Origin of the sequence: Lysinibacillus sp. FW12 (assembly GCF_050817245.1) — a bacterium.
Lineage (GTDB): Bacteria > Bacillota > Bacilli > Bacillales_A > Planococcaceae > Lysinibacillus > Lysinibacillus irui.
Genome location: NZ_CP139094.1, coordinates 1,497,403 through 1,612,745, shown reverse-complemented (window position 1 = coordinate 1,612,745; position 115,343 = coordinate 1,497,403). Strand labels below are relative to the sequence as shown.

Genomic DNA, 115,343 nt, shown 5'->3' with positions numbered 1-115,343 from the left:
AAGTCATTTGATGGATAACGGAATGCTCGTAATCTGCAGGTTCTGTATGCCATACATAGCTAATATCTCCATCATCATACGTAAACGGTCCATCTAAAAAGATCTCATTCATTTTAAATAAGGAGTGGACGTCAAAAAATAGCTGTCCCCCGTCTCGCAGAGCATGATAGATACGTTCTAATGTCGTATAGACAGCTTGCTCCTCTATCACATAATTAAGGGAGTCTATAGTAATTGTAACAACGTCCAATGCCTCAAAGCCGTCTAATTCATCCATAGACATACAATATAAAGGTGCATGATATCCTGCAGCAGTAAAACGTTCTGTAGCAATGGATAACATCTCTTCTGATAAATCTATACCGCTGACCTTATAGCCAGCCTGTGCAAATAACAAGCTAAGCACACCCGTTCCACAACCAATATCTAACAATGCTGGATATTGACTACTTGGTGCATGTTGTACAACCCAATCTACATAAAGATTATAAGGAATATCCTTCTGTAGCTCATCATAGACATGGGCAAAGCGTTCGTAACTACTCACTTAGGCCTCAGGCATGTCTAATTGTGGTGCATCGCCCCATAGACGCTCTAAATTATAATAAGCACGCTCATCCTTATGGAAAACATGTGCCACTACATCACCTAAGTCTACAAGTACCCAACGAGCTGCATCGAAGCCCTCGATACGGCGGATTTCATAGCCCTCTTTTTCCGCTATATCCTGCAATTCACGCGCAATAGCTTGCACTTGGCGATCTGAGTTACCGTGAGCAATGATAAAATAATCCGCTAAAAGGGAAATTCCTTGCATATTTAAAACGACAATATCCTCACCATGTTTGTCGTCGATTGCTTTGTACGCTGCTTGTAATAAAGTTGAAGTCATCCTTCACTATCCTCTCTGTTCATCATATCGTTATAACATTCTATTGATAAAGGAAAAATTGGCTGCTTTGTGTCTATTAAAAATGCCAATGTATGGCGGACACAAGCACTCATGGCCTTATCCAAATTTTTTTGAGCTTTTTTGCGCAGACGATCGACACCTTCAAATCGGCGATTCGGTTCAATCATATCTGCTACAAAAATGATTTTTTCTAAACGACTCATACTAGCGCGTCCTGTTGTATGGAAACGAATCGCATTTAGTATCTCTTGATCAGTGATGCCAAACTCGCTTTCTGCTATATATGCACCAACCGGACCGTGTAGTAATTCACTGCCCCAGCCAATTAGTTTTGGATCTAAATTTTTTTCACGAACGATGTCCTCCATCCATTCAATGTCGGCATATTTAGCAATATCATGGAGGATTGCTGCTGTTTCAGCTTTTTTCGCATCCTCCCCATATTTTTGTGCTAAAGAAATTGCCGTTTCCATTACACCGATTGTATGGATATACCGTTTTTCAGGCATTCTTGGCTTAATCGCCGCTAAATACTGTTCGCGTTCCATATAGACCTTCCTTCCGTATGAACGTCTCTACCGCTTCTGGTAGCAAAAATGTCACCGTTCCTCCAGTAGCAAGGCGTTCACGAATCAGTGTGGACGATAAATCGATTTGAGGCACTTCCACCATACATACAGGGTAATCTGTCGTAGCCGTTGTTCCTGGACGCTTTACTCCAACAAATTGCACAAGTTTCACTAAATCATCGATACAATGCCATGTATGGAGCGAATCAATCATATCTCCTCCGATGATAAAGTGGAATTTCACATTTGGTTCTCTTCTACACAATGCTGAAAGTGTCTCATAGGAATAGGATACGCCACCCTTCTCAACCTCATACGACTCTACAGAAAAATATGAAAATGGACGAATAGCCAGCTTCACCATTTCAAGTCGTTCAGCATTACTTGCATCGAAACGAGCATGCTTATGTGGTGGTATTGCATTAGGCATAAAACGAATTTCATCTAATTCTAGCGCATGAAAAACTTCATTTGCCATCATTAAATGCCCTATATGCGGAGGATTAAATGTTCCTCCCAGTAAACCGACCCTTTTCATCGTTTCACCTTATTTCGTTGCTTTTGGTAATACAATCTTTTTATGATTGCGTGATTCTTTATATAAAACAACTGTAAGACCGATTAATTGGACAAGCTCTGCATGTGCGCCTGTTGCAAGTGCTTCAGCAACTTCATGTTTATCTTCTTCACAGTTATCTAAAATACGTACTTTAATTAGTTCACGTACTTCTAATGCCTCACGAATTTGCTTTGTCATTTCGTCATTAACGCCGCCTTTTCCTACTTGGAAAATAGGTGTTAAATGATGTGCTTCCGCACGTAAAAAACGTTTCTGTTTACCTGTTAACATAAAAATTAGTTTCCTCCTAATTGTGCCTTAAGCTGCACAATCATTGAATTTGTATTTGGATACTTTCCTATCCAGTGCTCAAAAGCGATGGCTCCTTGATGTACAAACATCCCTAGACCTGTAACAATCGTTGCTCCCCTTTTTTCTGCTGCTTGTAAAAAAGGCGTCATTAATGGATTATACACAATATCTGCAACAATTGCTCCTTTCGAAAGCAAATCTAAAGAAAATGGCATGGAAAAATTGCCCGTGGCAAGGCCAGCCGATGTCATTTGCACAATAATGCTGAAATCAGCTAAAGTCTCTTCTGCTTCTTTTAATGAAATCGCACGACCTATTCCCATTTCATCAATAATAGCTTGAGCATTAGCCACTGTACGATTGGCAATGGACAAATGGCTATAGCCTTGCTGCTGCATAGCAAAAGCAATACCACGAGCAGCGCCTCCAGCACCAACAAGTAACACAGGCTTGTCTTTATGCGACGTACCAACGGCTTCTTCAAGTGAGCGAACAAAACCAATACCATCTGTATTATAGCCTTTCAGCTTTCCTTCCATTGTTCGTACGACTGTATTCACTGCACCCATTTTTTGGGCCAGCTCATCTAGCTCATCTAAATAGGGTATGATGGCTGTTTTATGGGGAATTGTAACGTTCCAACCACTTGCTCCTAATGTTTTCAAACCAGCCACTGCTGACTCTAATTGATCAGAAGGGACATGTAAAGGAATATATGTCGCATCTATCGACATGTCCTCGAACCAAGCATTATGCATGGCTGGTGATTTTGAGTGTTCAATTGGATCACCCATCACTGCAAACCACTTCTTCATTTTCTAGCCCTCTCTCTACTTTATCCTTCGATTTATATAAGGGAAGGACGAATTGAAACTTGTACACCTTTTGGTGCATAAGCTGCCACTACTACATTGGCATGTTGAACTGTAATCCAGCCCAGCCCAGAGAAAACAACATCTGTTTTGGCTTCTTTAATAGAAAACTCATGACGAACTAATGGCGGTAGTTGATCGATGAAATCTGCAGTTGGTGGTGCCAGAAGTTCTCCTTTATGTTCTGCGTACAACGTATCTGCCTTCTCTAGCTTTGTTCGATGAATTGGTAAATCGTTGGCTACATGAATTGTAAAGGCAGAGCGATCTCCCTGAATGAAATCAAATCGAGCTAAAGCCCCAATAAATAAAGTTTGTCCAGCATTTTGCTGATAAACTTTTGGTTTAATTTCTTTTTTCGGCATAATATATTTTAATTCACTGGAATCAATATGATGAGCCATTTGATGATGATTAATAATACCAGGTGTATCATATAATGCACTACCATCATCTAATGGAATTTCAATCATGTCTAATGTTGTGCCAGGGAAATGAGAAGTTGTAATGACTTCACCTTCACCTGTTGCCTGTTTAATAATACGATTAATGAACGTAGATTTCCCAACATTTGTACAACCAACAACATAAACATTTTGCCCTTTTCTGTACGCGTCGATAGCTTCCATTGCTTCAGCCATCCCCTTGCCTTTATGAGCACTTACTAACAGGACATCGACAGGCTGAAGACCAAGAGCCTTTGCTTCTCGTTTAAGCCAGTTGATTACTTTTTTAGGTTTTACCGATTTTGGTAATAAATCTGCTTTATTGGCAATCAACAGGACTGGGTTATTTCCTACAAAGCGGTGAAGCCCCGGTAACCAGCTCCCATTGAAGTCAAAAATATCAACAATTTTTACGATTAAGCCTTGCTGTGTACCAAGACCATTTAAAATACGTAAAAAGTCATCATCTGTTAATGACACTGGTTGAATTTCATTGTAATTTTTCAAACGGAAGCAACGTTGGCAAATGACCACATCCTTCTCTAAAGATGATGGGGGTGCATACCCAACTGCTGTTTTATCTTCTGTTTGAATTGTTGTACCACAGCCAATACAATTTGGCATTTCAATCATTCTTGTTCCTCCCAAGTTATAATTCCTTTTCGTTTCAAATCATTAAACACGCGACGTTCAATGAAACGATTCAATTTTGTTACAAGCCCATCCGATTGGGCAACAGGTTTAACTAACACTGTATGCAGACCTAAGCGATTGGCACCCATCACATCTGTAAGCAGTTGATCTCCTACCATCACTACTTCATTTGGACGCAAACCTAGCTGAATTAGCGCATTATAAAAAGCATTTCGAAGTGGCTTTCTTGCCTTGTGAATATATGGGATACCTAATGGCTCAGCAAAATGTTTTACACGTGCCTCATTGTTATTCGACGCAATAATAACACGAATTCCTGATTCTTTCATAATGCGTAACCATATGATTAGCTCTTCAGTGGCATCTGGACGATCCCATTCAACCAGCGTATTATCCAAATCTGTAATGATTCCTCTAATACCTAATTCTTGTAACTTCTCTGGTGTAATTTCAAAAATATTCGTCACAAATTCGTTTGGTAATAAAAAATTATACAAAATAGCGACCCCTAATCTTAACGTATTATTCGACCATTATAGCATATTTGCAAAGGCTTCACCCATTCTAATTGGGCTTCCTTTAACAACATTATCCGTAAATTCAATCGCATCCTTTTCAAACAGCATCACAACGGTAGAACCAAATGAGAAATAACCAACTTCTTGCCCTTTACGCCATTTCGTTGTTGTATTAGTAAGCACAATTGAATTAACAAAGGTTGCGCCCACTTTTATAAATGCTACATGTTGCTTATTGTCTACTTTCAATTCCGTCACTAAACGATAATTATGAGAAATTGGTTTTTTACCGTATGTAAGACCAAGCTGATTCACAGGATAAGATTTCTGACCAAGTGTATATTGTCGTAATACTTCTCCATCAATCGGACTATGGATACGATGATAATCTGCAGGACTTAAATAAAATACGATATAATGTCCATCCGCATATTGTGCTGCTCGTTCTGTATTGCCGAGTAAATCCTGTAATGCATAGGGTTTACCCTTTACAAGAAATGTCATATCCCACTCAATGCGTCCAAAAGATTCCACTTTAGCATCTACTGGACTGGTAAAAATGGCTGGATCTTTTTCAATTGGCCGAGCATCTTCTAGCAGTTCTCTTGTAAAAAAATCATGTAAACATGAAAATTGTTGTTGTTTTTTTGAAACTTCTTCAAGGTTAATATCGTATAACTTCATGTAGCTTGGAATTATACGTTTACTCCACTTCGCTTTTGCAATTGTCTGCAAAAGATGGGAAGATTGCTTACCATTCGTTAGTTCTATCAAGCGTTGATATAGTTTTTCTTTCATTCAGTAAAACCCCTATCCATTAATTTAGACTGTCAATTTTTTCGCATTCGAAGTATAATGGTACAATATCTTAAGTGCAAAGGAGTGATCCCCCTTGTTTTTTTATCACAAGTTGGTGGATACCACGGTTAAGAAAATGAAATCGCACGCAGCTAACTTCATCACAATTAGTAATATGTCCTTTGGAGGCGCGGCTATTATGGCCACTTTACATGAATACTATAGCTATAGTGTCTTGTTTATCTTTATTGCAGCTCTTCTTGATCGCTACGATGGTAAGGTAGCGAGAGCGCTCGGACAAGTGTCAGAGCTAGGTAAACAATTAGATTCTATGAGTGATATTATATCATTTGGCGTGGCGCCTGCATTACTAATGTATGAAGTTGTTCTAGTTGATTTTGGTTTTGCCGGCATGATGATGGCCGTATTATTTATCGTCTGTGGTGCGATGCGTTTAGCTCGCTTCAATATTAGTGAAGCGAATGGTTATTTCACAGGTTTACCTATTACAGCTGCAGGTACGTTCTTAACTTTAACGTATTTCGCGGCCAATACGTTCCATCCGGCATTTTATCTTTTCCTTTTTCCCATTTTAGCTTTACTAATGATTAGTACATTTACGTTAAAAAAAGTGTAACAGCGCATTTGCTGTTGCACTTTTTTCATTTCCCACAGCTTTTAAACATATACTGTCGAAAAATGGGGAAAGGATGAAATCATTCAATGAGCGGAATTTTCACATCAATGTTGCAGTTATGGCTTGAGATCCCTGCGTTGCTTGGCTACTTAAAGGGGCAAACATTCCATAAACCCTTTTCAAAAGAAGAGGAAGCTGCTTGTATTGAACGATTTTTAGGTGGCGATGAGCAAGCGCGTCTTGATCTGATCGAACGTAATATGAGGCTTGTCGCGCACGTCGTTAAAAAATTCCATCCAAAACATGAGCAACTCGATGATTACATTTCCATAGGAACAATCGGTCTAATGAAAGCAGTAGAGAGCTATACCCCTGACAAAAAAACACGACTCGCCACATATGCAGCTCGTTGTATTGAAAATGAAATTTTAATGCATCTACGGACACAAAAAAAGGTTCAGAAAGACGTTTCTTTGTTTGAGCCTATCGGAACTGATAAAGACGGAAATGCACTGCAAATTCGTGATTTACTTCAATGTGATGAAGAAAGTGCAACAGAGAAGTTGGAGCATAAAGAGCATGTAGCACAGTTATATCATTATTTGCATATGCTTGATGAACGCGAACTTGAAATTGTAACACTGCGATATGGCTTAAATCAACAGGATGCACTTACACAAAAGGAAATTGCTGCTCGATTAAATATTTCACGAAGCTATGTATCTCGCATTGAAAAACGAGCACTTATTAAACTCTACCAACTGTACAAACGAGACCAAAAGTCGGTTGAATAATTTATTGTAAAATGGACAATAGAAAAATTCAATGCTTCTTTGGCGGAAGATGTGCCTATTTCATGGCATAGAAAAAAGCCCCTTGCGACATGACTATGTCGCAAAGGAGCTTTTCCGTCATACATACTATTAATGTGCTGATTCTGATAGTTCTGCTGAAATCAGTGTGCCGATTAAAGTTGTTAAAATGACTACACCCGCTGTTAGAAATAACATCGTGAATGCCTCCCATTCTATTATGAAGAGATTGATTAGTCTAAAGTGTAGCATTTGTCCTTTATTCTAACTGTGATTTTTCTCACAGAAAAATCAGCACATTTTGACCATTTTGTGTAGTTTATAGTGAGGCAATGGCTTTTAATACTACTTGTGTCGAATGCTTTGCAGCAACTGGTAAAAACTCATCAAAGCTAATATTCGATTCTTTCCCAGCAATGTCTGATAGCGCACGAATGACAACAAAAGGTGTCGCAAATTGATAACACACTTGTGCAACCGCTGCTGCTTCCATTTCTACAGCCTTCATTTGAGGGAAATGACGACGAACAGCTTCTACGCGTTCAGGATCATTCATAAAAGCATCCCCAGAGCAAATTAATCCAATACCATACTGATGCTCTCCAACCGCCTTAACAGCCTCTTCAGCTACTTTCATCAATTGTTCATCTGATTTATAGGCTGCCGGCATACCAGCCATTTGTCCGATTTCATAGCCGAAAATAGTGACATCTACATCATGATGACGAACTTCATCGGAAATGACTACAGCGCCAACCTCAAGAGCTTCATCATACCCACCTGCAGATCCTGTATTAATGACAACATCTGGCTTAAACTCATGTAAAAGTATTGTCGTAGACATGGCAGCATTCACCTTACCAATACCACTTTTTAATAACACGACTTCCTTACCCTCATAAGTTCCTGTTGTATATTCACTACCTGCGATGGTTGTACTTTGTGCATCGTTTAATGCTGCTCTTAGTAGCTCTACTTCCTCTTCCATTGCGCCAATTACTGCAATTTTCATGAACTGTTACTTCCCTTCTTTATCAACTCTATTAAAAATAATCAAAAGAGTAATTTTCGTCAATAGGCGCCTTCTAATGTGTTCAGTTGCTCTAGCTTCACAGGCAACCAGCCTTCATTGTCAACCCATTCCATGCTGACACGGTACATTTGAGATTTATCTTTACTTGAAACCGTTGCAATGGCTGAATTAGGACCACCATTATTTTGCATACGCCAGATGATCATATTGCTTTGGTCGATACCTGTCACAGTAGAAACTGTTGCTACTTTTTCAGCCCAGTCTACAGACGTATCGTCATATGAAGACACATGCTGGCCTGTTTGTGTTGTAGGTGTTGGCTGCCAGTTTTTATTCGTGATGACCTTGTCTACAATAGGATTATCTGAAGTCGATTCCTCAGGTGTACCTTGCTCCTCTTGTGATGTCTCAGATTCCGCTTCTTCCTCTTCCTGTGAAGGTTTTTCTTCGTCGACAGCAAGATCTTTATCCTCTTCATTCGCAGGCTCTTTGTCCACTTCTTTTTCTTTATCACCGCTCTTTTCCTCTTGAGCTGGCTCATCTTTTACTGCTTGATCTGCATCATCTTGCCATTTAAACACATAGGTTGCTGTGATAATAATAAGTACGACCACAACGCCAATTAAAACATTCAATAGTTTATCTAGCTTTTTATTACGAGATGGCTGCAAATGACGACTACTTCGAGTTTGTCGTTCACTCATAATGTCTCCCCCTCTCTAGCAAATATTCTATCAAGTTCGACAGCACTTGCAAAATAATTATACTCACTAAATTACTAGGAAGCCTGATAATCAAATAATGGTAAAAGCAGTTAGCCTCTCTTGGAAAGAATGGCCAACTGCTTGTACATGTTAACATTATTTAATAGAAATAATTTTTACTTTCATTTCGCCACCAGGTGTTTGAACAACTACTTCTTCGCCTTCAGCGCGGCCTAGTAGACCTTTAGCAATTGGTGATTCATTTGAGATACGGAATTCCATAGGATCTGCCTCTGCTGAACCAACAATTGTATAAGATTCTTCTTCTGTCGAAGGTTTACCATTAATAATTTCTACAAATGTAACCGTTTTCCCAAGTGATACTACACTGTTATCTGTCTCATCCTCAGAAATAATGACTGCGTTACGAATCATTGATTTTAATGTAGAAATACGACCTTCTAAAAAGGCTTGTTCTTCTTTTGCTGAATCATACTCAGCGTTTTCAGAAAGATCTCCAAAATCACGTGCTATTTTAATACGTTCAACGATTTCTTTACGTGTTTCAGTTTCTAATTTTACTAATTCTTCTTCTAATTTACGTTTCCCCTCAGCTGTCATAGGGTACTGTTTTTCATTTGCCAAAGTCCTTCACTCCTTGTTTCTTCAATATAAAAACATAAAACTCGACTAAATGCTTGGAAATTGCACTTAATCGAATTTTATTATTTTTAAACGTTTTCAAATTACGCTTTGACCTAATAGTATGCATACCTTTTTAAAATATGCATGAAAATATTGTCAATACCACTCTATCTTATTACAATACGTTGTCGGTTTCAAGAATAGTTTTAATTTTCGTGACCATTAAATCAATTGCTACCTCATTATCCCCACCTTCTGGAATAATGATATCAGCATAGCGTTTTGTTGGTTCAATAAATAAATTATGCATAGGTCGAACCGCCGATAGATACTGCTCAATTACTGAATCTGTTGTACGTCCACGCTCTTTAATATCACGCATGATACGACGAATAATTCGTAAATCCGAGTCTGTATCCACAAATAACTTAATATCCATTAAATCACGTAAATCAGCATCCTCTAGCACTAGAATACCTTCTAGTATAATAACATCCACTGGCTCAACATGAATGACTTCTTGTGCTCTCGTATGCTGCACGTAATCGTAAACAGGTTTTTCAATTGGTTGACGCACTAAAAGTTTTTTTATGTGCTCAATTAATAAATCGTTATCAAAAGCTAACGGATGGTCATAGTTAGTTCCTAGGCGCTCTTCAAATGTTAAATGACTCTGATCTTTATAATAAAAGTCTTGTTCAATGACAACAACTGAATGATCGCGAAAAACATCATAAATAGCACGTGTCACACTCGTTTTCCCTGAGCATGAACCACCAGCGATTCCGATGACAACTGGACGCTTTACTGCCATTAGTTATTCTCCTTTCGCATCATGTTATGCGGCTTTAATGGTGTCTCACATTTAAATTTAACAATTTGTAATGGATGACGGGCTGCATCTAGGCTATTGCCATCCTCATCCCATATTTCTCCCATTGTCATTCGGAAGTTCTCGATTTCAGGTCCAAAGAACTCCACTTCATCACCTGGTTTAAAATAATTACGTTGCTGCATTGTGACAATTTTTGTCTCTGGATCATGATCTAAGATCAAACCAGCAAATTCATACGTTGTTTTACGACCATGCAAACCAAACATTTGCTCTTCGAAGCCAGGTGCATCATGGAAGAATGCTTCAGCTGTATCACGATTTGCACATTTATCTAGCTCTTCAAGCCATTCTCGTTTAATTTTAAAGTTATCTGGATCAGCACAATAGGCATCAATTACTCTACGATAAACTGAAACTACTGTCGCTACATAGTGAATGGACTTCATACGACCTTCAACTTTTAAAGAGTCGATGCCAAGCTCAATCATATGAGGAATTGCTTCGATTAATTTTAAATCTTTTGGGCTCATAGCAAATGGTGCATGATTATCATCGAAAAGTGCTTTTTCTTCACCATCTTCTAATTCGTATAAATCATAGTCCCAACGACATGATTGGCAGCAACCACCACGGTTGGAATCACGCGCAGTCATATGATTGGACAGAACACAGCGACCAGAATAGGCAATACACATTGCACCATGAACAAAGGCCTCGATTTCAATATCAACCTTTTCCTTCATTAGCTTCATTTCTTCGCCGCCTACCTCACGTGCTAAAACGACACGATGTAAGCCTTCTTCTTTCCAGTACTGTACTGCCTTCCAGTTAGATAGCGATTGCTGTGTTGAAAGGTGAATTTCAAGCTTAGGTGCTGCTGTACGGCATGTTTCGATAATCAGCGGATCCGCTACGATAATACCTGTTACGCCTGCTGATTCAATATCCTTTAGGTAACGCTCTAAGCCATCCATATTTTCATTGTGGGCAAAAATGTTTGTTGTCACATAAATTTTTGCGCCGTATTTATTGGCAAACTCCACACCCTCACGCATTTCTTCAATCGAGAAGTTATCTGCATTGGAACGAAGACCAAACTCTCGTCCACCGATAAATACTGCATCTGCTCCATAATGAACAGCGACTTTTAATTTTTCTAAGCTACCTGCTGGGGCAAGTAGCTCTGGTTTTTTAGTAATGACACGTTTACCGTCGACAATCTCACGGATTTTGTCATTTTGTTCTAACGCTAATGCCATGTTATTGCCCCCTCCTAGTAAACTGTTTCCTTGAAGATAAAGCCTGTATCTAATGGTCTAATGGCTGGTTGAATATCTTCAATTTTTGCTAATAAAGTATCTTTTATCTCTTCATAGGCTTCTTCGGATTCATCAAAATACGCATCAATAGCTTGACGATAGGCTTCTGTTACCGTTACGACATAGTCAGCCGTTTGTAGAACACCTTCAATTTTCAGAGCATCAATGCCACCTTCAAATAATTCGCCCAGCTCATCAATAATACACATATCATTTGGACTGAAAATATGTGTTCCATTCACATCTTCGTAAATTGGATATTTATTATTTCGCTCATCATCATGTAGGAACATATTGCGATTTTCTTGACGATTTTCAATAGCCATTACTTTATCTTGGTATAAGAAATAATGACCAAGTAAAGGACGTTTAGATTGGAACATACAAGTCATACCATGTACTTGTACCTCAATTTCCACCTCGGCATTTTCTTTAATTTCTAATACTTCATCAAGAGAAAGCTCGCGTGCTAACACGGCACGAGTTGCACCACGTTTTCCCCAATAGTTCGCTGTAAACCAGTTTGTAGCAGTTGTCTCTGGGTTCCAATGTAATGGAATTGTAACGCCCTGCTCACGACGAATAATTAATACCGCTGGATCCCCGTAAATTAAACGATCCACTCCGATACGTTGCATTTCTTTTAAATAGTCAGCAAGTGCGTCTAGTTTCTCATTATGGAATAGTGCATTGACCGCAACATAAACCTTTTTACCTGCTGCGTGAATAAGCTTCGTTGCTTCTTCCACTTCAGCAACAGAGAACTCCCCTGCTAGACGTAGACCAAATTGTTGTTCACCAATGACAAAAGCATCTGCTCCAGCTTCTAATAATGCTTTTATATGTTCTACTGATTGTGGTGTCACAAGCAATTCCGGTTTTTTCATAGTAGTCACCTCTTCAAGCATAGTAATAAACCGTCACCGACTGGTAAAAAAGCACTTGTATAATCCGGGTGCTTCATGATCCAATCTGTGAAGTTTTTTAAATTGCGAATCATTGTCCGCTTACGACGTGGAACATCCTTCAAATCTAAATCAGACAACCCATGCATGTACATATTATCGATATACAAAACTCCACCTGATTTTACTAAAGGGGCATATTTTTCAAAAAAGCGTTGGTATTGTCCCTTTGCGGCATCGATAAAAACAGCATCGAATGTCGTGTGAATGGCCTCATCGTCCACCTCTAAAGCATCACCTTCAATGACCGTAATTCGTTGTGATACGGTTGAACGTTCAATATAGGCTTTCGCCCTTGTTACACGCTCTACATCACGTTCAATTGTAACAATATGGACGTCAGGCAAAGCCTCCGCCATTCGAATAGCAGAATAACCAATTGCCGTGCCAATCTCTAAAATTTTTGACGGATTTTGAATACGTAACAGTTGATTTAATGCATCAATCCCTGCTAGTTGCATTATCGGTACATGATTCTCCTCCGCATATGCTTCCATTTCTAAAAGCAATTCATTACGTGGCTGTATAAATGATTGTATATATGCATCTGATAATTCCATTGTTTCACCCTCATTTAAAAAGCAACAAGCATTTTGCTGTTGTCTGTACTTCATCATTTATCAACAAAAAGAAAAAGACCAAACGTGATGTCTTGGTACTTTGCCATACAAAAATGAGCAATTGTTTAGATATGCAAACAATTGCCACCACGCATATTTGTCCCGCATAAATGAACGGATTGATCAAAAATCACACTTTATAATAGCATGAAAATAGAAGGAAAGCTATTTTTCTTTCCTTCTATCCATCTGTTTGCTATATGCTTTTTAAGCTTTACATAAGCTTACTCTTCTTTTTGTAAATATTTTGCTATTTTCTGTAAATGTTCATCATATGTTTTCGAGAAGTGGTTGACACCCTCTTTATCTGCTAAGAAATAGAAATAATCTGTTTGACTTGGGTTCAAGGTAGCCTCAATCGAAGTCTTACCAGCACCAGCTATTGGTCCAGGTGGTAGGCCTTTATTTTTGTAAGTATTATAGGCATTATCGACTTCTAAGTCCTCAAATAGAACACGATCTTTATGATCTCCAAGTGCATATAAAACAGTTGGGTCTGTTTGTAAAGGCATTCCTTCGTTAATACGATTATAGAAGACGCTTGCTATTGTCTCTCGATCTGTTTGAGCAGTAGCTTCCTCCTCCAATAATGAAGCAAACGTTAATAGTTGATGAACTGACATTTGTTTTTCTGCTAAAACATCATGATAGTTCTTAACCACATTATTTGTGGCTGCTATCATCTCTTCTACGATTGATTGTAAAGATGGTTTTTCTTCAAAGTAAGAATAGGTCGCTGGGTATAAATAGCCCTCTAAGTCATAGCGAATGTTATCTGCTAACACAGCATCTGTTACAAGCTCAGGATAGTTTGCCATCATTTGTTGCACAAATTCTTCACTTGTCACAAGATCCATAAATTCTTTTTGTGTGTATGGTGTTTTCTTTTCAATTACCTTACCAATTTGCTCAAGTGTTAAGCCTTCCGGAACAGTCATCGTAAAGACTGGCTTACGATATACTTTCCCTGTTTTCAAGCTTTCAATGAGTTCATCAAATGTCATTGCCTGTGTTAAATCATAATTTCCTGCCTGGAATTGAGATTCATTTTTAAATTTAGCATAGTATTTAAAAACACGTGCATCTTTAATGACACCTTTTTTCTCTAGTAATGTAGAAATGGAGGTTAAACTCGAACCTATTGGTACTTCTACTGCTATTGTTTTTGTTGCATTAGGATCAAGTGGTTTTAATGCACCCTTTACATAGTTGTACCCAAATAATCCAACTACACCTATTATAAGCACGAAAACAACGGCAATAATTGCAACGATTTTTCTCACAACTTTTACCTCAGATTTTCTTTCTTGCATTTTTGAAAACATTTCTTGTTTTTTAGAACCGTTATCCACGGGTTTCCCCCCTATCACTAAACATTATCATACTAGAAATCAACTTTCACGACAAACAGAAATCGACAATTCAGGAGAAATTACATATGTAAAAAATCTGCCAACAATCATTGTTAGCAGATTTTTGAGCTTAAAGAAATCGTTCAAACTATAAAGTATTTAATACTTCCTCAACAAATTCCCACTCTTCATCCGTCTCAATCGGCAACAATTCTTCAATTTGTCCATCGTTTCCAGCAATATATTGTGCAGCAAATATATCTCGTTCGTCAATAGGTTCATCCGTCGCTTGAACATATAAAACATACGATTTGCCAAATTGCTCAGATGAAAACGTATGAATAACCTCACAAACATGATCTGTCCCGTCTTCCTCTGTCACCGTAATAAGTTGTGGTTCATCTTCCTCAAACTCATCAAGAAGTGTTAACACCACTTCATTAATCATTTCCCACTCCGCATCTGTTTCAACAGGTTGTAAATTTATCATCTCACCACTATTGTCATCATAATCAAATGTCATCGCTGAAAGATCACCTGGGATTTCTTGACCACTCTCATCTAAAATTGAAAATAACACATAGGACTTGTCTTCTGCATCAAATGTAAAGACCACATGGCAGCGTTGTTCCTTCCCATCTTTTCCGATTATCATAAATTCTTGCGTTTCTTCATTCATTCGATTTCCTCCTTTTATGACAGTTTATTGTCATGTTATTGAGTATTTTTTGTTTTCTTAATTAAGCTAGTTACTTTTTAAATGCTTTCATCCTATATCTAGGTAGGATTGGGGATTACCTTTTGAGCAGTTTCACTCTGCTTGCGAGCGGGGCCTGCCTATGTTTGAGCGCTTTCTACTCACTTCCGAGCGGCTACCACCTGTTTATGAGCGCTTACCCTTCACTTCCGAGCGGCTTCAGCCTGTTTATGAGCACTTACCCTTCACTTCCGAGAGGCTTCAGCCTGTTTATGAGCGCTTTCTACTCACTTGCGAGCGGCTACAACTAGTTTATGAGCGCTTACCCTTCACTTCCGAGCGGCTACAACTAGTTTATGAGCGCTTACCCTTCACTTCCGAGCGGCTTCAGCCTGTTTATGAGCACTTACCCTTCACTTCCGAGCGGCTACAACTAGTTTATGAGCGCTTTCTACTCACTTGCGAGCGGCTCCTACCTGTTTATGAGCACTTTCTCCTCACTTGCGAGCGGCTACAACTAGTTTATGAGCGCTTACCATTCACTTCCGAGCGGCTACCACCTGTTTATGACCGCTTTCTACTCATTTGCGAGCGAGTCCTGCCAATACATGAGCGCTTATCCTCTATTCTTAAGCGAACCCTGCCAGTTTATAAGCAATCTCATTTATCATTAACAACCTTTCTACTCTCTAAACACAATCGGATTCACATATTTAAGGTTTTCCGCACCCCTATAAAATAGACCCCAATAAAAAAGGAACAAGGACTGCAAGTTGCGATCCTTGTTCCAAGCTTTAAGTAAGAAGATTAGTCTTCGTATTCATCCTCTAAAGCGTTTAAAACGTCCTCTACCATATCCCACTCTGCTTCAGTTTCAATTGGTGTTAATTCACCATCTTCACCATTTTCAGAAGGTACGAATGAAGATACGAAAATTTCAACTGAACCATCTTCATCTTCTTCTGCGCCTACCATTGAGTAAAATACGTATGATTTCCCAAACTCTGGAGATTCATGAACGTGAATCACTTCACAAAGCTGCTCATTTCCGTTCTCGTCAATCACTGTAATGTGTTGAACGTGTAATTCTTCTTCATGGTTATGCTCTTGTGCCATGTATTGTCACCTCATCAATTAATTTTTGCTATCTAAGTAGCCTTGTAAAATCATCACTGCTGCCATTTTATCAATGACCTGCTTACGCTTTTTGCGACTCACGTCCGCCTCGATTAACATACGTTCAGCAGCCATCGTTGTTAGACGTTCATCCCATAATTTGACCGGTAGTGAGAAATGTTCTTCTAATAGCTTTTTATAGTTCTCAGAAGCCTCTCCACGCGGTCCAACCGTATTATTCATGTTTTTCGGAAAACCTACAACAAATTCTGTTATAGTGTATTCCTTTACTAGCTCGGCGATACGTTCAATGCCGAACTCACCATTCGCTTCATCAATTTTTACGGTTTCAATACCTTGGGCGGTCCAACCGAGTGCATCACTTACAGCAACGCCTACGGTTTTTGACCCAACGTCTAATCCCATAATTCTCATTTCTAGTCCTCGTTATTCTTTTTGATATAAAATTTAACAAGCTCTTCTAGAATTTCGTCACGCTCAAGCTTGCGAATTAAATTACGAGCATCCTGATGGCGAGGAATATACGCCGGATCACCAGAAAGTAAGTAACCAACAATCTGATTGATAGGATTATATCCCTTTTCCTCTAATGAAGAATGTACTTTCAACATTACCTGCTTGACTTCCTGTTCCATTGATTCTTCTGGAAAATTAAATTTCATCGTTTGATCAAATGAACTCATGACCAGCACCTCGCTTTCAGAAATAAGGAGATGTGCAAACAAGCTCATCTCCAATTTCTCTTTATTATAACATGTTTTGGTGAATTAATTAAATGGATTTAACATAATCATACACAGAAAGTAGTGCTTCATCAAGTTTTGAAGCATCTTTTGCACCTGCCATCGCCATATCTGGACGACCGCCACCTTTACCACCACATGCTTCTGCGACCATTTTCACAATATTCCCCGCATGGTAATTGCCACCAACTAATTCTTTGGAAACACCTGCACATAGCATTACTTTTTCGCCATCAACAGCCCCTAGTACGATAACTGCTTTTGGCATTTTCGCTTTCAGGTCATCCATCATTTGACGCAGTTGATTGTTATCCTTCGCTTCTACTTTTGTAGATAGAACCGTCACATCTCCAATTGTCTGTGCTGCATCAACAATAGCTCCTGCTTGAGCATTAGCGATTTTTTGCGATAAAGCTTCATTTTCACGTTGTAATTCTTTATAGTCAGCTTGTAATGCCTGAACTTTCGTTACGATATCTTTAGGGTTTGCTTTTAATAATGCAGCTGCTTCATTTAATAGAGCCTCTTCTTCTTTAACCGCTTCATAAGCAACTTTACCTGTAACAGCTTCAATACGGCGAGTCCCTGCACCAATACCACCTTCTGAAACAATTTTGAAGAAGCCGATTTCAGAAGAACGTTTTACATGAATACCACCACATAGCTCAATAGAATAATCTCCGATTGAAACTACACGAACAACATCACCATATTTTTCACCGAACAATGCCATTGCACCCATTGCTTTCGCTTCATCTATAGCTTTTTCTTCAATAATGACCTCTATATCATCCCACACTTTTTCATTTACAATACGTTCGATTTGTTGTAACTCTTCTTTTGTAACTTGACCAAAGTGTGAGAAGTCAAAACGTAAACGGTCAGGACCTACATAAGAACCAGCTTGGTTAACATGGTCGCCTAACACATCTTTTAATGCACGTTGCATAATATGTGTTGCTGTATGGTTTTTAATAATTAAATTACGGTCATCACGATTTACTACTGCTTGCACTGCATCTTCTACATGCATTTCACCAGATTCAACTACTACAGTATGAAGCGGTTGCCCATTTGGTGCTTTTTGAACATCTTTAACTACAGCAGTAAAGCTATCATTTGAAATTGTACCGCTGTCGGCAATTTGACCGCCCATTTCAGCATAGAAAGGTGTTTTTGCTAAAATGACTAATGCTTCTTGACCTTCTGAAGCTACTTTGGAAACTTGGCCATTGACGATCATTGCAGCAATTTCAGTATTAGCTGTTAACGTATCATAGCCAACAAATTCACTTGCAACTGTTAAGTTTGCTAATACCTCATTTTGTACTTGCATGGAATCAACATCTTGACGTGCTGCACGAGCGCGCTCACGTTGCTCTTCCATCGCCGCCTCGAAGCCATCATGATCTACTTTCATGCCTACTTCCTCTGCGTATTCCTCTGTTAATTCGATAGGGAAGCCATAAGTATCATATAAACGGAAAGCATCTGCACCTGGAATATAATCATGGCCTGCTGCTTTTTGTGATTCAACTACTTCATTAAAGATAGCAAGACCTCCATCTAATGTTTCATGGAAACGAAGTTCTTCATTTTTAATAACGCGTTGAATAAATTCACATTTTTCCGTTACCTCTGGATAGAAGTCTTCCATAATTTTACCCACAGTTGGCACTAATTCAAACATAAATGGTTTTTCAATACCAATTTGTTTTGCATAACGAACAGCACGACGTAATAAGCGACGAAGTACATAGCCACGGCCTTCGTTTGAAGGAAGTGCTCCATCACCAATTGCGAATGCTACTGTACGAATATGGTCTGCAATCACTTTAAATGGTGTATTAATATCTTCCTCTGAGCCGAAAATTTCATTTAAGTCTACTTCGGACGGACGTTTATATTGACGGTTAGCAAATTCCTCGATTTTTTCAATAATTGGCATAAATAAATCTGTATCAAAGTTCGTTGGTACATTTTGAACAACGGATACAATACGCTCTAAGCCCATACCTGTATCAATATTTTGTTTTGGTAGTGGCGTGTAAGTGCCATCAGGATTATGGTTAAATTGAGAAAACACAAGGTTCCAAATTTCAAGATAACGTTCATTCTCCCCACCTGGGTACATCTCAGGGTCATTTTCATCTGAGCCGTATTCTACGCCACGATCATAAAAAATCTCTGAGTTCGGACCAGATGGACCTTCTCCGATATCCCAGAAGTTCCCTTCTAAACGAATTAAACGTTCTTCTGGAATACCAATTTCTTGATGCCACACATCATAAGCTTCTTGATCTTCAGGGTGAATTGTAATCGATAATAATTCTGGATCAAAGCCCATCCACTTCTTATCTGTTAAAAACTCCCATGCATAATGAATAGCCTCTTTTTTGAAGTAGTCACCAATAGAGAAGTTTCCAAGCATTTCAAAGAACGTATGGTGACGAGCCGTTTTCCCAACATTCTCAATATCATTTGTACGTATTGATTTTTGTGCGTTTGTAATACGTGGATTATCAGGAATGACACGACCATCAAAATACGGTTTAAGTGTCGCAACACCAGAGTTAATCCAAAGTAATGATGGATCATTTATTGGCACAAGAGGTGCTGATGGCTCATGATGATGCCCCTTTTCTTTAAAAAATTCCAAATACATTCGGCGAATATCTACTGCTTTCATTGGATAAATTCCTCCTATTTTTTATATTGTAAAATCACGATATGAATCCTGCAATCTACATGAATTACACCTTTAAGGTTCTACCGAAGAAAATAAAAAAAGCCCTCATCCCCAAAAAAGGGACGAGGACTTGTCATTTGTCTCGCGGTACCACCCTAGTTGTAAGTAAACGCTCTTACTTACCTCTTTAGCACTTGTAACGTCAGTGAACGGCAGGGATTAGCTGCACTCTGGAGTAGCTTTCGGCATTTGCTGTTGTGAGGATTTTTTCAGCCTAGAAATCCCTTTCTTTTCACACACAAATACGTACTGTCTCCATCATCGTTTTTACTTTTTCTATCGAAAATTATAAAAAAAAATTATTGTGCTGTCAATTAGTACTAGTATAACAAACGATAGCTATGCAATCATTTTTTTGAAATAGACCCACATGCCCCATGTAAATAACACTAAGAAGGCACTGATCGTAATTGTTGTAATCGGCGAGTCTTGATAAGGTAAAGGTACATTCATACCAAAAAAGCTAGTAATCACAGAAAGTGGTAACATAATTGTCGAGATCACCGTTAATAAGTTTAGTTTTTCAATAGATTTCCCACTAATAATTGAAAAATACGTATCTAGCGTACTGTTGACTAAATCACGATAGGTCTCCGTAGAATCAACAAGACGTTCTAAATGGTCATTTAAATCTTTATAGAATGGAATATTATCTTCTTGAATGTCAAATTTCCATTGACCATTCATAGTTGAAAAAATTCTTCTTTGCGGCATAATAGCTTGGCGAATTAAAATAATGTTCCGCTTCAGCGCAAGAAATTCCTCGGTAACGACTTTTGGTTGATAATCATAAATTTCTTCTTCCAGTTCATCAATGCGTGCTCGGATGCGCTCTAATACCGGAAAATACTCATCTGTAATTCCATCAATAATCGTATGCAGTAAAAAATCAGTGCCTTTTTCCATATACGTTGAACTATTGAAGCAAACCTTTTCCATATGACCAAGCCATTGTAATTTCTGTTTATGAACAGTGACTACATAATTTGGCCCCATAAAAATATTTAACTCAACAGTTGTAATTTCATTGTTACTTTTTTCATTGTAGATAGGCGCATGGAAAACAAAAAATTTATAATCACCATAGTTATCCATTTTAGGACGTGATCCTTCATGTAAGCAATCTTCCACTGCTAGTGGATGAAAGCCAAAGACATCTGCTATATTATTTAATTCATTATATTGATAAGCATATAAATCCACCCATAATAAATCTCCGTTAGGAATAGGAAGTTGTATATCAAGCATATTGAAATCATGTTGCACTGTCTTACTATTGCTTTCATAATAGTGAATTTTAATCATTATACTTCACCTCGTGTTTTGTTATGAGAAAGTAACAAAAGGTAATCAAACTTACCTTTTGTCTGCGTCGGTGATCAGAAATTGACGACTTTTTAATTGTTGCTGTTTACCTAAATAGTACTTATTCGGCTCAGGACTACTATCCATTTCTCATCACCTTCCTTTCATAACAAAAACACGCCTTCTACGAATGAAGGCGTGTTGAATACACATATCAAAAAATAGCAATAAAAAACATTGCATGCTTGTTACCTTCAAACGTTGAGTTTTAGCACTATGCGGCATAGGATTATGTCCAGCTACGTTAAAAAACACCTTATTTCGATGATTTCTGTTGACCCATTGGCGTCTCTCGACATTTTTGGGTAGTAGCGTATCTCCAGCATAGGAGCCTCACCTAACGAAGGGAGTTTATTCTTTTATTCCTACAAATCATAGCGGATACAATCACAACTGTCAAACAATTAATCAATCACTCTTCAAGAAATCTTCCACTCTCTGAACGAAATGCTCCCGATGATAAGACTGATAGAGCAGGCTAGTTAAACGTACAGGGTCACCAAAGAAAAAGCGTTCATAAAGTGTTTGTCTTGTGCCAAAACTACTCATCGTTAAATCCCAAGCCAAACGGAACTTTTTTACTCGCTCTTCGCCTGTATCTCGGATTGATTGTAAGTAGTGATCAAGATCACCGTCATCTGTTGCAAATGCTTTTGCACTTGGTATAGACATTAAACCGCTTGCCCCAAGTAGCTGGACAATATCTGTGAAGGTTGGATACACTTTCGGGAAAATTTGAATCGCGACCTGTAGCGTGGATAGGTCAGGTCGTATAAAGCCAAACAAATCTCTCTGTGCCTCTATTTCTGATTTTAATTGTAATGCTTTCATCGTTTCTAAAGCCACAATGACATCCACCACTTTTTGATGTACATGTTGGTATTCTCCAATATTAATTGTATCCACAATTGATTGTATGACCCCTAGGATAAACTCCGTCTTGGCAATTTGACGAGACAGTACTTGATGCAAGCCATAGGCCTGGAATCCACTCACATTCATAAATTGATTAGCAACGTCGACATTTTCATAGTAAAAAACACGATCCCATGGGACAACTACATCATCAAATACAACGATCGCATCCATTTCTTCAAAACGAGCACTCAAAGGGTGATCAAAAGTAGAATGTCCGCCTACAAAAGATTGTCGACATAAAAACTTTAAGCCCTTCGTATTACTCGGTATAGAAAAGCCGAAACCTTTTCCTTCATCATAGCCATTTGTAGATAAAACGAGCAATTCATCTGTTATACCACCCTGTGTTGCTAATAATCTTGCCCCTTTAATGACTAAACCTTCACTTGTCTTCTCGGTAATTTTTGCCGCAATCGTAATATCTTCATTTTCATGGTAGTAGCGCTGACGATTCACTTGTGGTTCGATAAAGGTATGTGTCATCGTTATATCATTTTCACGAGCATACTCATAAAACTTTAGTAAATGCTCAGGAAAACAGTTTGGTTTATCTTTTAAAAAATCTGATGCAGAAGCTAGGGCCATTAACGTCGTATTCATATAATCAGGACTTCTTCCTAAAAAACCGTTAGATGCTAAGGCCCATTCCCTTGCAGCTTGGCGTCTTTTCACAAGATCTTCTGGGGTCAAAACCTGAAGAAATGACATGCCGACTCTCTCTTTACTAGTTGGCGATTCGTATGTCATTTTTTCAAGAAGTGCCCTTTGATGTTGTAGATCAAAAAGTTTCGCTTGACTTTGCATAACCCCTTTAAAGGCAGGATGTTCTGACACCTTTCCTGTCACAACTTCTCCATCAATCGAAATATACGTTTTCAAAGCATCAATGCGCTCAATATACTGCTGCCCTGTCATTATTGCCATACTGTCACCCCTATACATTTCCTATGTTTTTGTACTTATCTAGTATATGAAATGTCCAAAAATTAGGTGACGACACAGCTAAGTAGAAAAAACCCGATTAGATACTGTCAGTCTAATCGGGTACATGTTCTTATTGATCGAGGTAACTACTTTAGTCATCCAAAAAATCATACGGAGAGATATCCTCCATACCAATCATCGGATGAATATAAGGTGCTGTTTCTGCCGTTAGCTTTTGTTCATTGGATAGCTCTTTACTCTCTTCTTCTTCCACTGAGACTGCCTCGACTTCAATAATCTCATCATTCAGATCCATTGGGTTGAGTCTAGCTCGTAAGGAAGTGAATCGCTGTAGATCGTCCGTACGCTGTAAGCCATCTGCCAGCACATCAGGTTCGCCACAAAGTATCAAGAAATTTTTTGCACGTGTAATGCCTGTGTATAAAAGGTTACGACGCAACATTTTTGAATATCCTCTGACAACAGGCATAATAACGGTTTGAAACTCAGAGCCTTGTGATTTATGGATTGAACAACAATAGGCTAATGTCAATTGATTTAAATCACTACGTTGATAGGTTACTTCAATACCATCGAAGGAAACGACTAGTAAATCTTGCTTTTCTATTGTTTCCTTCGCCTTAATAATACTTATGACTTCCCCCATATCACCATTAAAAACATTACTTTCAGGTTGATTGACTAGCTGCAGGACTTTATCCTTTATCCGATAGGTGACATCACCGAAGACAAGCTCTTTTCGAGTACCCGTATCATTTGGATTGATGAGCTCTTGTATCATTTTGTTTAAATTATCAATGCCAGCAGGTCCTTTATACATGGGGGCTAGCACTTGAATATTACGAATTTCTTGACCTTTTGCCACCGCACTTTTTACAACTTGCGTAACGACATTCGCAACCTGATCAGCTGAAGCCTTAATAAATGAACGATCTGATGTTTTGGCTGTAAGATCATTGGGAATGGTTCCTTTTTTTATTTGATGGGCAAGTTCAATAATCGTAGAACCTTCAGCTTGCCGGTAGACATCAGTTAATTCAACCGTCGGCAATTGCTTGGATGCTAATAAATCCTTTAACACCTGTCCTGGACCTACGGGTGGAAGCTGATCCTGGTCACCTACAAAGACAACCTGAACATCTTCATGTAATGCTTTTAATAACTGATGAGCAAGCCATGTATCCACCATGGACATTTCGTCCACAATAATCAGCTTGCCTGTCACCTCACGCTCTGTCTCTTCTTCTTTTTCTTGCCCTGTAAAGCCAAGTAGTCGATGAATAGTCATTGCAGGAAGTTCAGTCGATTCAGCTAATCTTTTAGCAGCACGTCCAGTTGGTGCACAAAGAATGATTGGAAAAGGCTCCTCTTTTTGCGCATATTCTTTTGGGTTTAATGATAAGCCATGCAGCTTTGCATATACTTCAACGACTCCACGGACAACAGTCGTTTTCCCAGTCCCAGGGCCGCCCGTTAAAATCATGACCGCTGAATTTAAGGCTTGCTCAATAGCATTGGCCTGTGTTTCGGCATAGGTAACATTAAGTAACTCCTCTGTTTCACCAATAGCTTTACGAATTTCATCTTTACTAAAATGCTCCGCCTTATTATTTCGTTCAATGAGCGAAACAATTTTCGATGCAATGCCTACCTCAGAAAAATAAAGTGATGGTAAATATAACCGAGTTTCTTCACCACAAATTTTTCCCTCTTCACGCAGTTCGATACACGCTTTAGAAATGTCTTCAAATGGGATCTCCTGTCGTTGGCTTTGTTCAAGCATATCCTTAACGAGGGGCAAAACATCTTCAGCATCAAGATATACATGTCCATCCGATAATGCAGCCGTATTTAAAACATGGAAAATCGCTGCTTTGACACGATCGGGATGTTTGCCAGTAATGCCTAATTTCGCACCTAATTCGTCAGCTCGAAAGAAACCAACCCCCTCAACATCTTCAATCAAACGGTATGGATTTTCTGTTAATAATTCAATTGTTTCAGTTCGATAGGTTTGATAAATTTTCATCCCGAGCTGTGGTCCAAAGCCCCACTCATTTAACTGAATCATCACTCGTTCTAAGCCTAAGTTTTGCTCAATGGTGCGATGAATCACTTCTTTTTTTTCAGTAGATAGCCGTGGTACAGCATCGAGCGCGCTAGGATCTTCCAAAATAACACGGAGTGCATTAGCTCCTAATTTTTCAACAATCGTTTCAGCCGTTTTTTTCCCAATTCCTACGAATAAATCACTGGATAAGTAATGTATAATGCCTTGTTCGGTTGCAGGTACCTCTTTTGTAAAAGTCTCAATTTGAAATTGAGCTCCATATTTAGGATGTTGCTTTAAAATCCCTGTAAAACGATATTGCTCATCCATTTGTAGCGGTGGAAAATAACCAACAACGATAATCTCTTTATCTTCATATTGTAAGTTTGTCTCTTGAATTTTCACACGTACAATCGAATACATATTTTGTGCATTATGAAAAATGGAGACGATTGGACGTCCGAGTATAAAAAATTTATTGAGCTCGAATAAATCTAAATGATCTGTCATGTTCGGATCGTCCTTTCTTAATTGTTTTCAATCTTTTTATTTTACCATAGCCTAGGAAAAATATCGTAGAGAAAAATGTTTTCCTCTCTTTATTTTTACATTATTTTGACAAATGACAATTCTCCGCCTTTTACTATCGTTCCATGCTATGATGAATATGAATTAGTAGCACGGAAGGATTGTGAAGTCATTGGAATTTAGACCTTGCATCGATTTACATGAAGGCAAAGTAAAACAAATTGTCGGGAGCACTCTAGGGTATACGGATCAAGCCGTCGTAGAAAATTATATTTCTAATCATGATGCTAGCTACTTTGCTCAACTGTTTGCAAAAGATCAGTTAACGGGTGGTCACGTCATCATGCTTGGTTCAGGAAATGAAGAAGCCGCTTTAGCTGCTTTAGCTGCCTACCCCCAAGGCTTACAAATTGGCGGTGGCATTACAGCTGAAAATGCACAAAAATTTATAGATGCAGGGGCTTCACATGTCATTGTCACATCCTATATTTTTCATGATGGTCAGCTAGATTTAATACGTTTAAAACATTTAAACCAATTAATTGGTAAAGAACGTCTCGTCATTGACCTCAGTTGTAAGATGCGTGATGGAAAGTGGTTTGTCGTAACAGATAAATGGACCAGATTTAGTCATTTCGAAGTCAATGCAACGTCCATAGCCTATATTGAGCAGTTTTGTGATGAACTTTTAATTCACGCTGTTGATGTGGAAGGGAAAAAAGGCGGAATGCAAGAAAGTTTGGTACGGGATTTAGCTGCTTGGACTTCCATCCCAACCACTTACGCTGGCGGTGTTCGTTCAGTTGAAGACTTAGAAAAATTTAACCTATTAGCCAACGGAAAACTGCATGTGACCATCGGAAGTGCCCTCTCTCTTTTTGGCGGAGATTTACCATATACAGATGTAGTGAAATATTGTAAAAAGGACGGGATTTTGTGAAGCTAATTTATAAGGATTTTGTTTTCCCTTTTCAAGAAACGAATTTAGAACGTATCATTGACGGAAAATATTTCAAGGTTAATAAAAAGGACGATTCTCTTGCGATTCACGTACAACTGGATAACGAGCAAATGTTACTAGAGTTTTCAAAATCATTAAAGGCTACATGTGGCTTCTTACGTGATCAAGAAACCGAACCTTATATTGGAACCTATATAGATTTACAAGTTTTTGTAGATGAGTTTAATAAGCGTTATAACTTAAATGCTGAAATTATTAGTTAAAATAAAGGGGCAACTCATTCCCCATTGTTTAATCCCCACTTCTCATCCTATTAATCCATTCTTGTCTTTCTGAAACCTTTTATTTGTAATGGGAGTTCTATATTGTATAGCATATAAGCGTATTGGAGTATCATCGCCTACTACATTAAAAGCTACATAAACGAACCATCGCACAAATAATAAGTATTTTACTAAGAGAAAGGATTTATGAGGTATGAAAACCGAATTTGAAGTAAACTCTTTAAAGTCATTTCAAACTGAACTCACACGCTTCTTTTTAGCCTATAAATTTGCCCTACAAGAAGTGGAGACGAAAATTAATATCTTACAAGAAGAATTTAAGTTAATACACGAATATAATCCAATTGAGCATATATCGACACGTGTAAAAACACCAAAAAGTATTTTAGCGAAGATGATGAAAAAAGAGCTTCCTCCTTCAATGGAAGCCGTTCGTGAAAACATCCGTGATATAGCAGGGGCTCGGATCACCTGTTCTTTTGTAGAGGATATTTACAAGGTAAGCGCCATGTTACAGGCGCAGCATGACATAGAGGTTGTAGAGGTAAAAGATTATATTGCCCATCCAAAAGAAAATGGTTACCAAAGCTTACATCTCATTATTAAAATCCCGATCTTTATGTCAGACCATATGGAAAAGGTTTATACAGAAATCCAAATTCGTACAATAGCAATGGATTTCTGGGCAAGCTTGGAACATAAAATTTATTATAAATATAACAAAGAAGTACCCGAGCATATACGAATTGAATTAAAAGAAGCCGCCCTACAAGCAGCTGAGTTAGATCGAAAAATGGAACGGTTAAATAAAGAAATCAATATTTTAAAAGAAAATGAGACTGAGCCTTCATTGTTAGATAGTACCCCTATCTCTCATTTAGCTAACTATTTAGCAGAATTTCCTAGCAAAAATAAAGAATAAGATGATAAAAATCCACTTGGTGTTCTGCGAGAAAAATAAATCATGTTCCTTCCCGCAGAAGGTCAAGTGGATTTTCCAATTAAACTATGCTTTGGACTTTGTTGCTACAAAGAAAGAGAAAATCAGGGTACAAACTGCAAAAATAAGGGTAGCTATATATACATAGCTTACACCATTTGCAATAGTTTCCTTTAAAAAGCTAATTTCTTCTAGACTAAAGCCACCTTTTGCAAATTCCCCATTTAATTGAATTTCACCTTTGCCCAATGAAGCCATTTTTTCACTCGTTGCAAGGTTAAAAATCATCCCAAATAGAGCTGCGCCCATTGCTTGACTAAATGTATTGGTAAATGAGTTCAAACCTATAGATATACCAAGTTGCTTTGGATTGGCAACCTTTTGGATTGAAATCATTAACATCGGCATAATAAAGCCCATACCCAATCCAATTAAGGAAGAACCAAAATAGGCACTGAAATCACTGGAGCCTTCAGATAATCTTGCAAGCAATAGTGTACCTATAACAAGCAAAATCGTTCCCATTTGAATAATGCGCTTATTCGTTAAACGTCCAATTAAATAACCAGCCAAAATGGAATTCACCGTCCAGAAAACTGACATCGGTGTTAATATTAAGCCTGCTTGTGTTGCATTTTTTCCAAGAACACTTTGTGCAAATATCGGTATATAAACTGTTACACCAATGACAATAGACATTGCGCTTAATGTTAAGGCATTAATGACCATGAGTCGACCATTTTTAAACAGTGTTAATGGAATAATGGGTTCTTCAGCTCGTAGCTCTACCCAAATAAAAACACCTAAGAATATAGCTGCGATTCCATACATAAGAATTGATTGACTTGATAACCAAGCCTGCGTTTTGCTGTTTTCAATTATGACAAATAACAACGCCACCATACCAATAGTAAATAACATAGCACCGAGGTAATCAATTTTACGCTTTACGGCCTCAAGCTGTTCCTTATAATGTTTAGCTATTAAATAAATAGAAGCTAAGCCGAATGGGATGTTAATGAAAAAGATAAAATGCCATGACACTTGGTCAACGATAAAGCCACCAAATAAAGGACCAACCACGCCAGACACGCCCCATACCATACTTAAATAGCTTTGTCCTTTGGCACGTTCTTTCTCAGATTTAAACAGCTCTCCAACCATCGTTAATGTGATTGGTAAAATGGAACCTGCACCAATCCCTTGGATCGCACGAAATACAATTAATTGCTCCATCGATTGTGCTAAGCCACATAGCATGGAACCCGTTAAAAAAATAATGATTCCGATAATAATCATCCGTTTGCGACCAAATAAATCGGCTAGCTTTCCAAAGATAATGGCGGCAATTGCAGAAGCCAGTAAATAAGCGGAATATATCCAGCTTATTAAGTCAACTCCTAATAAATCAGCGGTAATACTTGGAATGGCTGTACTAACAATGGTACCTTCAATGGCAGCAAGTGCTGTTACAAGTAATAGTGCAGTAAATACTTTATTCATTTTGTCACCTTTTCCTTTCCTGCATGACATACATTACCAAGTTTGAACTGAAAAGAAAAGAGGAAGGGATTATTTTTATGTAATAGATTGACGGTAACACCACCGATTGAGATAAAATACAAAAGCAGCAAGTTGTCAATTCGGCTCTTGCTGCTTAGCATGTATTAGTTAAATCGTTGTGCAATCATATCGTAAATATAACGTGCTTGATCATATTCAGGCTCTAATGTAAATGCTTGTTTCAAATGATACATCGCATCTTCTGTTTGTTCTGTGGACACGGCATACAGTACACCTAAATTATAGTGTGCATCTGCATTATTCCAATCCTGCTCAATTAAAAGATCCAGTTCCTTCTTCCCTTCCTCAAACATTTCTAACGCACATAGCACAATGGCATAGGCTAATCGAATCTGTGTATCTTCGGGAGCAAGCTCCACGGCACGTTGTAAATAAGGCAATGCCAATTTTGAATTTTCCATGCGTTCAAAACATTTGCCCATCATATAATAGACATCCGCGCCTTCAATATGATGCTTTAATGCTTGCTCATAAAGCTTCACTGCTTCATTATAGCGTTCTGCATTGTAATATAGATTGGCTAAACCATAATAAGCTGTAGCCGCTGTTTCATCCACAGTAATGGCCTTCTGAAAGAAACGCTCAGCACGTTCTGTATCTTCGAGCACCGCTAATAGATTCCCAAAATTCACATATCCAATAGCATTTTCTGGCTCTGCTTCAATTGCTTTTGTAAATAATTGTGCAGCATCCTCATAACGTTTTTCTTGAAATGCTTGAATGCCTTGTTCATTAAAATTCATTCGTTCTTCACCTCTTATGTAGCGAAAGACTGCTTCTATGAAGCCAAGAGGCAGTAAAAGCAGTCTTAACGCAAACTATCCAACATATGTTAGTTTTTCATTACCTTTAAAGACTTCGTCAATTGTTCCGCCACCCATACATTCTTCTCCATCATAAAGAACAACTGCTTGTCCAGGAGTGATAGCACGAACAGGCTCAGCAAAAATAATATGAGCACGGCCATCTGGTAAAACTTCAACTTCTACTGGAGTATCAGTTTGACGGTAACGGAATTTTGCTGTACATGAAAATTTCCCAGGCAATTTTTTTGTCGAAGTATAATTCATTTTCACAGCAGTTAAAGATGTAGAGTATGAATACTCGTTGTCAAATCCTTGTCCTACAAGTAGAACATTTCGCTCTAAATCTTTTCCTAATACAAACCATGGCTCACCATCTCCACCAATTCCAAGACCATGTCGTTGACCAAGTGTATAGTACATTAAACCATCATGCTGTCCCATCACAACGCCATCCATCGTTTCCATTTTGCCAGGTTGAGCTGGTAAATATTGACTTAAAAATTCTTTGAAATTACGTTCTCCGATAAAGCAAATGCCCGTTGAATCTTTTTTCTTTGCAGTTGCTAATCCTGCTTCTTCTGCAATTTTACGCACTTCTTTTTTCTCAATATCACCAATAGGGAACATGACGTGAGATAATTGCTCCTGTGATAGTTGGTTTAAAAAGTATGTTTGATCTTTATTGTCATCAACACCGCGTAACATTTTGACTTCCCCGTCATCTCTGCGGTCAATACGTGCATAGTGACCTGTTGCTAAGTAATCAGCGCCAAGGTTCATGGCATGCTCTAAAAATGCTTTAAATTTAATCTCTTTATTACACATTACATCAGGGTTCGGAGTACGTCCTGCTTTATATTCTTCTAAAAAGTATGTGAAAACTTTATCCCAGTATTGTTTTTCGAAATTAACGGCATAATATGGGATACCTATTTGATTACATACTTTTATCACATCATCATAATCTTCTGTTGCTGTACAAACACCGTTTTCGTCCGTATCATCCCAGTTTTTCATAAAGATCCCGATTACTTCATACCCTTGTTGTTTTAACAAGTATGCAGCTACCGAGGAATCAACCCCACCAGACATGCCGACAACAACGCGAATTTGTGAGGGGTCACGTGTTTCTTTCATTGTGTTCACCTTTTCTTTTATCTATTTACAGTTCGTTCTTCAAAATTTGTAGAACATAACATTCGTTTCGCAAATTATTTTTTAGCTAGTTTTTTCACAATTTGTGCCGTCTTCTCAGCTGCACGTCGAATATCATTTTCCGTTAAATCCTGACCAAAGCTAAATCGAATGGAGTTTCTTAATTCCTCTGAACCTTGTCCAAACATAGCAACTAACACATGTGATGGATCAATTGATCCAGCAGTACATGCCGATCCACTCGATACACAAATTCCTGCTATATCAAGATTTACTAAAAATGATTCTACTTCCATGCCATCAAAACTGATATTTAGAATATGCGGTAATGACTGCTCCTCATTGCCATTCACATGGAACGCTAACTTTTCCTGTGAAAAAACATCAAGCATAATTTGCTTAAAGTGATTGTATAGTGAACGCTTTTCTTCACGCAACTCATTTGCAACTTGTACAGCTTTTGCAAAACCAATAATAGCTGGTATATTTTCAGTACCTGCGCGACGTTTTTTCTCTTGTGCGCCTCCTAAAGCATAACTCGCTAACGGTGTGCCCGTCTTTTGGTAAAGGAATCCAATTCCTTTAGGACCATTGATTTTATGAGCGGATACACTTAATAAATCAACTTGTAATTGGTCTACATCTATCGCCTCTAAGCCATAAGCCTGTACAGCATCTGTATGGAATGTAGCCTGATGATTACGCAATAGCTCACCAATTTCCGCAATAGGCTGAATCGTACCTACCTCATTATTACCATACATAATCGTTACTAAAACGGTATCTTCACGGAGTGCTTTTTGGACATCCTCCACCGCTACACGTCCCATTTGGTCTACTGGTAAATAGGTCACGTCGAAGCCTTCCCGTTCAAGTTTTTCACAAGTATGTAACACCGCATGATGCTCAACTTGAGTTGTAATAATGTGTTTTCCTTCATTCGCACGGGCATAGACAGTCCCAAAGATAGCCGTATTATCAGCTTCCGTACCACCACTTGTTAAAATAATCTCCCCCGCCTGAGCACCAATGGAATTGGCTAATACCTCACGAGCATCGTCCAAATATTTTCGTGCTTCTCGACCTGCTCCATGAATACTTGATGCGTTGCCAAATACTTGCTGCATAGCAGTTGTCATCGCTTCTATGACTTGGCCGTTCATCGGAGATGTGGCTGCATGATCGAGATAGATATATGAATTCATGTTTAAAAAACTCCTTTTTGATAAAAAGCGCTGGAACCCACATTGATTATCATTCGCTTGTCAAAAGCATTCAGCTTGAAGTCCATTACTTCAACCAACATATGATAAGAATGGGGGAGCAGCGCTTTAGCCTAAACATTTTAAATATAGAACATATAGCCTTCTGCTACATTTTCTTCTGTATATTGTGCTAAATCTTCAATTGTTGTTGTGTCTAATACATTTTTTACCGCATCACGAATACGAAGCCATAGCTCTCGTTGTGGTGCTTCCTCATTTTCGATACCCTCTACAGGTTGAATCGGCCCTTCTAGTACACTAATAACATGGGCAGCTGAAATTTCGCTAGGTGGATTCGCTAGCATATAACCACCATAAGCACCACGTACACTTTTTACTAAGCCTGAATTACGAAGCGGGGACACTAATTGCTCTAAATAGGCTTCAGAAAGCTCTTTTTCCGCAGCAATTTTACGCAATGGAATAGGTCCTTCCCCATAATGCTTTGCTAATTCAATCATAATCGTAAGCCCATAACGGCCCTTTGTTGAAATTTTCATTTTATCACCCTCAATTAGTCTAGTCAAAAATACTACCAACAGTATATCATAATCTCCTCTTGAAGAACTCGGAAATACACCTAGAAGGATATGATATACTAATAAATGCGATTCATACTCGTTCAAAAATGACCATCAGCGCTTTATTTTAACGTAAAAACATGGTCGAAGCAAAACATGACAACGACTGAAAGGGGGAATTATTATGCACAATGAACCACTCGCTTTTCGAATGCGTCCTTTAACCCTTGATGAGATTGTTGGTCATCAGGATTTCATTGGTCCCAACACAGCCCTTTATAAAATGATTCAAAACGAACATGTACCTTCGATGTTGCTATACGGAGAGCCCGGCATTGGTAAAACATCTATCGCGAATGCTATTGCAGGAAGCTCAAAGCTCCCTTTCTTTGCACTGAATGCAACTCGTGCTGGTAAAAAAGATGTGGAAGATATTGTACAAGAAGCTAGAATTTCCGGAAAAGTACTCCTTTTTTTAGATGAGATTCATCGTTTCAATAAATTACAGCAGGATACTTTATTACCACATGTTGAAAACGGCTCCATTGTATTGATTGGTGCTACAACGGAAAATCCTTACCATGATGTGAATCCAGCTATCCGTTCACGTTGTGGGGAGATTTATCAACTAAAACGGCTAACAAAAGATCATTTAATTGAGCTTATAAAAAAAGCTCTAGCGGATGAAAAACGAGGCCTTGGTAAATATCATTTTGCATTAACTGATGCTCAAATCGAACAAATTGCTGGAGCAGCTAATGGAGATGCACGAAAGGCATTGACTTTACTTGAATCTATTTACTATGCAAGCGATGAGGTGGATGGGCAAGCCATTGCAGCTGACCACATCATTGAGCACCTCATTAGCCGCATTGGTGTTTATGGCGATAAAAAAGGTTCTCATTTTTATAATTTACTATCTGCCTTGCAAAAATCTGTACGAGGTAGTGACACAAATGCCGCTTTATATTATTTAGCGCATTTATTAGAAACAGGTGATTTAGTAGCTGTCTGCAGACGACTCCTTGTTATGGCCTACGAAGACATAGGTTTAGCCAATCCTGAAGTCGGCCCTCATATGTTGGCAGCAGTCCAAGCAGCAGAACGACTCGGATTACCAGAAGCGCGAATACCACTTGCAAGTGCTGTTATTGAAATGTGTTTATCATCCAAATCCAATTCCGCTATTGCTGCAATTGATGCTGCCATAACGGCCATTCATGAAGGGAGAACAGGTGATATTCCACACCATTTACGCGATGCTCATTATGAAGGTGCGAAAGATTTAGGGCATGTCGGCTACCAATACCCACATAACACGCCGATTGGCACTTTTGGCGGTTGGGTGGATCAGCAATATTTACCCGATGAGCTTGTAGGAACAGAATTTTATAAACCGGTGATTGCTGGTGAAGAAAAACGAATGGCAGGCATTTACGAAAAGCTCAAATCATTTCATCAATAAAAGCACAAAAGCAAAGTTACTAGCAATCGTGACTTTGCTTTTTTTATAATGAAGACTACACTGGCAATCATCCTGTAAAGCTCGGGTTATTAGTTGTGTAACGTTCCTTGTAAAATTGTTTTAAAGGTTCAGCTATATGGCGAAGCGATGGCAAAATGGATTCTTCTCCATCTTCTTCATTTGCCTTACTATGCAAAAAAACAATTAAATTATACGATTGATACAATAAACTTGCGAACTCTTGATTGTTTTCTCTTACTTCAAAGCGAATGGCTTTTACAGCAACTGCTTCTGCAATTTTTTGTTCCCTTGTTTCAAAAAACTCCTCATCAAGTACTTCATCATCTGACACCCGATATAATAGTTTTAATGAACCATATACTTCTTGATTGTTACTAAAACGATCCTTTAACCACTGCAAGACAAATTGTAAAAGAATAACGGCATAAATAAGGGAAAGACATTCATCATCTCGTGACTTTTTAGCTAAACGTTGAAAGTATTCTGCTTGTGTAACTAACTCAAAAAGAATTAAACGGATTGGAAATAGCATGGCATGACCGCTATTGACGTATAATTTATCTCGATCCCTATACAGCGCCAACCAAATATCTTTGACTAATGAAATCGATTTTCTTGTAGAAAGAGCTAATTGACATTGAATCAACTCATGCTCAATCGTTGAGTGGATAAGTCGTTGAAATAGATGCTCATCTTCCTCGCTGATTAGTAATAGTGGTTTTTCCAAATTCGCCAGATCTATTTCTATTCCGTTTACTATCATTGCCTAGCCCCCTTCCAATAAGTTTGACAACATCAAATAGAGTGAGCATATGTACTACCAATTTTTTAACTAATTCGACAAAAATTCATAAATACCTTTTAAAAAAACATGTCTTTTTTATGCTTGTATAAAAAAAGAATCTACAAGACTTAATAAGCAAGTAAATCGATTATCTTCTACACCGTACACTGTAGAAAAAGCTAGAATTAATTGAATAAGTTATGTAGATTCTTGTCTAATATGCTATTTTCTGAAAATAGATGGTCTAGTCTTGTCTATGCTGACAGTTCTTGATCAACAAATAATTTAAACTGTTTTAGACAGCTCTTCACATCACCTTTTTGGGACAACACTTCATCGCGTATTATTGTCGTTTTTTCTTCATCCTCTAGCACTTCCGCTAAAAGGGCCAAGATATCTGTTAATAATTGTTCATTCTCTTCCTGTTCGATACTTGGTAAAGAATAGGCAGCTATTGTTAATAAACGCTCCACTTTTTCAGGTGTTTTTTGTAAAGCATTTGAGGAATAATAAGTCGATGCAGCTAAAAAGTAACATAATTTTGCACAGCAATCGATAAATAAATGCCAATACGTATTCGCACTTGGTAATTCTCCAGCACGCTGATCAATATACGCCTTATAATATGTTGTTACTTGTGTATATAAAGGATTTAATTCTCTCATGGCTTTCGGATAATTGTTGGAGGTATCCAAATAGTCAAATACAATGGCATTCATTTTCTCTTGAAGTTTAACAATATCTAAATGATCACGAATTACTTGAATTTCCATTTTCCCACTCTCCCATATGTCATTTGTTGTTTTCACATTTTGCTATTCATTGAGTAGCAATAGCATCCCAAACAAACTGATCGATTATCTTATGGATGATTCAAATTATAGCAATAAACCATATGAAGAAGTGTAGACATGAAAAAAATAAGACAATTTCGTGAATTAATAGCATTTTATGTACATAAGAGGAACTATTTTGGTAAAATTATACCCTTTGTACATATTCATCAAATAACCATTGTTCCTGTGCTTGATCAACAATTTCGAGAATACTACCCTGCATATATTTTTTAATGCGCTTTTTTGGTGTATAAAAATAAGCATTATTCCTAATTAACCACTCACTTAATGTTAAATCACCCTCTACATATTGATCTGTTAATATTTTCTTATGGCGCAGAACATCCGCCATTTTATAAAAACCATCTGATAATTCATAAGCCGATACATCGAAATTAAAAATGGGGCTGACAACCTGTCCAACGTCAAAAATATGGATGGTTTGCTTTTCTTCATCTATAGCTAACTCTACTGTGCTAATTTCATCGAAAAGATTTAAACCTCTATATTCCATTTGATAAATTTTTTCCATCTGTTTACGCCTCCTTTTAAGAACGGTCTAATTGTAACACAGAAAAAGTAGCTACCTCTAAAAATTGAAGGTAGCTACTTCTACAAAAATAATCCATGATATTGTTTGTTGCAATGTATGGTTTTAACCTTGTACACGAGTAATTTTAACATCTTTTAAGATGGTATTGACTACCCAACTAGCAGCAATTAAACCTGCAACTGACGGCACAAAAGCATTGGACGATGGCGGCATCTTTGCTTTGCGGATCGCCGCATCTGGCTTCCCAACATGTTCTACAACATCTGGTCGAACGACAATCGGGCTCTCATCCGAAAATACAACGGTTACCCCTTTATGAATTCCGTCTTTTCGTAGCTTTGTACGTATGATTTTAGCTAGAGGGTCTGTGTGTGTTTTTGATATATCAGCAATTTGGAAGCGAGTAGGATCCATTTTATTTGCTGCACCCATACTTGATATAATAGGAATATTACGCTTTAAACATTCCTTCATTAAATGAATTTTATACATAACTGTATCACTTGCATCGATTACATAATCAATGTTTTGTGCAAAAAATTCCTCATATGTTTCTTCCGTGTAAAACATATGCATATCAATCACTTCACATGCTGGATTAATATCTGCTATGCGCTCTTTCATTACAGCTGATTTAGATTTGCCCACAGTAGATAGATATGCCACTAATTGTCTGTTGACATTTGTAATATCTACATTATCTTTATCAACTAAAATGATGCGGCCGATCCCACTGCGTGCACATGCCTCAGCAGCGAATGATCCCACACCACCCACACCAAGAATGGCAACCGTTGTATTTTTTAATTTTTCGAGACCCTCTGTTCCTATTGCGAGCTCGTTACGTGAAAATTGATGTAACATCCTGACACTCTCCATCTATGAAATTTTATTAGTAAACCTAGTTATATACTAAGATAAAAAACACAACCTATCTTACATTTTATCATGTTATTCATCAAGTGAAAATTATAAAGAAAAAAATAGTTGCCTACTTATAGTCATACTATAAAGAGCAATTGAATCACTTCAACTACTCTTTGATTACTACATATAATTTTTTTGAAATGCTTCAACAAAAGACATATGAGGCTGAACGTTTAGCTGTTGAAATGCTGCAATTACTGCCCCACCAATTGGCGGTAAAGCCGGTGTCTTAAAGCTGAGAGGTAATGCTTCCTCTAGTGCCATAGCTTGAAGTCTTGGAACAAAATGTGCTTCATTGGTAAACACCCCACCTACTAAGACGACTGGTACTTTGTCTTGCTCCCACTGCATATCCAAATAGCAAGCACTAATCGCCTTATAATAGTTTTGACAAGCATTTTCTATTATTTGCTTAGCTACAAGATCCCCATTGTCAGCTGCTTCAAAAATATACACACTCAATGGAGCGACGACCGTACGTGGATGTTCCTCGCCATAAATATGGGCTATTAATTGTGGCACAGTTTTTACAGAAAAATGATGCAGCACAGCTTCGGTTAAGAGTGTAGCTGTTGCTCTTCCATCATAACTTTGAAATACGGCTTTTAGCAGCTGAACACCTAAATCATAGCCGCTACCTTCATCATCAAAAAGATAGCCCCATCCACCTACTCGATGAAAGCGTTGGTGACAATCGTACCCCATCGTAATGGCCCCTGTTCCAGCAATTTGAACAATCCCTGCTTTGCCAAGTGTACCTGCATAAAGAGCAATTAATGCATCATTATCCACCCTAATTGTTGCGGCTTTGGAAACATAGTGTCGTAAAACAGCTACAACCATGCCTCCTGCTTGTAGCTCCTGAACTCCTGCCATACCAGCAAAACAGCTAGCAACTTCTGCAAGTGCTTGTGGATTTTGCTGCTGTAAATTTTGCATGATTTTATGCAAAATTGCCTCAAAATAGGTTCTATCCATCGCTGTTGGATTACTTCTTGTCGTCACCACTTGAGCATAAATATTCCCCTTTTCATCACAAATAACTGCTGCCGTTTTCGTTCCACCACCATCAATTGCTAATACATACATAACAATTTTTCCCCCCATAAAGAAAAAGAGATTGATAACTCAATCCCTTCCTCTCCATTCTTTACTTTGTAAACCCAAATGATGCCCATGGTTGGATATATGGTAATAAAAATCGCTCTTCCTCGACAATGCTAGCAACGACATTGCTGGAACCAGCATTTGGAATGTCCTTCAGAACAATTTGAAGCTCACCTTTATAACGAACATCAAGATTATTATCAATCGTAACATCACCTAGTTTAAGTGGACGTGTATCATGGATAGGAAAATCCTCATTTTTATATTTAACTCGAGATTGAGTACTCCGAATGACATAATCAGAAACATCACCACGATTAAAATGAGGCTCCTGAAAAAGAATGGTCTCCTCTAAACTACTAGTATCTGAGGACTGGCTCACCTTTAATTCAAGCTTATAGCGATTTAATTGACCTAATGCTCGTATTTCTTCCTCTGAAGCATACATATTGCCAATAATACAATCATCTATTAGCCCCGTGTGCCATAAATCTTTTGCCTGTACAGTAACTGGTAGTTGACGGTGCTCCTCTAGTGTTGGTAAACCATGTTCCGTTTGCTCCCAAGGTCCAAATTTACCATGCTGTGAGGAAATCATCGCTGCCGTTCTTATATTGTGTTCCTTAAAGCATTGTGATGTTTGTAAAAAATGCTGACGAGATAAACCAGTAAAGCGTCTTGGATAAAAATTATGACAGCCAATAATATTCTCTTTATTTGCTTGGTAAGATAACACATTATCGACATACTTCGTACCATTACTAATATTTAATTCTATCTTCAGATTACTTGCGTCAAAAGACATCAGCGCTTCTTCGTGACCTGAAAATCCCATGTCTAAACGTATAGCTGCCAAAGAAAAATGTTCTTTTAAATAGCCAATATCCCTATAGGTATAGCCTAAATCATCAAAAACGGCTGGTGCGATATCAGCTGAAATGTCAAAACCTAACTGTTGAGCAAATTGGTTAATTTGCTGTAATTTCTGGCGTTCTTCCTTCTGCTTTAATGACATCAGACATGTAAAAATACGGTCAAAGCCATTGTCATGGGCAAGCTGAACATAGCGCTTCATTTCGTCAAGTGTAGTATGCTGCGGATAGAGCGAAATTCCTAATCTTCTCACTTTAAACCCTCCATTAGTTCACGCTTAAACTTCTACTTTTTGCCCTTCTGCTTGGACAACAGCTTGTTGTTCATTTTGTGCTGCTAAAGCAGCTTTTTGCTCATTCTGCCTTGCCATACGGTTTGCCATCGAAATAAATGGCAAATAAATACAAACGGCAATAACAATTAACACAATACTTAAGACTGCCCCACGCCAAGATTGAGTTGCTAGAAATCCGTTAATAATCGGAGGTGTTGTCCATGGTGGTGCTACAGTAGCTGCTGGCACCCAGCCCAACTTCGTTGCAAAGAAGGCAATCGTTACGTTTACCATTGGTGTCAAAATGAAAGGTACGAATAAAACCGGGTTTAATACAATTGGCAGTCCGAAAAGTAATGGCTCATTAATATTGAAAATCCCAGGAGCTGCGGATAATTTTCCAACTGTATTATATTGCTTATTCTTTCTTGCAAATAGGAATATCGCAATAATAAGTGCTATTGTCGTACCAGAGCCTCCCATGTTAATAAATGCATCAAAGAATGGTTTATTTACAATGTAAGGCGCTACTTTACCAGCAGAGATAGCAGCAACGTTTTCGTTAATAGCTGGTAAATTAATCGTTTGCATAAATGGTTCAATGATATTTGCTCCATGAACGCCAAGTGTCCATAAAAATGTAGGGATAAATGCCAAAATTAAAGCCGCAAGCCATGTATTTGTTAGACCCATAAATGGCTCCTGAATCGCCGTGTAGAAGGAACCAACAATATCTGGTATATCAAAACCTGCCGAAATAATTGTTCGAACTAGAGCAAATAATCCAATAGTTATTATGGCAGGTAGTAACGCTGCAAATGATTTCGCAACAGCTGGTGGTACACCATTTGGCATTTTAATTAGTAACTTGGGATTGCCAGACAATTTACAAAACAATTCTGTAGAAAGTAGTGCAATGATCAGAGCAATGAATATACCACCTGTACCTGTAGTTAATCCTGTTAATCCACCTTCACCAAACGTACCAAATGTCATATAGCTAGCAAGCCCTATTACTCCACCAGATAATGCATCTTTGTCATAGCTTTTCGTCAAATGATAGGCAACACAAAAGGCTAGTAATAGTGAAATAATTCCAAATGTAGCTCCCCAAATATTGCCACCAAACTGTGTCCATGTCTCATGCTTCCAAATGGCATCGAGTGCATTTTGATAAAATTTGATAGGCAAATTGTTAATAAGTACAGCCAGAGATCCCACAATCGTTAAAGGCATAATCGTAATAAATCCATCACGAATGGCAACTAAATGACGCTGATTTCCAACCCTTGCAGCAACCGGTACAAATTTCTCTTCTAAAAAACGGAACATCCCCATACACTCCCTTTGCTTTTTATTGTTACATCAAAATTTGATGTTACTCCCCTTTGATTCGTTCATATAGCTCAATCATTTCCTGTGCTAAATCACGAAATGTAATAGCATTCATTAAATGATCTTGTGCATGAATTAATAACATAGAAACCTCTACTTTTTCTCCCCTTGCTTCTTGAGACAGTAACCCCGTTTGAGCGTGATGTGCATCAATTAGAGATTCATTCGCTAATTTGATTTTCTCCTTCGCCGCCTCAATTTCCCCTTTTTTTGCTAGCTGAATAGCTTCCATACACTCACTTTTCGTATTACCACTATGCACAATAAGACCCATAATCGATTCCATTAATGCTACTTCTCCCATTTCCCGTTGTCCTCTCTTTCATCCTATTAATTGCAGGGCTTGCTTCAAGACATTCTCCCCATTCATCATGCCGTAATCCGCCATATTAATAACATCAATAGGAAAACCCATATCCTTGTATTTTGATTCAAACGTGCCCTTCAAGTAGCGTACCTGAGGGCCTAGTAAAAGCACATCCGCCTTTTTCGCAGCTAATACTTTTTCAACCTCTCCTTCTGCAATAGCATAAATATCAGCTTCAATATTTTTCTCCTGTGCGGCTTTTTGCATCTTCGATACTAATAAGCTAGTACTCATGCCTGCTACACACACTAACATGATGTTTTTCATTCGAAACACTCCTTTAATGTTTTTATTTTGTAATCGCTTACTTATGTTGAGAATAGCACCTATTGGTATATACCACAATACAATTTTTACATTAAATATATGTTAAGCTAATAAATTACAAAATTGGGCTATTGCAGTTGTATAGCATAATTAACGATTCTTTTTAACTGGTATAGTCCAGAAAAAAGTTCAAAAAATTTTTATATTTCCATCAAATTTAATGCCTAAAAATACTCATAAAAAGCAGGTTTTTCTGAAGGTAACGCCCTTTGCCAATGATCAATTATCTTTTTCTCTATAGGCTGATTAGCATAGATAACTGCTTCTTTTACAGAAAGATAGCCCACCATCATTGCAGAAAAAAGATTAATTGGTAGTGTTAACATATGCATGGTATCGGTTGAATTTGTCTCAATTATTGATACATGACCATTTTTATTTATTTGATAGACATGCTCATTCCAATGACAAAAAGAATCTTCAATACGAATAGTCAAAATGTCATTAATCTCTCCCCATGGATACTGCTGCATGAATGCATAAACGTCCACCACCCTAATCATGACATCCTGAACGACTTCCTTTTTGAATTGTGGCTCTTTGAAATAAAAGCCAAATGGATAATGATTGCTAGTAACTCCTGTAATGTTACTAACACTTGCTGCATGCGACGTAATATAACGCCATATTGCTTGTTCCGCTAAATGATTGGCTACAATAAAATCTTGAACTTCAAATGTCTCCTGCCTTATTGCATAACGAATATACCCCTCTAGATGCCCATCTAGAAAATAAGCTGCAAAATGACTATCAGGGCTCCTTCTCTCAATTCGCTTCCACCAAGCATCATCACGTACCATGCCACCATGTTGTACGATTGCCATTGCATTATGAAATTCCTTAATACCCTGAAAAAGATCGGGATCTAACCATTCAAAGCTCATCCTTTTAACGACATCTAGTTGTTTACCTAAATCCGGAAAATTCGCTTGTGGAATCGTATAATGAAGCTTCTCAAAAAATAGTTCCCACCCAAAATATCGATAGAATGACACGGAATAAGGTGCTAAAACAGAAATCGTCTGCCCATTGTTCCGCATTTTTTGCAGTGCTTCCGTCATGAGCCTTTTCACAATTCCCTGTTGCCGATACTCTGGATATGTAGCGACAAATCCTATCCCCCCCATTTTGTACTGGACGCCATGCACCGTCATGTTTAATGGTAATATTAGAAGCTGCCCAACGACTTTTTTATCATCATAAGCCCCTAGTGTTGTGCTATGCTCAATCCAATAGTGAAAATCGTCTCGACGAGCCTTTGTATATTTATTTGGAAAACAATAATCCCTCAATTGATGTATTTGCCAATAATCGTTAGGTGAGACAATGTTAATGTTCATACTTAACCACCTCTGTTTAATGAATATTCTGATAAATATTGATAAATAAATGCTTTTTCTAAGGGCTCTTTTGCAGTGGTATAACAACAACCACTGCAAAATCCCTTAACACTCTTCTCCAAAATTCCCTTAACATCTTTGTTATTCCTAGTGACGAACCGCACTTAACCCATTTTCAACGTAAATTTCCTTTTGCTATTGCTCATGTAAAATCTATACGATGCTGGTATTTTGCAATCATTGTTTCATTATGTGACCAATCTGAATCCACATTATTACTAACAAAAATAGGTAATTCAGTTGAGTTCTTTGCTATCTCCTCAATGATTTCGCTAAATAACGCATTTAATAGTAGTGAACCAATAACAGTAGATGCTGGCGCATATTGCATTTCATGTTTATGCAAAACGCCATCACCAATAGGTATATGTGTGTTGATGATGAAATCTACCACTTCTTCTAGTCTTTGCCCGCTATGATGACGTGTAGGCTGCTCTTTATAGAAGAGCGATTGTAGGGATAGAACAAAAACACCTCTAGCCTTTGCTAATAAAGCGGCGTCAATAGGTGCTGAATTTCTCCCGGAAGTCGAAATCACAATGCACACGTCATTTTCACGAAAATCAAACTGTTCCTTATGTTGTTCAATAATAGTCGGGTCCTTCTCATTACTTGAGGAAGCTAAAGCCCCCGCATGTAATGCTAACGGTTCAATAAAAATGGGACGCACAGGAACTAAACCACCTGCTCGGTAAAATGCCTCCTGAGCTAATAACTGCGAATGTCCACAACCAAAAAGTTGGATAATGCCACCTCGCTGAAGGCGCTGCACAATGATACGAGCAGCTTCATTAATCCGTACAGCTTCCTGCTCTTTTACAACTTGGATTAGCTTTTCGATTTCAGAAAAATATGCATGCATATGATCACCTTTTAATTTCACTTATAAATTTGTAGCGATCCGCTCGATAAGTACTACGTACAAGCTCAAACGGCTTACCATCCGATAAATAACTTGTTCGTTTAATAATTAAAACTGGTGCTGTTTGATTAATCTGCAAAAACTTACTATCTTCTTTTGATACAATGGCTGCCTCCATTTGCTGAACAGCATTTCCAATTTTTTGATGGAATTTTGCTTCAATTAAGGCATAAAGCGAGCCCATAATTTGCTTTTCATCCAATTCAGGATATATTTTCACAGGGATATACGTTCTTTCAATCGCCATTGGCTGAGAATCCGCATTTCTAATCCGAACTACAAAGAATACCTCTTCTCCTGACTCAATCATTAAGTCTCTGGCGATATCCATCGGCGGTACGATTTTCTCAAATCGTAAAACTTTACTGCTCGGTTCCATGCCTCGTGCGCGCATATCCTCAGTAAAACTCGTTAATCCCTTTAATGGTTGCTCTAATTTTGGATTGGCAACATAAGTACCTCTCCCTTTTTCTCGATAAAGAAGACCACTATTTACTAGATTGGTAATGGATTGACGTACAGTCATTCTACTAACGTCAAATTGCGCGGAAAGCTCTCGTTCTGAAGGAATTGTTTCACCAATTTTGTATTCTTCTAAATAAATTCGTTGTTTAATAATCTCTTCTATTTGTATATAAATAGGAATATGGGAATTTTTCTCTAACAAATCTTGCACCTTCCTTATGCCTCATTTATGATATTCCAAATACAACTTTACCTGACAAATCGTTTTTTGCCCATGCAAATGTTGAGTAAGCAATACACAATTCACATGAAAACCATCCTTAGCTTTCTTGGTAAGTCGTAATTTTTTAACATTGGCTTACACTATTTTTTGTATTGACTACTTTGTCATGGCATCTCTATTTCTACTGTCTACTCCATCATTAATTGAATGCCTTTTTATGCATCGTTTGCTAATGGAGACTTTTTTGCTTCCAACTCATGTTCATCATATTACTAGCCAATTACGAAGATAATGTTTGCCTGAGCATTTTTTCTGTAAGGCTAACTTTGCCATTGATGAAGGTATAGTTGTCTATACCAATTATATGCTGATTAACCAAAAATAAAAAGTAATTCTTTCATATTTTCAAAATTTTCCTATTTTTCAATAGCTATGTCCCTTTTTCAACATAAAAAAAGGAGCTATACTCAAGCTCCTTTTAATCCTATGTATAGGACGAATCCCAATTGTGCCGTAATGCCAAGAAACATTCGTTTTGAACCCGCAATTTGCAGGGGGGTGCCCGCTTTGCAGCTTTAAACGTCCCGCTCCGCTAGGGGCATGTTTGCGACTACAAAATGAAGGCTCCCGATTCGATAATGTTCGGTCAAAACTGTGAAGTAGAGTTAGCAGTTAGACAAACACATCAGGATTCGTATTACAGATATCATACCACCACTTTTCTGATAATTCAAACGATTTTCTCTAACAATCTATAATTTCATAAGAAAACGCAAAAATACCTAGGTTCCCAACAATATTTGCTAGGAAACCTAGGTATTCTGTATTATTGTTTATTTTCTAAATGGTTTAATTGCTAAACTTAATTCGCTTAGTTGCTCTGGTGATACTTCACTTGGTGCTTCTGTCATTAAGCAGCTAGCACTTGCTGTTTTCGGGAATGCAATCGTATCACGTAAATTGTTACGTCCCGCTAATAACATAACAAAGCGATCAAGACCAAAGGCAAGACCAGCATGTGGTGGTACACCATATTCAAATGCTTCTAATAAGAAACCAAATTGCGCCTGAGCCTCTTCTTCTGTAAAGCCAAGTAATTCAAACATTTTTTCTTGTAGATCACGTTCATAAATACGTAATGAACCACCACCAAGTTCGTAGCCATTTAATACAATATCATATGCTTGAGCACGAACTGCTGAAGGATCTGTGTCCATTAACGGGATATCTTCATCAAACGGACGTGTGAATGGATGGTGTGCTGCATAGTAACGTCCATCTTCCTCAGAGTATTCAAATAATGGCCAGTCAGTAATCCATAGGAAGGCAAATTGAGATTCGTCAATTAAATTTAGATCCTGCCCTAATTTAGTGCGAAGTGCCCCTAAAGATGCGGCTACTACAGCTGCTGTATCTGCTACGAATACTAGAATATCGCCCACTTCTGCACCCATACGTTCTATTAATGCAGCTGCTAATGCTTCATCAAAGAACTTCGCGATTGGACCATTTAAGCCTTCTTCTGTAACCTTTAACCAAGCAAGACCTTTTGCCCCATAGATACCAACAAACTTTGTTAATTCATCCATGTCTTTACGTGAATATTTGTCGGCTGCCCCTTTAATATTGATACTTTTTACTTGCTTCCCTTGTGCCACTGTATCTGCAAACACTTTAAAATTACAACCTTCAAAAACATCATTTAATGCTACTAATTCTAAGCCAAAACGAACATCTGGTTTATCTGAACCATAACGATCCATTGCTTCTTGGTATTTCATGCGTTGGAATGGTGCAGGGATATCAAGCCCTTTCACTTCTTTCATTACGGCTTGGATTAAACGCTCATTCATTTCTAATACTTCTTCTTGTGTTAAGAAACTTGTTTCAATGTCTACCTGTGTAAACTCTGGTTGACGGTCAGCACGTAAATCTTCATCACGGAAACAACGTGCAATTTGGAAATACTTTTCAAAACCAGCAACCATTAATAACTGTTTAAATAACTGTGGTGATTGTGGTAAAGCATAAAATTCACCTTCATGTACACGTGATGGCACTAAATAATCACGAGCACCTTCTGGCGTTGACTTTGTTAAAATTGGTGTTTCAACTTCTAAGAAGCCTTCATTTTGTAGGAAGTTACGAATTGTACGTGTAACATCAGAGCGCATTTTAAAGGTATCGAACATCACTGGACGACGTAAGTCCAAATAGCGATATTTTAAACGTAGATCTTCTGACACGTCTGTACGATCTTCAATTTGGAATGGCGTTGTTTTGGCCGTATTAATGACAACCAATTTTGTAGCTTCTACTTCAATTTTACCGTTCGGCACATTTGGATTGATTTGGTCCTCTGTACGAAGGATAACCGTTCCTTCCACTTCAATTACATATTCACTACGCACTTTATCCGCTAAAGCATGTGCTTCTGCAACGTCTGGACTAAAAACAACCTGAGTAATACCTGTACGGTCACGTAAATCAATAAAGATTAAACCACCAAGGTCGCGACGACGCTGTACCCAACCTTTTAATACGACTTTTTCGCCTTGTAACGCTTCTGAAAGCTCGTTACTAGCATGTGTTCTTGTAGCCATTGTTAAATTCCTCCAAAAATATCTTCTTTTTATGTAGCATTTAACGAGAAATGCCATGTCTTTTAGGATTGTTGAGATAAATAGTTCACTAATTCTGAAAATGCAACCTTATGCTGCTCACCAGATTCCATATGCTTCACTGCTGCTGCTTGCTCTTCCAGCTCCGTTTCACCAAGGACAATCGTAAACTTCGCCCCTAGGCGGTCCGCTGATTTCATTTGTGCCTTCATTTTTCGATCTAAATAATCCATTTCTGTGGCAAGGCCTTTTGCGCGGAACGTACTAGTTAACTCTACAGCCTTTTGTTTCGCCTCATCGCCCATTGCAATAATATAAACATCTAGTCCAGAAGCCGTATCTAATTCCACACCTTCTGCCTCAAGCGCTAATAATAAGCGTTCAATACTTAGTGCGAATCCAATACCTGGCACATCTGGCCCTCCAATTTCTTGTACGAGACCATTGTAGCGTCCACCACCACAAAGTGTTGTAATAGCACCAAAGCCAGAAGCAGTCGACATAATTTCGAATGTCGTATGATTGTAATAATCAAGTCCACGCACAAGATTTGGATCAACTTCATACGTAATGCCCAATGTATCCAAATACGCTTTCACTTGAGCAAAATAGGCAGCTGATTCCTTAGTTAGGAAATCTGTCAATGCTGGAGCCGTTTGCATTAATGGATGCTCGCGATCTACCTTGCAATCTAAGATTCGCAATGGATTTTTTTGTAAACGATTTTGACAATCGGAGCAAAACTCCTCTATATGTGGCTCAAAATGTTGTAATAATGCTGTACGATGCGTATCACGAGTTTCTTTGTCACCAAGTGAATTGATGACCAATTTCAAATCCTTTAAGCCCGCTGATTCATAAACATCCATCGCAAGAGCGATAACTTCTGCATCAATGGCAGGATCTGCTGAACCGATTGCCTCTACACCGAATTGCACGAATTGACGGTAGCGACCGGCTTGTTGGCGCTCATAGCGGAACATAGGTCCTAAATAAGAAAGTTTAACAGGTTGGTCTGGGGCACCAAACATTTTATGTTCTACATACGCACGGACAACTCCAGCTGTATTTTCAGGACGCAATGTTAACGAACGCCCCCCGCGATCTTCAAATGTATACATTTCCTTTTGCACAACATCCGTTGTTTCACCAACACCACGTGCAAATAAATCTGTCTGTTCGAAAATCGGTGTACGAATTTCGTTATAGCGATACACACGGCAAATATCACGAATAATCGCTTCAACCTTTTGCCATTTTTCAGATTGACCTGGCAAAATATCTTGTGTTCCTCGTGGCACTTTAAAACTCATGTAATTTCCCTCCTATATTGATTGCTTATGATTGAGCAGCTGTCATTCCACTTGGAGCGGCTTCGAGCTTTCTTTGAGCACTTTCCTCTCCACTTGGAGCAGCTTCGGTCCTTCTTTGAGCGCTTTCCTATCCATTTGGAGCGGCTTCGGTCCTTCTTTGAGCGCTTTCCTCTCCATTTGGAGCGGCTTCCACCCTTGATTAAGCACTCCGCTCACCAGTTGGAGCTATTTTTCTTGCTGTTCAGTGAAGCATCTTCCACATAGCGCAGAATTCACCCCATTTTCAGCGGGGTCGATTGCTTTTTAGACAACAAAAAAGCCCTCGTCTCCTTGCCATTGCAAGGGACGAGAGCTGTATAAGCTTCCGCGGTTCCACCCTAGTTGACACAAAATATAAATCTGTGTCCTCCTCATAATCGGATAACGGCCGATTCCGTTTTTTCCTAGTAGGCATTGCTGCTTTTCAGAAAAAAGCCTCTCAAGTGTTATTCGCATCATACATATTTGTAGGAAAGATTGCAGCCTAAGTCTTCCCCTCTCTTTTCCAATAGAGGTACACGCTACTTGCTTGGTCATAAGCGATTAATCATTTTTCGATTACCCTTTATGTTAGTCACTAGCCAAGCCAATGTCAACTATTTTTATATTTTTCATCAAACAGCAATGAAAATGACAAATTCCATTACCTTTTTACCACGAATTTTTATACAAAAGCATGGTAAAATAGCACAAGGAATAGGAGGAATCTGATGAGGACAAAAATTTTACATAGTATAATGATCTTCATACTAATGGTAACTATTGCGATGCCAAATAAGAACTTTGTTCAAAAAGCTTCCGCTGACACTAGTGATCTAAAAGTCGCTGGAACAATTCTTCATTTACGTGAGGGTCCTGGTTTGTCTTATCCTATCATTACGACATTAGAAGAAGGTGATCCTTTATCCTCAATTGGTCGTGAAGGTGATTGGATTCAAGTAAAAACAGGTAACTACGAAGGATGGGTTGCCTCTTGGCTGACAGCTCCTACAAATGCTAAACAAGCCTTAGATAAAACTGTCATCGCACAAGTTGACCGTTTAAATATTCGAACAGAGCCAGATATCTCATCAGCAGTGCTTGGGCAACTTTCGACGGGCAACCAAGCAAACCTCATTGAAGAAAATAGTGAATGGGCCAAAATTGATTGGAATGGACAAACTGGATGGGTTTCAAAGGATTATGTCACGATAAACGATAATCCTAAAAAAGAAACAGAACCAAAAGAAGATGCAGTAGAAGTAACTACTACTACAACACCAGTAAACAAGGATACTACTTTTACAATCTTAGTGGACGTTCTAAATGTCCGTAAAAAACCTGATTTAAATACTAAAAAAGTTGGTACTGTGACAAAAGGGCAAGCCTTTAAAGTACTGGCTCAAGAGCATAATTGGGTACAAATACAGTACAATGATAAAAAAACAGGATGGGTCTATAGTTTTTACGGTACATTCTCTAATAAAGTGAAGAGTACTTCCAAAACTTCCTCTTCTAAAGAGTTGGAGTCTGTTACGATTATTTATAATGGGACAAACCTACGAACAGATGCGTCAACAGATGCTGAAGTTGTTGAACGTGTCGATGCTGGCATTAATTACCCGATTGTCGGCGTGAAGAATGATTTTTATGAAATACAATTAGATGATGAAAAAACGGCATTTGTCGCGAACTGGGTAGTAACAACAAGTTCAAATAAAGCAACAATACCTCAAAAGGATAAAGAAGAACCTCGTAAAAAAGGAACTTTAAATGGACTGACGATTGTTGTGGATGCAGGACATGGTGGGAATGATCATGGAACAACAGGGCAGCGTGGTACAGAGGAAAAAGGCATTACTTTGAAAACAGCTACTCTACTTGCTTCTAAATTAAGTGCTGCTGGTGCAAATGTGGTCATGACGAGGGAATCAGATGAATATGTAGCTCTACGTAAGCGTGTATCAATTGCCCATCAATATGAGGCAGATGCCTTTATTAGTCTTCATTATGATGCAACAGACGACAGCTCTATTAACGGCTTCACATCCTATTATATGAATAGTAATCAAAAAGGACTTGCTGAAGCGATCCATGATGGCCTTTCAGGTAAATTAGAATTGAGAGATCGTGGGACACAGCAAGGTAACTATTTAGTACTTCGAGAAAATCGTCAAAAGGCTGTACTTATTGAGTTAGGCTTCTTGAGTAATTCAAGCGAGGAGCGAGTCATCACGACAGCAAAGTTCCGTGAGCAGGCAACTCTCGGTATTTATCAAGGTATACTCAACTATTTTAATAAGCAAGAGGAATAAACAAAAAGCTGTGGAAAGAATAATCTTCCACAGCTTTTTTCACGTTTTAAGTGATCCCTATTGCTACTGCAGCAATCAATGCAAGACATGCAATCACTGCCCAACCAAGTATCATCTTCCAAATAAATTTGATCCACTTTTCATATGGGATACCTGCTACAGCTAAATACGCCATTAGCGCAGATGAAGTAGGAATGATAGAATTTGTTAAGGAATCCCCATATTGAAAGGCTAACACAGCCACTTGACGTTCCAATCCTAATAAATCAGTAATTGGAATCATAATTGGCATTGTGGCTGCTGCCTGTCCACTACCTGATGAAATAAATAAATTCAAAAGTGCTTGGATAAATAACATGCCAATTGCGCTAATAGCATGTGGTAAATGGCCAATGGTTTCTGATGCTGCATAAACAATCGTATCAATAATTTTTCCTTGCTCTAACACAACCGTGATTGCACGGGCAAAGCCTACAATTAAGGCACCGAACGTTACAGCTTTTGCCCCATCAATAAAGGAATCAAAAATAGTCGCAGGTTTTAAACCGCCAATTAGCCCCGCAATTAACCCCATAATTAAAAAGGATGCTGTTAATTGTGTTAGGAACCAGCCCCAATTAAAGACACCATAAATATTAAAGCCAATTCCGCAAGCCATCACAATAAATACAAATTTATGCTTTCCTGTTAATGTAGGAATGTCAATTTCGGATACAGTAGATTTAGCCTTTTGCTCAATGTCATAAATAACACTTGCTTGTGGATTCTTTTTTACTTTAAAAGCATAGCGAGACACATAAAATATGGCAAAACCTAGAACAAAAATATAGACAACTGCACGGAAACCTATTCCAGAAAATAGCGGTACATCTGCTAATGATTGCGCAACACCTACTGTAAAGGGATTAAGCATACCTCCAAAAAATCCACTAGCTGCACCAAGAGTAATCATAGCTGTCCCTGTTACAGCATCAAAGCCCATTGCACGAGCAATCGCTACACCAATCGGTACGAAAATAATTGTTTCTTCTGCCATCCCCATTGTAAAACCGCCAACAGAGAACAAGATCATCGATAATGGAATGAGTAATTTTTCTCTTCCCTCTAGCGCTTTTACACCTTTATAGACACCAGCTTCAATGGCACCTGTTGAACGGATAATGCCAAAAACACCGCTGACTAAGAAAATGTAGAAAATAATTTGAGCTCCTTTTTCAAGCCCCATTGGAATCGCTGTAAACATTTCGAAAAATGAAACTGGATCACTCTCAATATGATGATAGCTTCCATCTACAACGAGCATTCGCCCTTCCTCATCCTCTACACGGTCAAACTCACCCGCCGGAATAATATAGCTTGCAATACCTGCTAAAAAAATAATAGCAAAAATAATGGTATATGTATGAGGTACTTTGAGCCAACTTCTCTTTTTAACATTCTGTTCATTTTCCATAAATTCACTCTCCTTTTCATAGATTTAGACATCGGAACAATGTTGTCGTTATATGTCGTTAATTGAGAATAAATATACATGAGTTCAAATTTATTGTAAAGTATTAATTTTCTATTATTTCAGAATGTCCAATAGTTTGTTGCCTTATAAAGCTTTCGCGGACGGCCTTGATGATAAGGTTGCTCCTCTCCTACTAACTTAAAGTAATCATGCTCGATTAATCGATTAATAATGCGTTCAGCAGATCGACGTGACAGATTCATATATTGCGCTAATTCCGTAGCTGAAAATGGGCGATTATTAGTAACTGTGATAAATTGCTTCATAACATTTAAATTTTTAGCACTCATTTTCACCTTTTCAGCCATCTCTAAAATGGCTTTATGATGGCTACTTAATGCAATTTGATTATTATGTTCAAATAATTGTTCATGTAACTTATTCTCTGCATCTACTAAACAAATGACGGTCGATGCATCTCTCCATTTGGACGTGAAAAATAAAGCTTGGGAAGAATGAGTTTCTGCTTCATGTAATGAATATCCATAGCCAATGCCAATCGTAAAAGTGGTTTTAAATTGTCGTTCACACAGTTCAATTAATGATCTTAAATAAGCAGGTTCAAGTTGTTCAATTACCCCTCTAGTAGAAATGATTAAATAAGGCTCCTGTTGGGCTTGCGTGATCCTTGCCTGAAAACGCTTGCAAATATTTTCTAACGACTTTACAAATAGTTGTTGTTCATCCATCAACTTTTGTTTACTACAAATAGAAACGACAGCTATTTGCGACGAAGTCAACATTGTATGCTGATAAGCTTCAAGCGCTGAATTAATTGTCATTATGAATGTTTGTTTGCTTTCAACCATGTACTTCGAAGGTATACCTAATCTTTGTAACTCAACAAAAACTGCGTGTAAACTAGTAAGCGCTAAAGTGGTTTTCCCTGCTTTATATAATTCCTTATGAAAGTAAATAAAATCATTCACATTGAGCTTTGTGATTTTTTCTGGTTGATCATAAACCCATTCGTAATCTTTTACATAGACGTCAGTAGATGGAATACCGGCTTCCATCATTACCTGATGAAGACTATTCTGCTTAGGTACATCGATCGATAGCTGGGATAAATCCACCTTTTCATGATGTTGTAAGGATAATAACGATAGTGCTAGTGTCAATTCATCAAAAGGGATAAACACTGCTTGGATGTGCGATGCTTTTATTTTTTCATAGCAGTAATAATAGGGAATCGATCCAGCAAATAGTAATATATCCGAACAAGATGCAGCTTCATCAAAAAGATTTACACATTGATCTGGTGAAGTATAGGGAAAATGAATAAATTGTACTTGTGGAAACAACGTGAAATGTTCTTTTATATTATTCCAGAAAAATAATGAACCTAGAATCCCTATTGTTTTCAAAATGCTCAGCTCCTTTAATACGCACAATATTCCGATAATTTTAATCATTATACCGTAAATATATAAAAAAAGAACCTTCTATCAACTATTATGTTGAGAAGGTTCATACATACTTATTTTCTTGTAGCTTCCAGCGTTACCCATACAATCTCCTCCATTGGAATGAAGTAAGGCGTACGACTAATCTCTAGGATTAAATGGTCAGGTAGTATGGATAATAAAATACCTTGCTGAATATTTTTTTCTGTTTGCACGACAACTGCCTGACCAATCATCATTTTAAAAGTTTCGTATAAATATGGATTGGATATACTCCCCATCTGTGCCATGTGTAGACACCCCTTCCTATAAAACTAACCATACTCTTTAGTATATGAAGGAATTATAGGAAATGTACCATTATTTTGATTCTAGAAGTATTGTGACTGGACCATCATTAATTAGTGCAACATCCATCATCGCACCAAAAACACCTGTTTCCACATGTAAGCCATGCTCTCGCAGTGCTTGATTAAAAGCTTCCCACAGCGGTTCGGCTACTTCTGGTCTAGCTGCACTTGTGAAACTTGGTCGATTCCCTTTTTTGGCATCCCCATATAACGTAAATTGTGAGACGGACAAAATAGCACCTCCATGCTCTAAAATGGAATGGTTCATTTTGCCATCAGCATCTTCCCAAAGGCGTAAATTGGCTATTTTTTTCGCTAAATAAAGGACATCCTCCTGTGAATCTTCATGTGTAATACCCACTAGAAGAACGTAGCCACTATCAATTGCTCCTGTGACAGCTCCGTCTACTGTTACAGAGGCAGCTTTACTGCGCTGTAATACTACTTTCATGCATTAAAACCCCAATTCTATGTTGTTGCTTACCATTAATTAATGACCCGTTGCACCGAATAAATATCAGGTGTTTGTTTAATTCGTTCCACAACTTTATGCAAATGAGAAATATTTGAGATCGAAATAGTTAAATGAATTGTCGCCATCTTATCGCGATCAGCACGACCACTGACTGCTAAAATATTCGTTTTTGTTTCACTAACAATTTGCATGATCTCATTTAAAATACCTGGTCTATCGAAAGCTGATACTTCGATATCGACTGGATATTCTTTTTTCTCTGGAATGACACCATGCTCCCATTCCACCTCAATTAAGCGCTCCTGCTCATCCTCGATTTGAATATTTGGACAGTCCGCACGGTGCACAGACACACCTCTCCCCTTTGTGATAAAGCCTACAATTTCATCTCCAGGAACAGGTGTACAACAACGTGAAAGTCGAATAAGCATATTATCAATGCCCTTTACAATGACACCAGATTCCGTACGTTTTTGCGGAATTGGATTTTTCATTTTTTGTTCGATTTTCTCTAAAGCTTCTTCCTGCTCACGCTCTTTACGGCGTTTTTCCGCTAAACGATTGACTACTTGCTGTGCTGTTATACCGTTTACACCAACTGCCGCATACAAGTCTTCTTCGTTCGTATAATTAAATTTATCACACACTCGTTTGAGGTTTTCTGATGACATTGTTTCCTTTAAATCGAAATCCTGTGCACGGATTTCTTTTTCGATCATCTCTTTACCTTTGATAATATTCTCTTCACGTAGATGTCGTTTAAAGAATTGCTTAATCTTATTTTTCGCCTGGGAGGATTGCGCTATCTTTAACCAATCGCGGCTCGGGCCAAAGGATTGCTTAGAAGTTAAAATTTCAATGATATCTCCCGTTTTTAGTGGTGTATCAAGAGGTACCATTTTCCCATTAATTTTGGCTCCAATCGTACGATTTCCGACTTCAGAATGGACACGATACGCGAAATCGATCGGCACAGAACCAGCTGGCAATTCAATGACATCGCCCTCAGGTGTAAAGACGTACACCATATCGGAAAATAAATCAAACTTTAAGGATTCCATAAACTCTTCTGCGTTGGAAGATTCATTTTGGAATTCTAAAATTTCACGGAACCATGTTAGCTTTTGGTCGACATTTTGCTTTTGATGGTCGACCTTTTTGCCTTCTTTATACGCCCAGTGTGCAGCAATCCCGTACTCTGCAATCTTGTGCATTTCCTTTGTGCGAATCTGCACCTCTAGTGGATCACCATAGGGTCCAATAACAGTTGTATGCAAAGATTGATACAGGTTTTGTTTTGGCATGGCAATATAATCTTTAAAACGGCCTGGCATCGGTTTCCATAATGTATGCACAATACCTAAGACGGCATAGCAATCTTTAATACTATCTACAAGTACACGAATGGCTAGCAAATCATAAATTTCATTAAATTGTTTCTTTTGTAGCACCATTTTTCGATAAATACTATATATGTGCTTTGGACGACCATAGACATCTGCTTCGATTTCTACCTCATTCAGCTGTGACTTCATCTCAGCCATGACATTCTCTAAATAAGCCTCACGTTCATCACGCTTTTTCTTCATCAAACTGACAATACGATAATATTGCTGTGGGTTTAAATAGCGAAGTGCTGTATCTTCAAGCTCCCATTTGACTGTTGAAATTCCTAGGCGATGTGCAAGTGGTGCAAAGATCTCTAATGTCTCTTTGGAAATACGTCGTTGCTTTTCAGCAGGTAAATGCTTAAGTGTACGCATATTATGAAGACGGTCTGCTAGCTTGATTAAGATGACACGGATATCCTGTGCCATCGCTACAAACATTTTACGATGATTCTCTGCTTGCTGCGCCTCTTTAGATAAATATTTAATTTTCCCCAGTTTAGTAACACCATCAACTAGCACTGCTACTTCCTCGCCAAATTCCCGTACCAAATCATCCCGCGTAAAATCTGTATCTTCGACAACATCATGTAAAAAACCTGCCGCTACAGTTTCCGGGTCCATTTGTAATTCAGCTAAAATACCTGCTACTTGTACTGGGTGAATAATATACGGTTCACCAGAGCTACGGAATTGCTCAATATGAGCATCCCTTGCTAATTCATATGCTTTTTTCACGAATGCGACATTTTCATCATTCATGTAGGATTTGACTAACTCAAAAACGTCCTCAGGAGTCAAAATTTGCTCTTTCGCCATAACATGTCCACCTTGCTCGTCAAATTTTTCAGATTAGATATAAACTTAATTGTATAAAATATTATGGTCTATTGTAAAGAGACTGTATCATTTAGTTTAGTTAATCTCGTGAACAGCTTGAAAAATGGAAAAAATAATCTCTTTTTTAATAAAAAAGACCCTTGTGACGATATGCGCCACAAAGGGTCCTTGTTTCGACAAGAGGATTAGTGTAATTGGTTGTAAGCTACAGCAATTTTCGCGCCTACTACTGCATTGTTTTTCACTAATGCAATGTTGGCATCAAGACTTTTACCTTCTGTCAATTCTTTCACTTTACCTAGTAAGAATGGTGTAACGTTTTTACCTTGAATACCATTTTCTTCAGCTTCTACTAAAGCTTTTTCAATAATGTTAGTAATAAATGTATGCTCTAATGCTTCAGCTTCAGGAATTGGATTTGCAATAACAGCGCCGCCTTTTAATCCTAATTGCCATTTCGCAGATAGCATTGCAGCAATTTCTTCTGGCGTATCCAATTGGAAGTTTACATCAAAGCCACTTTGACGTGTATAGAATGCTGGCAGTTCATCTGTTCCGTAACCTACAACAGGCACACCTTTTGTTTCAAGGTATTCTAGTGTAAGACCGATATCTAAAATAGATTTTGCTCCTGCACAGATAACAGCAACATTTGTTTGTGCTAATTCCTCTAAGTCTGCAGAGATATCCATTGTTGTTTCAGCACCACGGTGAACACCGCCAATACCTCCAGTAACAAAGATTTCAATGCCTGCAAGCTCTGCACAGATCATCGTAGCTGCAACTGTAGTAGCACCTAATTTTTTCGTTGCAAGTAGGTAACCTAAATCACGGCGAGATGCTTTTGCAACACCTTGTGCATTCCCGAACATTTCAAGTTCTTCATCAGATAGACCAATTTTAATTTTTCCATCAATTAATGCAATTGTTGCAGGTACTGCTCCGTTATCACGAATAATTTGCTCTACCTCACGCGCAGTTTGTACGTTTTGTGGGTATGGCATACCGTGTGAAATAATTGTTGATTCTAATGCAACGATTGGTAGACCTTTTGCTTGTCCTGCTTTTACTTCTTCTGATAATACGATGAATTCTTTCATGTTGTTATTCCTCCATTTCACTTGTTAACAAATCTACGGATAATTCTGGTCTTACTGTATAGGGAGATGCCAAAGTATTTTTAGCATTTGTTAAGCCAGCATCAATGCTTGTCGCAAAGGATTGTCCTGTCAACCAGCTATGTATGACTGCGCTGACAAAGGCATCTCCTGCTCCTGTAACATCTTCAATTTTTTCTATCACTTTGGCAGCAAAATGACTTGGAGCAATGGTAGTAGATGCTGCATATACACCCTTGCTGCCTGCTGTAATAATGACATGTTCGGCACCTAGCTGCAGGAGCTGTTGTAAAGCTTTTTCATAATGGGTAGCGTTTTCAATTTTATGTCCAACAATTGTTTCCGCTTCATCCGTGTTACAAATAAACCATGTTACTCCTTGTAATGTTTCAGGTAGTCGATTCATTTTCGGTGAAGATACCGGCACAATGACAAGTGGGATATTACGAGCAACGGCTACTTGTTGGATATAGGCTACTGTTTCTTTTGGACAATTTAAATCCAGAATAAAGCAGCCTGCGTTGACTAACATTGTTTCATGCTTTTTCAATAAGCTAGGTACTAGTAGATCATACACTTCCATATTGGCTACAGCTAATGCTAGCTCCCCTTGCTCATCCATAATAGCTGTATAAGAACCCGTTGAAGCCTCTGCTAGCTGCTCCACATAACGTAGGTTCATAAAGGATTCCGAAGCTTCTTGGATGACTTGCCAATCAGCATCTTTCCCAGCCGTTGTCAGCAATGTCACTTGATGGTTTAATCTGCCTAAATTTTCAGCAATGTTTCTACCAACACCACCAACACTAAAAGAAGAGCTAGCAGGGTTAGATGTCCCAAATTGAACATTGCCTTTCACGTGGAATTTTCGGTCTAAATTGGCTCCCCCGATGCAAATAATTTCATTTTCCTCGGGTAAAATATATGCACGACCTACAATTTTTCCTTGCTTTGTTAAACTAGACACTAAATTAGCAAGCACTGGACGTGAAAGATTCATTGCATCTGCCATCTCTTGCTGAGACATAAACGGATTTTGGCGAATTAAAGCAAGCACCGCCTGTTCTCTTTCATTCATAGCATCACCTTTTATTATATTTGTTTACATTATAAACTTTTGTTTGATTCATGTCAAAGGATTTTAAAAAAAGTTGAACCCGTTATTTGAGGTTCAACTTTTTTCGTTTATTATACATGCTGTGGTGTTTGTTTTTTGACAATGATTACGAACAGGCTAGCCATGGCACAGAATATACCCGCAAGGAAAAAAGCCCATGTATAGGAATTAAAAAATTGATAGATCAATCCACCACCATATGCAGCAACAGCAGCTCCTGCTTGATGTGAGGCAAATATCCATCCGTAAATAATACTACTTTTTTGCATACCAAAAATTTGTCGTGTAATACTGATCGTTGGTGGTACTGTGGCAATCCAATCGAGTCCATAAAAGATAGTGAATATCGTCAGTAAAATAACAGAACCTTGTGATAATGCATAAGGGAGTAATAATAAAGAAGCTCCCCGTAACAAGTAATACCAAAATAACAGCCAACGATTATCGAAGCGATCTGATAGCCAGCCTGAGGCAGTCGTCCCTAGTAAGTTAAACACACCCATAAATGATAAGAGTGATGCAGCGGTGACTAAAGGAACGCCAAAACTAATACAATACGAAACAAAATGAGTCCCGATCAAGCCGTTCGTTGAAAGTCCACATATAAAGAAGCTTCCTGCTAATAGCCAAAAGGCTTTAATCTTAACCGCCTCTAGTAAACCGTTAAACGCAATATGAATCGGATTTTTCTTCTGCTGCACTGTCTGTTCTTCAATAAACTCCTCTTGTCCATATGGGTTTAGCCCCACATCCTGAGGCTTATTTTTAATAAAAATAGCAATCAAGGTGAACATCAACGTACTTAGAAGAAGAATTAACCCCATTGCCCAGCGCCAAGAATAATGTTCAATGATCATGGCTAGCACTGGTAGTAGAATTAATTGTCCTGTAGCTGTACTAGCCGTTAATATACCAACTGCTAACCCCCTGCGTTTGACAAACCAATGATTAGCTACATAGGGACTAAGGACCGTTAAAAAAAGGCTTGCACCAAGGCCGATGATGCCACCCCAAATCACAATTAACTGCCATGATTGATTCATCAAAAATGTCAAAGTGATCCCTACAATTAACGTAGCCATCGCGCTTAGCATCATTTTCTTTAAGCCAATAACTTCAAGCAATGCCGCCATAAATGGCCCTGATATACCATATAAAAATAGACTTATGGCGAAGGCTAGGGCAATAGTTGACCGCTCCCATTGAAATTCCTTTTCAAGAGGATTGATAAAAACACCAGAGGATGACAATGTAATACCTGCCACAATAATCGAGAAAAATGTGACAACTAAAATAAACCAGCTATAATGAACACGCTTCATCCAAACACCTACTTTTCATATGAGTGGCACTAAAAACATGTATATACATGTTTTATGGTAGTAAAAAAAATAACATTCTCTAATGGGATAGGTGAAAAAGGCTTTCCATTCTATGCTATTACTTGCCGCTTCAGCCCGCTAGTTGGAAAGCTAAAGAAAACCCTTGTGAACTAGCGTTAGACATAAGGTACATCGTAGGCTCCCTGAAAAGGACGCAGCCTCCCTTGCCATAGGTTCTTTTTCATGTCCTACCAATTATATGTATATACATGTACAATGATAATAACTGCCGCTCATATAGCTGTCAAGAAGTAATTTCCACCTCTAAGGTGTATACTTACAATTAGTAGAATCCCTTAAAAGGAGTACTGACCATGAAGAACCAACTAAAAAACATTGATTATACACAAATATGTGTTTGTGCGAACCTTCGAAAAAAAACGAGGGCTGTCACGCAATTATATGATAAGCTGCTACAGCCTACTGGATTAAAGGTAACACAATATTCAATGCTTGCACACATTGACCTTCAGCAAGCTGTCTCGATTAGCCGTCTAGGTGAAATTTTACAACTCGATCAAACTACGGTGACACGTAACATAAATCTCTTAAAGCAACATGGCTATGTGGAATTAAAGCGAGACACAAACGATGCCCGTACGAAACAGATTACACTTACTGAAAAAGGGTTAGAAAAGTTGCATGAAGCTGCTCCCATTTGGCAAGCAATTCAAGATAGAATTATTGAGGATATCGGGATTGAAAAATATGCAGATTTCTACGATACGTTGCGAACAATGCAAAAAATCATCCAATCCTATGAGGAAGAATAAAAAAAAGCGCCCCATTGTTTTTAGGGCGCTTTCTTCTTGCTCTTAGTATTGAATAAGTGTTTTAATATTTAAATCGCCAAGTTTAGCACGACCATTTAATTCTAAAAGTTCGATTAAAAATGCACAACCTACTACCTGACCACCTAATTGTTCTACTAAGCGAACTGTTGCTTCCACAGTACCACCAGTTGCTAGTAAGTCATCACAGATTAAAACTTTTTGACCCGGCTTAATCGCATCATGATGCATTGTTAATGTATCTTTGCCATATTCAAGACCATAGTCAGCACTAATGACCTCACGCGGTAATTTACCAGGTTTACGAACAGGGGCAAAGCCGATTTCAAGTGCATAGGCAACTGGGCAACCGATAATAAAACCACGAGCCTCAGGACCTACTACAATTTCAGCTCCTACTTCTTTGGCGTATTCTACAATTTGATCTGTTGCATATTTGTATGCAGCTCCATTGTCCATAATTGTCGTAATATCTCTGAAGATAATGCCCTCTTTCGGCCAGTTTTCAACCGTAGTGACGTATTGCTTTAAATCCATGTTATTGCTCCTCCTACGAGACATTTTTCGTCTAGTCATGTATTCGTTCATCAAACCATTGTTTTAATTCTATATAAGGAGCGTAGACAAGCTTTTGCTCCATTTCAATCTGTTCTGAACGTTGTTTGTAAGACGGTGCCTCTGTTAGTGCCTGTTTTGGGGCATTCACGTTGACAGTCGTCAGTCCACTCTCCATTTTAACAAAACCAAGCTCAAAAAACACCTGTGTCATAAATTTTAATGCATCTAATGGCCATCCTGTATGCTTCGCTAAATCAGCTATGTGCATATCAAGCGGAAATGCTGGTCGATTTTTCAGGAATTTATAAAACCAAGCAAATTGCTCTCGTGTAGGTAAACCACTGAAATATTGTGAATCTGGCATATAAAAGTGCGCATAAATTCGTGAAGGCTTCGTTTTCTGTAATACTTCTTCTAATCTTTGAACATTTTGTGGCAAATCTAAAAGCACAATATAATCACTTTGATCAACATTTGAAAGTGTAGGGTCCACTACTGTAATAGGTACACCAATCAATGACTGATAATAGGTCATCGTTTCAGGACGAAAGGCTATAAACATCGCCTCATCCTTCGGCACTGTATTAAGCCAACGAGCTGTTTGACGGATTCCACGGATATCAAATAGCTGCCATTCTGTTGTTTGGACATCTTCAATCATAAATTGAGCTTTTTTTCGCCCTTGCCATTCGTTAATTTGTAAATCACCTATAAAGGAAACTTTGATGCCATACGTTAGCTCATCATGTAAATGACCTTTATTAAAACCGACACTATCTAATTTGTCATAGCCATTCGTTAATTCCATTTTAATATGATTTTCTGCTGCACCAATTTTACGCATGGATGAAATTTCTACATCCTCCAGTACATAAATAGGCTTTGGAAAATCAGTTCCAAATGGACCAAGTGCTGAAATTTCTTCGATAGCATCTGCTGAAATTTCATCAATACTTAGTGGTATATCAATATGGACAATAGGGGTTAAGTGCTCCTCTGTTAAACAGGCCCTTGCTTGAGCATCTAAACGTCTACGTAGTTCATCAACATGCTCTAACGATAAGGTCATTCCTGCTGCCATGGGATGTCCACCAAAGTGAGGCAAAATATCCCGATTTTTTGCTAGTTCGTTATATAAATGGAAGCCTTCAATGCTTCGGGCGGAACCTTTAGCTATCCCTTTATCAGGATCGAGTGAAAGGACAATGGTTGGACGGTAATATAACTCCACAAGACGAGAAGCAACGATGCCCACAACCCCTGCATTCCAGCCTTCCCCTGCCACAACAAGAACTAAGGAATTGCCAATCGTTTCATCGGCTTCGATAAGGGCGATAGCTTCATCTGTAATGCTTTTCACAATATCTTTTCGTTCTGTATTGCAAGCATTTAACTGTTTTGCCAGCGCAGCTGCCTTGGCATTGTCCTCAGCCATTAATAACTCGACTCCTGGAGCTGCTTCTCCGAGTCGACCAACAGCATTTAATCGAGGGCCAAAATAAAAGCCAATCGTTTCTTCAGAAATTTTTGCCTGCTCTGTACTCGCTATGTCACACATTGCTTGTACCCACGGACTAAGGGAGCGACGCATTTCCTGAATACCCCGTTTGACCAGATAGCGATTTTCATCTACTAGCGGCACTAAATCTGCTACAGTGCCAATCGCAACAAATTCAATTAAGTGGATGGGTAGCTCTCCATATAGAGCATGTGCTAGCTTAAAGGCTACACCTACTCCAGCTAACTCTCCGAACGGATAATGCCCTTCTGGTAATCGCGGGTGAAGAATAATATCTGCTGGCGGTAGCTCCTCCCCAGGTTCATGGTGATCAGTCACAATAACATCCATGCCAAGCTCTTTCGCTACTCGGATAGGTTCAATTCCTGAGATCCCATTATCCACTGTAATGATTAATTGTACCCCTTCTTCATAGGCTTCTCGAAATAGAGCCTCATGTGGTCCATACCCATGGATAAAACGATTTGGGATTTTAAAAGATACATCGGCACCAAGATCCAATAACACATTTAGCATGACAGTCGTACTTGTCACACCATCCGCATCGTAATCGCCATAGACTAATATTTTCTCACCATTTTCTAGTGCTTGCTCAATTCGCGCCACCGCTTCAGCCATGCCATGCATGAGAAATGGATCATGAATATTTGCTTCGGTCATATTTAATAAGCTTTCTGCGTCAGCGGTTGTTTCACAGCCACGTGCTGCTAAAATTTTTGCTGCAATCGCAGAAAGTTGTAAGTCATTTTGTAATGTTTGGACAAGTGTGGCATCTGGACGCTCCACCTGCCATCTTTTTTTCGATAGGATCATCTTCTCACTTCCTTACGAAAGCTATTATACCGAAATTCGATTGGTTACGCACTATCCATTAGATTGATAGTTTTACCATCCATTCGAGATGTAGATCCATCACTTTTCCTTAACTATGCTTCAAATTAAATATTCACTCCCAAGCAAAAAGCCTACTCTTTTAAAGAGTAGACTTCGCTAGTATACCTTTAGAAGCAGCTATTAATGCTTCCACTGTTGCTATATCTCCTTCATGCAGGGCCGTTACAATGGCGCTCCCGACAATAACCCCATCCCCTAATGCCCCCATCTTTTTGACGTGCTCAGGTGTCGAAATACCAAAGCCCGCCAGTACTGGGATTGGACTTGCCTGACGTAGACCTGCAAAATGATGTTCTAAATTATTAGCAAAATGAGACCTTGCTCCCGTAATACCATTAACGGTTACTGCATAAACAAAGCCCTGACTAGCAGCTGCAATACGGGCAATTCGATCTGGAGGGCTAGTTAAAGAAACGAGTTGAATCACATCAATACGATGAGGGTTTAATGTTTCACGTAGCAGTGCACTTTCTTCTAATGGGACATCTGGTACAATTAACCCTTTTACTCCTGCTGCTACACAGTCTTTGGCAAAGGTCTCTAAGCCATAAGCTAACACTGGATTGAAATAAGTCATGACCACTAGAGGCACCGTTATCTCCTCTCTAAATGAAGCGAGCGTGTGCAACACTTTCCTTAATGTCACACCAGCTGCCAGTGCGCGTTCTCCTGCACGCTCAATCGCCGGTCCATCCGCTACAGGATCTGTAAAGGGAATACCTACTTCGATCGCTGTCACACCGAGCTGTTGAAAAGTTAAAATCGTCGGCTTGATTGTTTCTAGCCCCCCATCACCTGCCATCATATAGGGGATAAAAGCTTTATTTCCTGTAGCCTTTGCTTGTTCAATTGCTTGTTTTAGTGTCGTCATTTAGCATCCCCTCCTAGTACCGCTCGAACTGTGTGAACATCTTTATCTCCACGACCAGATAAGCATACAACTATAATCGAATCCTTCGGCATTGTCTTAGCAAGCTTTGCTGTATAAGCAATGGCGTGGGAACTTTCAAGTGCAGGAAGAATGCCCTCTGTTCGACTTAACAATTGCAAGCCCTCTAGTGCCTCATCATCTGTAATGGAGTCAAATTGAGCTCGGCCAATATCATGTAAATAACAATGTTCGGGCCCTTTCCCTGGATAATCCAATCCGGCTGAAATAGAATGTGCTTCTTGAACAAAGCCATTTTCATCCTGTAATAAATACATATAAGCACCATGTAACACCCCTAGCTGTCCACCGGCAATGGCCGCTGCATGCTTTCCAGTATCAAGACCACTCCCTGCCGCCTCAACACCATATAAGGCTACTGATTCATCATCAACGAATGGATGAAACATACCTATAGCATTACTGCCACCGCCAATACAAGCAACTACTGCATCTGGTAAACGTCCCTCTTTTTGCAAAATTTGCTTTCTCGTTTCAACGCCGATTACACGCTGGAAATCCCGAACAATTTTAGGAAATGGATGAGGGCCTAATGCAGAACCTAAAATATAATGCGTATCCTCAACATTTGTCACCCAATAGCGCAATGCTGCATTCACCGCATCCTTTAAAGTTTTAGAACCACTTTCCACCGACTCGACCTTCGTGCCAAGAAGCTCCATGCGAAACACATTTAGCTGTTGGCGTTTGATATCCTCTGCCCCCATAAAAACAACACATTCTAGATTTAGTAAGGCACAAGCAGTAGCAGTTGCCACCCCATGCTGTCCTGCACCTGTTTCGGCAACAATTTTCTTTTTACCCATACGTTTAGCAAGTAGCGCTTGCCCTATGGCATTGTTTATTTTATGAGCCCCTGTATGGTTTAAATCTTCACGCTTTAAATAGACCTTTGCGCCACCTAGCTCCTTCGTTAAATTTTCAGCATAATAGAGAGGGGTTTCTCGTCCAACATACTCCTGTAAATAATAGGTAAGCTCCTCTGTAAACGTTGCATCTTTTAATGCATCATCATAGGCGGTTTCTAATTCTAGTAATGCGGTCATTAAAGTTTCTGGCACAAACTGACCACCAAATCGGCCGAAACGTCCTTCCTTTGTCGGTACACTATTTGCAATTGAAATCCCCATTAGATGATCCCCCTCTTTACTGTCTTTAAAAATTCCTGTATTTTTGCAGAATTCTTCATTCCATCTGTTTCCACACCACTCGAAACATCCACCATAAAAGGGGCTACCGTTGTGATGGCCTCTTCAATATTGTCCACGTTGAGACCACCAGCTAATAGTAATTTTTCTCGTGGAATACCTACCTCCTCCAGTAGGCTCCAGTCAAAAGTATGGCCACTGCCACCTTTAAAATCTGTCCCAGGTGCATCGAATAAATAATAATCTACCTGATAATCAGCTGCAGCTTGAATATCCTCTTTGCCTCGTACCGACAATGCCTTAATAGCTGGATAACCTTGTTCTTGAATAAATGCTGGCGTTTCTTCTCCATGATATTGCACATAGTCTAATGACACACGTTCTACCGCTTCCTTTAGTTCAGCTGCAGACGGATTGACAAAGACACCAATTTTTAATACCCCTTGAGGTACTTCGTTCGCTAAAAGCTGAGCTTGCTCAATAGTTACGCGACGTTTGCTCGGTGCGAAAACAAAACCAATGGCATCTGCACCAGCCTGAATAGCTGTTATGACATGTTCTTGTTTTTGCAATCCACAGATTTTAACTTTTGTCATACAGAAGCCCCTCCTTTCGTACTTGAAAACATTGTAGTGCCTGCCCAGCATCTCCACTGCGCATTAATGCCTCCCCTACAAGAATTCCACTAGCCCCCATGGCTGCTACTTGTTGTGCATCTTCCTGTGACCAAATACCGCTTTCACTTATTAATACACGGTTTTCATTAAATGGAAAAGCGTCAGCAATTTCTTGTGTACGTTGTAAACTGACCTCAAACGTGCGTAAATCTCGATTATTAACACCAATCAACTTTGCATCTACTGCAAGTGCACGGTCGAGCTCCTCTCTATCGTGCACTTCCACTAAAACCTCTAAGCCTAACCCCGTTGCGTAGCTATATAAATCTCGTAAGGATTCGTCCGTCAAAGCAGCTACAATTAATAAAATAATGGATGCTCCTGCTGCCTTCGCAAATCGAATCTGCACCCTATCAATCATGAAATCCTTACATAGTAGAGGGACATTCACAACACTAGCAACCGCTGCTAAATCGTCAAAAGAGCCTTTGAAAAATTCTTTATCGGTTAAGACAGAAATGGCGGCTGCTCCTGCTTGTGCATAGATTTGTCCTTGGGCAACTGGATTTGCCCCTTCTGCAATTAGCCCCTTGGAAGGAGAAGCACGTTTCATTTCAGCAATGACTTGTAACGTATTCGCCTGTCGTAGCGAATCAAATAACGATGGACGTGTCTTTTCTGTATAACTTGCTAGAGGATCAGGTTGCTCTAATAAAGCATCTACTTCTATCCTCTTTTGCTGTAGAATTTTGTTAAGTATATTCATAAACCTACCTCCACTTTTTTTATTTGCTCGCTAAAGGTAACTACCGCTTCCAATTTTTGAAGTGCTCGCCCACTAAAAATACTTTCCTTTGCCATGGCTACCCCTTCTTTAATCGTTTCTGCTTGACCATAGCCAAATAAGCCAATACCTGTATTGAATAACACAGTATCTAAATAGGCACTCTGCTCCCCAGCTAATAGTTTTCTCATGAGTACAGCATTTTCATCTGCATTGCCACCTCTGATTGCCTCTAACGATGCAAATGGGAGACCAACATCTTCTGCTGTTAAGGAAAAAGGAATTAAATCCCCTTTATCTACTAAAACTAGCGTATTTTGACCCGCTAACGAAGCTTCATCTAAGCCTTGTGGTCCTGATACTACAATGGCTCGTTCACGCCCAAGCATTTGTAAAACAGAAGCATATTCCATTACAAAATTAGGTCGGTTAATTCCCGTGAACTGTGTTGACAATGGGACTGGATTTGTTAAAGGTCCAACAAGATTAAAGATTGTTGGTTTCCCTATTGAACGGCGAACCTCCCCAATCCGGTTTAATTTTGGATGAACATTTGGCGCATAGAGAAAGGCGATTCCTTCTTTCTCCAATAACTCAATGGTTTGCGGAATAGAAATAGCTGTATGAATACCTAATGCCTCCAATACATCGGAACTGCCCGAGGAAGATGATATTTTGCGGTTTCCATGCTTGGCTATTTTGACGCCTGCTCCAGCTAGTACAAAAGCGGAAGCTGTACTGATATTAAAAGTATGAAGTCCATCACCGCCAGTACCGCAATTATCCATATAGCCACTAGCTTGTATGGCTACCTCACGTGCAAAAGACCGCATAATTGTTGCTAATGCTGCTACCTCATGCGCCGTTTCTCCCTTTACTGATAAAGCTGTTAAAAAGCATGCCATTTGGTCTTTAGGTGTCTGATCATCAAATAACCATTGTGCCGCCTTCAGCATTTCCTCATACATTAAGTGTTCGCCTTGCAACACTTTTTGTTGTAATTGTTCCATTAATCTTGCCCTCCATTGTTCGTCAGTAACTGTAAAAATGCCTCTTGTTCCTCTTTCACTCGATCTAATACTTTCTGCACGTCTGTATATTTCGTCACGGTGATGGTCGTTTGCATATTCATGGATTCATGATCAGCTACAATGGACTGTCCTGTTAAGGCAAAATCTAAATGTCCATTAAATCCAATAAAGCCTAGAGCTCCACCAAAATTGGACCTTTTTTTAATAGATCGTGCCATCTGTTCATTTGGAAATCCCACAGTCGAAAATGTTGGCAATGTTGCTGCTAATACGTCAAGTGCATGAAGCATAGGTAAAAGCTGCCCCTCCACCGTTGATGTCATATGCAATGCCTGTTTCGATTCCTCAATACGCATGGCATCAATAATTTGAACAGAGTCTCTGAAGCAAACAGACTGTAAATCTTGTTGAACTGTACGAACAAGAAGCGCATGTGATTTTCTAATGGCCGAATGATCGTATAATTTGCGCTCATTTTCTAGGTCTTCACTTTTTGTCTCCCTTCGTGGATATGTCCCCTCCATAGGTGTTGCAATGACTTTATCTCCTTTGACACGTATCAGACTTTCAGGGGAAGTTCCTAATACAACATAATCATCAAATTCTATATAATACATATAGGCTGCTGGCTTCATTTTACGTAGGTGTCGGTATAAGGTAAACGCATGCCCCTGAAAGTTTGCTACATATTGCTTGGGCAGTACAACCCGTGAGATATCATTAGTTAAACTTTCTTGTATTGTCTGTAAATCTTTTGCGAATTGTACATAGGACATCCTATCGAGTCCATGATACCGAGAAGTTGCTTCATCACTTACATGTCCGTTTAACAATTGTTGTGCCAATTCTTCCAAACTAGGTTGTTGTTTTTCCGCATCAATATTTGTATGAATTAATGTCACTTCATCGGTTAGATGATCAAACACAATAATTGTTTCATACACATGAAAATGGGCCTCAAGCATTTCTACTTGATTGTCGTTGAACACCTTTGTTCCACTATGACCTATAAAACCAACAGCCCCTCCAGAGAATGGAAATTGTGTCGTATTGGTAATGCGTGGCATTAGTCGTTTAAGTAGGACAAAGAGGTTTCCTTTATGCACATATGTTTTTCCAGTTTCATGGGAAATCTCCTGAATTTCTTGGCCCATTCCTTTATAAGTCTTTCTTGGATTCGCTCCAATAAATGAAAATCTTCCTGCTCCCTCATGCTGGGAGGAGCTCTCCAGCAAAAATTTATGTGTACCCTGTAACCGTCTAAAAATCAAAATAGGTGTTAAAGAATCGCCATTAATGGTTTTCATTTTTGTCCTAGAACTCATTGTTTGCATAGCTATTAAACTCCTTTTAAAGATTCTTATTCTTTTTCACTGTTTAGTCGAATGCTGAATCAAATAAAAAAGCCCTCTGCAAAAAGGATTAATCCTAATTGCAGAGGACGATCATGACCGCGTTGCCACCTCATATTAGAGCATTTGCTCTCACCTTTGTGCTTTCCGCTCTGTTTTACATATGGAAAAGCACCCCTATAACGTGGGGAATCACGTTCGCTGTTTATTAGCGACTCTCATAAGTCCATTCACATAAGCTGTAAATCAGTTTACACCAACCACTGACTCTCTACATTACAGGACTTATGTTACTACTCTTATTCAACAATTTCTCAGCTATTCTCATCTAAACTCAGCTCATCTGTTCTTAGGCTGACCTCGCTCCCGAAGCCTTCTACCTGATCCGAACAAAAAGTTAGCCTTAATTCTATGCCAAAGCAATATAATTGTCAATAAATTCTGAAGAAAAAGTGGTGATACATGCTTTTTGAGTAGACCTTTATAGTGGGTATATTCTCCTTTTAAATACCCTTTAATAGGGAAGTTGATTTCCTACTATTGAATATTTTCTTAGTATTGACCATGTAAATATATCAAGTTATAGTAATTTCAGAACATTATTTTTTCTATATAATTAAAGAAAGTAGGAACGTATATGACCGTTCGCAAAAAACTAAATCTAGGCTTTATTTCTTTAACATGTTTACTTTTCATTTCAAGCATCCTATCATTTCTTCAATTTAAAACAACACAAAATGATTTAGAGGAAGTCTTGAATCATCGTATTGTTCAAATTCAATTAACCGAGAAAATACAGCAAGAACTTGCATCTCAAGGATTGTTTTTACGGTCTTATATTTTAAATAATAAGGATGAAACTGCTAAAGCCAACTTAGAGCGCTATGAAAAGCTATTACCTGAAACCGTAAAAGAACTATCTACCATTGTTCGCTCTGATTATACGAAAAACATTATGCAGCAAATCACAGAATTGCAAAATGAATTATTAGCAAATTCAGCAAAAGCACAGCAAGCGTTTAATAACGGTAAAAAGGATTTGGCACTTACATACATAAATGTCGATGTTACAAAATACAATAAGGAAATTTTTAAGCTAACGAAAGACTTATTAGAATATCATGATCAACAGCTTCAAAAGGTTGATCGTGATGTTAATCAAACCGTTTCTAGCGCAATAATTATTGCCATTAGCCTCCTCATTGCTAGTGTAGTAATCGGTTTATATTTTATGTACTTTATTAAAAATAGCATTGTTATGCCACTTCGGAAGGTCATAGGTGCAGCAGATACATTAGCGCAAGGAGATTTAACGATTGCTGAGCTTAACCATCAAGCAAAGGATGAGATTGGCACACTAGCAAATGCAGTCAATTCATTAAAACAAAATCTCGCTGGATTGATGACAAACATTCAAGATAGTGCATCCCATCTATCAGCTGTCTCTGAAGAGCTTTCAGCTAGTACAGAGGAAGTGACGGCAACATCGGATGATATTGCCCAAAGAATTCAAGAAAACGCAACACATATCAATTCATCTGCTAGTGCTTCACAGCAAAGTGCGGTGGCTATGGATGAAACGGCCGCTGGTGTCCAACGCATTGCGGAAGCAACGCAAAGCCTCCATCAAAATGCAGAAAGTATGACGAAACTTGCCCATACAGGTGGAGCAACTATTTCAACAGCGAAAGACCAAATGGATAGGATTTCAGAGGCTACTACAGAGATTGCTCAATTAACTCAAAAATTAAGTAAGCAATCTGAAGAAATCGGTCAAATTACAACAGTCATCACAGCCATATCAGAACAAACCAATTTACTAGCACTCAATGCTGCTATTGAAGCTGCAAGAGCTGGTGAGCATGGTAAAGGGTTTGCAGTGGTAGCTGATGAAGTGCGTAAACTGGCTGAGGAATCGAATCAATCTGCCAATCAAATCGTTGCTATTACGAAAGAAGTTCTGACAGATACACGCAATGTTGCAGCTGCGGTTGATAACGGCTTAGCATCTGTAAAGGATGGCGTAGTTAAAATTCATGAGGCTGGAGATGCATTTTACTCTATTACTTCAGCCGTTGCAGCCTTTACCGAGCAAATTGAAGAAATTTCTGCTACATCAGAAGAAATTTCAGCAAGTGCCGAGCAGGTCTCGGCGTCTGTCACGGAAATAGCCAATGTCTCGAATCTGTCAGCAAGCAATTCACAATTGATTGCAGAATCTGTAGACGAACAGGTTGCAACAATGCAGCAAGTAAATGCTGTTGCGGAGGAATTAAGCCAAAATGCGCAACAGCTCCAAGAATTACTTCAACAATTTAAATTATAAACATATACGAAAATCTGCTACCTTTTAAAAAGGTAGCAGATTTTTTTGCATAGAAAAAGCAGAGAATAGAAACTAAATTGTTTTCTATTCCCTGCTCACTACTTATACAACAGGTTCGTCTGTACCCCATTGTTTTTTCTCTTTTTTGTGTAGCTGTCCATCTGATTTTTTCATTTCACGAATTTTTAATGAATACCAAATTTGGGCTGCAATACAGATTGATGAATACATACCTGTAATTAAACCGATTAATAACGCGATAGAGAAGTTTTGAATAGATGGTGCACCAAAAATTAATAGGGACACAACGACGATAATAACTGTTAACACAGTATTAACAGAACGTCCCATTGTTTGACGGAGCGATTTATTCACAATATTCGCCAATACTTCACGGTCAGTAATCGTGTCATATTGATCTAAGTTTTCACGCATACGGTCAAAGGTAACGATCGTATCATTAATGGAGTAACCAACAATCGTTAACACAGCCGCAATGAACGTTATATCCACTTCTAAACGCATGAAGCTAAAGACAGCAACGATGAGGAATACGTCATGCAGTAGTGACACAATTGCGCCAATACCCATGCGCCATTCAAAGCGAATTGCCACATAAATAATAATCCCTATTGCTGCAAGGGCTAATGCTTTAATGGCATTTTTCACAAGTTCCTTACCTACTGTAGGTGAAACAGTACTTACAGTTGGTTTATGGCCATATTTCTCCGTTGTTTCTTTTTGGAATTTCAAAATATCCGCTTGTGATAAATCAGTTTTATATCGTACAACTGCAGAATTGCTCTTTTCTCCTGAAAGAACAATATCGTCAGAAGGAAAACCGATACTATCTACATATTTTTCAACTTCCTCTTTTGTCAACGATTGTTCTGCCTCAATTTGAACACGTGTACCGCTCGAGAAATCGATACCTAGGTTTAGACGGAAAATACCCAGAACGACTAGACCTGCCACTAAAATAGCTAATGAGAATGTATAGAATTTCTTACGGTTGTGAACAAAGTCAAAGCGATCAAATTTCGTTGATAAATCTAATGTACCAATGTTTTCATCCAGACTATGCTGTTTGGACTTCGCAATTCCAAACCATGCTGAACTGTTGAAATAGCCACTGTTAACAAGTAGACCTAATAGGACACGTGAGCCCCATACCGCTGTTAAGAAGCTTAACAAGATACTAATGATTAATGTTGTTGCAAATCCTTTTACAGAGCTTGTCCCGAAATAGAAAAGAACACCTGCTGCTAATAATGTAGTCAACTGTGCATCGACAATGGCCGATAATGATTGTTTAGAACCAAGCTGGAAGGCTTGTTTCACAGAATAACCTACACGCAGCTCTTCCCGAATACGTTCTGCCGCTAAAATATTAGCGTCTACTGCCATCCCGATCCCTAGGACAATGGCCGCAATACCTGGCAGCGTTAATACTGCATTAATCCAATCAAATACCACCAATACTAGGAATGTGAAAATAGCTAATGTGATGATGGAAATAAAGCCAGGTAAACGATAGTAGAATAACATGAACAAGAAGATGATTACTACCCCGATAATACCTGCTAAAATAGTACTTTTCAGTGCTTCATCACCGAATTGTGCACCAACAGATGTTGAATAAATTTCATCAAGCTTCACAGGTAATGCCCCTGCATTTAAAATACCTGCTAAATTTTTTGTTTCATCAACAGAGAAGTTACCGCTAATCATAACGTCTGTTGTATTTAATGTTTGATTAACTGTTGCAGCCGATGCATAGCGAGGCTTCGCTTTTTGTGACTCAGCTTTATAGGAGTCAACACCCTCTTCAAAGTCTAACCATACAACCAGTAAATTTTGGCCTGCAGGTTTCGCCGCAATTTTACTTGTGATATCAGCAAATTTTTTCGCATCTTTTAATTTAAGCGATACAATTGGACGATTTTGTTGGTCAAAGGAAGCACTTGCTCCATTTTCCTTTAAATCATCTCCATCTAATAATAAATTGTCATCCACATCGCGGAATGTTAAATTCGCAGACGTAGACAATAACTTACGTGCAGACTCTTGGTCCTCAACACCTGCTAACTGCACACGAATACGATTTTCTCCCTCAACCTGAATGCTTGGTTCACTTACCCCAATCGCATTGACACGGTTGCCTAGAGCTGTTGCCGTAGCTGTTACAATTTCCGGTGTGATTTTTTGTCCTTCTTTTAATTCATTCACCTCATAAAGCACCTCAAACCCGCCCTGTAAATCAAGACCAAGCTTAATGTCCTTTAAGACGCCGTTTACAGTCGTACTAATACCTGCTGCCAATAGCACGATAATCAGTAGGAATGCAACTATACGACTTTTTAGTTTCATCAATAAATCCTCCTCGAATTGGTGTAAGGGCTGTCCTTACACGCCAAACAAGTAACTTGCAAACCTTTTGAAACGTTTAATCCTCCTTTTCATCTAGAATTGTGTTACCTTGCTTCAAAAAGGTTGCATACTTATTTCAATCGTTCATAACGCGCAAGTTTTTCTTTGTATTATTAGGTACTAGCCTCCAAGCTTAAGTAAAGCTAAAAAAGACTTATGTAAGTAAGAACTTATTCAAAATAAAAAAAGCGCAACACACTTATTATGAAACAGGTTGCGCTTGGTGTCAATTCAACACATTAAGGATTCTACGAATTGTTGTAAAATTTGACACATCATTGATTACGTTTTGACTGGACCAAGCAGTAATTGCAATTCTTCATTATTGACTTCTTCAAACCAATTATTACTTTGTAAAAACTCTACTTGATTAAATGAGACGATATCAGATGGTGATACCGCAAAAATAGTAGAAATAACTTCATGTAACCGTAGCTGTTCAACCTTCTTTTTACGCCATTTTTTTTCAACACAGTAACGCCAAAGTTCTTCCGCTGTAATGGCATCATATTGATAATACTTAAACTCTGCTATCTTACTATCAATTGCCGGACGAATTTTTTCAAATAGCTGCTCATACTGCATACTCATTTTGAATCATCTCCAATCAAAGTCGTAACGTAAGACATGCTTGCATACAAATAGTGTAAATGAATTTTTGCGGCTTGAGAAGGGACGGATGGCATGAGTTCTTTTGTACGGGGTACATTATTTTTAATGTTTGTCATTTTTTTATCTAAACTTTTTGGCTTCTTTTATAGAATGCAATTTATGCGTATTGCTGGTGAAGAGGCAGTCGGCATTTATATGACCGTCTATCCTGCATTTATTTTCTTCATCTCACTGATTCAACTTGGACTACCTATTGCAGTTGCTAAAATCGTAGCAGAATTACTAGCAAAAAATAAACGTGAAAGCATATTTGGTGTCATGCGTACTGCCATTCTTTGGTCATTTATTGGCATGATTGTATTTATGCCACTCGTTGCACTCACAATACCATATATTTCGACGACGCTATTACATAATGAACAGACAACATTTACGCTATGGATTGCTCTCTTTGCAGTACCTGTATCAGTTGGATCTGGTTTATTACGTGCTTATTTACAAGGTGTAGCTAAAATTACCCCAACAGCTTGGGCACAAATGATTGAGCAAGTTGTGCGTATTAGCTTTATTACACTAATGCTTCCTTATGTGGCCAACTTTAATAATGCTGCTGTGACAGCTGCGGCAGCAATGGGGATTACTCTTCTTGCGGAAGTTGTAGCCTTCCTTTATTTATGGCTGCATTATATCGTCTCCAAAAAGAGATTATTAACACGTAAAACTAAAATCGAAGGGTATCCTGCGTCTCCAATGCTTCGGATAGCGCTACCCTCCGCAGGCAGTAAGCTGTTTGGATCGTTCACTTGGTTTTTGGAACCGATTATCTTTTTAAAAGCTTTAACTGTGGCCGGCCTAACAGCATCTGCAGCCACAATTCTTTACGGTGTCATCTCAGGTGTTTTGGTGCCATTACTGCTATTCCCTGCGTTTGTGTCAACAGCATTATCGATTGTCCTCATTCCTGCTGTTAGTGATGCTGTTGCTCGTCAACATATACCACTACTACAGGAGCGAATTTCGGTCTCACTAAGATTATCTTCCTTAGTAGGCTGCTTTGCAGCTACGTATTTCTTTGTCCATGGTGATGAATTGGCTATGAAGCTCTTCCATTTAGAAGAAAATCGTGGGTACGTAAAAATTTTAGCACCTATTTTTTATTTTTATTATATCCAAAGCCCACTGCATTCCATTTTGCAGGCGATTGGAGAAGCTCGAGCGGCTATGATGAACTCCATCTATGGTGGACTGGGTAAACTATTTGTAATGTTTGTACTTGCCTCACAACCTGGTATACAGGAAAAAGGCGCCGTTGTAGCAATTGGCTTTGGTGTTTTATTAACATCCTTCTTGCACATCGCAACTGTTAGACAAAGAAAAAATTTACGTGCTGGCTTTAGGATGTTCATCGTACCATATAGTTGCTTTATTGCCGTATGCGTAGCACAGTATTTCCTTATCCCAATATTGTCCTTACCATTTATTTTGAGTAGCTGTGTTACATTATTTTTACTTTTTACTTTTTTATTAGTGAGCAACCAGCTACGGATAACAGATTTCCGCTACATCCGAAAATTAGCAAAAAAAGTTTAAGTTTCTTTTAATTGGATGTGCAACTTATTGTCTTCCCAAATACAAAAAAATACAGTTTCACTATCTGTAATATTATTTTTAGCTAGCTCACCCATTAACCATTCAACATCTTTATGCATAGTGAATAAATGTCTTTCCTGAATATCACCGTCAATTATCAGTGGATACACGAATGATTTTTCATCTTTTTTGTAGACCGAAAGATTGCCTGAAGGCTCTAAATACGCAAATGCAACATCTGTCACAGAGGCAATTCCATTTTCTCGTAATTGCTGACATAAATCATCTAAATTATAGCGGTGTTTTCGCATTTCACTCTCTAAAATAACACCGTCCTTTATTAATAAAGCTGGATCACCATCGACTAAGTCACGAATTCTCTTGAACTTTAACGATAAAAAGGCACTTAATATTTGAATAAAAAGCAAGATGATAATAGGTAGAATGGCATTAAAAAGAGGATTTTTATAATCATCTAGCGCAAAAGCAGCCACCTCTGCAATTAAAACAAAGACAACCAAATCAATGACTGATAATTCTCCTACTTCTCGTTTGCCCATTAATCGAAAAACAATGATGATAAACACATATAAAAAACAAGTTCTAAAAATAATATGGAAATACTCTTCCATAGAAACACCCCCATACTATCAAGGTGACCTTACTCATTGTTTTTTATACAGGTTTATAGTCCGATGTCACTGAAAAAAGTGATTTGCAACGAATAGTCCTTAAAAGAAGGTAAACAATATAAAGAGCCAAATACTTAAAACAAACAAGGTGAGAACATGACAAGGAAAATAATTGTTGTCGTTTTTGTTTATATAGTTCTGTTCACTTATCCTTTTCCCATCCATGGATACCAAGAACAGAAAATACCCGTTCTTATGTACCACCATTTAGCGGAGAATATAAACAACAATACAGTTATTTCACCCAATAATTTTGAAAATCAAATAAAAGCACTTAAAGCAGAGGGTTATCATGCTATTTCAGTGCAAGAATTGTACGATTACTTCAATAATCACATAAAACTACCTGAAAAGCCTATATTGATTACATTCGATGATGGCTATCTCAGCAATTACGAAAAAGCCTATCCTATTTTGAAAAAGTATGACATGCATGCAGAAATCTTTGTGATTGCAAGCCGGATTGTTCATACAAAGAATGACTACCCAAAGGAAATTGCCAAGATGAATTGGGATCAATTAAATGAAATGCAAGATTATATAACCATTCAAAGCCATACATGGGACTCTCATTATAAATTAACTTCAAAAAATGGAAGAGTATATGGGGCAATTTACGGTCCAAGCTATATAAATGGACAACTAGAAAGTCAGCAACAATTCGAAGAAAGAGTTCGTCATGATTTACTTTACTCAAGACAAATAATTAAAGAAAAATTAGGCTATGAGCCTATCGCTATTAGCTATCCGTACGGTAATCAATCTCCAGCTACCATTCAAATAGTAAAGGAGGCTGGTTTTAAAATGGGCTTTGTGATTCAAAATAAAAGTGTCAGAATGGGAGATGATTTATTTACGCTAAGTAGAATAACTGTAAATGGACATGATACAGGTCCTGAGTTAATTCATAAATTAACTACGCAATGAAATAATACGAAGAAAGCAGGAAGGTTCGGCGTCCCTTCTGCTTTCCAATTATAAGAAAAGGCTTACAACATAGCTATTGCCTATTGTAAGCCTTTTTCTTTAATTACTTATTGTCATTGATTTTCATTGACAACTCGTCCAATTGCCTGACGGTCAAATTTCACACGTACATTGTCAGCAATTTTTAATGTCACTGCAGTGTCCTCAATTGCATCGATGACACCATGTAGACCACCAATTGTAATGACTTTATCTCCACGTTGCAAACTATTTTGCATATTTTGAGTTTGCTGCTGTCTTTTTTTAGCTGGACGGATTAAGATAAACCACATTGCAACGAACATTAATAATATTGGTGCTAATCCTATTAATTGATCCATACTACATCTTGCCCCCTTTCTAAATCTCACTTTTTTAGTATAGACTATTCCACCTGCAAAAAGCGATGGACATGCCCAAAAATTTTCTCAATTACTAATATTTTTTCTATGATTGACAATATTTTGCTAGAAATATTCACTTTTTACAAAGTTTTGAATAACTTTTCCTAACTATAGCTCTTAGTTGACGTTATTACGCCAAAGCGAATTACTTAAAAGTTTTTCGCATTTGGGCCATTAAAGCCATATTTTTCAAAGAATTCCTCACGGAAATCACCAAGACGGTCTTGACGAATTGCCTCACGTACTTGTTCCATCAATTTTAATAGGAAATGTAAATTATGATAAGTTGTTAAACGAATTCCAAACGTTTCTTCTGTGCGAATAAGGTGGCGAATGTAGGCACGAGAATAATTTTTACATGTATAGCAATCACAGTTTGGATCTATTGGGCCAAAGTCACGTGCATATTTGGCATTTTTCACTACTAGACGTCCCTCAGAGGTCATTAGTGTACCATTACGTGCAATACGTGTTGGCAGTACACAGTCAAACATATCAATTCCACGAATAGCTCCATCAATTAAAGAGTCTGGTGAGCCAACCCCCATTAAATAACGTGGTTTATTTTCAGGCATCATTGGTGTTGTGAATTCTAAAACTCTGTTCATCACATCTTTCGGCTCACCAACAGATAAACCACCAATTGCGTAACCTGGGAAGTCTAATTCTACTAAGGCTTCTGCCGAACGGCGGCGTAAATCCTCGTACTCCCCGCCTTGAATGATACCAAATAAACCTTGGTCTTCTGGACGCTTATGTGCTTCTTTACAGCGTTTTGCCCAACGAGTTGTACGATCGACTGATTGCAACATGTATTCATGTGTTGCAGGATATGGTGGACATTCATCGAAAGCCATCATAATGTCAGAGCCTAAATCATTTTGAATTTCCATTGCTTTTTCTGGACTTAAAAATAATTTATCTCCATTTAGATGGTTACGGAAATGAACGCCTTCCTCTTCAATTTTACGGAATTGGCTTAGTGAGAACACTTGGAAACCACCTGAATCCGTTAGAATTGGACGATCCCAGTTCATAAATTTATGAAGTCCCCCTGCTTCCTTGACAATATCATTACCTGGTCGTAGCCATAAATGGTACGTATTGGACAAAATGATCCCTGCATTCATTTCTTTTAATTCTTCTGGGGACATTGTTTTAACTGTTGCTTGTGTCCCTACAGGCATAAATGCTGGTGTTTCAAAGGAGCCATGTGGTGTATGCACGATACCAAGACGAGCTCCTGTTTGTTTACAAGTATGAAGTAATTCATATCGAATTGCTGGTTGTGTCATAAAATAAAAAATCCTCTCTTATCTGAAGTAAAAACAGTACTTCGATTTAATCCCCGATTATTTTTTCGGACGTATAAACATCGCATCCCCAAAACTGAAGAAGCGATATTTTTCCTCTACAGCTTGTTGATAGGCGCTTAAAATGGTTTCGCGTGTGGCTAGTGTACTAACAAGCATGACAAGCGTTGATTTTGGTAAATGGAAATTGGTAATTAACCCATCTACCACCGTGAAGTTGTAGCCCGGATAAATGAAAATTGATGTCCAACCCTGTTCAGCCCGCACTTCGCCATCGTATTTAGAGCCAATCGTTTCTAATGTTCGTGTAGAGGTTGTCCCAACAGCTATTACCTTACCACCGTTACGCTTTACACGATTAATTGTGTCTGCTGCTTGTTCGGTAACACTATAAAATTCAGCATGCATTTCATGGTTTTCAATTGAATCTACACTCACTGGACGGAAAGTACCAAGTCCTACATGTAATGTGATAAAGACTACTTCTACACCTTTAGCTTTCACTTGCTCTAATAATTGCTCTGTCCAATGCAGTCCTGCTGTAGGCGCTGCAGCTGAGCCACGTTCTTTGGCATAAACTGTTTGGTAACGATCCTTGTCCCCTAGTTTTTCACGAATATATGGAGGCAACGGCATCTCACCAAGCTGTTCTAATATTTCATAAAAGATTCCATCGTAATGAAATTCAAATGTACGTCCGCCATGTTCAAGCTCACCCGTACAAGTCGCTGACAATAAACCATCTCCAAATGTGATAGTTGTCCCTACCTTTACACGCTTCGCTGGTTTTACAAGTGTTTCCCACTCATCTGTACCAGCTAATTGCTTCAATAGCAATACTTCTATATGTGCACCTGTTTCTTCTTTGACGCCCATTAAGCGAGCAGGTAAGACTCTTGTATCATTTAATACAAGACAGTCTCCTGCATGTAGCTCATCTAAAATATGAGCAAAATGGTGGTGCTCTACTTTATTGGAACCAGGTGTTACGACCATTAATCGACTTGCTGTACGATCGGCTAATGGTGTTTGGGCAATGAGCTCCTCTGGTAATTCAAAATCAAAATCTTCTACACGCATGAAAAAAACTTCCTTCTATTATGTTTGTTGGGGATATTCATATCCAAAATGTTCGTAAGCTAAATGTGTGGCTACTCTTCCACGTGGTGTACGCTGAATTAGGCCAATTTGCATCAAATAGGGCTCATATACATCCTCTATCGTAACCCTTTCCTCACCAATTGATGCAGCAAGTGTATCTAAGCCCACTGGACCTCCTCGGAAGCGCTCAATCATGTTCGTGACAAGTTTATGATCAATATGATCAAGACCCCTAGGATCGACTTGTAACAGTTCTAGCGCTTGCTGTGCAAGTCCCTCCGTTATCATACCATCTCCAAGCACTTGTGCATAATCTCGCACTCGTTTCAATAGACGATTGGCTATTCGGGGGGTTCCACGTGAACGCCTCGCCATTTCCATTGCCGCTACTTGCTCAATTTCCACTTCAAATAAATGAGCACTGCGCACCACAATTTCTGCAAGAGAACGATCATCGTAATATTCTAATCGTAGTAAAACTCCAAAACGGTCTCTTAGAGGGGCAGATAAGGCGCCAGCTCTTGTTGTAGCACCTACAAGGGTAAAGGGAGGTAAATCAAGTCGAACTGAACGTGCTTCTGGACCTTTCCCAACCACAATATCTAAACAGAAGTCCTCCATTGCTGGATATAACACTTCTTCAATGGCACGGGGGAGTCGATGAATTTCATCAATAAATAAAACGTCCCCAGGCTCTAGTGAACTTAAAATAGCTGCTAAATCTCCTGGACGCTCAATCGCTGGTCCACTTGTCATACGGACATTGACATTCATCTCATTCGCGATAACAGCAGCTAATGTTGTTTTCCCGAGTCCTGGAGGCCCATATAACAGCACATGATCTAAACTTTCTTGGCGAAGCTTTGCTGCTTCAATGAATATTTGTAAATTTTCCTTTACTTTATGCTGCCCAATATACTGTGCTAGTCTTTGTGGGCGTAAAGATAATTCAAATTGCTCATCATAGCTTCCTGCCTCACTTGCCATCATACGTTCAGACATGTACCTTCCCTCCTTTTCTTATTTTAATTTTAACAGTAGTTGCAGTGCTTGTTTCATAAAGGCATCTGTCGTCTCAAGCTTGTCATTATCCTCAAGCTGTGGTCGAATTTTTTCGAGCTCCTTTTCAGAATAACCAAGTGCCATTAAGGCAAGTATGGCTTCTTCTAGTTCATGTTTATAAGGATTGACACCAAATAACGGTAGCTCATCTTCTGTACTAGGTAACTCTATTGTATCTAATAGAGAGCCTAGCTTACCTTTTAAATCTAGTATCATTTGACGAGCTGTTTTCTTCCCTACTCCAGGGAACTTTACTAAAAACGCCTCGTCTTCCCGTTCAATCGCACTAATAACCTGTTGCGGGTTGCCTGTAGCTAGAATAGCTAGAGCCCCCTTTGGTCCTATACCAGATACTAAAATTAGCTTTCTAAACAGTTCTCGTTGATCTAGATTAGGGAAACCATATAAAACCTGTGCATCTTCTCGAACATGCAAATGAACGTATATCTGTTGTTCAAGAGCAGATGCTCGAAACGCAAACGGGTTAGGGGTATTAAGTTGCCAGCCAATACCCTGTTGTTCAAGTACAATATATTCTGGTGTAATACGAGTAATTTGTCCTTTTAAATAATCATACATCCATAATCCCTCACAATCATCGTCTTCGATTATAGCATATAGCGAACGAATGCTCGACAAAAAGTAGTATGAAAAGCGTTGCTCTCAGACAAAAATGACCGCCAAATGACGGTCATTTCTTGACAAATCTATCAATATCGTACCACAGTTTTGGCCAATAGGTGAGGGCTCGTTTTGTAAATGGCACTAAATAATCTAAAAATACTAGCTGTTGCTCTAATGGTAAATCCACTGCAAAAAGCCATTCACGTAATAATTCATTCGGATATTTCAAACGATGGAGCTTTCTTTTATCCAATCGCTTCAGCTCCGGTAATTCAGCAAAAACCTTTGCAAGGTCATAATCAACAGCTGGTAATACCCGATGCAACCATAAAATATATTCATCATCCGCTTCTCCAAGATGTGCTAAATCAAAATCAATTAAACGCAATTGTCCATCAGAGCACCATAAAAAATTATGATGGACAACATCCCCATGTAAGAGTGTGATGTCTTTTTCTGGTACATCCTCTAGTGCAATCAATTGTAGCGATTTATCGCTGTAGTGCAAAATTTGATCTATTTCTTCTTTTGTTAGAAATGCTCGAAACTCATTTCTTCTACTTTTAAAACGCATATGACGCATTTGCCACTTTAAAAGTTGTGAGTAGGTATGCAAGCCCGGCACTCGCTGCCAAGCAATTTTTTTATGTGTATCATGTAAAGCAATTAATAATTTAAGAGATTCCTTACGATCCTTTTTATGTGCAAAGTTAGCGCCATGACTTCCCTCTTGCCAGACTTGCACAATTAATTGCTCATCATCGCTTTGGACTATTGGTAAAATGAGAGAAGGCTCCAATCTTCCTAACTGGCGATGAATAGCTCTCACCTTCTCCGCAATTTCCACTTGCTTTGCTCGTTTAACAAAATAATTATTCGATTGATACTTATATTTCCAAATATTTGGCTTTACCTCTTCAACTATATACGCTTTTTCACCATCGATAAGGCGTCATCCCGCCTGGGAAATAGTGCGGTGACATCCATGGTCCTGCTCCTGATGGGCACGGCGGTTGACATTGGCAAGGATCCATTTGCCAATTAGGCATCATCATTGGTTGGTTATGACAACCACAGTCTGGCATTGGCATTGGTTTTGTACCACAGCCACAAGATTGACCCATATTCATGTCTGGCATTGGCATTGGCATCGGCATTGGTTGGCTACCACAACCACAAGATTGGCCTATATTCATATCAGGCATCCCCATATTCATATTAGGCATCATATCAAATTGTGGTTTCATTTGCTCATTATGAGTAGGGAAAAACGGTGACGTAGATTCTAAAAAGTCTTCCATCCCCCCAACCTTATGATCTGGCATATCATAGGACATCGGTGGCTGTGGCATCGCATAATGCTCTACCTGTGGCTGCATCTGCATTGGCCACCACATTTGATGATGATAAATCGGCTGGTGACAACTTGAGCAATGTGGTACAACAGGCATTTGTGGCATGATATGCATTGGTGGCTGTGGTGCTGGTTGTGGCACGGGCATTGGCTTTGGTTTTGCTACTGGTGGTGGTGGCGGTGTAGGTGCTGGCGGCGGTGGTGGCTGTATTTGTACTGGTGGCGGAGTAACAGTTTGTTCTACTTGTGGCATTACCACTTGTTGGTGCCAATTCATTTCCACAGGCTGCGGTACCCACATCGGTTGTTGGGGCATCTGCATTGGCATTGGCATTGGTATTGGTATTGGAATCATTTGTGGTTCTGGCATTGGCATAGGAGCTGGTGGTGGTGGTACAATCGGCGGTGGCGGTGGCATCGGTCGTTGTACCTCCTTTTTAGGGCTTTCCTTTGTCGGTGTCTCCTTATGCACTTGTGTTTCCTTTTTCGGCATTTCTTTATGTGAATCTCTATGCGGCTCTTTGTTTATTTTTTCAGGCAATATAATCTCCATGCCTGGAACAATATAGTCTGGGTTGGCAAGATGGACATTGAGCCGCTTCAAATCTTCAAACGAAATGCCGTACTCTTTCGCAATCTTCCACAATGTGTCTCCCTTTTGAACAATATGAATACGCAATTTTTTCCTCCCTTCCTCTCTACGTATCATATGTTCAATGTTTCATTTGGATACAAAAATTTCAGCAAGTTAGAAATGCTTCATGGTACACTTAATCATAAGGAATGCGGATTCCTTTACTATGAGCAGAGGTGAACTCTTATGAAAAAAATGTTAGGCGAAGAACGCCGACTGCAACTATTAACACAATTAAAAAAAAGTAAAACTCCTATAACTGGGACAGACTTGGCTAAGTTTGCTAATGTTTCTAGACAAGTGATCGTCAATGATATGACTTTATTAAAGGCAAGAAATGAGCCCATTATTGCAACGAGTCAGGGCTACCTTTATATGCATCAGGAACATTTACAGCAAACTGTTGAACGCACTCTCCCTTGTTTGCATACCTCTGATCAAACAGAAGATGAATTAATGACGATTGTTGATTGTGGTGGTACAGTGAAAAATGTCATTGTCGAGCACCCAATATACGGAGAACTCATAGCATCGATTATGGTATCTAACCGTCATGAAGTGAAACAATTTATAGAACGTGTTAACGAAACACAGGCAAATTATTTATCAGCTCTCACAGGCGGCATTCATTTGCATGTTATTACTGCACCTTCTGTTGAGGTATTAACTTTGATTGAACAAGCTCTAGAAAAAAAGGGATACTTAGTGCAAGATCAATAAATAAAAAAGCACCGTCTGGGATATCATGTCAAACGGTGCTTTGTGTTTTATTGTAGGTATAGTCTTCTCTCCGCGGGTACCCCTATCATATTAGGAGAGGAATCTTTGTCGTTGAGAAGGTGTTGGCAAAAGACATTCACTTTTCTGACCGAATAAACGATAGCGATATTTGGCAAATAGGCGGTATAGCGCATTGCGTATAAATGGTGGCACGAGGATGAAAAGATACAAGCAAGGCCACAGCCTATCTAATTTCTTACATATTTTTAGAGCAGCTGTTGATTCAAAAAAAACTTGCCCATGTTCAATAAGAATCACACTATCTATATTCTTTGAAATATTGAACTGCGCTAGTAGGTTTTGGCCAAAATCACTTTGAAGTGAGGCAAATTGAAAATAGCCAGCTTGATCACGCTTAATAATAAATTGAACCGTGCTATCACAAAAATTACAGACACCATCAAATAAAATGATCCCACCCATCACATTTCCTCCTTATCGTTACTCTGCATCGTCTGAAGTTAAATAAGTAAAGTAGGTACCCAGTGACTTGACCTTACAGCCTAGGGCAGCAAGCTCTTCCATTGCCCCACGCATCATCGGTTCTTTTTCATCTGCTAATACATCAATCATGAAGAAATAATCGCCTAAACCTGTTTTAAGTGGACGTGATTCAATTTTACTTAAATTCAGTTGACGCCAGGCAAAAACAGAAAGCACCTGATGTAACGCCCCTGAACGATCAGTCGGCAATGTTATCATAAATGTCGTTTTTGCTTGCCCCTCTGATAGCTCTTGTGGCAAGCGTTTATTTTGTTTAGACAATACAAAGAAGCGTGTATGGTTAAAATGGAAATCATGGATATTCGACTCCACTATTTCAAGGCCATACTTTTCCGCTGCCGCCGCATTACCGACTGCCGCTATACATTCTTCTGGGTTTTCAGATACATATTTTGCTGCAGCTGCAGTTGAAGTAGTTTGATGTAATGGTACATGACTGAAACGATAAAATAAATATTTATGACATTGTGCAAGCGCATGAGGATGGGAATAGACACCCTCGATCGATTGCCAATGATCCTTCTGCGCTTTATTGACCATTAAATGTTGCTGGATTTTAAGGAGTAATTCACCAGTCACATACAGTGTTGCCTCATGGAATAAGTAATCTAATGTTAACGTTACAGAACCTTCTAAGGCATTTTCTAAAGGTACGACAGCTAAATCAACCTTTCCCTCTGCGACAGCCTCAATACATTCTGGAATCGTTGCGCATGGTATAAGCCACTCATTTGGAAAAGTAGCCTTTGTTGCTAAGTATGTAAATGATGCTTCTGGTCCTAAATAGGCAATTCGATTTTCCCATTGTTGCTTTGTCATTGCAAATACCTCCTTTATGGCACAATAAGGAGCAGTCCCTCCTGTGCAATCACTGTTGGGACAGCTCCTTATTTGAGCTTTGTTATCGTATTTTTTACCTATAGACTTATTCAATACGATAATTGTCATTTTTATCAAAAATTAAAGGCTTTGAACACTACAATACTTATAATGCACCAGAACTAATCACTTCTGCTGATTCAACAAAATCTAAGCGTTTTAATTGCTGGATGAGATCATCAAGGTCACAAGTCATGCTCGTTACATCCAATGATAATGTAACATTAGCACGACCCTGAATAGGGATTGTTTGATGAATTGTCAATACATTACAATGTGTAATGGTCACCGTTTCTAAAAGCTTGGCAAGTGTTCCTTTTCTATCTTGAAGCTGTAAAAAGACTGTTAAAATGCGTTCCTGCACAATTGAATGAAAAGGAAAAACCGCATCACGATATTTGTAAAACGCACTTCGCGATAAATCCACCTGCTTTACCGCATCCCAAATGGAGGATACTGAACCACTTGATAGTAGGTGTTTCGCCTCCAAAGTTTTTTGCATTGCATCCGTTAAAACATCCTCACGAACTAAATAATATCGCTGATTCGCAACATTCTTCATACGCTTCCCCCTAAAACTCATGTCTTAATCGACAAATTCAAATTCAAACTCTTGTAGGCGTACTGTATCGCCATCTTGTGCTCCACGTTCTCGAAGAGCCTCGTCCACACCCATTGCACGCAATTGTCGAGCAAAACGACGAATTCCATCTTCACGGCTAAAGTCTGTCATTTTAAATAAACGTTCAATCGCATAACCACTAATAATAAAGGTACCATCATCATCACGAGTAATTTCGAAATCTTCGCCTTTTGCTTCATGCTTGTACATGACTGTTGCCTCTGATTGCTCCTCTAAGTCATCATATAGAGGGAATTCAGGCGTTACTTCTAATAGATCCGCAATGGCAAATAGAAGCTCTTTTAACCCTTGACGTGAAATAGCAGAAATCGGGAAGATTTGTACTTCCTCTCCGACCTTTTGGCGGAATTCCGCTAAGTTTTCTTCTGCATCTGGCATATCCATTTTATTGGCAACAATAATTTGTGGACGCTCTGTTAAACGAAGATTATATTGTTTCAGTTCTTCATTGATTGTTAAATAATCCTCATACGGATCGCGGCCTTCCATTCCTGACATATCAATGACATGAACAATAACCCGTGTACGCTCAATATGTCTTAAAAATTGATGGCCTAATCCTACCCCTTCGTGTGCTCCTTCGATTAGCCCCGGTAAATCTGCCATCGCAAAGCTTCGGTGATCATCTGTTTCAATCATCCCTAAATTCGGTACAATGGTTGTAAAATGATAAGCACCAATTTTTGGTTTAGCTGCAGAAACAACAGATAAAAGCGTTGATTTACCAACACTTGGGAAACCTACTAACCCTACATCTGCTAAAACTTTTAACTCTAATATAACATTTAATTCTTGTCCTGGCTCACCTTTTTCAGAAAGTTCTGGCGCTGGGTTAGCAGGTGTGGCAAATCTTGAATTCCCACGGCCACCGCGTCCTGCTTTTGCAATAATAGCTCTTTGTTGGTGCTCGACTAAATCGGCAATGACAGCGTTCGTTTCCTCATTGATAACCACTGTTCCTGGTGGCACTTTAATAATTAAATCATCAGCATTTTTACCATGCATGCCTTTACTCATCCCATGTTCACCACGAGGAGCCTTAAAATGGCGTTTGTAACGGAAGTCCATTAATGTACGGAGACCTTCGTCTACTTCAAATACTACATTACCACCATGTCCACCATCGCCACCTGCTGGACCACCATTGGGTACATATTTTTCACGACGAAAGGCTACCATACCGTCTCCGCCGTCGCCACCTTTAACATAAATTTTTACGTGATCGACAAACATTTAGTTCACTCCCTATTTGCACTCAAGACATATTGCCAGCGCGTATTTGACTGCTCAATTGTTTGAATGTCGAATTGTTTCAAACCTTTTTCGGTGAATGCATCAGCACTCCATAACCCATTTAGCGTGAATGTCACGGCAAATGTATGATCGTCAACACGTACATCAAGCGTTAGGATCTGCTCTGTAAACGGATCTAATGTATCATAAACATGCAAAACTGTTTTGTTTAAATAATCTACAACTTCCTGATCAATATCATTGGTCACAGGCTTTTTTATCTCACCGCTTAGCTTCCATACTAATGATGGATAACGCCATCCTGCTGTTTGTAGCCATTCTATTGTTTGTGGTAATTGTAGTCGATTGAGGATAGAAAACACTCTTAGTTGTTCTGAATAATGCTGAATAAGTTCCTTTGTTTCATCAATTCTACCTAAATCTAAATTCATGCGAATCAGTTGCAGTTGATTCACATAATCATGATTTGCAAAACGTAATACTTCACTAATGGTTAGTGATTGATTGTTCATCCCATTCACTCCAATAAAGTTATCCTTACTAGTATAACAAGTTTTGCTGTAATTTTCCCTAATTCTTTATTCAATTATGCCTTAGCATAATATGTTTCGATTGAGAAGTTAACGTGATAAACTACATTCTTCTCATCACCTATAGAAGAGGGAGACTTCTGTACCAGTTACTATGCTTTCATAAAAACATGTACTAAAAGTCATTGAAATTTAGCCAAAAAAAGGACTGCAATAAATGCAGTCCTCCGCTTTATGTTATCTTATAAAAGATTAAGCTTCTTGTGTTGCTGGGTATACAGATACTTGTTTGCGATCGCGACCTAAACGTTCGAATTTCACAACGCCGTCAACTTTAGCAAATAGTGTATCGTCACCACCACGACCTACGTTTGTACCTGGGTAAATTTTTGTACCGCGTTGACGGTAAAGAATTGAACCACCAGTTACGAATTGGCCATCAGCACGTTTAGCACCAAGTCGTTTAGACTCAGAGTCACGTCCGTTTTTAGTAGAACCAACCCCTTTTTTCGATGCGAAAAGTTGAAGGTCTAATGCTAATAATAATTTCATCGAGTTCCACCTCCTACTTGGTTGTAGTTGATTTGGATGTATTGTCCGTAATTTTGCACCATAGAATACACTTGGGCAGTCATTACTTGAACAATTAACTGTAGTTTTGCATCTATTTCAGGCTCTAAATCTAATGGTAAATCTACCTTCAGATAGCCTCCACCTTCAGCTGCTTGTTCGATTTCTGGTTGAATCTGTAATAATGCATAAATAGCATTGACTGTACCAATGGCAATAGTCGACGCTCCTGCACATACTAAATCTTTGCCAGATTCATCGTAACCAGCATGTCCTGAAAATTCGAATGCTGACACATGTCTATTTTCATCGTGATGAATCGTAACTTGTATCATTCGCTACACCTCACAATTAAGCGTTGATTGCTTCAACAACTAATTTTGTGTAAGGTTGACGGTGACCTTGTTTACGACGGTAGTTCTTTTTAGCTTTCATTTTGAAAACAACGATTTTTTTCGCACGGCCTTCTTTCACAACTTTAGCTGTTACAGTAGCGCCTTCTACGAATGGAGCGCCAACTTTAACGTTTTCGCCACCTACGAATAAAACTTTATCAAAAGTTACAACCTCGTCAGCTTCTACGCCTAATTTTTCAACATAGATTTCTTGACCAGCTTCTACTTTGATTTGTTTACCACCAGTTTCAATAATTGCGTACATTTTACTGCACCTCCTCTTAGACTCAGACTCGCCTGTTTAATAAAGGTGATCCTATCAGATACTTAAACCTTTCCAGAGCGGTTGTAGTAGCACGGGTGCTACAAACAATAACATTAAAATATTACCACATGATTTATTTTAAGTCAATCTATTCATAACATATTTTTCAAAGGCTATTCGATATTTTCGATAATGCCATTCTTTCCATGCTTGAAGCCAAATAAATAAAATGATAATTGCTAAAAAAATAGATTGTGGCAAAAAAAGCAACGTGATGAATAAAAGTATAGTCGAAACGATGAAGGATAGCCAATAATAACTTTCCACCAACTGAGCTCTTGGGTGATGTAAAAAGAGCCAGGCTAAAAATATTCTCCCCCCATCTAACGGTATGATAGGAACAATATTTACAGCCAATAACACTAGTTGCACGCTTATAAGTCTAGTAGCAAGTAGTTCAGGCATAAAAAAAGCGAGGCCAATCCCAATAATGGTAGCGATTGGTCCTCCTAATGCAATCCATAGGAGTGACGACGCTTGCACAACCGCTGGATTTTCAAATTGAATTTCTCCCCCATATGGTGTAATGACGCATGATTTCACCTTGACACCGCACAATAATGCTGCAATTAAGTGCCCTGCCTCGTGCCATAACAATGAAAATAATATAATGGCGTAATAAGCTAATTGCCCACTCAAAATCATGACAAACACAAGAGGGATGCACAGAAGATGTAATTTAATCTTCATTGGTCTCCGACATTTCGAGCCATTGTACAATTTGCTCTAAATCGTAATGGGTATCTCCCTTTTCAATGGAAAGATAAAGTTGACCCGCTTCTTTCATGCCAATTAAATCATTTGCTTGAATAGATGTATAAGGTAGTTGTGCTAAACTATCTAGCATCCCATAAGATACTGTTGTACCATCTTCGTAACTAATGGTCATGGTCTTACCTGTATACTTTGTATGTCCAGTAAAAACAACTAAGCCTGTCTGACCAGCATAGACTGGCAAACCTACATCATACTGCAATAAATAGCCTTCTTTAAAAACTTGGGCGTTGGCAAATGTTAAAAGATCTGCTTGCCCTACATCACTAGATACCATGATCGTCTCTTTTTCTTTTTCGAACCAGCTTTGCCCGAGCTCACTTAAATACGTTAAATCAGCAGAGGTTGTCACAAGCTTCCGAACAGGTGTATCCACTACACCCTGATCCTCTAAACGAATTACAAGCATAATTGCTGCCACAAGTAATATCGTGACGAACCATTTCCATTTTTTAAACAAGCTCTCATCCTTTTTTCCACACTATATGAGATTGCATGTCCAAACATGCACAAGAAAAAACCTTCTCGTACAATTGCACGAAAAGGTTTTAATTTATTTTGAAAATAGCGCTTTAAGTTTAGAAAACATTCCTCTTTGCTCGTCTTGAATAGCCATCAAAGGCACCGATTCACCTAAAATACGACGAGCGATATTTCGATAGCCTAATGATGCTTTATTGGATGGGTCCATGACGATTGGCTCCCCTTTATTTGAAGAAGAAATTACTCCTTCACTATCTACAATAATACCTAATAAATCAATAGATAGATGGGTTGTAATTTCATTGACATCCAATGTGTCACCGCTCTTCATCATATGTTGTCGTATACGGTTAATGATTAGTTTAGGTGCTGTAATTTCCTCTTGCTCAAGTAAACCGATAATTCGATCCGCATCACGAACAGCAGAAATCTCAGGTGTTGTGACAACAATCGCATGATCTGCACCAGCAACGGCATTACGATAGCCTTGTTCTATACCAGCAGGACAGTCAATTAACACATAATCATAATCTCTTTTCAATTCCTCTACTAAGCTCTTCATTTGCTCTGGGGTAACAGCATTTTTATCTGTTGTTTGAGCAGCAGGTAATAAAAATAGTTTTTCATCTACGCGCTTATCCTTAATTAATGCTTGGTGAATTTTGCAGCGTCCTTCCACCACATCAACTAGGTCATAAATAATACGATTTTCTAGGCCTAAAATTACATCTAAATTACGCAGGCCAATATCTGTATCGACTAAACATACTTTTTTACCTTGTAGAGCCAATGCAGTCCCAAGGTTAGCCGTTGTCGTTGTTTTACCGACACCGCCTTTACCTGAAGTTATGACGATCGCTTCTCCCACACTAGCTTCCTCCCTTAGACACATTTAACAATGGTCGAATATTTTTTAAGGCATGAATTTGATCGTACGTAATCCGTCCATCGTAGCCAATAAAAGCACAAGTCATTTCTGCTTGATTCATCGCTTTTACATGTTCATCTGACATTGCCTGAGCTTGATCGGCAATCATGATATGTGTGGCTTCGAATCGAGATGCCGCAATGATGGCTTCTTTATTACCATGCACGCCTGCATGTGCAATCCCTTTCAATTTACCTAGGACATATACATTACCACCAGCCTCTACACGACCATTCGGATTTACATTTCCAACGATGATAATGTCTCCTGACGAACGCAGAATTTGTCCTGATCTGACCACGCCAATATATGTATCTTGTTGACTTTCAATCATTTTCTGGTTGCTTTCATGGACAGTCAGTACTTCACTTTGCACCTTTGATACAATAAGTTGCTCTGTTTCTTCGACAATTTTGATCAATTCATTAATTTGGTCATCAGTACAGTATCGATAGCCTAAGTATAATTGTACATCTACTTTACCATCGATACCGCCTTCTAAAACTTTTTTCTTTAATTCTTCCACTAACTCGCCATACGCACATTGGTCGTCTAGGCGTAGTACAAAACCGTCCTTCGTTCCCTTCATATTAACTAACTGTTTTTTCATGAATGCCTCACCTCACGTTGTTCTTTATTAAGAAACTTCACGTGCTCTCTGTAAGACACGCGCATTAATTAGATATTTGAAGGCCCAACCAAGAATCATTAAAAATAAAGCATTGGCAATGATTGTTGGCAATAGTCGTGAACGTAAGAAATCCGCTAAAGGTATTGCTGTAAAATCGATTAAGAAGAAGAATTGATAGAGTATAAATTCTAAAATTGCTACTAGAACAACTGAAATTGTCGTTGTCACAACTAAGTGCTGATGTATAACTTTCACGATAGACCCTGCTAAAAAACAAATAAGTGGATAAAGTACTGAATATAATCCAATAATATCAATGTAAAAGACATCATACAAGACACCAAAAAAAAGTCCATACATTACCGCACGTTGACGGCTGTAATAGATGGATATAAAAATTAAATATAAGATTAAAAAACGCGGTATCAGATAATAGACTTCCCCTTTAATTTCAATTGGGGAAAGCATGGCAAACTCTGGTTCTACTAAGAACAGTAAAACCGCCACAGAGGGAATGAGAAATCGAACCATCACTCCGCCTCCTCTTTATTCGCCTCTGGCGGATTCGATAAATCCTTATTTGTTGCATTGCCATCTGAGCCATCAATAGCTGTTGACGTACGCTTTGCAATCACGACATGCTCTAAAATTGAAAACTCAGCAGATGGTTTGACATAAGCCATTTTCGTTAAGCCATGATCATCTGTACTAACTTCTGTAATTTCTCCAATCGGGACACCTTTAGGGAAAATTCCACCAAGCCCTGAAGAAACTACTTGCTCGCCTTCCTTAACCTTCTTGCTAGAATCGATTCGCTTCATAATGAGTTCATTACGTTCTTCATCAAAGCCCTCGATTAAACCGTATGCTTCTTTTTCTCCTAACACCATCGCAGATACACGATAGTTTGGATTATTTGTATATAAAAGCTCTACCTCAGATGTGAAAGGTGTTACTAGTGTAATCTTACCAACTAGTCCTTTCGCCGTCATAACTGCCATATTCTTTTGAACTCCATGAGAAGACCCTTTATCTAAAATAATTTTCTCTTCCCATTGGTCAGGATTTCTAGCAATCACTGTTGCATGAATTGGATTAAATGCTTTTAAGCTCTCAGTTTTACCCAATAGCTCTCGAAGCTTGCTATTCTCTGATTTTAAATCCGTAGCCTCAGCTTGTACAACTGCAAAATCTTCTAAGCGTGCTTTTAAACGTTTATTTTCTTCGTACGTGTTTAAGAGGGAGTCAATATTATTAAAAATGCCATTAATATAATTTGCCGGCTTCGCAACAATTGATTGTGCGACGCCGACAGTATCTTTAATAATTTGCTCTGGTAAAGTTGCATTCGTCCGATCACGTAATGAGAAGCTAATCAATGCCACAAGAAATACCATGCCTACGAGCAGCAAAATTACTTTCTTATTGAAAAAAAGTGTGGCATTGCCTAAACCCCCTTACCCTTTAACTTGTTGTTGACGAATTAAGTCGATATGATCTAAAGCCTTACCTGTACCGATTGCTACACAGTCTAACGGATCTTCCGCGATAAATACTGGCATGTTTGTTTCTTGGCTAATCACTTTGTCCAAGTTAGTTAATAGCGCACCACCACCAGTTAAAACAATTCCGCGTTCCATAACGTCAGCAGACAATTCAGGAGGAGTTTGTTCTAATGTTTTTCGAACACCATCAATTATAGATGCAACAGCTTCACGTAATGATTCAGAAATTTCCTGTGAAGAAATTTCAATTGTCTTCGGTAAACCAGTTAACAGGTCACGTCCTCTAATTTCCATTTTTTCCTCTGAACCTTCTGCTAAGGCAGTACCAATTTCCATTTTCACAGCTTCTGCTGTACGTTCACCAATTGTTAAATTATACGTTTTACGAATATATGAGATGATAGATTGGTCCATAGCATCCCCACCAACACGTACAGATTCACTTGTTACAATACCACCTAATGAAATAACTGCAACTTCTGTTGTACCACCACCGATATCAACAACCATTGAGCCAGTAGGATCCCATACAGGTAGATTAGAACCGATCGCTGCTGCAAATGGCTCTTCGATTGTGAAAGCCTCTTTTGCACCGGCTTGTCGAGCAGCATCAATAACCGCACGTTGTTCAACTGATGTAATACCGTACGGCACACAAATCATAACATTTGGTTTTTTCCAGTTACCGCCGGAGTTTTTACATGCTTCTTTTAAATAATACTCAATCATTGCTGTTGTAATATCGAAATCAGCAATAACACCATCTTTCATTGGGCGAATTGCTACGATTGAGCCAGGTGTACGACCAATCATATTTTTCGCATCATTACCAACGGCAACGATATCTCCTGTTTTTGTATTTTTTGCTACCACTGAAGGTTCACGTAAAACGATTCCCTTTCCTTTAATAAACACTAATGTATTCGCTGTGCCGAGGTCAATCCCGACATCTTTACTTCCTAGTCCAAACAAATTGTGTACTCCCTTTCTATATAAGCCATACTTTCGTTGACATCCATTATCTTTGACGACAATGTATAGGAAAATTGAATTGTGTAGTGTATCTACACAATTGACTCCTCTCAAAATCCATAACATCCGTCAAATTGTTTATCTTCATCAGCCGGTGATTCACACCACGAAAAAACTACACACTCATTCACCTCACCACCAATTTTCGATGGGAGTCCTTCCTGAATAAAGATAAAATTCATACCTTTCATTATAACGGAATAACGCAAGAATTTGTAGTGCCACATACTCCATCTCACAGAAAAGATACTATTTTAATTCCCTCTTAAACTAAAAATAGTACGTATAGATTAGCATATAATTTTTATTCTCATAAAACAATGTGTATCAGGCTACCAATTTTTGTGAAGATAATAGAGTTTCTATGAATACATTAACGATTTGTAAGGAAAAAGGTTCGCCAATATACCACAAAAAAATACAAAAATTTTATGACTACCTATCATTCTCACTTTGATGTTATTATTGCACAGATTTTTTAGCTGACTTACATGATGTAATCATTAGGTATTGCTAGCCCCTCCTACCGAAAGCAAAAAACTCTGCACAATACATGCAGAGTTAAAAATATCCTTTTTCCTTCAAACTAATAAATTGATGATCACCAATAATAACATGATCGATTAATTCAATGCCGATAATATAACCAGCTTCAACGATACGCTTCGTAACTTCAATATCCTCCGTACTTGGCGTTGGAACTCCACTAGGGTGATTATGGGCACAAATAATTGAAGCAGCAGATCTCTTGACAGCTTCACGAAAAATTTCCCTAGGATGTACGATGGAGGCATTTAAACTGCCAATAAAAATCGTTTGTTTATGAATAATTTGATTCTTGATATTTAAAAACAGAACGACAAAATGTTCCTGATTAAGCGAAGTCATATCAGGCATTAAATAGGCCGCTGCATCTTGTGGAGAGCGAATAGTAAATTTTTCATCATTATGCTTCTGAGCCAGACGTCTTCCAAGTTCAATGGCTGCTAATAATTGAATAGCTTTTACCTCTCCTATTCCTTTAATGGCCACCATTTCTTCGATGGTTGCGTGCTTCAGATGGTGTAGTCGTTCAAAAACATTTAAAACTCTATTGGCAAGAACTAGCACAGATTCTTCCTTTGTGCCTGTCCTTAACAAAATAGCAAGTAGCTCTTGGTTAGACAAACTTTCAGCCCCTTGCCGTAGTAGCCGTTCACGGGGACGATCCTCCATATTGACATCACGTATCATTAAAGTTGGTACTTCTAGCAAACATACTCACTCCTTCGCAAATTGGACTATTCGTAGCGCTACCAATTGCGAAAACAAAGCTGCAAGTGGTAGACCTACAACATTGTTATAATCTCCTTCAATTCGTTTAACTAATAATGTACCGATTGTTTGAATGCCATATCCACCAGCTTTATCAAATGGATCACCAGAATCTACATATGCTTCGATTAGTTTTTGTGTTAATTGGTGAAAAACAACTGTAGTTTCTTCCACAAAAACAGTTTCCTGACCACTTGGCTCAATAATGGCTACAGCCGTCATCACAACATGCTTATTGTCTGATAGACGTTGTAAGTGAGAAATAGCTTCCTCACGAGATTTTGGCTTATGTAGTAGCTCATTGTCGTACACTACGATTGTATCCGCGCCAATAATCGTGGCTTCTGATGCTTTTTTGGCTACATCGCGTGTCTTTAATAAAGCTACTCCTTTTACATAATCCTGCATGGTTTCTGCTCGTACACTTGTTTCTTCCACTTTACTTGTCATAACCTCAAATGGAAGAGCTAACATGCCAAGCAATTCCTTCCGTCTAGGTGAAGCAGAAGCAAGTATAAGCTTATGATTTGTTTTCAACATTATCTGACCATTCCTCCTTATCCTTATGATAGCGAAGAATGGGCTATTTGAAAATTTTTTAAAAATCAAGATAACGAGGATTTCGCTATGTTTTATGATTAAAATTTAACCTGTAGACACGTATTCTTCGATTGATAATGAGAAAAAACGTGCAAGCGGATGATATTAAGATCGTTGGAAATAGTAGAGGCTGCCGCACCAATAGATTGCCAATCCTCAGGTAATGTGGAATCTTTTCCTTTTTCCTTAAAATTTAATTTTGTGGCATTTTTATCTGCTAAAGCTGCAGGTATTTCCGCAAGTGTGGGCTCCTTACAACTTTCACCACTAACACTAAAGGCTTTTTTAAATGTTGCAGGTTCCTGTAAAAATTCAAGCTGACTTTCTTCAGTCACCATGCTTGTCCATACATAAAATTTCCCATCAACTTGAACAATTGCGCTCTCTTTTAACGCAGGGTACTCTGCAACGAATGAACTGGCACTCTCATAATTTGAGTAGACGCCTGCTTGGCTAGCAAAAAACATCGATGCATTCGATGTATTGCTTGTCTCACCGGCAGTTGGAATCGTCTCTGATTGTGATTGATTATTTGCCACTTCACTACCGTTTTTCTTTAATGGTAATTGCGTACTCGCTTGTAAAGCACCCAAAAAAATAGCTACCCCTAATAGACCAACAAATCCACCTATAATCATTGCTCGAAATATTTGTTTTTTCATCACATGATTGACAATTTTCATTCATCTTCACCTCATCCTTCCACCTATCTATCCTACGAGTAACTTTTTCAAACATACTATGATTCAATATGATATAAGTATATGTAGGTTATGAAGTGTAAATGCGAAATTATTGTTTTTTGATACATAACTAGGTTTGCTAGTATATATAAAAAAACTAGGACCCTCTCTCAAGAGCCCTAGTCTTTTCATTCTTTTAATCTATTACGGACAGCTGTTAATAAATATAACGAGCCAGATACAACCGTTCTTTGCTTGCTCTGTGATTGTGCCTGTAAAAAGGAGGCATAATCAACTAGGACGGTCTTTGAAGTTGCATTAGAAAGCTCTAGCATTTTTTGCGCAGTCATGGCACGTGGATTGTCAAAATCAACAAAATAAAAATCATCACTAACCTGCTCAAAAATTTGTAAAATCTGCTGAACATCTTTATCTGCTAGTATACCAATGACAAATGTGATCGGTTCACTAGGAAACTCATTCTTAATCGTTTCTACTAATTTTTCTGCACTTGCTGGATTATGAGCACCATCCAAAATAATAAAAGGCATTATTTCTTCAAAACGTCCTAAAATCGAGGCATTTTGCACCGCTTGTCTAATGGCTGAATGATTGATCGATACATTTAAAACAGAAGCCACTTCAAAAAACGCTGTGATAGCTAGTGCCATATTATTTGCCTGATGTCCACCTTTCATGGAACGTGTTAGGTTTGAAATTTGGCAATGTTGGGCTTCATTCGTATAGCATTCCCCATCAGGAGTGGCCATAATCGCAAAATGATGGCCTAATTCAAAAACAGCGGCTCTTTTGTCAGAAGCTTTATTATAAACAACACGCTTCGCTTCGTCTGGTAATTCACCAATAATGACCGGGCAATGTTGTTTAATAATCCCCGCTTTGTGATGGGCAATACTTTCAAGTGTATCCCCTAAAAACTTTGTATGTTCTAAAGCTATGCTCGGGATAATTGAAGCAATCGGTGTTACGACATTCGTGCTATCCAATAAACCACCCATACCCGCTTCAATCAACGCGATATCCACCTTCTTATTTACAAAATGTAAAAAGGCTACTACCGTTAAGAGCTCAAAATCTGTTAATTTCCCACTAAGTCCTGCTTGCTGCATTTGTTGAAATACTCGGTCCATTTCAGTAGCTGAAATAGCTTGACCATTTACTTGAATTTGATCATGAACATCAACTATACAAGGTGACATAAATTTACCCACTCGTAATCCATGTTCTTGAGCAATGGCCTCTAGGAAGGTTAATGTAGAGCCCTTCCCATTAGAGCCAGCTAAATGGACAACACGCAATGTTTGTTGCGGATTACCTACTAGAGACAAAGCTTGTTCAATGGCCGCTAGACCAGGTTTAATGACATCATCACTTTCGACTTGCCACTTCACTTTATAATGATCAAAGCTTGGTATCATTGTCCATCCCCCTGTAGCCATTGTCGAACTTCCGCTATAAAGTATAAAGAACCTGTAATCACCACAATATCTTCTTTATGTCTCTCATGTAAGACTGTTTGAACGGTATGTTGCCATTCTTGATGATGTCGTTTATTAGGATTTGTTGACAATATCGCTAAGCTTTCGGCATCCATCGCATTTGGTAAATTTATTTGTGTAAAAGCAATAGAAGTTGCAACGGCATCCATTAACGCAATGCTGTTGGCATGATCCTTATCTGCTAATGCAGCATAAATAAAGTGATATTTTTTTTGCGGATAGACTCCTTCTAGTGTTTTAATAAGGGCAGCTGTACCTTCGGAATTATGCGCCCCATCTAGAATTATATGATTAGGCCATTGTTCAAAGCGTCCTGCCCATTGCGCACGACGTAGACCGTGACGTATTGAATCGTCAGCAATGGTGATTGCTCCTTCCTCACGTAAGATGAGCATAGCCGTTATCGCAAGACTTGCATTACTAATTTGATGAGGGCCAGCCATTTTTAAGGATATATTTGACATCCTGAACTGTTCTCTTTCATATGTAAATTGCTGAAAGTCTGTATTTTGGGAAATAGAGGAAACCTTGAAATCTTGCCCTAAAATAAAGCACGGTGCATGTCGTTCTTCTGATGTAGCTTTTATGACAGCCAATGCCTCCTCATGCTCCACACCAACGACAACAGGTACGCCATCCTTGATGATTCCAGCTTTTTCGGCAGCAACCTTTGCAAATGTGTCACCTAAAAATGCTGTATGTTCAAGAGAGATTGTTGTAATGATGGCTAAAAGTGGTGTTACAACATTTGTTGCATCTAAACGTCCTCCAAGACCTGTTTCAATAAGCGCTAAATCTACTTCTCGATCGGCAAAATATTGGAACATTATTAATGTCACTACTTCAAAGAAGCTCGGAAAATCTCCATTGTATTGCTCTTCTATTATTTCGGCAACTTGATTGAAATAGTATAAAAATTGTTCATCAGAGATTTGTACGCCATTAATGGTTATACGTTCATTAACTCGCTCTAAATGCGGGGACGTAAATGCTCCTACTTTGTAACCTGCATGTTGTAGCATTTCTCTTAGTGCATTGACTGTTGAACCTTTGCCATTTGAACCGGCCACATGGATAACGCGTAGTTTGTCTTGTGGATTGTTCAAATGAGCTAGTACTTCCCGCATGAGTACAAGAGGCTGACGTTTATGATCAACTGCTTTTAAAGTAAAGATAAATTTTGTACATTCCTTCATTGTGTTAAACAATAGAAAACACTCCCTCTTACTGCAATACCTTTATTTTAGTACAAGTATCATTTAATAACATAGCTAAATGTCAAAACTCTAAAAAACACGCAGTGAGCGACTGCATGTTAGCACTCTCTTTTGTTTATGCATCTGGTGAGCATCTAGAAAAGCACCCATATTGTCTAAAATAATTTGACGTCATTATTTATCAGTGGAAGTTCTTTTTAGTATTGATATATAAATCCAAAGATTATTGTAAATAACACTATATGTTTTTCCTAAGCCGCACAAAAAAAGCAATGGATGACTTTCCTCATCCATTGCTTCTAGCTTACATATTTTTTAACTCTTCTAAACGTTTTAAAACAACGGCATGTTTACTTTCATAATCCGCTAATTTTTCACGCTCTGCATTCACTAATGCTTCAGGTGCTTTCGATACAAATTTCTCATTTGATAGCTTACCTGTAACAAGCTTCACTTCTTTTGCCCATTTCTCTAACTCTTTTTCAAGGCGAGCGATTTCTTCCTCTAGGTTAATAAGTCCAACAAGTGGTAAGAAAACTTGTGCTCCTGTCACAACTGCCGTCATTGATTGACCTGGCGCTTCTAAGCCTTCACCAATTGTTAGTGTATCAGGATTACAGAATTTTTCTAAATAAGCTTTATTCGCCTCAAGAACCGCCACTGTTGCAGCATCTTTTGCTGAAATAAATAACGGTACTTTTTTGCTCATTGGTGTGTTCACTTCCGCACGAATATTACGTACTGAACGTATAATATCCATTAGGAGCTTCATATTATCTGCTTCATCAGCAAAATGAAGGTCCTCACGTACTGTTGGCCATGCAGCCACAGTAATAGATTCACCATCATGCGGTAAGTGCTGCCAAATTTCCTCTGTAATGAATGGCATAAATGGATGTAATAGACGCATTGTTTGATCTAGAACGTAAGCTAAAATAGAACGAGTTGTCTTTTTAGCTGCTTCATCCTCACCGTAAAGTGGTAATTTCGCCATTTCAATGTACCAAGAACAGAAATCATCCCAAATGAAATTGTAAAGTTCACGGCCTACTTCTCCAAATTCATAGCGTTCTGCAAGAGAAGTTACACGTTCGATAGTCTCATTTAAGCGCGTTAAGATCCATTTGTCAGCAACGGATTTTTCACCTGTTAAGTCGATTTCATCAAATGTCATACCGTCCATATTCATAAGCGCAAAACGTGATGCATTCCAAATCTTATTAGCAAAGTTCCATACTGATTCTACTTTTTCGGTTGTATAGCGCAAATCTTGACCAGGTGATGAACCTGTTGCTAAGAAGTAACGTAATGAATCAGCACCATATTGTTCAATAACATCCATTGGATCAACACCATTGCCAAGTGATTTACTCATTTTACGTCCTTCGCCATCACGTACTAAGCCGTGAATTAATACATCTTGGAATGGCCGTTGACCTGTGAATTCTAAACCTTGGAAAATCATGCGAGATACCCAGAAGAAAATAATATCATAGCCCGTTACAAGTGTATTTGTTGGGTAATAGCGTTTATATTCTTCATTCGCTTCATCCGGCCAGCCCATTGTAGAAAACGGCCATAGTGCAGATGAGAACCAAGTATCTAGGACATCTTCATCCTGTGTCCAATTTTCTGCATCAGCTGGGGCTTCTTTCCCTACGTAGATTTCGCCTGTTTCATTATGATACCAAGCTGGGATTTGATGACCCCACCATAATTGACGAGAGATACACCAATCACGAATATTTTCCATCCAGCGAGAATATGTGTTTTCAAAACGAGCTGGTACGAAGTTTACTTTCCCTTCTGCGTCCTTTTGTAGTTCAAGGGAAGCATCAGCAAGTGGCTGCATTTTAACGAACCATTGTGCTGAAAGATATGGCTCAACAACAGCACCTGAACGTTCCGAGTGTCCTACTGAATGCATATGCTCTTCAATTCGGATTAGCACGCCTGCTTCTTGTAAATCAGCAACGATTTGCTTACGGCATTCGAAACGGTCCATTCCTTTATACTTACCAGCAAGATCGTTCATTGTGCCATCTTCATTCATGACAAGGATGCGCTCTAGATTGTGACGGTTACCTACTTCAAAGTCGTTTGGATCATGGGCAGGAGTCATTTTAACAACCCCAGTACCAAATTCCATGTCAACGTAATCGTCTGCAACAATTGGAATTTCGCGGCCTACAATCGGTAAAATAACCGTTTTACCAATTAAATGCTTATAGCGCTCATCATTCGGGTGAACTGCTACCCCAGAGTCACCTAGCATTGTTTCTGGACGTGTTGTGGCAACTTCCACATATCCTGAACCATCAGCTAAAGGATATTTCATATGGTAAAAGGCACCTTGCACATCCTGGTATATTACCTCGATATCTGACAATGCTGTTTTCGCTGCAGGGTCCCAGTTAATAATGCGTTCACCACGGTAAATTAAACCTTTTTCATATAATTGAACAAACACTGTTTTAACAGCATCTGAAAGACCACTATCTAATGTGAAACGTTCACGCGTATAGTCTAATCCAAGGCCAAGCTTTGCCCATTGATCGCGAATATGTCCAGCATATTCTTCTTTCCATTCCCATGTTTTTTCAAGGAATTTTTCACGACCTAAATCATAACGTGTAATATTATCTTCACGCAGTTTCGCTTCTACTTTAGCTTGAGTGGCAATACCTGCATGGTCCATACCTGGTAGCCATAGTGCATCGTAGCCTTGCATTCGTTTCATACGAATAAGAATATCTTGTAATGTTGTATCCCAAGCGTGACCAAGGTGTAATTTTCCTGTTACATTTGGTGGTGGAATAACGATTGAATAGGGTTTTTTCCCGCTTTCAGGCTGTGCCTCGAAAAATTTCCCTTGCAACCACCATTCATAGCGACCTGCTTCTATGGACTGCGGGTCATATTTTGTTGGCATTGAAATGTTTTCTGTCATATTGACTCCTCCTAATGTCTGTAGAATGTTGGTAAAATAACGCTGTTCATTTTTTTACCCAACAAAAAAACTCCTCTCGTCAAAAAGGACGAAGGAGTTTTAGTTCGCGGTACCACCTTTAATTCCAGCAGTAGATAAGATAAATGTAAATAAATCACATTTTCTCAGCCTAAATTACTGGCTCTTAATTCGGTAACGGTGTTTAACCGGCTTTAACTACTATTAGTTCACTAAAGCTGCTCAAGGGCTACCTTCAATTACGTACAAATAGAAACTTCTCAGCAACCGTTTCCTCTCTGAAAATGTAAATATAATTTACTCTTCCCCATCATAGCATCTGTATTTGATTTTCCTTATTGTACCGCAGAAACGTGTCATTTTTCAAGTGATTTAGTCATCTTTTAGTAAGAGTAAAGTAAATAGAAAGGAAGTGAGTATTCAAATGCGACGACGCAAGTATAACCCTTGGCTTTTACCACCTTGGCTACGGCAGGTTCGTTTTTATTGTAGAACTATTATCGTACCCATTTGTGCTTTTCAATTTATCCGTGTCATTATTGTGCCAACATCAGGTGATCTAATCTTCTTATTGCTCCTGCTACTTCTCTGCTATTTACTTTTGAAAGACATCATTTGAAACACGGACTTTAAGCGGTGTATATTCTTCTGTAAGGTCCCAAATCATGGAAGGCACTTCATGCCAGGAGCTAGATTCACGCACAACAATATGACTGGAGGATTCCCTCATCACTGCTTTTTGATCTACTGTTGTCACTTTCTCTTGGCGTGAAGCTGCTGCTACGGCTTGGGGTTGTTCTATATGCATACTTTCTTCAATCGTAGCAATGGCCTTTTCTTGCTCGAAGGCTTGAACAGAGAGGTGTTGACTGTCTAACATATCCTTTTCAACAATGGGCTCATATTCATTAAAAATACTTGTTACTGTCCACTCAAGCTGACACATTTGATTTGTTAGACTAGGACGAATATCTTTGACCATTAAATCTTTAAGATCCGATTCTTTTGGTAAATCCACATGTAAAGGTACAGCATACTCAAAATAACCAGTATCGCCTTGGATATCAAGGGCATCAATTGTAATTAGTTCTTCATCGTCTGTAAATGCTTCCATATCTTGAAAATCAAAGCGAACGTGAGCGGTGATGTGGTAGATGCCCATAAGTCGAAGTGAATCCTCTAACTGCATTGCCTGCCACTGAGGCTTAATTTGCACTGCTGCTATTTCAGTTGGGCAGCCGTATCCAGGAAAACAAAATGTTTCGCGCATATTCCATGTTTTTTGTTCGATAATAATCCCTCCCTTTGCATCATATGACAATTGGGAGGGTAGTATGCTAGAATGCTTCAAGTTACATACAACGAAAGAGCATTCTAGTAAAAAAATGGCATGCTAGAGAATTTCATCTAGCATGCCATTTTATGAATGATCTTCCATTCAATTAAACATGTACTAATTTAATTTTATTCGCTACACGATCTGTTAACATTTGTGTTGCTTTTGGAACGATCGGTTTGAAAATTGGATTTAAAACAGGTCCTGCCAAGCCGCCAGCGACTACTTCTAAAAAACCTGTCATTTTTGTATTTTCAGCATCAATGCTTTCTGCAAGGAAATAGCCATTTCCAGTGAAATTATCAGAAAGCCCCTTTAATTCGAATGTTACTTTTGAGGGCGCTACCCATTCTAAAATGATAATTTCTACTTCTACTGTTTTTTTCAAAACACCAACATTACCTTTAAATGTCCATGTTGAATGTTTATCATCAATCATTTCATGTGCATTATAACCTGGGACAAGTTTTGCCCATTTTTCCATATCACTGACGAAATCCCATACATGATCAATTCCTACGGGTACTTCGACTGTATGTGTGCCTGTTGCCATATCAATTCACTACTTTCTTTTATGAATAGCTATATTATAAACGATATCGCCCACAATTTGGCTATGCTGAAAGATATAATTTTGACAAAAACAGGTCCTTCATCCAGTATAGATGATCTTGCTTACTAGTTAATATGCTAGTTCCTCATTTTTCTCATTCATTCCTCAAGCACTACCTTATTTTCCATTTTGGTCATCAAAAAAGAGCATGATAGAAATTCTTCTATCATGCTCTCTCATTTTTATCGCGCTAATTGCGCAAACACTTTATAGAATGCATCTACTGTTTTAGTAATGTGTTCTTCCGTATGAGCTGTAGAAATAAATAATCCCTCAAACTGAGATGGTGGCAGGAAGATGCCTTCCTCTGCCATCAATCGGAAGTATTCCGCGAATAATTGTAAGTCAGATGTTTTAGCTGAGGCAAAGTCAACAACCTCATCATTTGTAAAGAAGAAACCAATCATTGAGCCAGCACGATTTACTGTATGTGGAATATTGTATTTCGTAGCTGCTTCACGGAAACCAGCCTCTAGCTGATCACCTAATTGTTTAAAGTAATCATATGTTCCGTGATCTAAACGTGATAACGTTTCATAGCCAGCCGTCATCGCCAACGGGTTTCCTGATAATGTACCCGCTTGATAAATCGGTCCTGCAGGGGCTACTTGCTCCATAATCTCTTTTTTCCCAGCAAATGCACCTACAGGGAGGCCTCCACCAATAACTTTACCTAATGTAGTCATATCAGGCGTTACCCCAAAATAACCTTGTGCACAACCGTAGTCTACACGGAAGCCTGTCATTACCTCATCAAAGATTAATAACGCGCCATGCTCAGATGTAAGTGCACGTAAACCTTCTAAGAAACCTGGTTTTGGTGGTACAACACCCATGTTCCCTGCAACAGGCTCCACAATCACTGCTGCTAGCTCTGCACCAAATTTTTCGAAAACAACTTTTGCCCCTTCTAAATCATTATAGGCAACTGTTAACGTATTCCGTGCAATATCTGCTGGAACACCAGGGCTATCAGGTAAACCTAATGTCGCAACTCCTGAACCTGCTTTAATTAATAAAGAGTCTCCATGACCATGATAAGAACCTTCAAATTTTAATATTTTATCTCGCCCTGTAACCCCACGAGCTACACGTAACGCAGACATTGTAGCTTCTGTTCCTGAAGAAACAAAGCGAATCATTTCCATGCCTGGTAGACGATCTAATACTAATTGAGCTAAACGATTTTCTGTATAGCTTGGCGCACCAAAGGATGAACCTTTTGCTGCTGTGTCAGCAATCGCTTTGACTACCTCTGGATGTGTATGTCCCAAAATTAATGGACCCCAAGATAGTACGTAATCAATATACTCATTGCCGTCAATGTCTTTAATGATCGCACCATGGCCAGATTCCATAAAAATCGGGTCCATATTCACTGATTTGAATGCACGTACTGGGCTGCTAACACCACCTGGCATTAACTGAACCGCCTCAGCATAGGCTTGTTTTGATTTTTCGTAAGAACGTGTCATTTATTTCTCCTCCAACCAACGTGCAACATCTTTTGCATGATACGTGATGATTAAATCAGAGCCTGCTCGTTTCATGCCTAATAATGTTTCAAGCACAACTTTTTTCTCTTCAATCCAGCCATTTATAGCTGCCGCCTTAATCATCGCATATTCACCAGAAACATTATAGGCAACAAGCGGTAATGGATAGTTATTTTTCATATCTCGGATAATATCTAAATAACTAAGAGCCGGCTTCACAATTAAGAAATCTGCTCCCTCTTCAATATCTGATTCTGCCTCACGGAATGCCTCTAGGCGGTTCGATGGATCCATTTGGTAGGATTTACGATCGCCAAATTGAGGAGCTCCATCTGCAGCGTCACGGAATGGACCATAGTAGCTAGATGCATATTTGACTGCATAAGACATAATTGGAATATGTTCAAATCCTGCTTCGTCAAGTCCTGCACGAATCGCTACAACAAAACCATCCATCATATTAGATGGAGCAATAATATCCGCTCCTGCTTTTGCTTGTGATACAGCGGTACGGGCTAACACGTCTAATGAAGGATCATTTAAAATTTGATCGCCTTCTATTAATCCGCAATGTCCATGATCTGTGAATTCACATAAACATGTATCCGCAATAACTAATAGCTCAGGATGACGTTTTTTTATTAAACGAGTCGCTTCTTGAACGATACCATGATCATGGAACGCACCTGTTCCAACAGCATCTTTTTCAGCTGGTAACCCAAATAAAATAACTGCAGGTATGCCTAAAGCTACAACCTCATCAATTTCTACTTCCAATTTATCCAATGAAAATTGAAAAACGCCAGGCATAGAAGGTACTTCATTTTTAATGTTCTCGCCTTCAATTACAAAAATAGGATAGATCAGGTCCTCTTTATGTAAATATGTTTCTTTTACCATTGATCGCATTGTCGCATTCGTACGCAAGCGACGATGTCTTTGAAATTGTAATTTTGTCATGATTTGTCCCCTACTTTCATAATTTCTTCGATGACTGCTTGCATTGTATATACACTTGGCATAATATCCACAGTAGCACCGTATTGTTCAAGAGCCGCTTCTGTAATATGACCGATGGCTGCGATACGCGTTGCTTGCCAGCCAATCTGTGACGCTACATCCTTTGCGTATACATCAACCGCTGAAGGACTAGCAAAAATCACAGTAACATCTTGTTGGTGATGAATACAATTCATAATAACAGATGTCTGATCATGTCTTTCCACCGTTTCGTAAACTGTCCACTCAACTAAATCAAACGGCAGTCCATCCTTTAGTGTACTTTTCGCCTTTTCTCCTCGTATAAACAGGCAACTCGGACAGCTACCCGCTACAGCCGGAAATTCTTTAACGAAAATATCAGCACTAAATACAGAGGGCATAAAGCTCACTTCAAAGCCAAGCTTTTCTAACGCTGATGTTGTTTTTGTCCCTATAGAGGCAATTTTCCCTCTAAAATTATCGACCCTAAATTGGTGCTGTTGCATCTTAGTAGCAAAAGCATCGACAGCATTTTGACTAGTAAATATAATCCAATCAAATTGACATGCCTTTTTCAATTGCTCAGCATCATTACTGCCCAATCGTTCACAAGTTTCAATTAATGGGGCAATTACAGCATGGCCACCTAATGTTGTGATGTCATCTTCAATAGTAGCTGTCTTAGATGTACCAGTTAAAACGATTGTTTTACCCTTTAGAGGTAAATTATTTTGCATCTTGCTCAGCCTTTACGCGCTGAATTAATTCGAATGCACCTTGTTCTGTTAATATTGCTGCAAGCTCTTCTCCAATTTTTTGTGCATCTGTCCCCACTACTGTTTCCTTATAGATAACAGATGCATCTGGAGCGGCAACTAAGCCTGTTAAAGTAATTTCATCCCCATTTGAAGTGGCGTAACCAGCGATAGGTACTTGACAGCCACCATCCATTGCTGCTAAAAATGCGCGTTCTGCATGTGCTTCTTGCCATGTTAATTGATCAGTAAGCTTTGCTAATTCAGCCAATAGCTCCTCATCATCTGCGCGACATTCAATTCCTAGAGAGCCCTGTGCTACTGCTGGTAAGCAATCTTCTACTGGTAAAAATTCAGTAACGACATCATCACTCCAGCCTAATCGTTTCAAACCAGCTGCTGCTAAAATAATCGCATCATATTCTTCATCTTCCAGCTTAGCTAAACGCGTATCAACGTTTCCTCGAATCCATTTTATTTCGATATCAGGGCGTACTGTTAATAGCTGTGCACTACGGCGCAAAGAACTTGTCCCCACTACAGCACCAGCAGGAAGATCTGCAAATTTAATATGTCCTTTTGAAATAAATGCATCACGTGCATCTTCACGTGGAGGAATACAACCAATTACTAAGCCATCTGGCAATACAGCAGGCATATCTTTCATAGAATGAACAGCAAAATCTATTTCTTTATCGTAAAGGGCTTGCTCTATTTCTTTAACAAACAATCCCTTCCCTCCAACTTTAGATAGCTGTACATCTAAAATTTGATCACCTTTGGTCACGATTTCTTTCACTTCAAATTCGAATGGTGCACCAGCCTCTTTTAACTCATTGATAAACCAATTAGTTTGAGTTAGCGCCAACTTACTTCTCCTAGAACCTACAATAATTTTTCTCAACAGTCTCCAACCTTTCTTCTAATACCATAAATGGAATCGCGATAAACTGCTTCCTAAGAAGAAGTTCACAACAACTAATAAATAGGCATATATATGTACCCATGCATAAGTTGTACCTGTCAGCTTGCTTTTGCGATTCACATATAAGATAACGCAATACAAAATTAAAATGATGAAGGACCCTATGATCTTTGCATCGAAAATCGAAAGACTCTCTAATGTTAATAGTGCCCATTCAAAGCCCAATATTAAACTTATAAATAAAACTGGAATTCCAATAAAAAATGACATATTCATCCAGCTACTTGTCTGCTGTAAGGATGGTAACCTTGTCCATAGATGTGACCACTTTTTCTTTTTCAGCAAACGATATAAAACTAAGTATAATATGGCAAACACAAATGTTAACGTGAATGCGGCATAGGACAATATCGCAAATGATATATGAATAAAAAGCATTTCCGAAATTAATGTATCCCCAACAGCGCCTGTAGGACGTTTTGGCATAAAAGTAAATATACTAGCGAATAAAAACCCTAGTATATTAATAATAAATACAGGCAAATCAACCCTAGCTATACAATGTAGAATGATCGATAGCGTCACAAGTAACCAGGAGTAAAAGAGAATCCCCTCTGACAAAGATAAGATCGGAAAACGCTTCGTTTCCACAAACGTTAAAATGATAATAGCGCTTTGAATCATCCATACAAATGAAACAAGCCAAAAAGCTATTCGTCTTGCTCGCACTTGCTTATAGAAATAATCAGTAAAGTAAAAAACTAGACTGATCGCATACAAGACGATCATCACTTCATAAAGCCTCGTCATGGTCAAATCAGCCAATAGACATCCCTTCTTTATAGTGAAATTGTAAAATTACTATACAAAAACAAAAAAAACGTTTTCGTATCCTAAGTTTACCATACAGATACGAAAACGCCTCATGTAATATCAGTAGAAATCCAATAGCGTCAACACTATCGTAAATTTGTGTATGCGACGCATTAGATATTTAGAAAGAGTACTTTGGTTCAACGGAAGTTTGAGAAGCCTCTGCGCGTTCTTTGCGCTCAAGCTCTTGCTTCGTCATCTCTTGAACTTCAGCTTCCACAGCATCCTCTATACCAAAAATTTGTTGGAATAAACGTAACTGTTCATTTGCTTTTGGTGAATTTGCCATTTCTTTCGCTTGTAAGATTGGCTCTTTTAACAATTGATTAATAATAGATTTTGTATGCTTACTTAAAATTTTACGTTCACGTTCCGTTAAATCTGGCATTTTATTTTCGATACTAGTCATCGTCTCTTCTTGAATTCGATTAGCCTTTTTACGCAAAGCTGAGATCACTGGTACGACGCCTAGTGTTGCTACCCAATCTTTAAATTGCACAACTTCATTACCAATCATATCCGTAATATCAGCAGCAGCACGTTCACGCTCTGCTAAATTCGCCTCGACAATTCCTTGTAAATCATCGATATCATACAAGAAAACATTTGGCAGGTCGCCCACTCGTGGATCAATGTCACGTGGAACAGCAATATCTACCATAAATAAAGGTTTACCTTTACGTAAACGTTCCACAAATTGCATTAACTCATAATCAATGACATAATCTGTTGCACCTGTAGACGTAATTAAAATGTCTGCTTCTAATAATGAACATTGTAATTCCTTCATTGATTTAGCTTCCCCATGGAATTTAGCGGCTAGGCTTTCTGCTTTTTCAAACGTACGGTTAATGACCGTAACTTTTCCTACACCACTACCATAAAGGTTCTCAATCGCAAGCTCTCCCATTTTCCCTGCACCTAAAATAGCTACATGCTTGCGTTGTAAAGAGCCAAAAATTTTCTTTGCTAATTCTACTGCTGCATAGGAAACGGATACCGCATTCTCACCAATTGCTGTTTCATTATGAGCACGCTTAGCAAATGTTACCGCTTGTTTAAATAGCTGATTGTATACCGTTCCTGTTGTGCCAATCTCTTGTCCACTTAAAAAGCTTTTTTTACTTGTCCTAAAATTTGTGTTTCCCCAAGAACCATTGAATCGATCCCTGCAGTCACTTTAAATAAATGTTCGATTGCCTCATCTTCTTCTCGAATTGTTAAATAGGAAGAAAATGTCTCCACAGGCAAGTCAAACCAGTTCGCTAAAAATTGTTTCACAAAATGACGTCCAGTATGCAATTGATCCACAACAGCATATATTTCTGTACGGTTACATGTCGAAACAATAACGTTTTCTAATATACTTTTTTGCTTTTGCAGCGCTTCCATTGCTTGTGGTAGTTCACTCTCTATGAATGATAACTTCTCACGTATTTCAACAGGCGCTGTTTTATAATTCAAGCCTACTACGATGGTATGCATGAATAACACCTCACACGTTCTAATTCACAAATCTCATTATAGCACAGTTCGACAATAGTTCACGTATAATTTGTGAACATGTCATGAAGAACTGTCATTCGTCATCTACATTAGAATTATTATAAACTAAGTGTAACAAATTATACGTCTTGTTTCAAATTAAAAAACTGCACCTGATCAATCTAACAATTGAGGTGCAGTAAATTTTGTGATCAGTATTTTCTTAATTTGTCATTGTGACAGTTTTCATTGCAATAATATTACCATCTTTATCATAGGCTATAAACTCAATGTCATTATTAACTTTAAAGTCCTGCATAGTTTGTACTGTTTTCGTTAGCATATAAACTGAATCACTACGTTTTTGCAAATCAAACTGTACATCTCCACTAACTGAATTGAAGCGTACATTCATCTTTGCAACATTAGAACAATTACCATCAATTCGAGCACTCATAGTAATATAGCCTTTTCGTAGCGAAACGCTTGTTTCTTCAAATAAATCTTCAGGATTGATACAGCTCGAAGCTGGTGTTTTACATAAAATTGTATCAACTAGCTTTTGGAATACTTGATGCAATTGTAAATTATCAATGGCGTGGAAATAAGCGCCGCCAGTTTGCTCTGCTACTTGCATTAACGTAGCATCATTGATTTGTGATTTCTTGCCCATACTAATTGTATAAACTTTCACACCTTGCTTTTTCGCTTCATTGATCGCCTTAGTCATTTTAGATTTACTTGTTTTACCATCCGAAACAACAACAATGGCCTTCGATGTTTTAGTATCATTAGAGAATTTAGTTAAGGCGATATCAATGCCGGCAAAAATATCCGTCGCACCTTTATCTTTGGATGCTTTATAAAGATCTTTTTTCAGTACATTTTCTGTCGTACCTTCACCTAGAACAGTTGCTTTTGTATTCGTTTCAATAACAATATTATTTTTTGCCTTTATTTGATTGATCAATTCAATCATCTTTTTACCACGGTAATTTGTTGGATCAACCGCCTTCATCGAAGAAGAATAATCCACTACATAGGCAATTTCCGTTGCTAAAGAACAAGAGTTTTTACTAAAGTATGGATTCGTAAATATTTCTTTCGTTACTGTCTTATCTTTTAAGCCCTTCAAAATTGTTGCATAGCGTGGATCTAATGGATTAACGAGCGTTGCCTCTACTTTAGATTTTCCATAAATAATTGAGTCAAAGTAAGCGACGGCCGTACCTGGACTACCTGTATTATTTAATGGATCTGAAGTATTTGTTATAAACGACGCTGTTTTTTCCACTCCATCAAATTTAATTTTGACCGTTCCCTGATAGTCCGAAACGGGCTCCCCCCTGGACGAACTAAAGTCACCATAACTTTAGTATATCGATCTTTCCCTGATGGTCTTGATGCAGCATCAGCACTTTCTTTCAATGCTTCAACACGTTTTTTATAGGCTTCCACTTGTCCAAGTAATTTCCCGCCCTGATATTTTAATAACACAGTTCGGTCATAGTTACTTAAGTTTGTGAAGATTGCATAAATCTTCATCACACTATCGTAATGCTCTAATGTTAAATCTTTTTCGTTTGG

General features: G+C 38.6%; 113 protein-coding genes, 1 other RNA gene, 2 pseudogenes, 1 riboswitch and 5 other annotated features (2 of these 122 only partly in view). Of the genes and pseudogenes, 12 read left to right on the top strand and 104 right to left on the bottom strand.

Annotation, left to right across the window (positions count from 1 at the left end; all coding sequences use genetic code 11):
- The 9 genes in view from SJW71_RS08260 to SJW71_RS08220 are tightly spaced (at most 36 nt apart) and all read right to left on the bottom strand, a layout consistent with a single transcriptional unit that may run on beyond the window.
- On the bottom strand, window positions 1–547 hold the 5' portion of the coding sequence (locus SJW71_RS08260; RefSeq protein WP_274793848.1) for a class I SAM-dependent DNA methyltransferase. Its footprint begins 194 nt before the window's first position; only the first 547 of its 741 coding nucleotides appear in the window; its start codon is at window positions 545–547; its stop codon lies beyond the left edge, outside the window.
- Entirely contained in the window at window positions 548–892 is a 345-nt protein-coding gene (gene rsfS / locus SJW71_RS08255) for a ribosome silencing factor (protein WP_274793849.1), read from the bottom strand. It lies immediately after the preceding gene.
- Window positions 889–1,461, bottom strand: a complete 573-nt coding sequence (gene yqeK / locus SJW71_RS08250; RefSeq protein ID WP_429978712.1) for a bis(5'-nucleosyl)-tetraphosphatase (symmetrical) YqeK — start codon at window positions 1,459–1,461, stop codon at window positions 889–891. Before yqeK ends, rsfS begins: the two co-directional genes overlap by 4 nt.
- The gene (locus SJW71_RS08245; RefSeq protein WP_429978711.1) at window positions 1,430–2,020 is read right to left on the bottom strand and encodes a nicotinate-nucleotide adenylyltransferase; all 591 of its coding nucleotides are present in this window, start codon (window positions 2,018–2,020) and stop codon (window positions 1,430–1,432) included. The genes yqeK and SJW71_RS08245 overlap by 32 nt, the downstream gene beginning before the upstream one ends.
- Window positions 2,021–2,029: 9 nt before the next feature.
- On the bottom strand, window positions 2,030–2,332 hold the full coding sequence (gene yhbY / locus SJW71_RS08240; RefSeq protein ID WP_205444536.1) for a ribosome assembly RNA-binding protein YhbY: 303 nt from the start codon (window positions 2,330–2,332) through the stop codon (window positions 2,030–2,032).
- 5 nt (window positions 2,333–2,337) lie between these two features.
- Complete coding sequence (gene aroE / locus SJW71_RS08235; protein ID WP_274793852.1) at window positions 2,338–3,168, bottom strand: shikimate dehydrogenase; 831 nt, start codon at window positions 3,166–3,168, stop codon at window positions 2,338–2,340.
- Between the two features lie 32 nt (window positions 3,169–3,200).
- Window positions 3,201–4,304: a ribosome biogenesis GTPase YqeH gene (gene yqeH / locus SJW71_RS08230; RefSeq protein ID WP_274793853.1), complete on the bottom strand. Its 1,104-nt coding sequence runs from the start codon at window positions 4,302–4,304 to the stop codon at window positions 3,201–3,203.
- On the bottom strand, window positions 4,301–4,822 hold the full coding sequence (locus SJW71_RS08225) for a YqeG family HAD IIIA-type phosphatase (RefSeq protein WP_312506724.1): 522 nt from the start codon (window positions 4,820–4,822) through the stop codon (window positions 4,301–4,303). Before SJW71_RS08225 ends, yqeH begins: the two co-directional genes overlap by 4 nt.
- 36 nt (window positions 4,823–4,858) lie before the next feature.
- A complete protein-coding gene (locus SJW71_RS08220; RefSeq protein ID WP_274793855.1) occupies window positions 4,859–5,641 on the bottom strand; it encodes a phosphatidylserine decarboxylase in 783 nt (260 codons plus the stop codon).
- A 136-nt stretch (window positions 5,642–5,777) separates the two neighbouring features.
- Between SJW71_RS08220 and pssA the strand changes: the two genes are divergently transcribed.
- Complete coding sequence (pssA, locus tag SJW71_RS08215; RefSeq protein WP_274797356.1) at window positions 5,778–6,278, top strand: CDP-diacylglycerol--serine O-phosphatidyltransferase; 501 nt, start codon at window positions 5,778–5,780, stop codon at window positions 6,276–6,278.
- 86 nt (window positions 6,279–6,364) lie between these two features.
- The gene (gene sigK, locus SJW71_RS08210; RefSeq protein ID WP_274793856.1) at window positions 6,365–7,072 is read left to right on the top strand and encodes an RNA polymerase sporulation sigma factor SigK; all 708 of its coding nucleotides are present in this window, start codon (window positions 6,365–6,367) and stop codon (window positions 7,070–7,072) included.
- Window positions 7,073–7,201: 129 nt separating this feature from the next.
- On the opposite strand, the gene SJW71_RS08205 is transcribed toward sigK, so the two are convergent.
- From SJW71_RS08205 to recD2, 17 genes are all read right to left on the bottom strand, one after another.
- Window positions 7,202–7,342, bottom strand: a complete 141-nt coding sequence (locus tag SJW71_RS08205) for a 5'-methylthioadenosine nucleosidase (protein ID WP_274793857.1) — start codon at window positions 7,340–7,342, stop codon at window positions 7,202–7,204.
- A 67-nt stretch (window positions 7,343–7,409) separates the two neighbouring features.
- Window positions 7,410–8,102: a 5'-methylthioadenosine/S-adenosylhomocysteine nucleosidase gene (gene mtnN / locus SJW71_RS08200; RefSeq protein ID WP_407134139.1), complete on the bottom strand. Its 693-nt coding sequence runs from the start codon at window positions 8,100–8,102 to the stop codon at window positions 7,410–7,412.
- A gap of 59 nt (window positions 8,103–8,161) precedes the next feature.
- Complete coding sequence (locus SJW71_RS08195; RefSeq protein ID WP_312506726.1) at window positions 8,162–8,827, bottom strand: YrrS family protein; 666 nt, start codon at window positions 8,825–8,827, stop codon at window positions 8,162–8,164.
- A gap of 156 nt (window positions 8,828–8,983) precedes the next feature.
- Window positions 8,984–9,472, bottom strand: a complete 489-nt coding sequence (greA, locus tag SJW71_RS08190) for a transcription elongation factor GreA (RefSeq protein ID WP_274793860.1) — start codon at window positions 9,470–9,472, stop codon at window positions 8,984–8,986.
- Window positions 9,473–9,647: 175 nt separating this feature from the next.
- Entirely contained in the window at window positions 9,648–10,286 is a 639-nt protein-coding gene (udk, locus tag SJW71_RS08185; RefSeq protein WP_274793861.1) for a uridine kinase, read from the bottom strand.
- Entirely contained in the window at window positions 10,286–11,566 is a 1,281-nt protein-coding gene (locus tag SJW71_RS08180) for a peptidase U32 family protein (RefSeq protein ID WP_274793862.1), read from the bottom strand. The genes udk and SJW71_RS08180 overlap by 1 nt, the downstream gene beginning before the upstream one ends.
- A 14-nt stretch (window positions 11,567–11,580) precedes the next feature.
- Entirely contained in the window at window positions 11,581–12,513 is a 933-nt protein-coding gene (locus SJW71_RS08175; RefSeq protein ID WP_322611607.1) for a peptidase U32 family protein, read from the bottom strand.
- 5 nt (window positions 12,514–12,518) lie between these two features.
- Complete coding sequence (locus tag SJW71_RS08170; RefSeq protein ID WP_274793864.1) at window positions 12,519–13,151, bottom strand: O-methyltransferase; 633 nt, start codon at window positions 13,149–13,151, stop codon at window positions 12,519–12,521.
- Between the two features lie 284 nt (window positions 13,152–13,435).
- A complete protein-coding gene (mltG, locus tag SJW71_RS08165; RefSeq protein ID WP_322611608.1) occupies window positions 13,436–14,563 on the bottom strand; it encodes an endolytic transglycosylase MltG in 1,128 nt (375 codons plus the stop codon).
- Between the two features lie 148 nt (window positions 14,564–14,711).
- A complete protein-coding gene (locus tag SJW71_RS08160) occupies window positions 14,712–15,242 on the bottom strand; it encodes a DUF1292 domain-containing protein (protein ID WP_274793866.1) in 531 nt (176 codons plus the stop codon).
- Between the two features lie 825 nt (window positions 15,243–16,067).
- On the bottom strand, window positions 16,068–16,376 hold the full coding sequence (locus tag SJW71_RS08155) for a DUF1292 domain-containing protein (protein ID WP_274793867.1): 309 nt from the start codon (window positions 16,374–16,376) through the stop codon (window positions 16,068–16,070).
- Between the two features lie 18 nt (window positions 16,377–16,394).
- Window positions 16,395–16,811 (bottom strand): Holliday junction resolvase RuvX, encoded by a 417-nt coding sequence (gene ruvX, locus SJW71_RS08150; protein WP_274793868.1) that lies wholly within the window; start codon window positions 16,809–16,811, stop codon window positions 16,395–16,397.
- A 2-nt stretch (window positions 16,812–16,813) separates the two neighbouring features.
- On the bottom strand, window positions 16,814–17,080 hold the full coding sequence (locus SJW71_RS08145; protein WP_004226839.1) for an IreB family regulatory phosphoprotein: 267 nt from the start codon (window positions 17,078–17,080) through the stop codon (window positions 16,814–16,816).
- An 88-nt stretch (window positions 17,081–17,168) separates the two neighbouring features.
- Window positions 17,169–19,829, bottom strand: a complete 2,661-nt coding sequence (alaS, locus tag SJW71_RS08140) for an alanine--tRNA ligase (protein WP_312506729.1) — start codon at window positions 19,827–19,829, stop codon at window positions 17,169–17,171.
- A gap of 115 nt (window positions 19,830–19,944) precedes the next feature.
- Window positions 19,945–20,160 (bottom strand) — a binding site (T-box leader).
- Between the two features lie 68 nt (window positions 20,161–20,228).
- Window positions 20,229–21,194 (bottom strand): magnesium transporter CorA family protein, encoded by a 966-nt coding sequence (locus SJW71_RS08135; RefSeq protein WP_322611609.1) that lies wholly within the window; start codon window positions 21,192–21,194, stop codon window positions 20,229–20,231.
- 246 nt (window positions 21,195–21,440) lie between these two features.
- Window positions 21,441–21,606, bottom strand: a riboswitch (M-box (ykoK) riboswitch).
- 56 nt (window positions 21,607–21,662) lie between these two features.
- The gene (gene hpaB / locus SJW71_RS08130; protein WP_312506730.1) at window positions 21,663–23,096 is read right to left on the bottom strand and encodes a 4-hydroxyphenylacetate 3-monooxygenase, oxygenase component; all 1,434 of its coding nucleotides are present in this window, start codon (window positions 23,094–23,096) and stop codon (window positions 21,663–21,665) included.
- A gap of 151 nt (window positions 23,097–23,247) precedes the next feature.
- Window positions 23,248–25,677 (bottom strand): SF1B family DNA helicase RecD2, encoded by a 2,430-nt coding sequence (gene recD2 / locus SJW71_RS08125; RefSeq protein WP_431811992.1) that lies wholly within the window; start codon window positions 25,675–25,677, stop codon window positions 23,248–23,250.
- Between the two features lie 190 nt (window positions 25,678–25,867).
- On the opposite strand from recD2, the gene hisA reads away from it, so the two are divergent.
- The 3 genes from hisA (at window position 25,868) to SJW71_RS08110 (ending at window position 27,862) form a co-directional block, all read left to right on the top strand.
- Window positions 25,868–26,635 carry a phosphoribosylformimino-5-aminoimidazole carboxamide ribotide isomerase gene (gene hisA, locus SJW71_RS08120; RefSeq protein WP_312506732.1) on the top strand — a complete coding sequence of 256 codons (768 nt, stop codon included), beginning with the start codon at window positions 25,868–25,870 and terminating at the stop codon, window positions 26,633–26,635.
- Window positions 26,632–26,919: a hypothetical protein gene (locus tag SJW71_RS08115; protein ID WP_274793874.1), complete on the top strand. Its 288-nt coding sequence runs from the start codon at window positions 26,632–26,634 to the stop codon at window positions 26,917–26,919. The genes hisA and SJW71_RS08115 overlap by 4 nt, the downstream gene beginning before the upstream one ends.
- 214 nt (window positions 26,920–27,133) lie before the next feature.
- Complete coding sequence (locus tag SJW71_RS08110; RefSeq protein ID WP_274793875.1) at window positions 27,134–27,862, top strand: GTP pyrophosphokinase; 729 nt, start codon at window positions 27,134–27,136, stop codon at window positions 27,860–27,862.
- 84 nt (window positions 27,863–27,946) lie between these two features.
- On the opposite strand, the gene SJW71_RS08105 is transcribed toward SJW71_RS08110, so the two are convergent.
- The 5 genes from SJW71_RS08105 to cymR all read right to left on the bottom strand — a co-directional run bounded on the left by SJW71_RS08105 (window position 27,947) and on the right by cymR (window position 33,190).
- Window positions 27,947–29,383, bottom strand: a complete 1,437-nt coding sequence (locus SJW71_RS08105; RefSeq protein ID WP_312506733.1) for a DHA2 family efflux MFS transporter permease subunit — start codon at window positions 29,381–29,383, stop codon at window positions 27,947–27,949.
- A gap of 164 nt (window positions 29,384–29,547) precedes the next feature.
- Window positions 29,548–30,207, bottom strand: coding sequence for a tetratricopeptide repeat protein (locus tag SJW71_RS08100; protein ID WP_274793877.1), 660 nt, complete (start codon window positions 30,205–30,207; stop codon window positions 29,548–29,550).
- Window positions 30,208–30,282: 75 nt separating this feature from the next.
- Window positions 30,283–31,407, bottom strand: a complete 1,125-nt coding sequence (mnmA, locus tag SJW71_RS08095) for a tRNA 2-thiouridine(34) synthase MnmA (protein ID WP_312506734.1) — start codon at window positions 31,405–31,407, stop codon at window positions 30,283–30,285.
- Between the two features lie 74 nt (window positions 31,408–31,481).
- Complete coding sequence (locus tag SJW71_RS08090; protein WP_312506735.1) at window positions 31,482–32,630, bottom strand: cysteine desulfurase family protein; 1,149 nt, start codon at window positions 32,628–32,630, stop codon at window positions 31,482–31,484.
- Window positions 32,631–32,770: 140 nt separating this feature from the next.
- Window positions 32,771–33,190: a cysteine metabolism transcriptional regulator CymR gene (gene cymR, locus SJW71_RS08085; RefSeq protein ID WP_008181126.1), complete on the bottom strand. Its 420-nt coding sequence runs from the start codon at window positions 33,188–33,190 to the stop codon at window positions 32,771–32,773.
- Between the two features lie 205 nt (window positions 33,191–33,395).
- Here cymR and SJW71_RS08080 point away from each other — a divergent pair, with 205 nt between their 5' ends.
- The gene (locus SJW71_RS08080; RefSeq protein ID WP_274793880.1) at window positions 33,396–34,676 is read left to right on the top strand and encodes a replication-associated recombination protein A; all 1,281 of its coding nucleotides are present in this window, start codon (window positions 33,396–33,398) and stop codon (window positions 34,674–34,676) included.
- Between the two features lie 67 nt (window positions 34,677–34,743).
- On the opposite strand, the gene SJW71_RS08075 is transcribed toward SJW71_RS08080, so the two are convergent.
- From SJW71_RS08075 to SJW71_RS08000, 16 genes are all read right to left on the bottom strand, one after another.
- Window positions 34,744–35,460: a hypothetical protein gene (locus SJW71_RS08075; RefSeq protein WP_407134129.1), complete on the bottom strand. Its 717-nt coding sequence runs from the start codon at window positions 35,458–35,460 to the stop codon at window positions 34,744–34,746.
- A 275-nt stretch (window positions 35,461–35,735) separates the two neighbouring features.
- Complete coding sequence (locus SJW71_RS08070; RefSeq protein ID WP_274793882.1) at window positions 35,736–36,254, bottom strand: hypothetical protein; 519 nt, start codon at window positions 36,252–36,254, stop codon at window positions 35,736–35,738.
- 208 nt (window positions 36,255–36,462) lie between these two features.
- Window positions 36,463–36,849, bottom strand: a complete 387-nt coding sequence (locus tag SJW71_RS08065) for a hypothetical protein (RefSeq protein WP_274793883.1) — start codon at window positions 36,847–36,849, stop codon at window positions 36,463–36,465.
- Window positions 36,850–36,972: 123 nt separating this feature from the next.
- Window positions 36,973–37,734, bottom strand: a complete 762-nt coding sequence (locus SJW71_RS08060) for a tRNA threonylcarbamoyladenosine dehydratase (protein ID WP_312506738.1) — start codon at window positions 37,732–37,734, stop codon at window positions 36,973–36,975.
- 183 nt (window positions 37,735–37,917) lie between these two features.
- Window positions 37,918–38,886, bottom strand: a complete 969-nt coding sequence (locus tag SJW71_RS08055) for an N-acetylglucosamine kinase (RefSeq protein WP_431811991.1) — start codon at window positions 38,884–38,886, stop codon at window positions 37,918–37,920.
- Window positions 38,887–38,947: 61 nt separating this feature from the next.
- Entirely contained in the window at window positions 38,948–40,030 is a 1,083-nt protein-coding gene (locus tag SJW71_RS08050) for a DUF871 domain-containing protein (RefSeq protein WP_431811990.1), read from the bottom strand.
- Between the two features lie 24 nt (window positions 40,031–40,054).
- Window positions 40,055–41,383, bottom strand: coding sequence for a PTS sugar transporter subunit IIC (locus tag SJW71_RS08045; RefSeq protein WP_274793887.1), 1,329 nt, complete (start codon window positions 41,381–41,383; stop codon window positions 40,055–40,057).
- A 46-nt stretch (window positions 41,384–41,429) separates the two neighbouring features.
- Window positions 41,430–41,750, bottom strand: a complete 321-nt coding sequence (locus SJW71_RS08040; protein ID WP_274793888.1) for a PTS lactose/cellobiose transporter subunit IIA — start codon at window positions 41,748–41,750, stop codon at window positions 41,430–41,432.
- 18 nt (window positions 41,751–41,768) lie between these two features.
- Complete coding sequence (locus SJW71_RS08035; protein ID WP_274793889.1) at window positions 41,769–42,080, bottom strand: PTS sugar transporter subunit IIB; 312 nt, start codon at window positions 42,078–42,080, stop codon at window positions 41,769–41,771.
- 224 nt (window positions 42,081–42,304) lie between these two features.
- Window positions 42,305–43,480, bottom strand: a complete 1,176-nt coding sequence (locus SJW71_RS08030) for a GNAT family N-acetyltransferase (RefSeq protein WP_431811989.1) — start codon at window positions 43,478–43,480, stop codon at window positions 42,305–42,307.
- A gap of 202 nt (window positions 43,481–43,682) precedes the next feature.
- Window positions 43,683–44,402, bottom strand: a complete 720-nt coding sequence (locus SJW71_RS08025) for an SIS domain-containing protein (protein WP_274793891.1) — start codon at window positions 44,400–44,402, stop codon at window positions 43,683–43,685.
- Between the two features lie 4 nt (window positions 44,403–44,406).
- Entirely contained in the window at window positions 44,407–45,129 is a 723-nt protein-coding gene (locus tag SJW71_RS08020) for a GntR family transcriptional regulator (protein WP_274793892.1), read from the bottom strand.
- Window positions 45,130–45,645: 516 nt separating this feature from the next.
- A non-coding RNA gene (gene ssrS / locus SJW71_RS08015) (6S RNA) lies at window positions 45,646–45,845 on the bottom strand.
- Window positions 45,846–45,983: 138 nt separating this feature from the next.
- Window positions 45,984–47,753, bottom strand: coding sequence for an aspartate--tRNA ligase (gene aspS, locus SJW71_RS08010; protein ID WP_274793893.1), 1,770 nt, complete (start codon window positions 47,751–47,753; stop codon window positions 45,984–45,986).
- Between the two features lie 62 nt (window positions 47,754–47,815).
- A complete protein-coding gene (gene hisS, locus SJW71_RS08005; protein WP_322611619.1) occupies window positions 47,816–49,084 on the bottom strand; it encodes a histidine--tRNA ligase in 1,269 nt (422 codons plus the stop codon).
- Between the two features lie 42 nt (window positions 49,085–49,126).
- On the bottom strand, window positions 49,127–49,291 hold the full coding sequence (locus SJW71_RS08000; protein ID WP_431811988.1) for a hypothetical protein: 165 nt from the start codon (window positions 49,289–49,291) through the stop codon (window positions 49,127–49,129).
- A 131-nt stretch (window positions 49,292–49,422) separates the two neighbouring features.
- Window positions 49,423–49,669: a binding site (T-box leader), on the bottom strand.
- Between the two features lie 164 nt (window positions 49,670–49,833).
- On the opposite strand from SJW71_RS08000, the gene SJW71_RS07995 reads away from it, so the two are divergent.
- Window positions 49,834–51,417 (top strand): SH3 domain-containing protein, encoded by a 1,584-nt coding sequence (locus tag SJW71_RS07995; protein WP_312506745.1) that lies wholly within the window; start codon window positions 49,834–49,836, stop codon window positions 51,415–51,417.
- A gap of 46 nt (window positions 51,418–51,463) precedes the next feature.
- Here SJW71_RS07995 and SJW71_RS07990 read toward each other — a convergent pair whose 3' ends face one another.
- From SJW71_RS07990 to SJW71_RS07955, 8 genes are all read right to left on the bottom strand, one after another.
- Complete coding sequence (locus tag SJW71_RS07990; protein WP_274793897.1) at window positions 51,464–52,870, bottom strand: YfcC family protein; 1,407 nt, start codon at window positions 52,868–52,870, stop codon at window positions 51,464–51,466.
- 119 nt (window positions 52,871–52,989) lie between these two features.
- A complete protein-coding gene (locus SJW71_RS07985; RefSeq protein ID WP_431811987.1) occupies window positions 52,990–54,297 on the bottom strand; it encodes a MarR family transcriptional regulator in 1,308 nt (435 codons plus the stop codon).
- Window positions 54,298–54,410: 113 nt separating this feature from the next.
- Window positions 54,411–54,626 (bottom strand): DUF2642 domain-containing protein, encoded by a 216-nt coding sequence (locus tag SJW71_RS07980; RefSeq protein ID WP_274793899.1) that lies wholly within the window; start codon window positions 54,624–54,626, stop codon window positions 54,411–54,413.
- A 70-nt stretch (window positions 54,627–54,696) separates the two neighbouring features.
- A complete protein-coding gene (gene dtd, locus SJW71_RS07975; protein WP_274793901.1) occupies window positions 54,697–55,137 on the bottom strand; it encodes a D-aminoacyl-tRNA deacylase in 441 nt (146 codons plus the stop codon).
- A gap of 35 nt (window positions 55,138–55,172) precedes the next feature.
- The gene (locus SJW71_RS07970; protein ID WP_274793902.1) at window positions 55,173–57,368 is read right to left on the bottom strand and encodes a RelA/SpoT family protein; all 2,196 of its coding nucleotides are present in this window, start codon (window positions 57,366–57,368) and stop codon (window positions 55,173–55,175) included.
- Window positions 57,369–57,574: 206 nt separating this feature from the next.
- Window positions 57,575–58,489: a pseudouridine-5'-phosphate glycosidase gene (locus SJW71_RS07965; protein WP_312506747.1), complete on the bottom strand. Its 915-nt coding sequence runs from the start codon at window positions 58,487–58,489 to the stop codon at window positions 57,575–57,577.
- A 4-nt stretch (window positions 58,490–58,493) separates the two neighbouring features.
- A complete protein-coding gene (locus SJW71_RS07960; protein WP_274793904.1) occupies window positions 58,494–59,585 on the bottom strand; it encodes a carbohydrate kinase in 1,092 nt (363 codons plus the stop codon).
- A 110-nt stretch (window positions 59,586–59,695) separates the two neighbouring features.
- Window positions 59,696–60,946: an MFS transporter gene (locus tag SJW71_RS07955; RefSeq protein ID WP_431811986.1), complete on the bottom strand. Its 1,251-nt coding sequence runs from the start codon at window positions 60,944–60,946 to the stop codon at window positions 59,696–59,698.
- Window positions 60,947–61,320: 374 nt separating this feature from the next.
- Here SJW71_RS07955 and SJW71_RS07950 point away from each other — a divergent pair, with 374 nt between their 5' ends.
- A complete protein-coding gene (locus SJW71_RS07950) occupies window positions 61,321–61,779 on the top strand; it encodes a MarR family winged helix-turn-helix transcriptional regulator (RefSeq protein WP_274793906.1) in 459 nt (152 codons plus the stop codon).
- A 42-nt stretch (window positions 61,780–61,821) separates the two neighbouring features.
- On the opposite strand, the gene SJW71_RS07945 is transcribed toward SJW71_RS07950, so the two are convergent.
- The 8 genes from SJW71_RS07945 to SJW71_RS07910 form a co-directional block, all read right to left on the bottom strand.
- Window positions 61,822–62,334, bottom strand: a complete 513-nt coding sequence (locus tag SJW71_RS07945; protein ID WP_274793907.1) for an adenine phosphoribosyltransferase — start codon at window positions 62,332–62,334, stop codon at window positions 61,822–61,824.
- Between the two features lie 31 nt (window positions 62,335–62,365).
- On the bottom strand, window positions 62,366–64,687 hold the full coding sequence (recJ, locus tag SJW71_RS07940) for a single-stranded-DNA-specific exonuclease RecJ (RefSeq protein WP_274793908.1): 2,322 nt from the start codon (window positions 64,685–64,687) through the stop codon (window positions 62,366–62,368).
- A gap of 160 nt (window positions 64,688–64,847) precedes the next feature.
- Window positions 64,848–65,639, bottom strand: a complete 792-nt coding sequence (gene trpA / locus SJW71_RS07935; protein WP_431811985.1) for a tryptophan synthase subunit alpha — start codon at window positions 65,637–65,639, stop codon at window positions 64,848–64,850.
- Window positions 65,636–66,847 (bottom strand): tryptophan synthase subunit beta, encoded by a 1,212-nt coding sequence (gene trpB, locus SJW71_RS07930; protein ID WP_313470709.1) that lies wholly within the window; start codon window positions 66,845–66,847, stop codon window positions 65,636–65,638. The genes trpA and trpB overlap by 4 nt, the downstream gene beginning before the upstream one ends.
- On the bottom strand, window positions 66,847–67,461 hold the full coding sequence (locus tag SJW71_RS07925) for a phosphoribosylanthranilate isomerase (protein WP_322606420.1): 615 nt from the start codon (window positions 67,459–67,461) through the stop codon (window positions 66,847–66,849). The genes trpB and SJW71_RS07925 overlap by 1 nt, the downstream gene beginning before the upstream one ends.
- Complete coding sequence (gene trpC, locus SJW71_RS07920) at window positions 67,448–68,248, bottom strand: indole-3-glycerol phosphate synthase TrpC (RefSeq protein ID WP_322606419.1); 801 nt, start codon at window positions 68,246–68,248, stop codon at window positions 67,448–67,450. Before trpC ends, SJW71_RS07925 begins: the two co-directional genes overlap by 14 nt.
- Complete coding sequence (trpD, locus tag SJW71_RS07915) at window positions 68,245–69,276, bottom strand: anthranilate phosphoribosyltransferase (protein ID WP_431811984.1); 1,032 nt, start codon at window positions 69,274–69,276, stop codon at window positions 68,245–68,247. Before trpD ends, trpC begins: the two co-directional genes overlap by 4 nt.
- Window positions 69,276–70,631, bottom strand: coding sequence for a chorismate-binding protein (locus SJW71_RS07910; protein ID WP_431811983.1), 1,356 nt, complete (start codon window positions 70,629–70,631; stop codon window positions 69,276–69,278). Before SJW71_RS07910 ends, trpD begins: the two co-directional genes overlap by 1 nt.
- Before the next feature lie 100 nt (window positions 70,632–70,731).
- Window positions 70,732–70,965: a binding site (T-box leader), on the bottom strand.
- Window positions 70,966–71,286: 321 nt separating this feature from the next.
- Between SJW71_RS07910 and SJW71_RS07905 the strand changes: the two genes are divergently transcribed.
- Window positions 71,287–72,975, top strand: coding sequence for a methyl-accepting chemotaxis protein (locus tag SJW71_RS07905; protein ID WP_341386618.1), 1,689 nt, complete (start codon window positions 71,287–71,289; stop codon window positions 72,973–72,975).
- Window positions 72,976–73,077: 102 nt separating this feature from the next.
- Here the strand turns inward: SJW71_RS07905 and secDF are convergent, their stop codons facing one another.
- Together secDF and SJW71_RS07895 are read right to left on the bottom strand one after the other, a co-directional pair.
- Window positions 73,078–75,345 carry a protein translocase subunit SecDF gene (gene secDF / locus SJW71_RS07900; RefSeq protein WP_274793916.1) on the bottom strand — a complete coding sequence of 756 codons (2,268 nt, stop codon included), beginning with the start codon at window positions 75,343–75,345 and terminating at the stop codon, window positions 73,078–73,080.
- A 342-nt stretch (window positions 75,346–75,687) separates the two neighbouring features.
- Window positions 75,688–75,996 (bottom strand): post-transcriptional regulator, encoded by a 309-nt coding sequence (locus SJW71_RS07895; protein WP_274793917.1) that lies wholly within the window; start codon window positions 75,994–75,996, stop codon window positions 75,688–75,690.
- Window positions 75,997–76,089: 93 nt separating this feature from the next.
- Here SJW71_RS07895 and SJW71_RS07890 point away from each other — a divergent pair, with 93 nt between their 5' ends.
- A complete protein-coding gene (locus tag SJW71_RS07890; RefSeq protein ID WP_274793918.1) occupies window positions 76,090–77,607 on the top strand; it encodes a putative polysaccharide biosynthesis protein in 1,518 nt (505 codons plus the stop codon).
- Here the strand turns inward: SJW71_RS07890 and SJW71_RS07885 are convergent.
- Window positions 77,604–78,239: a DUF421 domain-containing protein gene (locus SJW71_RS07885; RefSeq protein ID WP_312506758.1), complete on the bottom strand. Its 636-nt coding sequence runs from the start codon at window positions 78,237–78,239 to the stop codon at window positions 77,604–77,606. The genes SJW71_RS07890 and SJW71_RS07885 overlap by 4 nt on opposite strands.
- Window positions 78,240–78,395: 156 nt before the next feature.
- On the opposite strand from SJW71_RS07885, the gene SJW71_RS07880 reads away from it, so the two are divergent.
- A complete protein-coding gene (locus SJW71_RS07880) occupies window positions 78,396–79,226 on the top strand; it encodes a polysaccharide deacetylase family protein (protein WP_274793920.1) in 831 nt (276 codons plus the stop codon).
- Between the two features lie 113 nt (window positions 79,227–79,339).
- Here SJW71_RS07880 and yajC read toward each other — a convergent pair whose 3' ends face one another.
- From yajC to SJW71_RS07845, 7 genes are all read right to left on the bottom strand, one after another.
- Entirely contained in the window at window positions 79,340–79,606 is a 267-nt protein-coding gene (gene yajC / locus SJW71_RS07875; protein WP_274793921.1) for a preprotein translocase subunit YajC, read from the bottom strand.
- Window positions 79,607–79,818: 212 nt separating this feature from the next.
- The gene (tgt, locus tag SJW71_RS07870) at window positions 79,819–80,964 is read right to left on the bottom strand and encodes a tRNA guanosine(34) transglycosylase Tgt (protein ID WP_274793922.1); all 1,146 of its coding nucleotides are present in this window, start codon (window positions 80,962–80,964) and stop codon (window positions 79,819–79,821) included.
- Between the two features lie 57 nt (window positions 80,965–81,021).
- On the bottom strand, window positions 81,022–82,062 hold the full coding sequence (gene queA, locus SJW71_RS07865; protein ID WP_274793924.1) for a tRNA preQ1(34) S-adenosylmethionine ribosyltransferase-isomerase QueA: 1,041 nt from the start codon (window positions 82,060–82,062) through the stop codon (window positions 81,022–81,024).
- A gap of 18 nt (window positions 82,063–82,080) precedes the next feature.
- Window positions 82,081–83,085, bottom strand: a complete 1,005-nt coding sequence (ruvB, locus tag SJW71_RS07860; RefSeq protein WP_274793925.1) for a Holliday junction branch migration DNA helicase RuvB — start codon at window positions 83,083–83,085, stop codon at window positions 82,081–82,083.
- A gap of 18 nt (window positions 83,086–83,103) precedes the next feature.
- Window positions 83,104–83,724: a Holliday junction branch migration protein RuvA gene (gene ruvA, locus SJW71_RS07855; RefSeq protein WP_274793926.1), complete on the bottom strand. Its 621-nt coding sequence runs from the start codon at window positions 83,722–83,724 to the stop codon at window positions 83,104–83,106.
- A 112-nt stretch (window positions 83,725–83,836) separates the two neighbouring features.
- Window positions 83,837–84,670, bottom strand: a complete 834-nt coding sequence (locus tag SJW71_RS07850; RefSeq protein ID WP_274797357.1) for an aminoglycoside phosphotransferase family protein — start codon at window positions 84,668–84,670, stop codon at window positions 83,837–83,839.
- A 34-nt stretch (window positions 84,671–84,704) separates the two neighbouring features.
- Window positions 84,705–85,802, bottom strand: a complete 1,098-nt coding sequence (locus SJW71_RS07845) for a LysM peptidoglycan-binding domain-containing protein (protein WP_412927205.1) — start codon at window positions 85,800–85,802, stop codon at window positions 84,705–84,707.
- 141 nt (window positions 85,803–85,943) lie between these two features.
- On the opposite strand from SJW71_RS07845, the gene SJW71_RS07840 reads away from it, so the two are divergent.
- Window positions 85,944–86,477, top strand: a complete 534-nt coding sequence (locus SJW71_RS07840; RefSeq protein ID WP_274793928.1) for a transcription repressor NadR — start codon at window positions 85,944–85,946, stop codon at window positions 86,475–86,477.
- A gap of 90 nt (window positions 86,478–86,567) precedes the next feature.
- Here the strand turns inward: SJW71_RS07840 and SJW71_RS07835 are convergent, their stop codons facing one another.
- The 31 genes and pseudogenes from SJW71_RS07835 to SJW71_RS07685 form a co-directional block, all read right to left on the bottom strand.
- Entirely contained in the window at window positions 86,568–86,960 is a 393-nt protein-coding gene (locus SJW71_RS07835) for a thiol-disulfide oxidoreductase DCC family protein (protein ID WP_274793929.1), read from the bottom strand.
- An 18-nt stretch (window positions 86,961–86,978) separates the two neighbouring features.
- A complete protein-coding gene (gene pheA / locus SJW71_RS07830; protein WP_274793930.1) occupies window positions 86,979–87,860 on the bottom strand; it encodes a prephenate dehydratase in 882 nt (293 codons plus the stop codon).
- Window positions 87,861–88,026: 166 nt separating this feature from the next.
- Entirely contained in the window at window positions 88,027–88,482 is a 456-nt protein-coding gene (locus SJW71_RS07825; protein WP_004226679.1) for an ACT domain-containing protein, read from the bottom strand.
- A 24-nt stretch (window positions 88,483–88,506) separates the two neighbouring features.
- The gene (obgE, locus tag SJW71_RS07820; RefSeq protein ID WP_274793931.1) at window positions 88,507–89,796 is read right to left on the bottom strand and encodes a GTPase ObgE; all 1,290 of its coding nucleotides are present in this window, start codon (window positions 89,794–89,796) and stop codon (window positions 88,507–88,509) included.
- A gap of 5 nt (window positions 89,797–89,801) precedes the next feature.
- Window positions 89,802–90,329 carry a Spo0B domain-containing protein gene (locus tag SJW71_RS07815; RefSeq protein WP_341386623.1) on the bottom strand — a complete coding sequence of 176 codons (528 nt, stop codon included), beginning with the start codon at window positions 90,327–90,329 and terminating at the stop codon, window positions 89,802–89,804.
- A gap of 270 nt (window positions 90,330–90,599) precedes the next feature.
- Window positions 90,600–90,899, bottom strand: coding sequence for a 50S ribosomal protein L27 (gene rpmA, locus SJW71_RS07810; RefSeq protein WP_024363181.1), 300 nt, complete (start codon window positions 90,897–90,899; stop codon window positions 90,600–90,602).
- Complete coding sequence (locus SJW71_RS07805) at window positions 90,896–91,252, bottom strand: ribosomal-processing cysteine protease Prp (RefSeq protein WP_274793933.1); 357 nt, start codon at window positions 91,250–91,252, stop codon at window positions 90,896–90,898. The genes rpmA and SJW71_RS07805 overlap by 4 nt, the downstream gene beginning before the upstream one ends.
- Before the next feature lie 16 nt (window positions 91,253–91,268).
- The gene (rplU, locus tag SJW71_RS07800) at window positions 91,269–91,577 is read right to left on the bottom strand and encodes a 50S ribosomal protein L21 (protein ID WP_274793934.1); all 309 of its coding nucleotides are present in this window, start codon (window positions 91,575–91,577) and stop codon (window positions 91,269–91,271) included.
- 14 nt (window positions 91,578–91,591) lie between these two features.
- Window positions 91,592–91,670 (bottom strand) — a sequence feature (ribosomal protein L21 leader region).
- A gap of 45 nt (window positions 91,671–91,715) precedes the next feature.
- Window positions 91,716–92,327: a stage IV sporulation protein FB gene (locus tag SJW71_RS07795; RefSeq protein ID WP_274793935.1), complete on the bottom strand. Its 612-nt coding sequence runs from the start codon at window positions 92,325–92,327 to the stop codon at window positions 91,716–91,718.
- Window positions 92,317–92,871, bottom strand: coding sequence for a peptidoglycan DD-metalloendopeptidase family protein (locus SJW71_RS07790; protein WP_341386624.1), 555 nt, complete (start codon window positions 92,869–92,871; stop codon window positions 92,317–92,319). Before SJW71_RS07790 ends, SJW71_RS07795 begins: the two co-directional genes overlap by 11 nt.
- A 93-nt stretch (window positions 92,872–92,964) precedes the next feature.
- Window positions 92,965–93,762 (bottom strand): septum site-determining protein MinD, encoded by a 798-nt coding sequence (gene minD / locus SJW71_RS07785; RefSeq protein WP_274793937.1) that lies wholly within the window; start codon window positions 93,760–93,762, stop codon window positions 92,965–92,967.
- A 1-nt stretch (window position 93,763) separates the two neighbouring features.
- A complete protein-coding gene (minC, locus tag SJW71_RS07780) occupies window positions 93,764–94,432 on the bottom strand; it encodes a septum site-determining protein MinC (protein WP_274793938.1) in 669 nt (222 codons plus the stop codon).
- Between the two features lie 27 nt (window positions 94,433–94,459).
- Window positions 94,460–94,984, bottom strand: coding sequence for a rod shape-determining protein MreD (gene mreD, locus SJW71_RS07775; RefSeq protein ID WP_274793939.1), 525 nt, complete (start codon window positions 94,982–94,984; stop codon window positions 94,460–94,462).
- Window positions 94,984–95,897: pseudogene (gene mreC / locus SJW71_RS07770) on the bottom strand (rod shape-determining protein MreC). The gene mreD and the pseudogene mreC overlap by 1 nt, the downstream one beginning before the upstream one ends.
- A 13-nt stretch (window positions 95,898–95,910) precedes the next feature.
- On the bottom strand, window positions 95,911–96,930 hold the full coding sequence (locus tag SJW71_RS07765) for a rod shape-determining protein (RefSeq protein WP_274793941.1): 1,020 nt from the start codon (window positions 96,928–96,930) through the stop codon (window positions 95,911–95,913).
- 621 nt (window positions 96,931–97,551) lie between these two features.
- Window positions 97,552–98,223, bottom strand: coding sequence for a RadC family protein (radC, locus tag SJW71_RS07760; protein ID WP_429979844.1), 672 nt, complete (start codon window positions 98,221–98,223; stop codon window positions 97,552–97,554).
- Between the two features lie 27 nt (window positions 98,224–98,250).
- A complete protein-coding gene (locus SJW71_RS07755; protein WP_322606161.1) occupies window positions 98,251–98,844 on the bottom strand; it encodes a Maf family protein in 594 nt (197 codons plus the stop codon).
- A gap of 98 nt (window positions 98,845–98,942) precedes the next feature.
- The gene (locus SJW71_RS07750; protein WP_274793943.1) at window positions 98,943–99,587 is read right to left on the bottom strand and encodes a hypothetical protein; all 645 of its coding nucleotides are present in this window, start codon (window positions 99,585–99,587) and stop codon (window positions 98,943–98,945) included.
- 188 nt (window positions 99,588–99,775) lie between these two features.
- A complete protein-coding gene (locus tag SJW71_RS07745) occupies window positions 99,776–101,026 on the bottom strand; it encodes a bifunctional folylpolyglutamate synthase/dihydrofolate synthase (protein ID WP_431811982.1) in 1,251 nt (416 codons plus the stop codon).
- Window positions 101,023–102,303 carry a bifunctional folylpolyglutamate synthase/dihydrofolate synthase gene (locus tag SJW71_RS07740; protein WP_319023464.1) on the bottom strand — a complete coding sequence of 427 codons (1,281 nt, stop codon included), beginning with the start codon at window positions 102,301–102,303 and terminating at the stop codon, window positions 101,023–101,025. Before SJW71_RS07740 ends, SJW71_RS07745 begins: the two co-directional genes overlap by 4 nt.
- Before the next feature lie 325 nt (window positions 102,304–102,628).
- Window positions 102,629–105,274 carry a valine--tRNA ligase gene (locus SJW71_RS07735; RefSeq protein WP_274793946.1) on the bottom strand — a complete coding sequence of 882 codons (2,646 nt, stop codon included), beginning with the start codon at window positions 105,272–105,274 and terminating at the stop codon, window positions 102,629–102,631.
- An 81-nt stretch (window positions 105,275–105,355) separates the two neighbouring features.
- Window positions 105,356–105,615 (bottom strand) — a binding site (T-box leader).
- A gap of 272 nt (window positions 105,616–105,887) precedes the next feature.
- Entirely contained in the window at window positions 105,888–106,643 is a 756-nt protein-coding gene (locus SJW71_RS07730; RefSeq protein WP_312506764.1) for a valyl-tRNA synthetase, read from the bottom strand.
- Between the two features lie 91 nt (window positions 106,644–106,734).
- Window positions 106,735–107,181, bottom strand: a complete 447-nt coding sequence (locus SJW71_RS07725) for a CoxG family protein (protein WP_274793948.1) — start codon at window positions 107,179–107,181, stop codon at window positions 106,735–106,737.
- Between the two features lie 242 nt (window positions 107,182–107,423).
- Window positions 107,424–108,716, bottom strand: coding sequence for a glutamate-1-semialdehyde 2,1-aminomutase (hemL, locus tag SJW71_RS07720; protein WP_412927121.1), 1,293 nt, complete (start codon window positions 108,714–108,716; stop codon window positions 107,424–107,426).
- Window positions 108,717–109,697, bottom strand: a complete 981-nt coding sequence (gene hemB / locus SJW71_RS07715) for a porphobilinogen synthase (protein WP_274793950.1) — start codon at window positions 109,695–109,697, stop codon at window positions 108,717–108,719. It abuts the gene before it with no gap.
- On the bottom strand, window positions 109,694–110,455 hold the full coding sequence (locus SJW71_RS07710) for a uroporphyrinogen-III synthase (RefSeq protein WP_412927118.1): 762 nt from the start codon (window positions 110,453–110,455) through the stop codon (window positions 109,694–109,696). The genes hemB and SJW71_RS07710 overlap by 4 nt, the downstream gene beginning before the upstream one ends.
- A complete protein-coding gene (gene hemC, locus SJW71_RS07705) occupies window positions 110,445–111,377 on the bottom strand; it encodes a hydroxymethylbilane synthase (protein WP_322611645.1) in 933 nt (310 codons plus the stop codon). Before hemC ends, SJW71_RS07710 begins: the two co-directional genes overlap by 11 nt.
- A gap of 18 nt (window positions 111,378–111,395) precedes the next feature.
- Complete coding sequence (locus tag SJW71_RS07700; RefSeq protein ID WP_274793953.1) at window positions 111,396–112,223, bottom strand: cytochrome C assembly family protein; 828 nt, start codon at window positions 112,221–112,223, stop codon at window positions 111,396–111,398.
- 169 nt (window positions 112,224–112,392) lie between these two features.
- Window positions 112,393–113,756: pseudogene (hemA, locus tag SJW71_RS07695) on the bottom strand (glutamyl-tRNA reductase).
- 223 nt (window positions 113,757–113,979) lie between these two features.
- Window positions 113,980–115,050, bottom strand: a complete 1,071-nt coding sequence (locus tag SJW71_RS07690) for a vWA domain-containing protein (RefSeq protein WP_431811981.1) — start codon at window positions 115,048–115,050, stop codon at window positions 113,980–113,982.
- A protein-coding gene (locus SJW71_RS07685; protein WP_431811980.1) for an S-layer homology domain-containing protein crosses the window boundary here: on the bottom strand, window positions 115,026–115,343 show its 3' end. 1,554 nt of this gene lie beyond the right edge of the window; 318 of the gene's 1,872 nt are visible here — the last part of the coding sequence; the start codon falls outside the window, past its right edge; it ends in the stop codon at window positions 115,026–115,028. The genes SJW71_RS07690 and SJW71_RS07685 overlap by 25 nt, the downstream gene beginning before the upstream one ends.

Excerpts from the sequence above, each read along its gene's own strand:
- ruvA (WP_274793926.1), bottom strand. The coding sequence starts at position 83,724 with ATGTATGATTATTTAAAAGGACAAATTACTCGTATTACACCAGAATAT.
- SJW71_RS07950 (WP_274793906.1), top strand. The coding sequence starts at position 61,321 with ATGAAGAACCAACTAAAAAACATTGATTATACACAAATATGTGTTTGT.
- SJW71_RS08245 (WP_429978711.1), bottom strand. The coding sequence starts at position 2,020 with ATGAAAAGGGTCGGTTTACTGGGAGGAACATTTAATCCTCCGCATATA.
- SJW71_RS07925 (WP_322606420.1), bottom strand. The coding sequence starts at position 67,461 with ATGACAAAAGTTAAAATCTGTGGATTGCAAAAACAAGAACATGTCATA.
- hpaB (WP_312506730.1), bottom strand. The coding sequence starts at position 23,096 with ATGGCAATAATGACAGGGCAGCAGTATATTGAGCGCATTGATGCTTTG.
- pssA (WP_274797356.1), top strand. The coding sequence starts at position 5,778 with ATGAAATCGCACGCAGCTAACTTCATCACAATTAGTAATATGTCCTTT.
- SJW71_RS08025 (WP_274793891.1), bottom strand. The coding sequence starts at position 44,402 with ATGCATGCATATTTTTCTGAAATCGAAAAGCTAATCCAAGTTGTAAAA.
- SJW71_RS08030 (WP_431811989.1), bottom strand. The coding sequence starts at position 43,480 with ATGAACATTAACATTGTCTCACCTAACGATTATTGGCAAATACATCAA.
- SJW71_RS08035 (WP_274793889.1), bottom strand. The coding sequence starts at position 42,080 with ATGAAAAACATCATGTTAGTGTGTGTAGCAGGCATGAGTACTAGCTTA.
- SJW71_RS08060 (WP_312506738.1), bottom strand. The coding sequence starts at position 37,734 with ATGTTACATCAATTTTCACGTAACGAGCTCGCAATAGGAACAGAGGGT.
- trpA (WP_431811985.1), bottom strand. The coding sequence starts at position 65,639 with ATGACGACACTAAAACAAGCAATTGAACAAGCAAAGGCTACAGGAAAT.
- dtd (WP_274793901.1), bottom strand. The coding sequence starts at position 55,137 with ATGAAAGTAGTATTACAGCGCAGTAAAGCTGCCTCTGTAACAGTAGAC.
- trpC (WP_322606419.1), bottom strand. The coding sequence starts at position 68,248 with ATGAATATACTTAACAAAATTCTACAGCAAAAGAGGATAGAAGTAGAT.
- SJW71_RS07895 (WP_274793917.1), bottom strand. The coding sequence starts at position 75,996 with ATGAGTATGCAGTATGAGCAGCTATTTGAAAAAATTCGTCCGGCAATT.
- yajC (WP_274793921.1), bottom strand. The coding sequence starts at position 79,606 with ATGGATCAATTAATAGGATTAGCACCAATATTATTAATGTTCGTTGCA.
- SJW71_RS07815 (WP_341386623.1), bottom strand. The coding sequence starts at position 90,329 with ATGAACAATCAATCACTAACCATTAGTGAAGTATTACGTTTTGCAAAT.
- SJW71_RS08040 (WP_274793888.1), bottom strand. The coding sequence starts at position 41,750 with ATGGGAGAAGTAGCATTAATGGAATCGATTATGGGTCTTATTGTGCAT.
- queA (WP_274793924.1), bottom strand. The coding sequence starts at position 82,062 with ATGCGTGTAGAAGATTTTGATTTTGAATTACCAGAGGAGCTCATTGCC.
- SJW71_RS07990 (WP_274793897.1), bottom strand. The coding sequence starts at position 52,870 with ATGGAAAATGAACAGAATGTTAAAAAGAGAAGTTGGCTCAAAGTACCT.
- SJW71_RS07955 (WP_431811986.1), bottom strand. The coding sequence starts at position 60,946 with ATGAAGCGTGTTCATTATAGCTGGTTTATTTTAGTTGTCACATTTTTC.
- SJW71_RS07745 (WP_431811982.1), bottom strand. The coding sequence starts at position 101,026 with ATGATACCAAGCTTTGATCATTATAAAGTGAAGTGGCAAGTCGAAAGT.
- SJW71_RS08110 (WP_274793875.1), top strand. The coding sequence starts at position 27,134 with ATGAAAACCGAATTTGAAGTAAACTCTTTAAAGTCATTTCAAACTGAA.
- tgt (WP_274793922.1), bottom strand. The coding sequence starts at position 80,964 with ATGACACAACCAGCAATTCGATATGAATTACTTCATACTTGTAAACAA.
- SJW71_RS07880 (WP_274793920.1), top strand. The coding sequence starts at position 78,396 with ATGACAAGGAAAATAATTGTTGTCGTTTTTGTTTATATAGTTCTGTTC.
- SJW71_RS08090 (WP_312506735.1), bottom strand. The coding sequence starts at position 32,630 with ATGAATTCATATATCTATCTCGATCATGCAGCCACATCTCCGATGAAC.
- SJW71_RS07835 (WP_274793929.1), bottom strand. The coding sequence starts at position 86,960 with ATGGGTGGGATCATTTTATTTGATGGTGTCTGTAATTTTTGTGATAGC.
- SJW71_RS07740 (WP_319023464.1), bottom strand. The coding sequence starts at position 102,303 with ATGAAGGAATGTACAAAATTTATCTTTACTTTAAAAGCAGTTGATCAT.
- SJW71_RS07960 (WP_274793904.1), bottom strand. The coding sequence starts at position 59,585 with ATGAATGAAAGAGAACAGGCGGTGCTTGCTTTAATTCGCCAAAATCCG.
- SJW71_RS08220 (WP_274793855.1), bottom strand. The coding sequence starts at position 5,641 with ATGAAAGAAAAACTATATCAACGCTTGATAGAACTAACGAATGGTAAG.
- cymR (WP_008181126.1), bottom strand. The coding sequence starts at position 33,190 with ATGAAAATTTCAACAAAGGGCCGTTATGGGCTTACGATTATGATTGAA.
- SJW71_RS08145 (WP_004226839.1), bottom strand. The coding sequence starts at position 17,080 with ATGAGTTCATTTGATCAAACGATGAAATTTAATTTTCCAGAAGAATCA.
- ruvX (WP_274793868.1), bottom strand. The coding sequence starts at position 16,811 with ATGAGAATTATGGGATTAGACGTTGGGTCAAAAACCGTAGGCGTTGCT.
- SJW71_RS08105 (WP_312506733.1), bottom strand. The coding sequence starts at position 29,383 with ATGAATAAAGTATTTACTGCACTATTACTTGTAACAGCACTTGCTGCC.
- SJW71_RS07840 (WP_274793928.1), top strand. The coding sequence starts at position 85,944 with ATGAAAAAAATGTTAGGCGAAGAACGCCGACTGCAACTATTAACACAA.
- SJW71_RS08175 (WP_322611607.1), bottom strand. The coding sequence starts at position 12,513 with ATGAAAAAACCGGAATTGCTTGTGACACCACAATCAGTAGAACATATA.
- hemB (WP_274793950.1), bottom strand. The coding sequence starts at position 109,697 with ATGACAAAATTACAATTTCAAAGACATCGTCGCTTGCGTACGAATGCG.
- rplU (WP_274793934.1), bottom strand. The coding sequence starts at position 91,577 with ATGTACGCAATTATTGAAACTGGTGGTAAACAAATCAAAGTAGAAGCT.
- yqeK (WP_429978712.1), bottom strand. The coding sequence starts at position 1,461 with ATGGAACGCGAACAGTATTTAGCGGCGATTAAGCCAAGAATGCCTGAA.
- rpmA (WP_024363181.1), bottom strand. The coding sequence starts at position 90,899 with ATGAAATTATTATTAGCATTAGACCTTCAACTTTTCGCATCGAAAAAA.
- yqeH (WP_274793853.1), bottom strand. The coding sequence starts at position 4,304 with ATGATTGAAATGCCAAATTGTATTGGCTGTGGTACAACAATTCAAACA.
- radC (WP_429979844.1), bottom strand. The coding sequence starts at position 98,223 with ATGATACGTGATGTCAATATGGAGGATCGTCCCCGTGAACGGCTACTA.
- SJW71_RS07805 (WP_274793933.1), bottom strand. The coding sequence starts at position 91,252 with ATGATACAAGTTACGATTCATCACGATGAAAATAGACATGTGTCAGCA.
- recJ (WP_274793908.1), bottom strand. The coding sequence starts at position 64,687 with ATGATCCTATCGAAAAAAAGATGGCAGGTGGAGCGTCCAGATGCCACA.
- aspS (WP_274793893.1), bottom strand. The coding sequence starts at position 47,753 with ATGGCTACAAGAACACATGCTAGTAACGAGCTTTCAGAAGCGTTACAA.
- SJW71_RS08055 (WP_431811991.1), bottom strand. The coding sequence starts at position 38,886 with ATGTATGTATTAGCAATTGATGGTGGTGGAACGAAAACGGCAGCAGTT.
- SJW71_RS08195 (WP_312506726.1), bottom strand. The coding sequence starts at position 8,827 with ATGAGTGAACGACAAACTCGAAGTAGTCGTCATTTGCAGCCATCTCGT.
- SJW71_RS08065 (WP_274793883.1), bottom strand. The coding sequence starts at position 36,849 with ATGGAAAAAATTTATCAAATGGAATATAGAGGTTTAAATCTTTTCGAT.
- SJW71_RS07995 (WP_312506745.1), top strand. The coding sequence starts at position 49,834 with ATGAGGACAAAAATTTTACATAGTATAATGATCTTCATACTAATGGTA.
- aroE (WP_274793852.1), bottom strand. The coding sequence starts at position 3,168 with ATGAAGAAGTGGTTTGCAGTGATGGGTGATCCAATTGAACACTCAAAA.
- mnmA (WP_312506734.1), bottom strand. The coding sequence starts at position 31,407 with ATGAAAGAAACACGTGACCCCTCACAAATTCGCGTTGTTGTCGGCATG.
- SJW71_RS08170 (WP_274793864.1), bottom strand. The coding sequence starts at position 13,151 with ATGGAATTATCAGATGCATATATACAATCATTTATACAGCCACGTAAT.
- SJW71_RS08135 (WP_322611609.1), bottom strand. The coding sequence starts at position 21,194 with ATGATTAAAATTCACTATTATGAAAGCAATAGTAAGACAGTGCAACAT.
- SJW71_RS07885 (WP_312506758.1), bottom strand. The coding sequence starts at position 78,239 with ATGGAAGAGTATTTCCATATTATTTTTAGAACTTGTTTTTTATATGTG.
- SJW71_RS07825 (WP_004226679.1), bottom strand. The coding sequence starts at position 88,482 with ATGAAGAATGTTGCGAATCAGCGATATTATTTAGTTCGTGAGGATGTT.
- SJW71_RS07890 (WP_274793918.1), top strand. The coding sequence starts at position 76,090 with ATGAGTTCTTTTGTACGGGGTACATTATTTTTAATGTTTGTCATTTTT.
- SJW71_RS08045 (WP_274793887.1), bottom strand. The coding sequence starts at position 41,383 with ATGTTCCGTTTTTTAGAAGAGAAATTTGTACCGGTTGCTGCAAGGGTT.
- SJW71_RS07750 (WP_274793943.1), bottom strand. The coding sequence starts at position 99,587 with ATGAAAATTGTCAATCATGTGATGAAAAAACAAATATTTCGAGCAATG.
- SJW71_RS07970 (WP_274793902.1), bottom strand. The coding sequence starts at position 57,368 with ATGGCGAAAGAGCAAATTTTGACTCCTGAGGACGTTTTTGAGTTAGTC.
- mreD (WP_274793939.1), bottom strand. The coding sequence starts at position 94,984 with ATGGTTCGATTTCTCATTCCCTCTGTGGCGGTTTTACTGTTCTTAGTA.
- SJW71_RS08100 (WP_274793877.1), bottom strand. The coding sequence starts at position 30,207 with ATGAATTTTAATGAACAAGGCATTCAAGCATTTCAAGAAAAACGTTAT.
- hisS (WP_322611619.1), bottom strand. The coding sequence starts at position 49,084 with ATGAGTTTTAAAGTGCCACGAGGAACACAAGATATTTTGCCAGGTCAA.
- rsfS (WP_274793849.1), bottom strand. The coding sequence starts at position 892 with ATGACTTCAACTTTATTACAAGCAGCGTACAAAGCAATCGACGACAAA.
- SJW71_RS07725 (WP_274793948.1), bottom strand. The coding sequence starts at position 107,181 with ATGGCAACAGGCACACATACAGTCGAAGTACCCGTAGGAATTGATCAT.
- SJW71_RS07965 (WP_312506747.1), bottom strand. The coding sequence starts at position 58,489 with ATGAAAGAATTCATCGTATTATCAGAAGAAGTAAAAGCAGGACAAGCA.
- trpD (WP_431811984.1), bottom strand. The coding sequence starts at position 69,276 with ATGGAACAATTACAACAAAAAGTGTTGCAAGGCGAACACTTAATGTAT.
- SJW71_RS08075 (WP_407134129.1), bottom strand. The coding sequence starts at position 35,460 with ATGATAGTAAACGGAATAGAAATAGATCTGGCGAATTTGGAAAAACCA.
- pheA (WP_274793930.1), bottom strand. The coding sequence starts at position 87,860 with ATGACAAAGCAACAATGGGAAAATCGAATTGCCTATTTAGGACCAGAA.
- alaS (WP_312506729.1), bottom strand. The coding sequence starts at position 19,829 with ATGAAAGCAGTAGATATTCGCCGAATGTATTTGGAATTTTTTAAAGAA.
- mtnN (WP_407134139.1), bottom strand. The coding sequence starts at position 8,102 with ATGAAAATTGCAGTAATTGGCGCAATGGAAGAGGAAGTAGAGCTACTA.
- SJW71_RS07735 (WP_274793946.1), bottom strand. The coding sequence starts at position 105,274 with ATGACAGAAAACATTTCAATGCCAACAAAATATGACCCGCAGTCCATA.
- SJW71_RS07755 (WP_322606161.1), bottom strand. The coding sequence starts at position 98,844 with ATGTTGAAAACAAATCATAAGCTTATACTTGCTTCTGCTTCACCTAGA.
- yhbY (WP_205444536.1), bottom strand. The coding sequence starts at position 2,332 with ATGTTAACAGGTAAACAGAAACGTTTTTTACGTGCGGAAGCACATCAT.
- SJW71_RS08160 (WP_274793866.1), bottom strand. The coding sequence starts at position 15,242 with ATGAATGAAGAAACGCAAGAATTTATGATAATCGGAAAAGATGGGAAG.
- SJW71_RS07795 (WP_274793935.1), bottom strand. The coding sequence starts at position 92,327 with ATGAAGATTAAATTACATCTTCTGTGCATCCCTCTTGTGTTTGTCATG.
- recD2 (WP_431811992.1), bottom strand. The coding sequence starts at position 25,677 with ATGACAGATCATTTAGATTTATTCGAGCTCAATAAATTTTTTATACTC.
- SJW71_RS08080 (WP_274793880.1), top strand. The coding sequence starts at position 33,396 with ATGCACAATGAACCACTCGCTTTTCGAATGCGTCCTTTAACCCTTGAT.
- secDF (WP_274793916.1), bottom strand. The coding sequence starts at position 75,345 with ATGAAACTAAAAAGTCGTATAGTTGCATTCCTACTGATTATCGTGCTA.
- sigK (WP_274793856.1), top strand. The coding sequence starts at position 6,365 with ATGAGCGGAATTTTCACATCAATGTTGCAGTTATGGCTTGAGATCCCT.
- hemL (WP_412927121.1), bottom strand. The coding sequence starts at position 108,716 with ATGACACGTTCTTACGAAAAATCAAAACAAGCCTATGCTGAGGCGGTT.
- SJW71_RS08070 (WP_274793882.1), bottom strand. The coding sequence starts at position 36,254 with ATGGAAATTCAAGTAATTCGTGATCATTTAGATATTGTTAAACTTCAA.
- SJW71_RS08180 (WP_274793862.1), bottom strand. The coding sequence starts at position 11,566 with ATGGCATTAGCGTTAGAACAAAATGACAAAATCCGTGAGATTGTCGAC.
- SJW71_RS07710 (WP_412927118.1), bottom strand. The coding sequence starts at position 110,455 with ATGCAAAATAATTTACCTCTAAAGGGTAAAACAATCGTTTTAACTGGT.
- SJW71_RS08155 (WP_274793867.1), bottom strand. The coding sequence starts at position 16,376 with ATGGCACAAGAGCATAACCATGAAGAAGAATTACACGTTCAACACATT.
- obgE (WP_274793931.1), bottom strand. The coding sequence starts at position 89,796 with ATGTTTGTCGATCACGTAAAAATTTATGTTAAAGGTGGCGACGGCGGA.
- SJW71_RS07910 (WP_431811983.1), bottom strand. The coding sequence starts at position 70,631 with ATGCAAACAATGAGTTCTAGGACAAAAATGAAAACCATTAATGGCGAT.
- SJW71_RS07980 (WP_274793899.1), bottom strand. The coding sequence starts at position 54,626 with ATGGCACAGATGGGGAGTATATCCAATCCATATTTATACGAAACTTTT.
- SJW71_RS07945 (WP_274793907.1), bottom strand. The coding sequence starts at position 62,334 with ATGGATTTAAAGCAATACGTCACTACGGTTGAAAACTGGCCGAAAGAG.
- trpB (WP_313470709.1), bottom strand. The coding sequence starts at position 66,847 with ATGGGGATTTCAATTGCAAATAGTGTACCGACAAAGGAAGGACGTTTC.
- udk (WP_274793861.1), bottom strand. The coding sequence starts at position 10,286 with ATGGCAGTAAAGCGTCCAGTTGTCATCGGAATCGCTGGTGGTTCATGC.
- SJW71_RS07905 (WP_341386618.1), top strand. The coding sequence starts at position 71,287 with ATGACCGTTCGCAAAAAACTAAATCTAGGCTTTATTTCTTTAACATGT.
- SJW71_RS08205 (WP_274793857.1), bottom strand. The coding sequence starts at position 7,342 with ATGCTACACTTTAGACTAATCAATCTCTTCATAATAGAATGGGAGGCA.
- minC (WP_274793938.1), bottom strand. The coding sequence starts at position 94,432 with ATGAAAAAACAGTTAGTTAATATGAAGGGAACGAAGGACGGTTTTGTA.
- ruvB (WP_274793925.1), bottom strand. The coding sequence starts at position 83,085 with ATGTCTGAACGTATGATGGCAAGTGAGGCAGGAAGCTATGATGAGCAA.